This is a genomic window from Humidesulfovibrio sp. (assembly GCF_030689645.1).
Taxonomy (GTDB): Bacteria; Desulfobacterota; Desulfovibrionia; order Desulfovibrionales; family Desulfovibrionaceae; genus Humidesulfovibrio.
This window is the reverse complement of sequence record NZ_JAUYFU010000100.1, coordinates 1-90,339: the sequence shown is the minus strand read 5'-3', so window position 1 is coordinate 90,339 and position 90,339 is coordinate 1. Positions and strand designations below refer to the sequence as shown.

Genomic DNA, 90,339 nt, shown 5'->3' with positions numbered 1-90,339 from the left:
GCCTTGGCCTCAGCCATTTCCCCGGCGATCTTCATGGTGATTGAGGCGTGCAGCGCGGCTTCCAGCGGATTCTTGTTCACCGCGGCAAAAGCCGCGCACAGGGCCGTGGCCGTGCAGCCCAGGCCGGTTACGCGGGGCATGAGCGGACTGCCGCCCAAAACGCGCACCCTTGCCCCGCCCTCGGCGACGAGGTCCACCTCGCCGCTGACGACCACGGCGCAGGCATGCTTCATGGACAGGGTGCGGGCCGCCGTGCCCGCCGCGTCGCTCTTGGCGGTGGAATCCACTCCGCGCGCGGCGGAGTCGCTGTCGCCCGCCAGGGTCATGATCTCGGAGGCGTTGCCCCGAATGATGAAAGGCTGGTGCGAGCCCAAAAGCGCCAGGGGGGTGACGGTGCGCAGCATGCTTGCCCCTGCGCCCACGGGGTCGAGGACCACAGGCACGCGGGCCTCGTCCGCAGCCGCCCAGGCGGGCTCCATGGCCACCAGGTATTCCGGGGCCACGGTGCCGAGGTTGATGACCAGAGCGCCGGAGATGGCCACCAGCTCGGCCATTTCTTCCGCCGCATGGCTCATGATGGGCGAGGCGCCGATGGCCAGCAGTGCGTTGGCCGTGGTGTTGGTCACCACATAGTTGGTGATGGACAGCACCACGGGATTCTTGGCCCGGATGGCTTCGATATCGCGAAAAACCTTGTCGGCGTCGGTCATGGGGAGGGCTCCTTCAGCGGATTGTGCGGCGGCCAGCTCCACGGATCGCCCCCAGGGCGCCTGCGGAGTGGTCATCAGGAAAGAATCTCTGCTTGCAGGCCCGTTGTCAAGCCGGGAAGGCTTGAAATCAAGCGGACTCAAGCCTACACTCTCTCTGCAGCGCATATACTACAAGGAGACCCCCCATGCCCCAGTTCGCCGACCGCGTGGCCAAAGCCCAGCGATCCTTCATCCGCGAGATCCTCAAAGTCACTGCCGATCCCACAGTCATTTCCTTTGCCGGCGGCCTGCCCAACCCGGCTTCGTTCCCCGTGCCAGAGATCGCCGCCGCAGCCGCCAAGGTGCTGTACGAATCCGGCCCCAGCGCACTACAGTACTCCACCACCGAGGGCTACCTGCCCCTGCGCCAGTGGATCGCCAAGCGCTACCAGACCCGCATGGGCATGGACGTCGATCCGAGCGACATCCTCATCACCACCGGCTCCCAGCAGGCCCTCGACCTGGTGGCCAAGGTCGTGATCAACGCGGGCGATGTCGTCGTCATGGAAAAGCCCGGCTACCTGGGCGCGATCCAGGCCTTCACCCTCTTCCGTCCCAGCTGGCGCTCCGTGCCCCTGGAAAACGACGGCCCGGACCTGGACGCCCTTGAGAAGGCCGTGGCCGGAGCCAAGCTGTTCTACGCGGTCACGAGCTTCCAGAACCCCTCGGGCCTGTCCTACTCCGAGGAGAAGCGCGCCAAGGTCGCGGAGATCCTGTCCCGGCACAAAATATTCTTCCTTGAGGACGACCCGTACGGCGAGCTGCGCTTCAAGGGCCAGGCGCTCCCTCCGGTGTACAAGCAGCGCCCGGAGAACTCCATGCTTCTCGGCACCTTCTCCAAGGTCGCCGCGCCCGGCTTCCGCCTGGGCTGGATCGTGGCCAAGGGTGAGATCATGGAGCGGCTGATCATCGCCAAGCAGGCGGCCGACCTGCACACCGGCTCCCTGGACCAGATGATCGTGCACCAGTTCCTGGCCGACAACGACTTCGAGGCCCATGTGGAGCGCATCCGCGAGCTGTACGGCAACCAGTGCCGGACCATGCAGGCCTCCATCGCCAAGCACTTCCCCAAGAACGTCCACGTCACCGAGCCCGAGGGCGGCATGTTCCTCTGGGTCACCCTGCCCGAAAACGTTTCGGCCATGGATGTCCTGAAGCGCGCCGTGGAATGCAAGGTGGCCTTCGTGCCCGGCGCGGCCTTCTTTGTGGACGGCACGGGCGAGAACACCCTGCGCCTCAACTACTCCAACGCCGACGCCGCAACTATCGACGAGGGCATCAAGCGCCTGGCCGCGTGCCTGGGAACCTGCATGGCCGAGGCCAACGCGGGTGGACCCGGCGCAGCGGCCTGCAAGGGAGCATGACGCCTGGCTGGCTGATCCTGCTGGCGCGGCTGCGCCGCATGGCCCTGGCGGCAGTCTGGGCCTACAAGGCGCGCTCGCTCTTCGTGATTCTGGGCGTGGGCTTTGGCGTTGCCTCGCTCACGCTCATCGTCACCGCCGTGGACGGGGCCGAGCGCAAAGCCGTGGAGCTGGTGGAGTGGTTCGGGCCTGACGCGGCCCTGGTCTTTGGAGGCAACTTCAAAAAACAGGCCGTTGGCGCCCGCAACAACACCCTGACCCAGGACGACATCCGCACCATCAGCCAGTCCCTGCCTGGCGTGTCCATGGTGGTGCCCATGCGCGCCAAGCCGGAAGTGCCTATGCGCTACCAGGACAGGAACCTGCCCGGCAGCCTGGTCATCGGGGCCACGGAAAACTACGCCCAGGCCTGGAACTGGCCGTTGGTGGAAGGCCGCGACCTCTCCGAGGAAGATGTGCGCCTGGGCGCGCGCGTGGCCCTCATCGGCGACAAGCCCGCCCGCGAGCTCTTCGGAGAAGAATCCCCCGTGGGTCGCACCTTCCAGGTGGGCAAGTTCCAGGTGCAGGTCGTTGGGCGGCTCAAGTACCGCGGGGCCTCGGGCGGCGGCGGAGACGTGGACGACCGCATCATCATCCCCATCAGCACCCTCACCAGCCGCTTCAACCTGGACCGCAAATACTACCGGGCCATGCGCATCAAGTTCCTGGAACCGCAGCACATGAGCACCCATGTGGAGAACCTGCGCGCCTTCCTGCGCATGAGCCACAACCTCACGCCCACCCAGGACGACGACTTCTCCATCATCACCGCCGACGAGATCCTGAAATTCCTGTCCGCCTTCAAGGGCGGACTTGTGGCCTTTTTGGGCGTCACCGCAGCCGCGTCCATGTCCGTGGGCGGCTTCGTCCTCGCCAACCTCTTCTCCATCAGCGTCAGCGAGCGCAGCCGCGAGATCGGGCTGAAAAAGGCCCTGGGAGCCACGCAAAACGCCATCCTCACGCAATTCCTGCTGGAGGCCGCAGTGCTTACGGCCATCGGCGGGCTGGTGGGCCTCGGCCTCGGCCTGGGCCTCGGCCAGCTGCTCACTCGGCTGGGCATGCTGCAGATCCTTTTCTCCTGGAAGGTGTTTTTTCTGTCTCTCGGCAGCGCACTGTTGATTGGTCTCGTGTTCGGCATCAAGCCAGCACGTGCAGCGGCACAGCTCGATCCCATCGCCGCGTTGCGGGGGGATGCGTAGGGGGAGAGCAGAGACCGATTTTTCCAGGGGGGATGATCCCCCCTCCACTACCTTCCCAGTTTGGCGGCCAGCCAGGATGTCGGCGCCGGAGCGCCCACAGGCGAGGCTTCACGCGCATCCACGCCGCGAGCTTCACGCAGCTTGTCCGCATAGCCGGCCCAAAAGGACTGCGCCAGGGACGTTGACGCGGTGATGGGATAGGCCAGTGTTGCCGAAAGCCGTGCGGTAAGCACCTCGCACAGCAACGGGTCGTACAGGCGCGGGTCGTCGATGCGACGGATGTAAAGCACCTGCAAGGGGCCGGGCTCGTTACACAGAATGACCCCGGCCTGCACCTCCCAGGCTTCCAGATCCGTCCCGCCAACACTGACCGAAAGCACGCGCAGACAGTCCGCTGGCAGCGGGTACCCGGCCTGGTATTTCCAACCAGCAGACGCGGCGCTGGCGGCCAGTTCAGCCTGGGCGCTGGCGCAATTCCAGGGGTGCGCGCGCAGCACGGCGTCGCGCACGGCAGGCCAGCGCTGGTTGCACAACCGCGCGGCCTTGGTGTTGTCGGCGAGGGAGGCGATGGCCTCCTCGCCCAGATCCGTGAGGGCGTTGTTGCAGATCTCGATGACACTTGTGGCCATGCTGTTTTCCTTCTGTTGTTTTGAGTGGCTGAAGGAGGGAGAATCAAGGGGCGCCGCCCCTTGGACCCCGCCAGAGGGCATTCGCCCTCTGGACTCCCTTAGGTTTTGAGACTCATAGCCAGAGGCCGCTCCTTGCCTTTACTCCTTTCTCGCCAGCCGCAAGGCCTCGACAGTCTCCTTGGGCCGCAGGTATTCCGGCGGAAGTCCGAACAACGTGGCCGCATGGCGGGCCATGGCGTCAGGCTCGAAGTTGTCCAGGATGCGGAAGGGATCGCCCCCTGCAAGCAGTGGTTGCAGGTAGCGCACGGCCTGAGCCAGATTCTCCGCCTCGGCCTGGCGCTGCGCCTGAGCCACGGGCGTGGCGTAGTCCACACGCAACGAGCCTTGGGGCAGGGTCTTGGGCCAAGGCGGCAGTTCGCCTTCACGCAGCAAGATATTGAAGGCGCGCTCGATGAGCGGTGCCAGGAACTCAGTCTGCAAACGCCCCAGAACCGGACCCAGGATGCGCATCTTCTCGCCCTGGCGGATGAGGGCCTCGGTTGCGGTGCTGTTGACCGCCTCCGGGGCAAGCTGATCGGCCAGGAAGATGCGCCGGATGCTCTGCCTGCGGCGCTCGATCATAACCTCGATGGAGCCCAGGTCCACGCGCACTGGCAGAGCCTCGATGCGATCCTGGGAGCCCGCGCGGTAGTAGGACAGGCCGCCCGGGCCGGAGTGGATGGGGCCAAGGAACCCATCGTCCGGCACCATGAGCGGCGGATCGGACATCTTCTCAGCAGCCATGAGGGCCGTGCGGCTCATGGCATTCAACACGCGCACGTCTGAAAGCGCCGTCAGGGCCGGGCCGCGGCCATAGGCCTCGCCAGACACCTTGGCCCAGCGCGGGCACATGTAAGGCAGCTCGTGGTAGCCGGACTCCTCCAGCACCACGCCGCTGTCCTGCTCAATAAAGAAGCAGGCAAAGGGGAAGTGGATGCTGCCTGGGCTGCCAGGATCGCGATCCAAACGGGGGAACGCGGCATGCACAATATTCACCCGCGCTTCCGGGCTTTCAAGAGCAAGCTTTTGCACATCAAGCGAGCAGGCCCTGCCCCACTGCTGCAGGGCTTGGCGCGCAGTGAGCGAATACGTGCGGATTACTGTGTCCACCATGCCCCGCGCGTCCTCCGCCAGATGGACCTCTGAAAGTGGCCGCGCGCTGAAGCGGACAAGGGAATCCGGGTCCGGCTCCACATAGAGCACGGCTGTGCCGAAAAGGCAGAGGTCCAGATAGAGCTCGTGTACGCAAGCCTGAAAGCCCGTGGCCTCGGTGTTGAACAGGGCCAGCAGGCGCTCCCGGCAGTGTCCAAGAAAGGCGCGCACCTCATCGCTGTCCGGCGATCCTTTGTGCAGGCGCAGGTCGAACCAGGGCAAAGCCGGGTTCGTCAAAAGCCCGCCAAGGCCCGACGCCAAAAGCTCCAGGGAATGGGCAGGGGTCGAGTCGAATACGGCCTCGTCACCTGGCCGTGCACCCTGGGACAGCCCGTAAGCCTGCCCGCCCTTGCGCGGCATGATCTGCGCCGCGAGTTCGCGCCAGGCAGGGGTCCAGTGGTCGCGCGCTGCGCGCAGGGCGGCCAAACGGTCCAGCACGGCCTGCGCCTTCTGGCGGGAGTCATTGTCAGTGTCGAGACGTTTGCCGCCTTCCTGCGCCGACATGCACGCGTTGTGTTGGGCGCTCATTGTCCCAACCTCGCCTTGAGCTGGCTTTCGCCCACGGCTGGCGAACCCGCCGCACCACCCAGTGTCTCCGCGTGGCTCGTCTGGCTGGACATGCCGTGTTGCCCGCCCTGATTCGCTCGATTGGCGCGGTCTGCCTGCCGTGCCTTGGCCAGGAGCGCTGCTTCAGCCTTCTTGCGGTCCGCCTGCCGACGCGCCTCTGCCGCCTGCAATTCCGCTGCGGCTCCGGCGGTGTCCGCGCCAGCGTCCCTGGCGCGTTGTGATTCCGCGCCGCCAGCCAGGGAGCCAAGCACTGACCCGAAGATCATGTTGCCGATGATGGAGATGGGATTGAACCCGCCGCCTCCGCCCATGTATGCCTCCTTTGCTTGAGACCAGGCGGGTTGCCCGGTCCATTGCCGGAAGTATAGTCCGGCAATGCGGGGCTGGACTTTTTTGGCATATAATTGGCTGGGAAAAGGACAAGAATGGCGTCTTGACAGGATTTTCAGCAGCCGCAGAAAAGGAAAAAGGGCCGGTTGCAGCGGCCCTTTTTCGGGAGGAGGGGGAAGGAGTCCAGATGGTGCGTTCGCTGGCCCGGAAAAGGGGTGGGGATGGGGTGGGTGGGTTTGGTTGTTCGTCTCCCGAGCCCGCGTCGCGCAATCTGCATGTACATGAGCACGTGTCGTGCCAACAACTCATTGTTCAAGCACAACATGTGCTTACACCACAATGCCTGGCAAACACAGCCTAGTCTAAAGGCTCAGCATGTGCACCGCGGTGCACAGAAGTGCAACCAGTATGTGCAGGGGCTAGGATTCAGGCACCGCACTTTCGGCCACTACGGCATGCCCGGGGATCTTCTTGGCCTTGTAGCTGCTCGCGTCGGCCTGGCGCAGCAGCAATTCCGGATCCTGTGGAGCGTCCAGACTCAGGGTGGCAATGCCCACGCTCATGGTGATGCGGTGCGTTCCAGGCAAAGCGTCAAAGGTCTGGAACAGGCGCTGCGCCACTTCCCGGGCGGTGTCGAGACTGGCGCCAGGCAACACTGCGGCGAACTCATCGCCGCCCATGCGCACGGGCAGATCTTCTGCGCGCAAGGTTTTGCGCATGGCCTGGGCCACCAGCAGCAGCACGCGGTCGCCCTCCTCGTGCCCCAAGGTGTCGTTAACCGCCTTGAAGCCGTCCAGATCAAGGCACAAGAGGCTCAACGGAACACTGGAGCGGACAGCATGAGCCATTTCGCGGCGCAGGCCTTCAAACATGGCCCGCCGGTTGGGCAGGCCGGTGAGGGGGTCATTCAGGGCCAGCTCCGCCAACTGCGTGGTCCGGCGCGCCACCTCGGCCTCCAGGCTCTGAGCATACTGCTCCAATTCCTGTTTGCTGCGCTCCACCTCGCCCAGCAGTGAGTGGATGTAGGTGTCGAACACCAGCGACAGGTCAAAAAGTAAAAACCGCTCCAGACTGGCGCTCAGGTTTGAGCACAGCCCGCATTGGCCTTCCATGCGCGAACCGGTAAGACGGCTTCGCAGGATGTCCAAAAGGGTGCGCATGGAAGAGACGTAGAGCTTCGGCGGCACGCCGATGCGGTTGTGCACCATGCCCACACGCAGGCGCGAAAGCACGTAGATGTCGTCGTATATGCCGCTGAACAAGGTGCGCAGATAGCGCCCAAGGTGGTGCTTCAACCGGCCAAGGGACTCGGAATCGCCGATGAGGCGGTCGATCTCCGGCGTGGCCACCTGATTGGCGTAGAACTCCTCGACGATCTCCTGCTCCTGCTGGGCGATGGTTGGCCCGGCCTGCCGCATGAGGGCCTCTGTTTCGGGGGTGATGCCGAACAGCTCCTTGCGCCGGGCTATCTCCCGCGCGGTGATATGCAGCTGATCCCCAAGATTCTGAGCGGTATGCGTCATGACGGCTATCCTTTTGCGCCAAGGGGCTGGCCCAGGCCCAACATATCCTGCGGGGCAGCGGGTGGCTGGGGCGCGCTTTCGTCAACCAGCAAGGTCAGCTCCAATTCGTTGCGGATCGCGGCCAGAAACTGACGCACCTGTCCGCCAGCGCCGGGCGCGTATCGAAGGCAAAGCACCTCGCGCCCGTTGGCGTCGGCCCCAAGCGAGGTGAACATGGCCAGGCCCTCATGAGCCTCCAGAAGGAAACGGAAAAATGCCACGTGAGGGCGCGGCAGGCGCAGGTACAGCATTTCGGAACGCATGCATTCAATCCTTTTCAGATGGGGACTGGACTGGCCGGGCGAGCATCTCGCCGATCTCGCGCAGGATCTTTTCGCGGTGCAGGCGCACCTGCGCCGGAATGCGCATGATCATGTCCAATTGGCGGGTGTGGATGATGAGATAGCCGAGCACGCGCAGTCGGTCCATGAGCTCCGAGGTGGTGAGCCCCTCCACGCGGGCGATGAGAGCGTCTTCGTTGACGTCTATTCCGAAGCCGAACTCCTTGAGCAGGCCGGACACAAAGGCAATTCGCCGCGCGCGCCGGGTTCTCTCGGCCGCACCGCCGCGAAACTGGAAGCTGACGAAGTTCTCCCGCGCTCGCTCGCCCACCAGGGCCTCGATGGTCACGAAATGGTAGCCGAAGCGCGACGACAACGACACGTAAGCCTTGGAAAGAAGGATATGATTCTGCACACCGAAGTCGAAGCCCCCGGTGATGGAGATTTCCGGGTTGGTGGTAGACTCATACATGATGGACAAAAAGCCGCGCGCGTCGATGGGCGGCGGCCCAGCCCAGGGAAAGGCGCTGATGCCCTCCCATACGGCCAGAAACGGCGGAGAGTCGATGTTCTCCAGCCGTATGAACTTGCCTTCCGGCGCAGCGCTGAAGGCGTCCTCCAGGTTGATTATCCACCACTGCATGGCCGCGCCGCCAGCCCAAAGCTGCTTGGCCTGGCGCTCGGAAAAGTCCTGCTGGCTGCGGCCGAAGTCGAACATGGCGTCCACCCCGCGCTGATGGGCGAGGCGCGCCACGTCGCGCACGGTGCGGCAGTTGGCGGCGCGGAATCCGGGATCTTCCGGCGCTGGCAGAGTAAGGGGCGAAAGGAGCTCCAGCAGTTCGCAGAGCCGCGCGTGCACAGGCGAGCCTTCCATGTGTGATCGCCCGACCGGGGAAACCATGGCCTCGTCGCCCTGCTCCGCCTCGCTTTTCTGGCTTTGATCGTCCGAGGCTGGCTCAGGTCCGCAGCGCAACAGGCTGAAGGCTCCATCCGGTCCTTGCAGCCACTCGAACCGGGCGGGCGCGCCCAGGCCCTCCTGGAGTTTGCGGGCCAGTTCCGCCAGGCGCGCGGCGTCTTCCGGCTCCAGCCCGGCGGCCTGAGCCGAGGCGGCGGGGTTTGAGCTGTTGCAGGTGCCCCGAGTTGCGGACTCTGGCACCGCCAGCATGCCCACGCAGAGCGACACGTCGATGTCCGCGATGCCGCGTGAGAGTCTGCGGGCCATGGCCTGTGAAGAATACTTGCCGGCCACGGCGCGGCGATAGGCGTCAAGGGCGTCGCCGCAGGGCACGGAAAACTGCGCAGGATACGAGCCGGTGAAGCCCTGGCCCTCGCCCAGGCTCACAGGAAGCACACAGAGGTGCGTTTCCCCGCAGGCGCGCATGAGTCCGTCGCAGGCGCTGGTGATGGCCTGGGCCAGCTCATCCGGCAGGGGCGCGGCCAGAATGAGCGCCTGAATCTCGCGGCTCATGGCCTTCAGCGCTGCATCGTCAGCCCCATAGATGGCAGGGATGCGGTCGGCCAGAGCCTCGTCGTCGCCGGTTTGCGAGCCCGCGTCGTACAGGGTCTGAATGCGGCGGGCCATTTCCTCACGCAGGCCGGGCTGTGAGGCGAAGAGCTCATACGCGCAGGCCCCCACCACAAAACCCTGGGGCACGGGCAGGCCCAGGCGGTTCTTGATGTCGCCCAGCTCGGCCAGCCGAGCGCCCATGAGGTCGGCCTGGGCGGCGTCCAGGGTGCTGATGTCGGCCACGAGCACGCCGCAGACCGGCGCCTTGCGGCGGCCAAGCACCTCCTCCACGCGGGCGGAGAGGTCATGGAAACATGGTTTGAGATGCCCGGCGCTCGTGGGCGCAAGCGCCTCCAGGTGCTTGATCATGCGGAAGGCGTTGACGATGATGGCCGTCGATCCGGCACGCAGAAAGGTCATGCCGAAGACGCGCCCATCGGTGGTGGCGCGCTCCATGTCGGAGAGGGTGGACAGGAGACGCTTGCCGGCGGTCAGGAGCAGGCGGAAGTTGGTGTGGCGGCGGCGAAATTCCGCGCCGATCCGCTCCACCTCGCCGGTGTCGACCACGGGGCGCGGGCGGGCGCAGCCAAACAACGAACGAACAGCATCAAATATCCCGGCCACAGGCAGCCTCCCATACGTATCTCATAGCGGCGGCGGGCAGAAAAAGCAAACGCCCCCGGCGGAATGACCACCGGGGGCGCGCTACAGCGGATTCTTCGGAAGCCTAGGCTTCCTTCTTGATCTTAGGCTTGCTCATGCCCAGGCCGACGCCGCCGAACATGTCGAAGATGGCGTAGCCGTACCACATGGTGTAGATGACGTAGAACACCAGGAGGCCAACCAGAGCCAGCACGTTGTCCAGAACCTTCTCGCTCTTGATGCCGTAGAAGTTGTAGCCGGGCTCAAGTCCGCGCTTGTTCACCTGGCCCACAACCTTGGCTTCCTGAATGAGCTTCTGCTTCTGCAGTTCCTTGATGGAAGGATCAAGCACGCTCCACCAGGCCTTGACGATGGTCTTCTCGGCGTCCTTGTCGGTCGTGGCGTAACGGTCGAGCACGGCCTTGCCCCTGTCGTTGAACAGGTCGTCGGCGTCCGTCAGGGCTGCGGAAAGAATCTTGGACAAATCACCGGAGTAGGTGATGGCGTCATCCTTGAATTCAGCGGTGGCGCCAGCCTTGGTCAGGTTCTCCACGGCGCGGGCGGCCAGCTTAGGATCCTTCACCTTGGCGGTGATGGTGACAGTCTTGCCGTCAAGCTCCAGAACCTGCTTCTGCACGCCAGGAATGAAGTAGCTCGAACCCTTGGACAGGCGGTTGAACATGTTGTCCGCTGCATCCAGGCCGTTGCCATGGCCACCCCAGATGGGCAGGAAGAGCGAAACGAAGACGCACAGGAACGAGGCCATGAGCAGCAGGCCTTTCTTGAAGAGCGGCTTATTGGTGATAATCATCTTAGGCCTCCTGACGCAGCTTGCCGATGTTGCTGAAGAACTTGCTGAAGATCCAGAAGCCGAAGAAGGCGACAACAACCCAGAAGATGATGTTGCCGACAAACTCGATCTGATTGCACAAACCAAGGTCCAGCTTGATCATTTCGAGCTCGACCAGCTTCTTGGGCAGCACGGAAACACGGTTGATGAAGCCAGCGATAATGCTGATGGCGTAGAAGCCGCGGATGTGGATGCCCTTGACCACCTTGGTGGTGAGCGCGCCAACCTGAATGCCCAGGAGCGAGCCGATGAGCATGCCCATGGCCAGGGTGTAGAAAACGTAGCCGTAAATGGCGTACTGGCCCACGGCCGCAAAGCCCGCAGTGAAGATGATCTGAAGGATGTCGGTGCCGACGGTGGTCATGGAGGACACGCCGAAGATGTACACGAACATGGGGAAGGTGATGAAGCCGCCGCCCACGCCCATGATGGCCGCAAGGATGCCGACCACGACGCCGCCCGCGGCCACGATCCAGCCGGAGATCTTCTTGCCGCCGGGCACGAAGTCTTCGTCGAAGGTGATCATCGGGGCAAGCTTGATGTTCTGGATGGTGGCGGCCAGGCCGGTGGAGCCGGAAGAGCTGCTCTGGGCATCATGGCCGCTGCCGGTCTCGCCCCTTCTGCTGGCGGAAAGGAAGTCAAACAGGGCGTAGAAGCCCAGAAAACCCAGCAGCACCGCGTAAATGGAGCTGATGAACATTTCGGAAAGCAGCGGGTCGGTGTCGTACAGGGTCTTGTTGATCCAGCCGCCAATGATGGTGCCGCCGCCGGAACCAACCAGGAAGGCGATCGCCAGCTTGGTGGAGACGTTGCCAAGCTTCTTGTGCACAGCGGTGCCCATGATGGCCTTGGCGAAGATGTGGAAGAGGTCGGTGCCGACCGCCAGGATGCCCTTGACGCCAGCGGCCATAAGCGCCGGGGTGATGATGAAGCCGCCGCCCGCGCCGATGCAGCCGGTGATGAGGCCAGCCGCCAGGCCGACAAAAATGGAAACGACGAAGATGGTGTTGGTGTAGAAGGCCGGGGCGTACGCCGTTTTTCCGCCGATCATGTCCGCAGCAAAGGCGAAGTTGATGAGCAGAATGGGCAGGACCATGAGCCCCAGAATAAGGAGCTTCTTCCTGCTTTTGACGATGGACAAGGACATTTCCATGTCCCATTTAGCGTGCGCGATGCTCGCCTGCTTGAGAAATTCAAAGACGTCTCTACCGAAGCCCATCAATCTCCCCTCCGTGTAAAAGTGTTTACGTGTACCCGGATACCGGCCCGAAGCCCGGCTCCGGTTCGTGTCCTAATCCAACAAGGGCGGCCCTACGTGGGCTTGCCCCCCTTAAGCGCTTTGTGTTCGCAGGCGTCCTGGAGCTTGAACACCAGCTCCTCAATGTCCACCGGCTTCATCAAATAATCAAAGGCCCCAAGCTCCAGCCCCTTCATGGCCGTTTCCACGTGGGCATGACCGGAGAGCATGAGCACGGCCACGCCAGGGTGGCTTGCGGCGATATGCTTGAGCGCTTCGATGCCGTCCATGCCAGGCATCTTCACGTCCAGCACCACTGCGTCCACCTGAGCGTTCTGCTTCAGCCAGACCAAGGCCTCGGCCGCGCTGCCAGCGGTGGATGACTCGATGCCGCGACGGCCCAAGCGCTTGGCCAGGGTTTCGCGGAAGTCCTGCTCGTCGTCGACCAAAAGAACCTTCATTCATTCTCCTGTGCGCCCTGCGGGCCGTCCGGTTTCGCACCGGCTGTGCCGAGTTGCGCGGCCAGAGCGCCTATTGCGGCCTTGAGCGCGCCGACGTGAGGCTCTTTCTCCACAACCAGGGCACCCTCGAACCCCGGGTGGGATTCCTCGCCCTCAAACACATGGAGCACCACCAGCACCTGCCCCGCGCATTCCTTAAGCCTGAGAGCAACCTCTGCCAGCCTGGCTCCAGCCGCCTCGGGGTCCAGCACCAGCACCTGCGGTGGCTTCGGACTAACCAGAGCCTCCAACAACTGCCCCGGAGTGGCCAGAGCTCCCACCCAGTGCCCCAATCCGCTCAGCTCCCGACAGAGAAACTCGCGCACGTGCGGGTTTCTGTCAGTGATGGCGATATCGAGCCGGGCGGTCGCAGGCATGTGCACTCCTTGGATATCCCCTTAGGGCAATTCCCATGCCATCAAAGCCGCAAACGCAACCAATTAGGATATCGAGGATTTATGCTGCGCCAAAGATCCATGTCAGGCACTTTTACAGGGGCGCAGTGTCAGCTTTCTTTACAGTCCGTTAAGTACCCAAAGCAGATGCGGCTCGCACTTGACCTCGCGAGACGACCGGTCTAGTATTTCGCATGCGAGACGCTCACAAAAAAGAAGACACCCGCCAGCGGCTGATCGAAGCCGGAGCGACCATTTTGCACCGGCAAGGCTACAACGGCACCGGAATCCAGGAAGTCCTGGCTGCCTGCGGAGTGCCCAAAGGCTCTTTCTACCATTTCTTCAAAAGCAAAGAGGACTTTGTCCTGGCTGTGGTTGATCACTACGCCACCAGGATGGGCAAACGCGTGCTCGAGCTATTCTCCGACGTCACGCTCTCTCCCCTTGCGCGCTTGAGCCTGTTTTTCGACCAAATGATTGAGCGTGTGAACGATGTTGACAACCCCTTCAGCTCCTGCGGCTGCCCCATCGGCAATCTTGTGCAGGAGATGGCCCCGTTGAACGCGGCCTTCCGCCACCGCCTGGACGAGGTGCTGGACGGACTTGAACGTGCGATGGCCACTGTTTTGCGCCAGGCGCAGGCCGTGGGCGAAATCGGCCCTAGGCATGATGCCGACGAGCTGGCGCGGTTCATCGTCGCCAGTTGGCACGGAGCCATCTTGCGCATGAAGGCCGCAGGCGGGCCCGAGCCCCTGGTGCGCGCCCGTGCCTTCCTCCTGGGCATGCTGAATGCCTCAGCCACAGGCAGACACAAGACCTAGGGACGCGTGCCACGCGGCTTAACACAACGCCAGAGCTGATGAAGGGATCGCGAATTTCGCTTTGCCTTGCACAGAATAGACCGGTCTAGTATGCGCCCGACGCGCTTCGTCGGTGTCTCATTACCCCTGGAGACGTTCATGAGCGAACAGACCAACACCTCCCCATTCCGTCTGGCCACCCAGACCCCGAAGACAGCCACAGACATCGTGGCCGAGGTGTTCAAGCTCTTTCCCAAGCAAGTGGGAATCCCTGAACCCTTACTGCTCTTTTCGGCGAGCCCTGGGCTACTTGGAGCCCAGATGGGCCTGCTCGGGTATTATCGGTCGCACCCCGGCCTAAGCTTTGAACTGCTGGCAGCAATCCGCTACCTTGCTTCACGACACCTGGAGGCCCCTGCTTGTCTCGAATTCAACCACAAACTGCTTCTGATGGCCGGAATGACCAATTCGGAAATTCAGGCCTTGCCTGGCACAGGTGGCGCGTTCAGCGAGGCCGAGCGCGCTGTGCTCTACTACGCTGTGCGCGTGCTGGCCGAGCCAGAATCCATCACGGATGAGACGATCGAGGACCTGCGTGGCTTGGGGTGGACAGATTCCAATCTGCTCGACGCGGCCATGCAGGCTGTGCACATGCAGGTTCCCGCCGCGCTGCTCAAGGCGCTGAAGCGATAACTGCGGTTTGCACCGACAGGGCCGGGGAAGCGCAGCGCTCCCCGGCCCTTCATACGAGGCATCAGGGCCGTAATGGCTCATCGTTACGCAGACTCGCTGAGAGATGCTGGTTGCGCTGAATCTGCACCCAGCGCTTGAGATCCTCGGGCAGGGCCCGCCAAGATCCGGAACCGGCGCGCCGCCAGGCCGGCAGACCCAGTTCGCTCACCAGCCGCACGATCTGCTTGGGGTTTTCCCCCACGGCCTCGCAGATGGCCCGCGCACCCTTCACGCAGATGCCAGCATGCATGTCCATGTGTGCCTCCTGAATAGGTCGATAAATATTGAAGGAGTCAGCGCCGTATTTCAGCGCAATACTTCTTGCCCGTTGACAATCATAATATTGTCTCCGAGGAACCACGCATACGCCAACGCCATGACTATTTTGCCAACAACCAGACTTTTTCGGACGAACGCCACTTCAAGTCGGTCTGTATCGAACCACCCCCAGAAATACGGACAACTTGCCCGCGAACGGTGCGCCATCGCTTGGAGCAGTGGCGCAGCAAGCCTTGATGGGCAGCGAATTACTCGCGTCGGCCCACGGCAGCCACAGCCCGAAGATCCGTGCCGGCACGGGAGCCACAGCACTTCTCACCCTAGGCGCTGATGCCCTTTTGTGCGACAGCATTTTGTCAAAAGTATATTTCTTTGTCAATATATCATACGCAAATTTGTGTGGACTTGGACAAAATATATGCTACAAATATGCCATGTCGCCAACGTCGCGCCACCCCTCGGTGCGCATAATCCAGGGAGAGGACTATGGACTTCACCAGCAACCTGCGCGAAATGCTCTGGGCCAGGGTGGGAGAGAACAAGGACTTCGCCAACCGTAAACGCATGGCCGATGCCCTGGGCATAGACCCCTCGCAACTCAACCGTTTCATGGAGGGCGAGCGCGGCCTCTCCGTGGAGACCCTGGGCCGCGTTTTGGATGGGCTTGGAGCCCGGCTTGTGCTCCCTGGCGAGACCTCTCCCGAGGCTGCCCGCGAGGTTTGCTTCGTTTCGCCGCGCACCACCGGCGCAGCAAACGACGCCGTGCCGCCCACGGCTGAGGACTATTTCGCCGTCCCCCTGGCGGCAGAACCGGTGGCAGCCGGACCAGGCCGCATCCCCCAGGACGACATCAGAGGCTGGGTGCTGGTGTGGCGGCACCACGAGTCCGTGCGCTTCCGCTCGGACCTGGTGGCCGTGACCATCGGCAAGGGCGAGACGTCCATGACACCAACCCTGCACCCCGGTGACATAGTGCTGGTGGACCGGGCCGAGAAATCTCCCGACCCCGCAGGCAAAATCATGCTGGTGACCGAGCCTGACGGCGGCTGCGCAATAAAGCGCGTGAGCACAAGGGCCGTTGACGGAGACGTGGAGCTCGTCTTCTACTCCGACAACTCACGCGATTACCCTCCGCGAGTGTACCGGCTGAACCGCGACTACGGCGGAGAGCTTTACAACGCCATAGGCGGGCGCGTAGTCTGGGCCTGGAGCGACATGACGCGCAAGTGAGCACTTCGTAGCGGCACTCGAAAGTTCTGGATTTTCCTGATGCTTATCGCTACAACCTGCGAAGGACATCTATATCTGTTCGAGGTGTGGAATGAAGTGGTTTTCCCGCATATTCTCTGAATCAGCGGACACGGACAATACGTCCGGGGAGCTGAACGCCTTTCTGGGAACCGGAACAAAGTTCACAGGACACCTTTCATTTGAAGGTTCTGTGCGCATTGACGGGCACTTCCTGGGCACAATTTCCGCCACAGGCACCCTCATTCTCGGCCGCGAGGCCGTAGTGAAAGGCGAAGTTGAGGTGGCGAGCCTCAACGCCAACGGCACCCTCATCGGCACCGTCCGCGCCAGCCGCCACGCCCATCTGCACGAGCACGCCGTGTTTGACGGGCACCTCGCCACCCCGGCCCTTGGCATGGACCAGGGCGCGGTGCTGAACGGAACCATCGAAATGCCGAACACCCACCCGCGCCAGGATCTGCACGAGATCCAGGAGGTGGACATGCCCGTGCTGCCCACCAATGGCGGCCGCTGCGCCGTGAAGACCACGCCTGCCATCGGCGCCGAGGCTGTGCAGGACAACGACGAAGTGAACTAGCCGCCTCTGCCATGCGCAGCAAAAAGCCCCCTGCTCCTGACTGGAGTGGGGGCTTTTTGCGTTGATTTGGAGGGCTAGCTTTTGAGATCGGCCTCGGAGGTCGGCAGAGCGTCTGGCTTTGGCGCTCTTTGAGCGCCGGGCTCGGGGTTGACGATCTCCACCGGCTCGTCTGCTGGCTTGGGGCTTGGCTTGGGCGCATCCTGGGGCGTCGGCGCGGCATCGCCGCTGCGCCTGGACTTGAACTCAGCCACGGCCTTTTCTTTCTGCGCCACACGCTGGGTCCAATCGCGCACAAAAAGCGTGCCCTGATCGGCCTTTGACTTGATTTCGATGCGTTCGCGCTCGTTCTTCGCCCGGTCGGCCAGAAGGTCGTTCAACACCTTACGGTTGTCCTCGGCCTGGCCAAGATTGCTGGCCATAATGGCCTCCATCTTGGCGATGTCGAGGCGGATCTCGGCTGCGCGGGCCTGAGCTTTTGCCAGCTTGGTGTTCAGATTGGCCAAGTCGTCCTGCCGGTCCGCCAGCTCTTCTTTCAATTTCGCCAGCTCCGCATCTTGATTTGCGCAAGCCAGCTCAAACTCGGCCTTGTTGATGGCCGAGCGCTTATTTTGGGGCACCTGGGCCGCCAGCTCCGCATCAACAGGCGAACCGAAGAGACCTCCCAGACTTATGGCTTGCGCAGCGGCGGGTGCCAGCAGGCAGGCGCAGAGAGCCACTGAGACAAGTTTTTTGATCAAACGAATGCGCATTGGCTCCTCCTGATGTGGGGGGGGACTGAATGATTCCAGGCTAGCGGAAACCGCAAAGCAAGGCAACGGGTCATAAACCCAAGCAGCGGAACGGTCTGACGCAAATCAATGGGCAGCCGCAAGCAGGGCCTTGCGGAGTTCCTCGGCCCGGGCCGGGTCGCTCAATTTAAGCCCCTCGCCAGTGCGCACGTAGAACACGTCGTGAATGCGCCCGGCGCTGGTCGCTATGCGCGCAAGATGAATGCGCATGTCATAAGAGCAGATGGTGAGCGCCAGATCATGCAGCAATCCAAGACGATCCGGCGCGGCCACCTCGATAAGAGTGAAGAAGTCGCTCTGCTCGTTGTCGATGCGCACCTTGCAGCGGCTCTTTGGCGCGCGCGATTGCAATGCCAGGGGTGATGAGCGCTTCTGCTCCAGACGGTACTCCAGGGACAACTTGCCCGTAAGGGCATACCCCACTGCGCGCTTCACCCGGCCCCAGAGATCGTCCAGATACAGGCCCTCGGCGGGCTCCTGCACCACGAACACATCCACGGCCAGACAAGCGCCCGGACCAGCCGAACCAGGAGCCCAGGTGAGCACCTCTGCGGAAAGGATGTTCAAATCGTGCAGGGCCAGCACCCCCGCCATGACCGCGAAGAGCCCCGGCTGATCCAGGGCAGCGATGCTGACCTGAAAGGCCCTGCCCTTTACCCCCACGGCCTCGATCTCTGTGACGCCGACTCCGGCCTTGCCTGTCGGCTTGCGCACCAGATCTTCGTCCAGGCTCTTCTGAAAACGCTGGGCCAGACGCATGTGCCGCACCACTGTGGGCGCATCGAGCACCAGCAGGGCGCGGGCGGGCATTCGCTCCAGGCAGCGCTCCACAAAGGCCGGATCCAGCGACGGCTCCTGCCCGCGCGTCTGGGCAAAGGACTGCGCCGCCAGAGCTTGCGCATCCTCGCGCACCTTCCTGCTACGGTCCACGGCATGGGGCTCGGCCAGCGGCCCGTTTATGAGGATCTTCCGGGCCTTGCGCGTCAACTCCTCGAAGAGCGACGCCGTCCACGGGCTCCAGGCGCGCGGACCGGTGGACTGGCTGTCGGCCACAGCCAACAAGTGCAGCATGTCCAGCCGCTCAACGCTGCCGCAAATCTCAGCCACGCCGACGGCCACGGATTCGTCGGCCAGATCTCGGCGGGTGGCGATCTTGGGGATGAGCAGGTGCTGCTGGACCAAAAAAGCCACATCGGCCTGGGTGGGCAAATCCGCGCCCAGTCGGCGCAGCAGGCTGGTGGCCAGGCGCGCGCCGCTGCCGGAATGGTCGCGGTCGGGCTTGGCCAGGTCATGGCAGAACCCGGCCAGCAGCAGCCGGTCGAAATGGGGCAATTCCGCCGCCCGGTTTTGCAACTCCGGCGAAAGATCACCCGAGCCCTCCCCCGGGGACACCAGCCGCATGACGGCCAGGGCGCGCACGACCTCAAGGGTATGCTTGCCCACGGGGTGGATGTGAAAGTCGTCGAACTGCACCAGGTGCTCCACCGGGCCGAACTCCGGCACCAGGGCCGCCATGAGCCCCGTATCGAGCATGGATTGCAGGGCCGTGGCCACAGCGGGCGCCATGTCTGAGGGCTGCGCCTCCTGTTCCTCGCCCGGTGCAGGGGCGAGCGCGAAAAAACGTTTCAGGGCCTTGGCCAATCCGCCTGGCCCCGGCTTTCCTGGCGCAGCCTGGGGCGGACTGCTCTCCGTCGGCTGGCCCGAGGCCCGGAATATTTCGATGAGCGCAGGCAGGATGCCAGGGAGGCTGGCAAAGGCTTCCCGCCGTGAGGAATCGGCCAGAGCGGCGCGCGTAATTCGCAAGGCAGACCAGCTCAAGGGCCGGGCCAGCCGAGCAGCAGACACATAAAGCTCCAGCAGCAGCGCCGGGTTGCCCAGCGCGGCCCCAGGATCGCGCAAACCCATGCCTGTGGGGCTGCAAAAAATGTCCGGGGATGTGGAGACCGGTTGAGGACAGGCCCCGGCGCGCGGCGGGAAGGCTTCCATCCAGCAAGCCTGGCGCATGGACCGGATGCGCGTCATGGACTGGTGCAGCCGCGAGAGGAAGGCCTCCACCGCAAGGCCCGTAGCCAGGGCCGCCTGCCCAGGCGTCTGCACCTCTCCGGGCTGGGCCGGGTCTGCCCCGGTGAAACCGAGGGCACGGGCCACCTGGGGCTGGAGGTCAAAACTCAGGCGGTCAGTCTTGCGTTTGGCCGCCAGATGCAGAGCTGTGCGCGCCGCCAGCACAAAGGCATAGTCTTCATGCAGCAGGGCCAGATCGTCCGGGGTGAAGGGCGCGCCAGGTCCGTCCTTGAGCGAGGGCTCCACGCGCAGCAGCCAGTGGATCTGGTGCACGTCGCGCAGCCCGCCCAGGCCATTCTTGAGCTCCGGCTCCAGCAGACCGCTGGAGTCGCCGTACTCGGCGCGGCGGGCGGCGTTGTGCACCAGCACCCACTGGCCAAAGGTCCCGGCATATCCGGAAAGCACCCGGCGGGAAAACTCCGCGTCAAGCCGGGCCAACAGCTCCCGGCTTCCGTCGATCCTGCGCGTGTCCAGCAGAGAGGTAAGCACCTGGGTGTCTTCCTGTGCCAGGCGCAGGCAGTCGGCGCAGGCGCGCACCCCGTGCCCGAGATCAAGGCCCAAGTCCCACAGCGGGTGGAACAGCCCCCGCGAAAGTTCGTCGGCGTTTTTCGGAATGCTGGCGTCGTAGAGCACCAGCACGTCAACGTCCGAGGCAGGGCAAAGTTCGCTGCGGCCATAGCCTCCAACGGCAACCAGGGCGAAGGGCTCGAAGAACAGCTCCGGGGACTGGGCCCGCAACTCGTCGAGCCGTTCGCGGAAATAGGCGTCCATGAGGGCCGAACTGGCCGGAGGATACGCCCTGAGATCCCCCGCGCGGGCAGCCTCGGCCAAATCGAGACGGCCCTGCCGCAGCCTTTGGGCGGCTGGCGGCAGGGCCGGAGCGTTCAGTGTCGTGTCGTCCACGGGAAAGGACGCTGGCGCGTGCTAGACGGCTGCGTCGCCGGTTTCGCCGGTGCGGATGCGCACGACTTCCTCCACCGGGATGACGAAGATCTTGCCGTCTCCCACCTGCCCGGTGCGGGCGGCCTTGGTGGCGGCGGCGACCACATCGGCCACGCGGCTGTCCTCGACCACGACCTCGATCTTGACCTTGACCACGAAGTCCACCTGATACTCTGCGCCGCGATAAACTTCCTTGTGCCCGCCCTGACGGCCAAAGCCCTTCACTTCGCTTACGGTCATGCCCTTGATGCCGATCTCGGACAGGGCTGCCTTGATGTCATCCAGCTTGAAGGTGCGGGTGATTATTTCTACTTTTTTCATGACGCGTACTCCTTGGCAGGCGGGCTACGCCTGGTAGCCGGTCTCGTTGTGCTGGGACAGGTCCATTCCGCGGTCTTCTTCCTCCGCGCTGGCGCGCAGGCCAACTGTGGCGTCCACCAGTTTGAAGAGGATGAGGCTTGCGGTGAAACAGAAGGCCCAGGTGGCGGCCACGGATGCCAACTGTATCCAAAGCTGCGAAGGATTGCCATAGAAAAGCCCTGTGGCCTTGTTGATGCTGGCGAAAAGACCAGTGGCGATGGCACCCCAGGTGCCGCCCACGCCATGCACTCCAATCACGTCGAGGGAGTCGTCGTAGCCGAGCTTGCTCTTCAGGATCACGCCGAGGAAGCAAAACACGCCGCCGCCCAGGCCGATGAGGATGGCAGGCATGACGGTGACGAAACCCGCTGCCGGAGTAATTGCCACCAATCCGGCCACGGCGCCGGAGGCCGCGCCCAGTGTTGTCGCCTTGCCGGAGTGCAGCCTCTCCATCAGAATCCAGCCCAGAGCCCCGGCGGCTGCGGCCATGTGCGTGGTCACAAAAGCATTGACAGCAAAGCCGTCCGCCGCCAAGGCGGAGCCGGCGTTGAAACCGAACCAGCCGAACCAGAGGATGCCCGCGCCCAGCACGGTCATGGGCAGGTTGTGCGGCATGAAAGCCTGGCTGCCATAGCCCTTACGCTTTCCAAGAACCACCGTGGCGGCCAGGGCCGCAGCTGCGGAGCTCATGTGCACCACAGCTCCGCCCGCGAAGTCAAGCGCCCCCATCTCAGCCATCCAGCCCTTGCCCCATACCCAATGGGCCATGGGCGCATAGACCAGAAGAATCCAGAGAGCGGAGAACAGCAGGAACCCGCCGAAGCGCATGCGCTCCGCAAAGGCGCCGGAGATGAGCGCAGGCGTGATGACCGCGAACATGCACTGGAAGATCATGAACGCCATGTGAGGGATATTCTCAACTGGTCCGCCCGTGGCATCCAGGCCAACTCCGTTCAGGAACAGGAAGTCCAGCCCGCCGATGACACCGCCGATGTCCTTGCCAAAGGCCAGAGTATAGCCAGCCACAGCCCAAAGCACTGAGACCAGCCCCAGCAGGATGAAGCTCTGCATGATGGTCGCAAGCACGTTTTTGCTGCGCACCATGCCGCCGTAGAAGAGAGCCAGACCCGGTGTCATGAACATGACCAGGGCTGAGCAGATGAGGACGAATGCAGTATCTGCCGCGTTCATTGAGGGAACCTCCCGTGCGTTGTCATCATGTAATCACCCCGTCAGTGGCTTATCCACTTGCCTAGGGCAACGCCTTTACAATTTGCGTAAACGAGCCAAAACATCCAGAGCACAACCGCCAAACACGAAAACAACAACTTGCTGGAACTATAGTCACGCCACAATCGAAACCAAACAAGCAGCAAAAGGATTAAAACACATACTTGTAATTTTACTACACCTGCCACCCGACAGACCGGGATAAAGCAAGAGGCGGGCCAAGTTCACCACACAACCACAAGTGACTGATTTACAAGCATAATAAAAAAACACCGGCAAAGAAATTCGTTCCCCCGCGTGTCCGAACTGGTAAAACAAACTTCATGTGATACAAAAACGTCAATTGTGGCCAGCGCGACGCGGGCAACAAAAAACCGGGCCGAGAGATTCCCCCCGACCCGGCCATGCCGCCGACAACCAACTTAATTTAAAGACAATGTAGCCCGGTGACCTCAGCCGGGCAGAGCAGTCACAACAGCCACAGCTTTGAGCCCGCGCTTCTCACCTGTGAAGCCAAGCCCCTCTTCGGTGGTGGCCTTGACGTTTACTGCACTTGCCGGAAGTTCCAGCAACTGCGCGACCTGAGCGGTGATGCGCGCCATGTGGGGCGCGAGTTTCGGCGTCTGCGCCACCACGGTGAGGTCCGCATGCGCGGGCCGAAAGCCCGCTAACCGGACACGCCTCAGGGCCTCGGTCACAAAAATGGCACTCGGCATGTTTTCGAAGGCCGCATCCGTGTCCGGAAACAATTGGCCAATGTCTCCCGCGCAGGCGATGCCGAGCAACGCGTCCGTCAAAGCGTGCAGCAGCACGTCGCCATCGGAATGGGCCAAAACCTGGGGAGCCCCGGCAATGGACACGCCGCCCAGCATCATGGGCCGGGCCTTGGCCAACACTTTGGGGTCGCCCTCGCCCTGAGCCAGATAGCGGTGCACGTCATAGCCCCAACCGGTTCGAGGGGCTGCGATGGCATTGGGCCGCAACAACTCCAGGTCCGCCGGGTTGGTGATCTTCACGTTGCCCTCCTCGCCCTGCACCATGACAACCTTATGCCCGGCGCGCTCCATGAGTGCCGCGTCGTCCGTTGCCTCCCAGCCCTCGGCTTCGGCCCGCGCATGGGCAGCCAAAAGAGGCGCGAGACGGAAACCCTGAGGGGTCTGCACGGCGCGCAAGTCCGCTCGCATCGGCGTTTCTACAATTATGTCATCCCCGTCTACGCGTTTGATGGTGTCCGTCACCGCAAGGCCGGGAATAGCCGCCGGCTGCTGATCCGACAGAGCACCCAACACCCGGCGGGCCAAGGCGGCAGAGGCGAAGGGTCGCGCCGCATCGTGCACAAGCACGCTGCCCACCGGCTCCGGCAAGGCCGCGAGGCCCAGACGCACAGAGTCCTGTCGCCGCACCCCGCCCGTGCATGTGCGCCAGGGCAGCCCCAACGGGTCGCGATTATAGAGATCAGCCACAACCTGGGTCATGCGCTCCTGGTCCTCGGCTGGAAAAACGAAAATCAGGCCCTGCACCTGCTGGATGCGGGCAAAGGCGCAGGCGCTCCGCCAGAACAGCGGTGCGCCGTCAAGATCGAGGTACTGCTTGCGTTGCGGCCCGTATGATCCCGCCAGGGCCGGGGCCAGGCGCGTGCCGCTGCCTGCGGCGAGGATAATGGCCCAGGCGTGGTCGTTGTGCGGATGCGTTGCGCTCATGTCTGACGCAGCCCCTATATGGTTATGGTGCGGTGCGAGGGGATGATGAATCGAGGGGGCCAGCCCCCCCGGACTCCCCCGCAAGGGGGACGCGCCCCCTTGCCCCCTTTATCGGGCCGATGCGGGGCGGCGTTTTTGCGCCAGCCCGTAACGGGATCCAAGGGCGTATGCCCTTGGCGGTGGAGGGGTCTGGGGGGAGGCGGAGCCTGCCCCCCAGGTTCGTCTTCAAAGTGCCGGAGTCGGACTGTAAGCCGGGTTTTGTCACCGCCCGAGGGCGGGAGACCGTCATTCCTCTAGGATGGCCGTTACCGACCACCTCAAGCAACCTACCCGGAGGCAATAGCCGGGCCAGCCTGCCTCCCTATTTGGTCTTGCTCCAGACGGGGTATGCCTAGCCAGGCGCGTCGCCGCGCCTGCTGGTGGTCTCTTAAACCACCGTTTCACCCTTACCCGAAGACCCTAAGGCCTTCTGGCGGTCTGCTTTCTGTTGCGCTTTCCGGGGATCGCTCCCCCTGGGAGTTACCCAGCGTCCTGCCCATTGGAGCCCGGACTTTCCTCCCCGTTCCTTGCGGAACGCGGCGACGGTCCGTCCAACTCCGGCGTGATTCTCTGCTGCTAATCCAAAATGTGGGGCGAGTGCTCGACCCAGTAAACAATGCGCTGGCAATTGGGGCAGCCCAGGATCTGCTTGCCCTTCTGCAGCTCATTGAAGGCCTGGGGCGGGATCTTGATGTGGCAGCCGCCGCAGATGCCTTCGGAAACCGGCACGATGACCGGGTGCTCGATGCGCGAACGAATGAACTCGTAGCGGCCCAGAATCGGGGGCGGCACGACCTTGCCAGCCTTGGTGCGGCGCTTGATCAGAGCGTCCAGGCGGCCCTGGGCCTTGCCAATGCGCTCATCCAGGGTGGCCTTCTTGGCGTCGTAGCCTTCCATGAATCCCTCGATCTCGGTGACCACCTCGGCCATGGCGCTATCCTGACGCTCCAGCTCTTCCATCACCGCGATGCGCTCTTCTTCGCGCAAGCGGTTCAGCTTCTCCATGGAGTCCATCTCGCGCATCATGGCGTGATATTCCTTGGAATTGCCCACAGCCATGAGCTTGTTCTTGCTCTTCTTGATCTTGTGGCCGTCGTCCTCAATCTCGCCCTCGAGCCGTTTCTGCTGGCCCTTCAGGATGTCGAGACGCTCCTGCACCTGGGCCTGACGCTCGCGCAGCACGGCCACCTTGGCCTCAAGGCCGGTCAGCTCCAGAGGAGCCTCGCGGACCTCGCCCTCCAGGATCTTGATCTCGTCATCCACGGTCTGAAGGACCACCAACTGCTCGATCTGCTTCTGATACATCAGCACCTCGCTTTATGCGGCGCAGGCCTCTGCCCGCGCCGGAAACATATTGATTCGCCCCAAAGCCTCCGGGCCGCAGGCTTACGCCAGCACCCGAAAACTGAAGGGGCTTCTTCCCGCAAAAAAACGCACCTCGACCTCGCGGCCAAGGTCCGACTGCAACTCCGTGGCGAAGAGACGCATCATCTCTTCTTCTAGGATGAAATGCCCCACATCCAGCACCAGGCCAGGGGTTTCCATGGCTGCGTGGTGCTTCACGTCCCCGCAGATGAACACATCGGCCCCGGCGGCAAAGGCCGCGGGGATGAGGGACGCGCCAGAGCCGGTGGTGTAGGCCACGCGGCGGATGGTCTCCGGCTTGGGCCCGCATTCGGCCCAGGCAACGCCGGCCTTGCCGCCCGCAAAGGGCTTCTGCGCGCTGAACAACGCCCGCTCAAGCCTTTCGGCAAAGGCCTCAAAAGCCAGGGGCTCAGGCAGATCGCCCACCTGGCCAAAGCCGACGCTGACCACAGGGGTCTCCAGGCGGCGCACATAGTATTCAATGGGCTTGTTGGCGAAGATGCCTTTGAGCTCCTCAAAGACCTCGGGCCAAGCGTGTTCCTCGGCCACCACGCGGACCTCTCCGGCAGCGCTCTGCGAAAGGGCGTGCACGCCTGGGGCTTCCACCAGAGGCCGGGCCTCGCCTTCGGTGAAGCGCGACGGAGCCTGAAAGAACACCTCCCGCGCCGGGAAACTCTGACAGGGCTCAAGGCTTGCGCAGCCCTTGAGGCCAAGCTCGCGCCCCAGCCAGAAGGCCGGGCCGTCCGGGCGGCAGTCGAGGCTGGTGTGTGCGGCGTAGAGCCACGCCCCGGCGGAGACGAACAGGCGCAGAACATCAAGATACTGGCCGGAAGCGGTTGGCGCTTGAGGCTTGAAGTAAAGGGGATGGTGGGTGAGAACCAGGTCCGCACCCCAGCCGAGGCAGTCACCCATAAGCGCCGGGGAGGGATCCAGGGCCACAGCCAGCTTTTTGACCGCCTCCCGCGCTCCGCGGATCTGCACGCGCGAATTGTCCCAATCGGCGGCGTATGCCTCCGGGGCCAGTGCGCGGATGCGGGAAAGAGCCTTATCAGCGTTCATGTCACCCCCCCAAAACGCGTAGATGCTCCCGTAGGGTTTCCCCCTGGGAGCATCTGCGTTCGCCTGCACAAGTCCGGGCGGTAAGTTTGGCGGCCTTCGCTTCGGCGCGTCTGGTCAATGTACGTCCTTGGTGTCGGGCTTTGGGCCTGTTGTCATTGTCCAGCCGGATTGTTCTCTGGCTCGCGGCCAGTGTGTCTGGTGGGCCAACCAGGGCTCGAACCTGGGACCATCCGGTTATGAGCCGGGGGCTCTACCAACTGAGCTATTGGCCCGAATCCGTCCGAGCAGAATTGCATAGCCCTGTGGCTGCGCAATGTCAAGACAGGTTTTATAGCCTCCCCCCTGGCCCGTTGCCGGGGATGCGCGCCACAGACCTTTACGAGCCCTGGCGCGTCAATTTTTCGATGAGTCCCGTGGTAGAATAGCCGGGCAGAAGGGGCAGGCTCACAACCTGTCCGCCGTCCTGCTCCACCACCTCGCGCCCCACAATGCGCGCAACGTCCCAGTCGCCGCCCTTAACCAGCACCTGAGGCCGCACCGCCTGGATGAGCTCAAGGGGCGTGTCCTCCTCGAACAGCACGACAAAGTCCACGCTGGAAAGCCCGGCGAGCACGAAAGCGCGCTCGTCTTCGCTGTTCACCGGCCTGGGCGGCCCGGCAAGCTCACCCTTGATGCGCCGCACCGAGGCGTCGGAATTGAGGCCCAGGATGAGGCCGTCGCCCAGGGCGCGAGCGCGGGCCAGCAAGTCCACATGGCCGGGGTGCAGAATGTCATAACAGCCATTGGTGAACACGAGCCGGAAGCCGGGCGGAAACGCCGCCTTTTTGGCCAGAAACTCCGGCAGAGTCAGAACTTTCGGGTGGCCGAGACTGCTCATGCGCCTACGCCTTGGGTTGCAGGTGGTCCGTGTGGCCCATGATGGAAAGCTCCAGCCAGTCGAAACCGAAGTCGAGGCAGGCTTCCTCGTCGTGCAGCACGTCCTCGCGCCGGGCCTCGGTCATTTCCAGGCGGTCCATGAGGTGCGACCCCACCAGGAAGCGCTGGAAGTCATCCGGCTGATACAAGGCCAAGCCGCTCATGCCCGCCTGGCGGGCATCCATATGCCTGCCCGTTTCCTGCTCGAACTGCCTCAGATCGGCGGCCAGGGTCATGAAGCGGTCATTGGCCGCGTTGTAGGCGCCGAGCCCCTGGTCGGTCATCCAGGTGGCGGTGTTCCACTGGGACGCTTGCTCGAAGCCCTTGCAGTGCGCCTCGCGCAGGACAAACAGCTGCTCCAGCACGCCTTCCGGGCCGGGGCGCGTGGCGCGGCCCAGGGGATAGGTGCGGCAGGCCGAGGGTCGATTCTCATACACCGAGCAAGCGTTGTTGCGGGAAAAAGGGCAGCGTTTGTCCAATGTGTCCTGCATGTGCAGATGCAGCAGGGGCAGGCCCACGCCGGGAACGGCGGTCATGTCCGCGTATTCGTGCACAAAGTCCCGCGAGGTCTGGCCCGTGCTGCGGCGCAGGCGCAGGGCGTCGTAAGGGGTGAGCATGAGGTTGAGCGCGGAGCAGCAGGCCCCGAAACAGGGCACGCCGGAATGGCATGCGAACTGAAAACCCTGGCCCGGCGCCAATTCCTCGTGCTCGTCCAGAAATTGCTGGCTCTTGTCGTTGTCCGGCTGAGTCATGAAGGGTCTCCGGCCCGGTCCAGGAGCGCGAAAGCCCCGGCCACGGCCTCGCCAAGCCGCAGGGCCTGGGCTGCGATGAATCCCGCGATCTCTTCGCGAGTGTGCATTGTCTGCATTTTATAGCGGTTTCCAAAGGCGTTGGATGAAGCGTCCCCTTCCTGCGCGGCCAAGCCAGAACGCTTGCGGTGGCGCACGCGCAGATGCCCCTGGCACACGGCCACCCGGCCAGCGGCCAACATGCGCAGGTCGCGCTCAAAGTCGTCGTACTGCGAGGGGCCAAGGGCCAACGAGAACGGGCCGACGGCGTCGAATGCCGCGCGGCGGAACAGGTGGCAACAGCCCGTGACGGAGCCGCACGCGCCCACGAAATCAAACAGGCCCCAGTCCGGCCCTTGCAGGTGCGCGTCGGCCAGACGGAACGGATTGGGCGCGAGGCTCTGAAAATCGAGGTCCGGGCGGTCTTCCGGGGCATCCGGCGGAACAACAAGGTGCCCGGCCACATTCTGCAGCAGGTGCGGAGCCTGATGGTCCGCCACCCGGCAGCCCACCACGCCCGTGTCCGGGTGCGCCTCCAGGGCCGCGCCCAGGCGGTGCAGCCAGTCGGGCGGCAGATCCACGTCGTCGTCCAGGTACACCAGGATCTCCGCAGCCTTGGCTTCGGGCGTTGCGGCCAGCCAGTTGCGCGCCGCCGGAGCGCCGATGTTCACCGGCAGGTCCATGCGCAGCAGGCTCTCGCCCGCGCGTCCCTGCCAGGCGTCCAGCACCTGCGCGGTTTCGTCGCTGCTGCCGTTGTCCAGCACCATGACCCGCGCCCGGCCACCGCCCTTGGTGGACAGATCAGAGGCGAAGAGGCTTGCCAGGGTGGCGTCCAGATCCGCCGACTTGTTCCAGGAATAAAGCATGATGAGCGCCGGTCCAGGCGGGGGGGTGAGCCGGTGGCGCAAGCCGTTTTGGGCATCTGCCGCAACTTGGGCCAAACCAGCCTGCCAGGGCGCAGCCGCGAGGCAGTCACGCAAGAGCGGCAGGGCGGCGGTGTCTTCCCCCGCGCTCAAGAGGGCCAGCCCGGCGCGCGCGGCGGCAAAGGCCGGGCCGTAGACATCTTGCAGCAGGGGCAGTTCAATGGTGAGTTCATGAAGGCAGGCATTCAGGTCGCCCCTCAAAAATGCCGCCTGGGCCCGCAGCATGCGGGAGGCCGGGACAAAACCGGGAGTGCCCGAAAGCCCCTCCAAGGCCGTGGCCTCCAGGAATTCCGCAAGCTCGCCTGCGCCGCTGTAAAGTGCCAGGGCCAGGGCCTTTTCACGCCAGAACAGCCCTGCCGGGTCTTTCTGCACCTGCCCGGCCAGGAAGTCGGCCAGCTTCCGCGTGTCGCGCCGCTGGGCCAGTCGCTCGAAATATGCCAGCCCGCCCTCCTTGCCCTCTGGGGCGCGCCAGTGGGTGGCCACGGCTGAAAGGCTTGTCCGGGCCGCGTTGCACAGGGGCAGGTCCGCGGCGGACAGGATCTCTGCGGCCAGGGGACCGGAGAGGGGATTCTCGCCAAAGGCCCAGAGGAGGATGTCCGCAGCCAGAACTTGCAGCCGGGACTTTTCCGCCGGGTCATCCGCCGTGCGGGCCAGGCGCAAGCACTCCGCGCCCGCAAGCGCCAGGTGCCGCCAGCCCGTGGAGGCCAGGGCCAGGCGCTGGCGCAGGGACTCGGGCAGGGCGAGCCAGGCGTTGGCCAGCGAGGCGTTCAGGTCTGCTGGCATGGCGCGGCCTCATCCAACGGGTTCAACGGTTGAAGTGATTCCTCCAACGCCACCTGCCTGGCCAGGGCCTCGATGGGCAGGGGCTCAAACAAGGCCTCGCCGAAATAGGAGCGCAGAAGTGTCAGGGTCTTGGCCGCATTCCCCAGGTGCCGCGCCACCAGCCGCCGGTTGATGCGGCCCATGCGCAGGCGCAAGCAAGGATCACCGGCCAGCCGGGCCACTGCGTCGGCCAGGCCGGACACGTCCTCGGACGGGCGCAGAAAGCCGTTGACTCCGTCGTGCACCAGCTCCGGCATGCCGCCCACGCTGGTGCAGACCACGGGCAGGCAGCAGGCGAAGGCCTCCAGCAGCACGTTGGGCAGACTCTCCTGACGCGAGGGCAGCACCAGCACGTCGGCCTGCGTGAGCTCGCGCAGCACGGCGTCGTGGGCCAGATGGCCGAGGAGGTTCAGCCGGGTCTTGAGCTGCGGCGTCAGGAACTGTTCAAAGGAACGCATGTCGCGCACGCCTGCGGCCACGAACTCCAGGTCGCGCACGCCGCTTAAGGCCAGCTCCGCCGCCATGCGCAGAAACACGTCAAATCCCTTGGCCGGGCCTTCGTTGCCCACGTAGAGCACGCGGCAGCCGCGCTTTTTCTGGGGCAGGCGCTCCGGGGGCAGAGCCCCGTTCTCTGGCAAAAAAGAGTTGTAAACGAGGCGCAGACGGTTCTGCGGCACCTGATACTTGCGCAGCACCTCGGCGCAGACCAGGGAGTTCACGGTGACACCCTTGGCCGCGAGAGCATAAAGCGCGAAGATGGTGTTGGGCGGAAAGATGACGCCCCGGTTGATGAACAGGCTGAAGCGACCGCCCTTCAGCTTGGCGATGGCCGCACTCTTGTAGGCCCGGGCGTGGAAGGTGTGCACCACGTCGGCCTCCACCCGCTTGGCCAGCTCGGCGACGAAGGAGGCCGCGCGCACGTACTGGCGGAACCCGCCGAACTCCACCACCTCCACCGGATTCTCGCCCAGGGTGAGGGGAGCGAGGGCCGTGCGGATCTCCGAGCCGGGCGGAATCACTGCGGTGACGCGCAGGCCGCATTCACGCATGCCCAGGATGTTGTTCACCATCTGGCGGCTGCCGCCGGAGAGCTTGTCCGAGTCGGTCATATACAAAATGCTGGCGATTTCCGGCCGCTTGCGCAGGAACTTGAAGAAGAACCGGGCGCTCAAGCCGCCGGAGTACATGCGCAGGCGGCTTTGCACCCAGGCCCCGTCCTTGGTCTTGCCCACCCCGATGCGGTGGATGCGCATGGGATTCGTGCCCGAAACATTGGCGCTGCGCTCCAGGGTAAAGGCAGCCCGGAAGCCCACCTCCTGGGCGCAGGACTCGGAAAGCCCGTCGTACTGGCCCCAGGGCCAGCAGAAATACTGCTCGTCGCCGCAGCCGTTAATGCCCCGGATGCGGTCAAAACAACGCTTGAAGTCCGCCAAACAGTGAGCGCGGCGCTCTGCATCGGTGCGGCGGCGATAGTACACCCCGCCCCCGGCCTCGGCGCTGCCCGGCGTGGGCCAGTAGCCGTTGTACACATAGCCGCTGCCGACCTCGAAGAGCGGAAGAGCCGCAGCCTCCGGCCCGTGGCGCAGCTCTGCGGGATAAATGCCCGTGGCGCTCCAGTGGGCATGGGATGCGCCGAAATTTGCCGTCTTGATGAGGCTGCGGAAGGCTCCCTGGTGACGGGCGCTGTGGCCGTGGACCTCAAAGCCGAAGTCCTGAACCATGGCGCGCAGTTCGGCCTCGTTCATGAACTGGGAACGGTCGTCGGCATCGAGCACGCGGCGGAAGGACTCGGGCGCGGAGAGAAGCTCCGGGCCGCCCTGCTCCGGGGCCAGCTGTGGGCGCTTCGGGCCGTCTCCGATGAAGTCGGTGACGCAGAAAAACGCTGCGGTCATGCCGTACTTGGCCAACAGCGGAGCGGCGATCGTCCAGTTGCTCAGGTGGCAGTCGTCGAAGGTGAGCACGCAGGTCTTGGGTGGCAACGCGGCCACGCCCGAAAGCCCGGCGACCAGCTCACGGGCGGAAATGGTGCGAAAGCCCGCGCCCTGGATAGCCGCGAGGTGCTCCTCAAAACGCCGGGGCGAGTGGCCGTCGACGTCGCTGATATTGTGGTAGCAAAGGACCGGGATGCTTGTTGGCACGTGTTTCTCCTGCCCTAGCCTGCTACCAGATGCCGCGCCGACACGCAAACATGAGGCGTACGCCGTCCTTCGCCCTTCCTGGCTCCAAGCCCGCGCAGCCTTGCTCAGCAACGATTTCCGCCACGCAATCCCTCAAAATGCGTCTATTGATAATCTCTGCGGATGGGGCTACAAGTTCAACATATGTCAGAGCGGACGATATTATTCATCGCCGAGCCGCAATCCGTCAGCGGCATCTTCCCCGCCCTGCGTGAAGCCGGGGTGCAGGCTGGCGTGGCCGACGGCCTGAACTCCGCCATGACCTTCCTCAAGCGCTCGCAGCCTGCGCTGATTTTTTCCCGGCCCAGCATGCCCGGCTACGACGCCCTGGCCCTGCTGTCCCGCTTGGCTGAACTGGGCGAGACCGGCGACCCCAAGCCTCCGGTGATCATTTTCTCGCGCACGGGCAGCGCCGAGGAAGCCCAGAAATATCTCGAGCTCGGCGCACGCGACTACTGGCTGGAGCCCCTGGCCTGGGAGAAAATCCACCTGGTGCTGCCCCCAGCCGATGACACCCCCTGCTTCGACGACACGCCCCGGCCCGTCTCTCCGCGCCTGGCCTCCAATTCCGCCGGCTCCACCGGTTCCGCCGCCACCCGGCTGGCGTCCAACGCTTCGGGCCACGGCACGCGACTCATGTCCAACGCCGCCGCCAGCGCCGTGTCCAAGACCGCCAGCGCCCCGCAGGACCCGCCCGCCGGGCGCTTCCAGATCATTGGCCGCCACCCGGCGGTGCAGCGCGTGCTGGCCCTGGCCCGTCAGGTGGCCCGCAGCAAGGCCACAGTGCTCATCTCCGGCCCTTCCGGCACCGGCAAGGAGATGTTCGCCCGGTTCATCCACCACAATTCCGACCGCGCCCGCGAACCCTTTGTGGCCATCAACTGCGCCGCCCTGCCCGAACACCTGCTGGAATCCGAACTTTTCGGCCATGAAAAAGGCGCGTTCACCGGAGCCATCAACCGCAAGCTGGGCAAGTTCGAGCTGGCCCAGGGCGGCACCATCCTGCTCGATGAGATCACCGAAATGGACCTGGCCCTCCAGGCCAAGCTTCTGCGCGTGCTCCAGGAAGGCGAAATTGATCGCGTCGGCGGCGTGGAGACCATCTCCGTGGACGTGCGCGTGCTGGCCACCACCAACCGCGACATCGAGCAGACCGTGCGAGAGGGCAAGTTCCGCCAGGACCTTTTCTACCGCCTGAACGTCATTCCACTGCGCCTGCCCGCCCTTTCGGAACGCGGCGGCGACGTGCTCATCCTGGCAGAATATTTCGCCGCCAAATATGCCACGGCCTATGGCATGGGCCCGCAGGTCTTCGCCGATGAAGCGCGCTCTTGGCTGGCGTCCTACGACTGGCCCGGCAACGTGCGCGAGTTGCAGAACCTGATGGAACGCGCCGTGCTGCTGGCCCAGGGCAACCCCATCCAGCAGCGCCACTTCCTGCTCGATGGCGACACTTGGGGCATAGACCTGCCCGAGGGAGAAGCCCCGCTCACGACCTCCGACGCGCCGGCCTCCCCCCACTGCGCCCCGGCCAGCCCGGAAGCCCTGAGCCAGCCCGCTCCGCCAGCCACGCTGAAGGAAGCCGTGTCCGTCATGCCGCTGCACGAAATGGAGAAGCAACTCATCCTCAAAAGCCTGGACGAGACCAGCGGCAATCGCACCCTGGCCGCGCAGCTCCTCGGCATCTCGGTGCGCACCCTGCGCAACAAGCTGAACGAGTACCGCGAACAGGGGATGGAAGTTTAGGAATTTCTCTGGGGCGCCGCCCCAGACCCCGTTGGGGGGAATAATTCCCCCCAACCCCCTTGTGCCAGCGGCTCTTTCCGGGCGGAAGCCGTCCGGAAAGAGCCGCTGGGGCGCGTGGGGCTTGCGGATTCCGCCAAGCTGGACTATCCGCGCCGGGATCATAACGTGTCGCACCGTCCGCGGCGGTTGGCGGGCCGCCTTGCGCCGCCAACCGCCGCGTAATGGGATCCCAAAGGGCACATGCCCTTTGGCGGTGTCCAGGGGCAGAGCCCCTGGCCTTGCTCCCGCAACATACAATCGCACCGTTTGGAGTTTCAATGCGCCTGTACAACACCCTGGGCCGGACCAAGCAGGAATTCACACCGCAGCACGGCAACGCCGTATCCATGTATGTCTGCGGCATCACGGCCTATGACTACTGCCACATCGGCCACGCGCGCAGCGCGGTGGTTTTCGACGTGCTTGTGCGCTACCTGCGCTTCAAGGGCTATGACGTTACCTTCGTGCGCAACTTCACGGACGTGGACGACAAGATCATCAAACGCGCCAATGAAGTGGGCGTGCCATCCCAGGAGATCGCCGAAAAATTCATCGGCGAATTCTACGTGGACATGGACGCGCTCAGCGTTCTGCGCGCCGACGTGGAGCCCAAGTGCACAGAGCACATCGACGAGATGATCACCCTCACCCAGGGTCTCATCGAAAGCGGCCACGCCTACGCCACGCCAAGCGGCGACGTGTACTTCAAGGTGCGCAGCTTCCCAGACTACGGCAAGCTCTCTGGCCGCAACATTGAGGACCTGGTGAGCGGCGCGCGAGTTGATCCCGGCGAGGAAAAGCTGGATCCCCTCGACTTCGCCCTATGGAAGGCAGCCAAGCCCGGCGAGCCCTCCTGGGAAAGTCCGTGGGGCCTGGGCCGTCCGGGCTGGCACCTGGAATGCAGCGCCATGAGCGAGAAGTACATGCCCCTGCCGCTGGACATCCACGGCGGCGGCCAGGACTTGTCGTTCCCGCACCACGAAAATGAGATCGCCCAGAGCGAAGCGGCCACGGGCAAGGAATTCGCCAAGTTCTGGGTGCACAACGGCTTCGTGCAGATCAACTCCGAGAAGATGTCCAAGTCCCTCGGCAACTTCTTCACCATCCGCGACATTCTGGCCAAGTTCCTGCCCGAGACCCTGCGTTACTTCCTGCTGACCATGCACTATCGCAGCCCCCTGGACTTCTCCTTTGACAGCCTCGAAGAGGCCGAAAAGGGCGTGCGCCGCATCTACACGGCCCTGGCCCAGGTGGACGCCGCCCTGGCCGGGACCAAGTGGTCCAAGACGCCATTGCCCCAGGATATTCTGGACGAACAGGCCGGGTACGAGCAGGGCTTCGTGGACGCCTTTGAGGACGACCTGAATTCTGCCGCAGCCCTGGGACATTTGTTCGGCATGGTGCGCCTGGCCGGGCGTATTCTGGACGACAAAGGCTATCGCAAGGCCGAGGCCGGACGCGACCTCCTTGTGCGCATCCGCGCCGAGGTGGCCAAGTGGTCCACGGTGCTGGGCGTGTTCGGCCTGGAGCCGGAGACGTTTCTGGCCTCCCTCAAGACCTGCCGGGCCGGACGCGCAGGCATTGAACCCGCCAAGGTGGATGCGCTTTTGGCCGATCGCCTGGAAGCGCGCAAGAACAAAGACTTCGCCCGTTCCGACGCCATCCGCGACGAGCTGGCCGCCATGCAGGTTGAGGTCAAGGACACCCCGCAGGGCCAGGCCTGGGACGTGCTGTAAACAGCGCCCCCACAAAGGAACGACATGTCTTCCGCAGCACTCTTCGCCATCGCCGTGGCCCTGGCCATGGACGCCTTTGCCGTGGCCCTGGCAACGGGCATTTGCCTTCGCCAGGCGCGCGCGGCCCAAGTCTTCCGCATGGCTGCGGCCTTCGGGCTGTTCCAGGCGCTCATGCCCATCGCGGGCTGGCTGCTCGGGTTCTCGGTGCGCGAGCACATCGAAGCCTACGACCACTGGGCGGCCTTCGCCCTCTTGGCCCTGGTGGGCGGAAAGATGATCTGGGAGGGGCTGCGCGGCGCGGAGGACGACCCCAACTGCGCGCCCAAGGATCCTACCAGGGGCATGCAGCTGCTTGTTCTGGCCGTGGCCACCAGCATCGACGCCATGGCCGTTGGGCTGTCCTTCGCCATGCTGGGCGAAGCCATCTTGCTGCCCGCGCTGGTCATCGGCCTCGTTTGCTTCGCTCTCACGGCCCTGGGAGTCAAGATCGGCTGCATGGCCGGGCATGTTTCCGCCGTGAGCCGCTATGCGGAGCTGCTGGGCGGGGCCACGCTCATCGCCATCGGCCTCAAAATCCTTGCGGACCACCAAGTGCTGGCGCTCTAACTCCGCCCGTTTACGTCCCTCGGGGACAAGAAAGCGCCGGGTCCAAGCGCTTCTGCTCAAACCCGGCACTTTTCATTGCAAGAGGGGGCTGGGGGGAATCCCCCGGCAACACCCTCCGATCTTTTTTCTCCAGAGCCCCAACATACATCGTGGCGCTATATGTCCATGCGCTCCTGATCCCGCGCGCGGATCTCGGCGCGCTTGATCTTGCCGCTGATGGTCTTTGGCAGCTCGGCCACGTACTCGATTATGCGCGGGTACTTGTAGGGCGCGGTGACGCTCTTGACGTGGTTCTGGAGTTCTCTGGTCATCTCGTCGCCGGGGGTGAACCCGGGAGCCAGGACCACGGTGGCCTTGACCGCCATGCCGCGCACGGCATCGGGCACGCCGGTGACGGCGGCCTCGACAACGGCCTCGTGCGACACCAGGGCGCTCTCCACCTCAAAGGGCCCAATGCGGTAGCCCGAGCTTTTGATGAGGTCGTCGGTGCGGCCCAGGAACCAGAAGTAGCCGTCCTCGTCCACCCAGGCCTTGTCGCCCGTGTGGTAGAAGCCGCCGCGCACCACCTTGGCCGTGCGCTCCGGCTCGTCCAGGTAGCCGCAGAACAGGCCTGGCATGCCCTTTGTGGTGACGCCGTCCTTCAGCCGGATGCAGATTTCGCCTTCCTCACCCGGGGGGCAGGGCTGGTCTTCATCATTCAGCAACAGGATGTCCCAGCCGGGCATGGGCCTGCCGATGGACCCCGGCTTGGGCTTCATGAACGGCAGGGTGGCAACCTGCAAAGTGGTTTCCGTCTGGCCGTAGCCTTCCAGGATGGGCAGGCCCAGGATCTTGAGCCAGCCCTCGTACACGGAGTCGTTCAACAGCTCGCCTGCGGTTGTGCAGTGGCGAAGGCTGGAAAGGTCGTATTCCTTCAGGTCCACGCGTACCAGAAAACGGTACACGGTGGGCGGGGCGCAGAAGGTTGTGATCTTGTGCGCGGAGATGATGCGCAAGAGCTCGCGCGGCTCGAACTTGCCGCGGAAGTCCCACACGAAGACCACGGCCCCTGCCAGCCACTGGCCGTAGAACTTGCCCCACACGCTCTTGGCCCAGCCCGTGTCGGAGAGGGTCAGGTGCACATCTCCGGGCTCCAGGTCGTGCCAGTAAGCGCCGGTGGTGATGTGCCCCAGGGGATACGTGTTGGTGTGCAGCACCATCTTGGGCATGCCCGTGGTGCCGGAGGAGAAGAAGATGACCATGGGATCGTCGCCGCCCGGAGTCTGGGCCGTGCGGGGGAAGTCCGCAGCGCCGGAGGCCGCGAGGGTCTCATAATCCTGCCAACCCGACGGGGCTTTATCCAGACCGGTGCCGGAGGGAATGTCGATAAGCAGCGTCAGGCTGGGGCACCTGGGCCTGGCCGCCTCGACGCGCGCAGTGAGGGAGTCCTCGCAGATGACGCAGGAGACCTTGGCGAAATTCACCCGAAACTCGATGTCGTGCGGGGTCAAGAGCGAGGGCGAAGGGATGGGCAGCGCGCCGATGCGGCAAAGGGCCAGCATGGACACCCAGTACTCCATGCGGCGATAAAGAATAAGCATGACCCGGTCGCCCTTTTTCACTCCCTTGGCGGCAAGGGCGCTGGCGAGCTTCATGGACTCCTGCTGGAAGAAACCGAAGGAGTATTCCCGGCGAACTCCGGCATCATCCACGTGGATCATGGCCAGACGGTTTGGATCCTCAGCCGCGCGAGCGTCCAAAAAGTCATAGGCGAAGTTGTAATTCTCGGGCACGTCAAGTTTGTAGGCCGCCATGAAGTCGCGGTAGCGGCCGGGGCGCAATTTTTTCATTTCGGCAGCTCCCGCGTTAAAGGATCACGTCGAGGAACACGGCGTGCTTGTCGTCCAGGCCGCGCAGGGCGTGCGGGGTCTGGGAGTCGAAATACAGGCTGTCGCCGGGCTCAAGGGCAAGAACGTCTTCGCCCAGGCGCAGCTCCAGGCGGCCTTCGGTCACATGAATGAACTCCTGGCCGGAGTGGGACACGAGGTTCATCTCCTCCGGGCTCTTGGCCGGCACGGTGATGAGGAAGGGCTCCATCTTGCGGCCAGAGAAGCGGTAAGCCAGGGACTTGTAGTCGTAGTCCTTGCGGCGCTCCACCGAAAGGCCCTCGCCCCGGCGCACCAGTGAATAGCCGCGCAGATGCGGCTCCACGCCGCTGATGAGCACGGTGAGGTCCACGTGGCAGGCCTGGGCCACCTTCATAAGAAAGCCCACGGGAATCTCGCACTCGCCGGATTCGAACTCCGCGATCTGCGCCGTGCTGACGCCGGTCTTGGCGGCCAGATCCTCCAGGGTCATGTCCAGGGCGTCGCGAAGGCCGCGCAGGCGCGGGGCGATGTCCTTGTGTGCCTGTTCCATGTGCATGGCTTGAAGCTCCTTGTTACGACTTGGGGGTCTCTTGCATGGCCTCGGGGAACAGCTCGGCCGCCAGCTCACGCAGCTTGTACTTCTGGATCTTGCCGCTGGCGGTCATGGGGTAGGCCTCCACAAAGGCGATGTACTTCGGGATCTTGTAGCGCGCAATCTGGCCACGGCAATAGTCCTTCACGTCCTCGGGCTCCATGTGCGCATCGGGCTTGAGGATGACAAAAGCGCCCACTTCCTCGCCGAACTTGCGGCTGGGCACGCCCACCACCTGCACGTCGAGAATGCCGTCCATGCGGTACAGGAATTCCTCAAGCTCGCGCGGGTAGACGTTCTCGCCGCCGCGGATGATCATGTCCTTCAGGCGGCCTGTGACCGTGACGTAGCCCTCTTCGTCCATGACGCCGAGGTCGCCGGAATGCAGCCAGCCGTCCATGTCGATGGCCTTGGCCGTGGCTTCTGGGTTGTTGTAGTAGCCCTTCATCACGTTGTAGCCGCGGCAGCAGATCTCGCCAACCGTGTTCCGGGGCGACTCCTGCCCCGTTTCCGGGTCCTTGATGCAGACCTCGATCTCAGGCATTTCGCGGCCCACGGTCTCGGTCATCTGGCGCAAGGAATCGCCGATGCGCGTCTGGGTCATCACCGGGCTGCCTTCGGTCAAACCATAGCAGATGGTGATTTCGCGCATGTTCATCTCGTTCATGGCGCGCTTCATGAATTCGATGGGGCAGGGAGAGCCGGCCATGATGCCGGTTCGCAGGGAGCTGAAGTCAAAGCGCTTGAAAAGCTTGTGCTCCAGCATGGCTATAAACATTGTGGGCACGCCATAAATGGCCGTGCATTTCTCCTCCTCGACGCTAGTCATGGCCATGACCGGGTCGAAGTTCTCCAGAAGCACCATGGTGGTGGCGTGGTTGACGCAGGCCATGACACCCAGCACGCAGCCGAAGCAGTGGAACAGGGGCACCGCCAGGCACAGGCGGTCCTTTTCGGAGAAATGCTGGTTCTCGCCGATCCAGTAGCCGTTGTTGCCAATGTTGTAGTGGGTGAGCTGCACGCCCTTGGGGAAGCCCGTGGTGCCGCTGGTGTACTGCATGTTCACCACATCGTGCGCGGAAAGCCCCGCCTGGCGCGCCTCGTACTCTTCCTGGCTGACCATGACGCTCAAGGACTGCACTTCGGTCATGGAGTACATGCCGCGGTGCTTCTCAGCTCCCAGGAAGATGACGCGCTTCAGGTGCGGGAACTTCTCGCTCTTGAGGTGGCCGCGTTCCTGGGTCTTGAGCTCCGGCACCAGGTCGTAGATGGTGCCGACGTAGTCCGTGTCGCGGAAACCGTCGATGAGCACCAGGTTCTCGCAGTCGCTCTGCTTCAGCAGGTACTCGATCTCGGACCGGCGGTAGTGGGTGTTCACGGTCAAGAGCACGGCGCCGATCTTGGCCGTGGCGAACATGAGCACGACCCAATAAGGCACGTTGTTGGCCCAAATGCCGACCTTCTCGCCCTTTTTCACGCCCAGGGCCATGAGGCCGAGGGCCACCTCGTCCACCAGGTCGGAGAACTGTCGCCAGGTGAGGCGGAACTCGCGGTCAACGTAGACCACGGCGTCGCGGTTGGGCCACTTGGCCACGGTCTCGTCGAGGAGCTGCCCCAGTGTGGCTTCGCGGGTGGCTTGACTTCGCGGCATGAGTTACTCCGGGAAGTAGAGCACCGCGTAGATGCTGGCGGGCTCAGTGCCTGCGGCGGAAAGGTTGTGCGGCACAACTGAATTGTAATACATGCTGTCGCCGGGGCCCAGGATGCTGGTTTCGCGGCCATAGGTGAGCTGCACCTGGCCGGACACCACAACAATGAACTCCTCGCCCTCATGGAACGACAGCTTCTTGTCCGCCTCGGGCTCCGGGTTCATGACGATGAAGAAGGGCTCCATGTGGCGGTCGGTCTTGCCCTTGCCCAGGGAGTAGTAGTTATGCGTGGCGGGCTTGTCGCCGTCCTGGTGCATGCTGAACTCTTCCTTGCGCTCGTCCAGCCGCACGATAAGCGGGTCGCGGCTCACATGGTCGTCGAGGAAGGTGCCCAGGCGCACGCCCAGGGCGCGGGCGATCTTGAGCAGCGGCCCCAGGGACGGGTAAAGGTCCTTGGACTCCACCGCGGAGAGGAAAACCTCCTCCAACCCGGTTCGCCCGGCCAAATCCGCCAGGCTCAGGCCCTGCTTCTCACGAAACGCACGTATGCGCTCACCCACTTTCTTGTCCATGGTGCCCCCATCCCCTCGCGATCTTGCGTGTTCACATACGTGGGCCGTCAATCGGCCAGCCACCAGAGTGGCAGATACCGTACCCGATCCGCCCTCAATTGTCGACTGTTCACGCCCCTTTGCCAGCCTTGGAACGGGCGGTCCTTGCCAGGCGGCGGCGAAGCGTGTAGCTTAAAAATGGCCGCACACAAGGGCCGGAAACGACACTGAGCAAGGTGTACAGCCATGAGCGACCAGCAGAACCAGGAGCCGCACGCCGCAGTCTACCGCCCAGACGGAGGCAAGAAGGTGAAAGGGCTCTTTTCCACCCAGACGGTGGAGAAGGTCGGCACCGGAACAACCCAGCGCAAAACCATCAGCAAGATGTATTGGTTCTGCTCCCAGGAAGACGACGCCCACGTTTCCGTGCAAGCGCTGAACAAGAACATGATCCCGGCGGGCGGGGCCACAATGGTGCCTATTGAGGACTTCCTGGCGCGTTACAATCCCGAACCCGAAATGTACGTGAAGACCGTTTACCCCAAGATGCAGGAACTGGCCTCCACCGTCACCCGCGCCGAGGAAAGCCGCCAGCGAGGCGCCTTGTACAGCGCCCAGTTCGAGTACGAAAACGCCTTGGCTGTCGACGAGGAAAACGTGCGCGCCAACTTCGGCCTGGGCCTGACCTACGTTGAACGTGGCGAAACCGCCAAGGCCCAGGACATTCTGGGGCGCATAGTGGGGCTTGAGGCGGCCTTCGCACCGGAGCACAAGCACCTGTTCAACGAGTTCGGCATCAGCCTCCGCAAAAGCCGCATGGTGGACCAGTCCGTGGAGTACTACACCCGCGCGCTCTCCCTCACCAACACCGACGAAAACCTTCACTACAACGCGGCCCGCGCCTTCTTCGACAAAGGCGACATGGAGAAGTGCCGCGAACACCTCATGGAAGCCCAGCGCCTGAACCCGGACCACGAGGAAGTAAAGAAGTTCCTCGAGTTTCTGAACAAGCAATAGGGGGCGGACGCCATGTCCCCGGCCAGCAGCACCACACCGGCGCACCATCTGGCCCTTCGGGGTGTCGATTTTTCTTACGCCGACAGCAGCAGCCCCCCCTCCCCTTCCCGCCGCATCCTCCGCAGCGCTCACATGAGCGTGCCGCGCGGAGCCTTCGTCCTGCTCACCGGACCCTCCGGCGCAGGCAAGAGCACCCTGCTGCGTCTTTTTTGTCGGCTGGAAGAGCCCCAGGCCGGGCAGGTGCTGATCGACGGCCTTGGCGTGACCGCCCTGCCCCCCCAACTGCTGCGCCGCAGAGTGAGCTACCTGCAGCAGACGCCCGCCGTCATCCCCGGCAGCGTGCGCGAGAACCTGCTCCTGCCCTTTACCTTCAAGTCCGCCGGTGGCGATCCCCGGCCCGACGATGCGACCCTCTCGGCCATGCTGGACGCCCTGTCCGCTGGCGACATCCCGCTTTCGCAAGAAGCGTCCACACTCTCCGTGGGCCAGCGCCAGCGCCTGTGTCTGGCGCGCGCCCTGCTCACAAAGCCCCAGGCGCTGCTGCTGGACGAACCCGTGAGTGCGCTTGACGCGTGCAGCTCCCGGGCGGTGTTGAATGCGGCGGAGAGCTTTTGCCTGGACGCCGGCGGCACTGTGCTGCTCGTCAGCCACGCGGAGTTTGTGCCCCGGCGCGTTGCGCCGCAGCATTACCGCCTGGAAAACGGAAACCTCGCCGAGGTTCCATCATGACACCCGCCCCTGCGACCGGAGCGTGATGATGGACGGCGGCGTGCTCGACATCACCCCCTGGCGGCTTGCCCTGGCGCTGGTGTTCTCCCTGGTGGCCGGGGGCTGCTCTCTGGCGCTCAAGCTCGACCTTGGGCGCGACATCCTCATCGGCACCGTGCGATCCTTTGCCCAGCTATTCCTCATGGGCTGGGTGCTGGGCTTCGTCTTCGCGGCGGATTCGCCCTGGCTGGTCATCGGCCTTTTCTTCATCATGGCCGGAGCCGCAGCCCACACCGCCCGCGGGCGCGTGAAGGAAAAGGCCGTGGCCTTCGCCTGGCCCATGTACGGCAGCATGGCCGCCGTCTACCTTCTGGTGACCATGACCGTCACAGGGGCCATCGTGGCGGCAGACCCGTGGTGGAAGCCGCAATACTTCCTGCCCATCGGCGGCATGGTGCTGGGCAACTCCATGACCTCCGTGGCCGTGGCCCTGGACCGACTGTTTGCCGACCTGCGCGCGCGCGCGGCCCTGGTGGAAATGAAGCTGTGCCTTGGGGCCGACGTGAGCGAGGCCAGCGCCGACATCGTGCGCGACGCGGTGCGCGCAGGCATGATCCCGGCGGTGAACTCCATGATGGCCGTGGGGCTGGTGAGCATCCCCGGCATGATGACCGGCCAGATCCTGGGCGGGAGCGACCCGTCCCAGGCAATCCGCTACCAGATCGTGGTCATGCTGATGATAGTGGGCGCCACGGCCCTGGGCAGCACCATCCTGACTCTGATCATCCGCCGCCGCTGCTTCGGCCCAGGGCAAAGGCCGCTGCTGCGCTAGCCCCAGAGCTGATTCATAGCCGGGTTGTTTTTGTTTTCACGTTGCGCTCCTGCCGGACTGCGTATAGTATTTCTCCGACGTCATAGAATTCCACACTCATAGAGGAATCCATGAGCCTGGACCGCCACCACATGCTCTGCCTGCACACGGTCCTTGAGGGACTGCGCATGGGCCTGTGCGAGTTCTCCGGGCCTTCGCGCGCCGCGCTCATCTATGCCTGCAAGCCGGGTGCGCCCTTGCGCGTGGTGGACCCGCAAAATTTGCTGCGGGGGCATGAACCCCGCATCCGCGAATATTTCATTGACTCTTCCGAATGGCGGGAGGGCCTGCCCGCACCGGAGCACGTGGCCTTCTTCGACCAGTTCCATGCCCGCCGGCTGGGCCTTGCCGGGCTGGTGAGCCTGGGAGGGCGCGCCAACGGCGTGGCCTACCAGATGTGGTTCACGGAGCAGCACCCGGACCTGTGCTCCCCCGGCCCCACCCGGCGCTGGCTGGAGCTGGCCCTGCGGCAGTTCTCCATCAGCATCTGCAACCGCGACATCCTGGCCTTGGATGCGGCCTCCAACACCCTGCAAGCGATGGCCCCCCACGCCGTGCACGACTTCATCGTGGACGAGCGGGCGCGGGCCATCGGCCCGGACACGCGCCTGCGGGTGTTCAACATCCTCTCGTCCATCATTCAGATTTCCAAAACGCCGGAGGAAGGCGCATGGGCCCGGGGTCGGCTGGCCTTTGTGGAGCCCTCGCGCCTGTCGCGGCTGCACTACCTGGCCAAACTGCCCAAGGCCGAGCGTCCAAGGCTTGACCACAGCAAGCATGTGCGCAAGATGCTGCTTTCCGTCGAACGCACCCAGCGCCAGCTCGTGTCCGATGGCGATCACCTCATCGGCATGGCTCAGGGCGACCTGCCCGCTGGCAGCCTGTGCGCCCTGTTCAACGGACGCCACGGCATGCTCTCCCTCGACGGCAGCCCGGTGTGCAGTTTTTCCGACGGAGCCTTCCAATCGTCCAACCGCCGCCCCAACCTGGTCACCCTGGAGGAGGCCCTGCTGGAATGGCCCCTGGACGACACCCAGCGCAGCACGCTGTTCGCCACGGTTTCTCGGCTGGTCTCCATCGCCGGGGAGCAGAAGTACGGCTGCGCGCTGATCATCGACCCCTACACCCCGCTTTTGTCCCTCTCCGGCCACAGCCTGGAAACGCCCATGCCCCTGGCGGGCGATGAGCGTCTGGCCCTTGCAGCCGGGCTGGCCAAGGTGGACGGGGCCCTGCATCTTTCCGCCGCGCGCAACCAGTTGTGCGCCTTCGCCTGCCTCATGGACGGCCCGAGCTTCCCCGGCGAGGACCGGGCGCGCGGGGCGCGCTACAATTCGGCCCTGCGCTTCACCCACTCCCACCCGGAACTCATCGTGGTGGTGGTTTCAAGCGATCGCCCGGTGTCCGTGGTGCAGAAGGGCATGGACCTTTCCAAGCCGCCCACGTGGCCCCAGGTGCCGAGCATGCTGCGCCCCCCGCCCACCCTTGAGGAATGGCTGGAGTAAGCGCAACCAAGCCCTCCGCGCCTAACGCGCTCTGCCGTCTTGCCCCTTGACGAACCGGCCCGCCATGCTTTCTATTGAGGTGCGACGAAAACCGCCCAGAGGGAGCTGAATTCATGAGCACAATGTTCGGGGCACGCGTGCCCTTTTACAAGCTGCAAGGCTGCGGCAACGACTTCGTGGCCATTGACAACCGCGTGCTGCGCCTGCCCAAAGAACTCATGGCCGAGTGGGCCAGGCGCATTTGTCCGCGTGCCTTCGGCGTCGGCGCGGACGGCCTGTTCTTCCTGGAGCTGGCGGCGCCGGGCTCCGGGGCCGATGTGGCGTGGCACTTCTACAACGCCGACGGCTCACGCGCGGAGATGTGCGGCAACGCCAGCCGCTGCGCAGGCCGCCTCATTCACGCTCTCGGCATCGCCGGGGAGCGGCATGTGCTGCTCACCGACGCTGGCCCCGTTGCCATCGCCGTGGACCCCGAGGCCGGACTGGTCAAGGTGCAGCTTACTGCGGCCAAGCATCTCGCCCTCGACACCAAACTCAGCGTGCAGGGTCGCGAAACCGTAGTGCATTTCGTGAACACCGGGGTGCCGCACGCGGTGATTCTGGTGGAAAAGGCCGACGAGGTGGATGTCGCGGGCATCGGCCGTGCGGTGCGCTTCCACGAGCATTTTGCGCCCGCAGGGACCAACGTGAACTTCGTAGAGGTGGCGGACAAGTCCCGCACCCTCATGCGCACCTACGAGCGCGGCGTGGAGGCGGAAACCTACGCCTGCGGCACGGGCGCCTGCGCCGTGCATGTGGTTCTCCAGGCCCTGGGTCTGGCCGGGGACGAACTTGCCAACACCACCACCGGCGGCGAGGTGCTGACCACCAGCCTTGAAGGGGGCCGCGTATTCCTCAAGGGTGCTGCGGAACTCACCTTCACCGGCGAGATCAACGCCCCCGCCTTGGGCCTGCCCCTGCCATAGCGCAGCAAGCATCCAAGCATCCCCACGGCCCCGTCTGCGCCTTATTCTCCAGCGCGCGGCGGGGCTATTTGCTTCCGCAGAAGCGATCGTCGCAGGCTTTGCCCAGGGCGGCCTGGGTTTCCTCCAGCACGGCGTCCAGCCGCGCCACAGCCTGGGACAATTCGCCAAAGGGGTCTGATCCAAACCCGTCCGTCTTCGCCTGGCAGGCCGCGGCCAGCCCCTCCAAAACGCGTGCGGCCTGGCTGGCGGCAAAGGCTCCCACGCTGGCGCTGGTGCTCTTCAAAGAATGGGCGGCCAGGTGCAGGGCCGGAACATCGACCCGCGCCAAGGCCGCGGCCAGGGTCCGCCGCCTGTCCGGCAGATCGGCCAGATAGAGCCCCAGCACGTCTTTCAGCAGGGCCTCCTCCCCCCCCAGCATGTCCGACGCCAGATCCAGATCCACCAGCTTCTGGCCAGGCGCAGAAGACGCCAGCCGTTGGTCAGCGTGAGGCGGCAGCGGCAACCCACCCAGAGTGTCGGCAAGGGTCTTGAAGCTCACCGGCTTGGGCAGAAACCCGTCCATGCCTGCGGCCTCGCACTCCTTGCGGAAGCTGCTCAGGGCGTGGGCTGTCATGGCCAGCACGGTTACATTGCGATTGCGCTCGCCTGCCTGCCCCTGGCGCAGCAACCGCGTGGCGGTGAGCCCGTCCATGCCCGGCATCTCCACGTCCATGAGCACCAGGTCGAAGTCCTCCTGGGCCAGCAGATCCAATGCGGCGCGGCCGTTGCCAGCGTGACGCACAGTATGCCCAAGCCGCGCGAGAAAGCTCTGGGCGATGATGACATTGGCGGGGGTGTCCTCGGCCAGGAGGACGGTAAGATGTCGGGACAGCGTGTGCTCGTCGCCGGCATGCGCAGCGTCGAACTGCGTGGGCGCGGCTGGGGCAGTGGCGGACGGTGCGGTTTCGACCGGCTTGCCGGGCTTACGTTCAGGAGCTTGGCTGTCGGAACCTTCCGGCAGGCGGAAGGGCAGGCGAACAAAAAAGCTGCTGCCCTGGCCCGGCGCGCTGGCCAGCCAGATGACCCCGCCCATGCTTTGCGCCAACTGGCGGCAAATGGCCAACCCCAGCCCCGTGCCGCCGTAATGCCGCGAGGTGGAGCTGTCGGCCTGGGTGAAATTCTCGAACACATGGCCCTGGGCCTCCGGCGCGATGCCGATGCCCGTGTCACGCACGGAGAAGAGCAGTTGGACGCAGCTGTCCGGACCGGACTCCACTGTCTCCACGGCCACATCCACCCCGCCCGCGTGGGTGAACTTGAGCGCATTGGCCACCAGGTTGGACAATATCTGGCCCAGGCGCGTCGGGTCGCCCAGCAGATTCACGGGCACGCCCTCCCCGATTCGGACCTCCAGGCGCAGCCCCTTGGCCGCAGCCGCCAAGCTGGGGTGCTCCAACACGTCGCGCAGCACATCGGGCAGGCGGAAGGGAATCTGCTCCAGCGTCAGGCCCCCGGCCTCCACGCGGGAGAGGTCAAGCAAATCGTTCAGCAGGCTCAAGAGCACCCGGCCCGACTGCCCCAGGGACTCCAGACAATGCTTGCGCTCCTCCTCCGTGGCCGCCATGCCCGCCAATTCCGAAAATCCTAGAATGGCGTTCAGCGGAGTGCGGATTTCATGGCTCATGCGAGCCAGAAAGTCGCTTTTAGCGCGGCTGGCGTTCTCGGCGACCTCCTTGGCGGCCATCACTTCGCGCTCCAGGCGCACGCGCTCGGTGATGTCCGTGCCGATGACGCAGATCTTGTCCGGCGCGCCGGTGGCGTCCAGCAAGGGGAACGTGCTGGTAAGCAGGGTCACGCTGCGGCCATCGGCCAAGGGCAGGTCGGCCACCCTGGTCACCGGCTGACCGCTGTCCAAAATCCGTTGGTCGTCTTGCATAATCATTTCGGCCATGTCCGGCGGATAGACCTCTGACACCGCGCGCCCGACCACGTCTCGGGCCAGCAGCCCCAAATCTGAAATGCGGCGGCTTGCCACCAGGAACCGGCTTTCGCGGTCGCGGATGGCGATGTACAGGGGCGCGTTGTCCAACAGGCCCTGCAGGTGCCCGCTGGTGATGCGCAACTCCTCCTGGGCCTGCTTGATGGCCGTGATGTCCGTCGACGTCTCAAGCCGCGCCATGCGGCCATCCACCCAGCGCAGGGCCTGCACCCGCACCAGACTCCAGGATCCGTTGCCGGGGTCATGCAGCTCGCGGGTAAATACCCCTGCGGGCTCGCCACGCTCGTTCAAGAGCCCCTGTCGCGGGCACAACCCGCACCTGTCGCGCCCGCCGTGCATGGCTTCCCAGCAGGGGTGCCCGACCAGATCCATGCCGACGCGCGCGTGGGCCGCCCGGTTGGCGTACAGAATAACATCCGTCTCGGCGTCGGCCACAAAGAGCACGTCGGCCTGATTGTCCAGCACACGCAGAAAGCGCTCATTGGCCTGGGCCAACTCCAGTTGGGCGCGCTTGCGTTCCGTCACGTCCGTGGCGAAGCCCTGGAACCCGATAACTCTGCCCGCGTCGTCGCGCAGGGCCAGGGCCGAAAGGGCCGCCCAGAAGGTGGTCCCGTTGCGGCGGTAAGCCTCAAACTCCAGGTCGCGCACACGCCCGTCGCGCGCCATAACCGTGAGCGCCGCCTGACGAACAGCAGGATCGACGTAAACCTGCCGCCCGATGTCAGTTATCTCGGCCTGCAACTGCTCCAGGCTATCGTAGCCGAACATGCGCAGCATGGCCGGATTGGCCTCCAAAAATCGCCCGGCCACGGTGGACACGAAGAAGCCCTCCACCGAATTCTCCAGAATCAGCCGCACCTTCTGCTCGGCCTGGCGCATGGCCTGGGTGGAGGCCGCCAGCGAAGCGGCCATCCGGTCCACTCCATTGGCCAGCAATCCCAGTTCGCCCCCGGCCTGGCTGTTGATGCGATGGGATAAATCGCCCTCGCCGAGCCTGCGCGTGGCGTCGAGGATCTCTCGGGCAGGGGCAATGATGCTCTTGCGAGCAAGCCATGAGGCCCCCAGCAGGCTGATGACCGCCGCGAGGCTTAAGCCCGCGAAGCTGCGCCTGGCGTTATCCGTTGCGGGCTGGAGAGCCTCCGCCTCCGGTATGCCCACGCGCACGTAAAGTTCTCGGCCCGGCGTGCTTGTCAACTTGCTGTAGGAAAAAATGCGCCGAACTCCGTCCTGGCCCGTATGCTCCTGGACGCTCTCGCCCTGGGTCACGCGGATCATGCTGGCAGCAACATCGGCATTAGGAGCATACTTTGCGTCGTCTTTCAAAGAATGTGGGTAGCTGGCACGCACCGCCCCATTGCGGTCCAGAATCTCCGCCATTCCGCCAACCGGCAGGCCAATGCTGCCCGCAAGGCTCTCAAACCAGCCGTAGCCGAAGGTCAGATTCAACACACCGGACAGTCGGCCCTGGTCGTCCTGCACGGGGCAGCCAAGCACCACCACCGACAGGTTGGTCAGCTGGCCTATCACGTGTTCGCCCTGAGAGCACGACTGCGTGCCCACCACGTCGCGAAACCATGGCCGGTCAACCACATTGGCGATGGGGAGGTCGGGCCAGGATGTGGCGACCACGTCGCCCTTGATGTCGTAAAGAGTGCAGGCCGTGTAGCCGGGAGAATTGCGGATGACGTCACGCAGGACTGGTGCAAGGCCGGACTTGTCCTGGGCCTGCGCCTGCGGCAGATGGGAAAGACCCGCCAAAAGCTGTCTGGCGCCGGTGAAGGCCTCGCGGCCCTGGCCGGCCAGGATCTCCGCCATATGATGCACGTGCTGGGTGGCCTGCCAGCGCAGGTGCTCGCGCAGTTCGGCGTTCTGCACAACGGAAACGACCACCGCAGGCGCCAGAGCCAGCAAAATGACCAGAACCAGGCGAAAGGCAAGGTTTTGAGGTAGTTTAAGCTTCATGATCCCCCGAGACAGACAGCACAATGCAGCCCGCCGCCAAAGGCTACCAGCATCGCCCAGGAGGCACAATGGCCGCAGCATCGGATTTTTTCGCTCCGGGCCCTCGTTGTGCGCAGCCATGCCCACCTGCACGGCCTGGACCCGCGCGCTGGCGCGTGTTATCTTCCCTCCGCCCAAATCAAGTTGTTTCCTGCGAACCACGCACGCACAACCACGAACCAGGACGCCCATGAGCAACAACGCGGACAGCCAGCCACAGGGCCTGCCAGAGGCCGAGCACCACCGCTACGGACGCATCCTGTTGGCCGTGACCATTGCCGGGCTGCTGTTCCTAGCCGGACAAACCGCGCGCTGGTGGCAAGAGCACCGCCACGCCCAGCGCCTGCGGGAGGCTGTGCATCAGGTCTATCAGCGCGCCCTGGCGGCCGACCCAGGGCGCTCGCCATACGGGCGTCTGCAGTTCGAACTCGGCAAACTCAAGGCCCAGTCGGCCCAGCGCCTGGACATGGTGGAGCTGCTGGCCGCACTTTCCCGCCGCGCTCCCGCTGGCGTGCGCATCACCTCCATCACCATGGCCACTGCCAGCGGCATGGTTTCCGGCCTGGCCGCCACCCCCGAGGACTTGCGGCGCTATCAGGCCGCCCTGGCTGCAGAAGCCTATTTCACTCTTTCCGTTCGCAAGGTCGAAACCTATGCCAGCCCCCTGCGCTTCGAACTGGACGTGAAAGCGCGCGACCGCTCCGCGCCGCCCCGAGGAGACGACCAGTGAGCTGGCTCAACGGCCCCTGGCGCATTGTCGCCCGGCTGACGCACCTGACAGCTCCGGCTCAGCGCAGGCTGTGGCGCATGCTTATCCTGGCCTGGGCCACGCTGCTCCTGGGAGCCTGGGCCGCGCTTTCGGCCTTCACCCGGGTTGAGGAAAAAGCCGCCGAAGACGCCGGGCAGACGTATGTCAGCGTCGCGCCCCTGGCGGCGGAGGTAATGGACCTACGCCAGCGCCGAGGCCAGTTGGAGGCCCAACCGCCACTGCTGGCCGCAGAGCAGGTCGCCCGCAACTCGGGCATCGGGCCGGACAGATTGCGCATTCAGCTCACCGCCGGGGCCACCTCCGAGGCCGGCCAGACCCTTACCCTGCGCGCCCAGGCCCTCACCCTCCGGGAACTGGTGGGCGTGCTGCGCGACCTCAAGGTGGAGGCGGGCCTGACTACGCTCTCCGCCCACATGGCGCCCGCGCCGGGCAATGACAACCGCATGGACCTGGACCTGGTCCTTTCCCGATAGGGGCGCGCATGGAAACGCAAACAGACACCCGGACAAGCGCCCTGGCGAACGGGCGGAACGCCGCGCCAGGGGTTCAGCCCCCAGCCGCGCCGCTGCGGCTCGGCTTTGCGGGCATGGGCAGCGCAGGCGTATTCGCCCTGCTCGCAGGCCTTTTGGCGGGGATTGTGCTCTACCTGCCCTGGGACACGGTGTGGAACCACGCCCTCAAACGCATTGCAGCCAACAAGAGCCCGGTGCGCATCGTCTGGCAGAGTCTGGACCGGGCCACGCCGCTGGGCTTCCGCATCAACGGCCTTACAGTTGAGGCGCCTGGCTGGTCCGTATCGCCACGCGTGCAGTGGCTGGACGTGCGGCTGGGCGTAAGCCCGCTTTTGACCCTGCGCGCCGACACCGGAGGCCGCGTCCTGCGCCTGGTGTTTCTGGACACCGGAGACTTTGACGTTGAGGGCGCAGCCAACCTGGCCTGCCTGGGCCGCCGCGACATCCTGGGCAGCGTGGACCTTCGGGGCCAGGGCCGCTTCCTGCGGGGCAAGGACGAACTGGAAAAAGGTTTCATAGATCTTCGCGGCAAGGCCCTTCAATTGCCGGGCGGCCTGTGGCTGGGCGATGCGGCCCTGTCGCTCGAATATAAGGACAGCGCACTGCGCATCCGCAGTTTTTCCCTGCGCGAGCCAGTACAGGTGCGGGCAGAGGGCACCGCAGCGGTGCGTCCGGGCGCGCTTCTCTCCTCGCCCTACACCGTGGCTGGCGAAATTCTGCGTGGCCGCGACTCGCTGACCTTCACCTCCCAAGGCGTGCTGGGCGATTTCCTGGGCGATACGGCCCTGCCGGAGTGATTTGCCCTTCGGCGCGAAAACGGCTAGAGCCCTTCACTTGCCGGGGCGCGGCAGCGCGCGCCTCCGGGCCACCCCCCAACGGCGAGGCAGGCAGCAGGGCATGAAGCCATTTTTCTCCAGGTACACGGAACTCGGCGAGTTCCTGGATGACCGGCCGGACCTCCGGGCGGACTGGAAGCGCCTCGCCCTGCTGGCCGCCCTGGGCTACTGCCTCACCCTGGCCGTGCGCCTGCTGGAGGCCCCCAACTGGAGCGCTCCGGCGCTCATGGCCGGAGGCGAACGCATCCTCGCCACCCACGACTCCTATTGCTGGCTGGCTGGCGCCAAGGGCGTCAACGAATATGCCTCCTTCGGCATGGCCGGGTTGGCGCGCCTTTTGTCCGGCCTCACCGGCGCGCCCCTGTGGGCTGTGGCCTTCTGGGCTCCGCCCTTCCTGGGCAGCCTTACTGCCGTGGCCACCGCCCTTTGGGCCTGGCAGCTCGCCGGCCGCCGCGCAGCCATCTTGCCCGCGCTCATCGGCGGCCTCTCTCCCGCCTTCTACTACCGCTCGCGCCTGGGCTATTACGACTCCGACGTTTTCACCCTTCTCATGCCCCTGCTGCTGGGACTCTTTCTCGCCGCCATCATCGCGCCCTGCTGCACCCGCTCCTGGAGCATGAGCCAGGCAGAGCGCGAGGAGCTCGCCGAGCCAAGCGCCTGGCTACCCTGGCTGGCGCTTGGCTTCGGGCTCGTGGCGCGCATGGCCCACTTCGCCCACGACGACGTCCACCCTCTGGGCATCGGCCTGTACTGGCTGGCCTTGGGCCTGTCCTTGGTCACGGCCCTTCCCGGCAAACGCCCCCTGGCCCTGCGCCTGCTGGTGGTCTACGGCTTGGCCGCGTATGCCGGGCCGCGTCATTTCGGCATGGAGATATTCCAGCCGGGGTTAGGCGACATCGCGGGCGTCCTGGCAGCGTCAGGAGCCGCGTGGCTCTGCTGGAAGCGTCCGGCCCGCCTCGCGCACTGGCTCGACAAGCCCTGGCCTTGGCTGGCAATCCTCGCCGTCATGATCCTGGCCTGCGGCCTGCTGCTGCCCCTGGGCCCCTTCTGGGCAAAAGCCCTCAGCTATTTCAAGCCGATGACCGATGCCGGACTGTCCCACCTGCCCTCTGGCGAGTCAGCCCCAAGCTACCCCGGCATCACCCAGAGCATCCGCGAGGCCAAGAACGTGGCCGACTTCGGCCTGTTCTTCGCCGGGGTGTCGTTCTCGGTGCTGGGTGGAGCGGCCGGGCTGTTGGGCATAGCGGCGCTGCTGGCCCTGCGCCCGGCCTTTGTGCTGCTCTTGCCCATCACCGTGCTGGCCTTTGCCAGCCTGAAGCTGGGCGCACGCTTCGCCATGTTCGGGGGGCCGGTGTTCGCCCTGGGCCTGGGCATCGGCTTCTACTGGCTGTGCAAGGCCCTGGCGCACCGCTTCGGCCTGGGCCTGCGGTTCATGGCCTGGACGCAGGCAGCCGCAGGCGCGCTCATTCTGCTGTTGTTCTATGCGCCGCGCTCCGCCGAAACCCGTCCCTCGCCCGTCCTTGCGCCACCTCATGCCCTGGCGCTCATGGGCCTGCGGCAGAACGCACCTGAGGACGCCGAAATCTGGACCTGGTGGGACTTCGGCTACGCCACCCAGTACTACGCCGAACGCCGCACCCCCACAGACGGCGGCAGGCACGCCGGACGCGACATCTTCGCCACAGCCCTGGCGCTCTCCACGGATAGTTACCGCCAGGCCGCCCAAATCATTCGCCTCTCGGCCAGCCAAGGCATTGGGCAGGAAGGCGGCCCGGCCAAACGCTGGGACACCATGTCCGCCCTGGCCGTGCAGCAGGAATTGCAAGACTTGCGCGACCGCGACATGAACCTGCCCGACACAAGGCCGCAACTGCTCACAGTATGCTGGGAAAACGTGCCGCTGCTCCACTGGATCAGCTTCTACGGCTCCTGGGATGTCGTGACGGGCGCAGGCCGACATGCAGGGGTCATGCAGCTCGCCGAAGCCATGGACGTGGACAAACTGCGCGGAGAGCTCAGCGTCAAAAGCAAAAAGAAGCCCCTGCCCCTTGGCAGCGCGGAGGTGCTTGGGGCAAAGGGCCTGGAGCGCATTCAGATCAAAGAAAACCCGGGAGCCTCGCACCTCCTGATCAACGAAATTTCCAGGCAGGCCATGCTGCTCGACGACGTGGCCTACAACAGCATGGCCGTGCAGCTGCTCATCGGAGACCCGAACCGACCGGAGCAGTCGCGTTATTTCAAACTTCTGCACGAGGGCTTCCCCCTGGTGCGCATCTACGAAGTCCTGCCCGGGCCGGAGAATCCCGAGAAGCAGGCAAAGGCAGCAAAACCATGAGCATTCCCTTCATCGACCTCAAAACTCAGTATTCCCGCGTGGCCGGAAACGTTGAGCAAGGCCTGCGCGCCGTGCTCGAATCCGGCGCGTTCATCAACGGCCCGGACGTGGTCCGCCTGGAGAAGCGCCTGGCCGAGTATTGCGGCACGCGCTACGCCGTGGGCTGCGCCTCCGGCACGGACGCCCTGATGATGGCGCTGATGGCCCTTGGGGTGGGTCCGGGGGACGCGGTGTTCTGCCCGCCCTTCACCTTCATGGCCACCGCCGAAGTTGTGGCGCTCCTGGGCGCGACCCCGGTGTTCGTGGACATCGACTCCAAGACCTACAACATCGATCCGGCCCAGCTGGAAACGGCCATCCGCGCCGTTGAGGCCGACGATGCGAAACTGTATCCGCTGCCCAAGCACGCCGGCAAGCTTACGCCCAAGGCGGTCATCCCGGTGGATCTCTTCGGCCTCTTGGCCGATTATCCGGAACTCCTCAGCGTCGCCGCCAAGCACGGTCTGTACGTCATCGAGGACGCAGCCCAGGCCTTCGGCGCCACCATGGAGCTGGGCGGAACCACCCGCCGGGCGTGCTCCTTCGGCCAGATCGCCTGCACGTCCTTCTTCCCGGCCAAACCGCTGGGCTGCTACGGCGACGGCGGCATGTGCTTCACTGATGACGAGAAGCTTCTGGAGCTGCTGCAGTCCGTGCGCGTTCACGGCCAGGGGACTGACAAATATCAGAACGTGCGCTTGGGCATCACCGGCCGCCTGGACACCATGCAGGCCGCCATCCTGATGGCCAAGATGGACATCTTTGAAGACGAGGTGCTGCTGCGCCAGGGCGTGGCCGCGCGCTACGCTGAGCTCCTGGCCGCAATCCCCGGCCTGACCCTGCCCAGCGCGCCCGCGGGGCACCTCTCAGTGTACGCCCAGTACAGCATCCAGGCCGAGTCCACCGCGCACCGCACGCAGTTGCTGGAAAAGCTGGCCAAGGCCGGTGTGCCCACCAGCATCTACTACCCGGTGCCCCTGCACCTGCAGCCCGCCTATGCCAACCTGGCCTATGCCGTCGGCGCCATGCCCGTGAGCGAGGCCGTGGCCGGACGCATCTTCAGCATCCCCATGCACCCCTACCTCACCGCCGAGGTCCAGGCGGAAATCGCCAAGGGCCTGGCGGGGTAAGGCGGAAGCCATGCGGATCATCTGGCGCACGCTGCCCAGGCTGGCCCTCCCGGCCGCCATAGGCCTGGGGCTGGCCTACCTTGGCACGGGTTTTTTGCCCAGGCCAGAGGCCGCCCTGCGTCCGCCGGAGGAACTGCGCGCAATGGGCCAGGGCCTCGCCGAGGAATCGCCCGTGCGCGCCATCCTGGAGCGCAACGTGCTGCACCTGGAAAGCCCGGCCTTCAAGCCCCCAGACAGCCCTCTGGCCCCGCCCGCGGAGCCTGCGGCGGCGGCGGCAGCCCTGACCCGGCCTCTCCAGGCCGAAACGCAGCAGAACCAGACCGAGGCGGCTTTTGCCCCTCTGGAATTCGTGCTGCTGCCCAATGCAGGCAGAAACAAGAAGCCGTCCGTTCTTTCCGGCGGCCCCCATGTGCAGGGGCTGGTGGTTGCGCCGACAAACGGCACCGGCGCAGCAGGCGTCGAAGGCTTCCGCCTTGTGGGCGTTGTGGCCGGGGGAGCAAGGCCAACGGCCATGCTGCAGGTGGACGGCGCTGCGGTCACCCTGCGCCCGGGCGATCAGGCCAAGGGCTGGACACTGCAATCCGTCGAGGCCGAGCGCGTGACCCTGCGCAAGGGCCATGACCTGCGCGTGCTGCCCCTGGCCGGGACAAAGCAGTAACCCCAAGCCCTAAACATCGGACGCAGACGGACGATGAAGCCCTGTGCGGCAAGCCCCATGCGGAGCTCCGCCAGCGCCGTCAACACTTCAAGACCGCCAAGACTCAAGGAGCCGCCATGCCCCGCGTCAGCATCGTGATCCCCAACTTCAACCAGCACAAATACCTGCCCGCCTGCGTGGACCACTGCTGGTTCCAAACCCACGCTGACCTGGAGCTGATCATCGTGGACGGCGGCAGCAACGACGGCACCAAGGACTACCTGCGCCAGCTGCCCGAGGAGCTGAACCTGCGCGAGAGCAACCCCATTCTGCGCATGGACGAGGCCGGAAAGGTCATCCACAAGCATTGCCGCAGCTTCCGCGAGGACACCCACGCCACGCACCCGGAACGCACCCTTAAAATCATCGCCAGCGAGACCGACCTGGGCCGCACCGGCACCTATAATGCCGGGTTCTCCCTGGTGACGGGCGAGTACTGCACCTACATCGTGGGCGACGACCTGCCGCACCCGCACATGATCGAAGAGCTGGCCGCCACCCTGGACAAAACCGGCGCGGACCTGGCGTACTCGGACTTCAGCATCATCAGCGACGACGACCGCATCATGCGTCTGGTGCGCAAGCCGGACTACGACTTCAAGGCCTGCTTCGCCGACTGGTTCCACATCGGGGTTTCCACCCTGCACCGGGCCAGCTGGCTGAAGAAGACCGGCCTCATGGACGAGACGTACCAGTTCGCCAACGATTACGCGCACTATCTGCGCATGGCCATGCACGGCGCTCGCTTCGTGCATGTGCCGCGCGTGCTCTATTCCGTGCGTTTCCACGGGGCCATGACCCAGCACGACGAGTCGCAGCGGCTGGCGCTTCTGGCGCGGGAGTTCCTGGCCCAGGGCGGGGTCGAGGGCGGGGCGAAGCCGCTGATGTAGCAATTTCGCGGGCGCTTCGCAGGCCCCTCCGGTACCGGCAAAGGCCGGGGCAGGTTTCGAGCCTGCTCCGGCCTTTGCCGTTGTGTGGGGATGGTTGGCGCTAGCGCCGGAAACGGTTGCGCACGGCCAAGGCGAAAAGAGTGAATTGCACGGCAATAAGGAACTGCCAGAACCCGCGCCCCACCTTCAGCCAGCCCTCGCCGGGTATGTCCTTGGCAAAGGGGATGGTGGCCATGGTGGCGTTGGCGGCGCTAGCCAACGGAAGGACAGCATTCCAGTTCCAGCTTGGTGTCCAAGCGTTGGCGAAAAATGACAGCGCCACAAGGGCCAGCAGCCACACCCCGGCGCGAACGGCGCGTTCGCCGAAGCCGGAGGTGGCCCAGTAGATGCCTGTGAGTGTAAGCTTGGGCCAATGCGGGCGATGCCAGAGTAGCTTGAACCACGCCTTTGCGCGGTCGCGCCATTTGGCGTCACGGTCTTCGACGACTTCAATAAGCTTATTACTGCGGTCATTGTCGAATAGCTGCTTGAGCTCCATCAGCTTTTCGCGGAAGTGCCAACGGGAGACTTGAGGTTGGTCGTGCGATTCAGCAGCCTTTTGCTTCATGGCACGGTAGAGTTCTTCTAGCTGTAAATCACTTATCTTTTCATCTTGTTCATATCCAAAACGATCTGGCCATGGTTCACACTCGCAAAATGAGAAAGATTTCACTTCACTACTTGAGTAAATAACATTTGATAAATCTTTTGTCGTAAGCCTCTGCATTCTGATGATGTTGTCATCGGCTCTCGTCGCGTGAAAAAGTACGTTCCCTCCAAATACCGATTTGAAAAACCACACAGGGGCTTCGAATTCAGAAGCGATAAACATTGCGCCTGATTCAAAAGTTGTATCGGAAAAATGAGCTTTTCCATTGAACTTCACAGTATGAAAATCAGGTGCAGATATAAACCTTGCACCTGAAAAGTCTGCATTCTCTTGAAATGTTGAATTGCTTAAGAGCAATGAACGGATTGTCAGCCCACGAAAAAGCGCTTTCCCTGAAAAGACAGAGTGTTGTATGTTTAGTGGTTTAAGTTCATTTCCTGGAAAAGCTTTAGAAAAATCAATGTCGCCAGGGAAAATTATTCCAGGTAAAATGCATAATGGCTCTTGCCCACGTGCGTGGCACTCCTTGACTTTCGCGAAAAACCGTTGATTGAATTCAGCTACACTAACTGGATTTCCGTTCGCGTCGAGTTTTTTGTCTCGCGGCGCGTGAAATAGACAATAACGCTTTCCGTCGACAGAAAATTTGTGGATTGGTAGCGGTGGTGTCTCTCTCCACTCATGCTTAATGCATCCTTCGCACTTAACTAAAGCTTCCATACTCCCCTCCCTTCCCAACCTCACCGTATCCACTACCAAATATGCCCCGCCCAGCATAGGGCCAAAACCAGGGGCAGACCCGCCCCCTTCCAAACCGTGGATCTTTGGCGTAGAACCTTCTGCGTATGGTTCATCTCGATCACATTAATTGCATATTGGGCGGGGCGCATGCCCTGACAGACGTTTCGCTCCACGTGGAGCGCGGCGAGTTCGTGTTTTTGACCGGCCCTTCCGGCGCTGGCAAAACCACGCTTCTGCGCGTGCTCTACGGCGACCTCAAGCCCAAGAACGGCGCGGCCACCGTTGCCGGCGTGGACCTCATGCGCCTCAAGTCATCCGGCCTGCCCGCCCTGCGCCGCAAGGTGGCCGTCGTGTTCCAGGACTTCAAGGTCCTGCCCGAGCGCACGGTTTTCGAGAACATCTCCATCGCCCTTGAGGTGCGCGGCGTGCCCACAGCCAGCATCGACCGCCGCGTGCGCGCAGTCATCCGGGCCCTCGACCTGGAGGAACGCTCCTACGCGCCCTGCCGCGAGCTTTCCGGCGGCGAGCAGCAGCGCGTGGCCATTGCGCGCAGCATGGTGGTCAACCCGGAACTGATTTTGGCCGACGAGCCCACAGGCAACCTGGACTCCGACCTCTCGCGCCATCTCATCGAATTGTTCAAGCAATTCAACACCTACGGCACAACAGTCATCATGGCCACGCACAACCGCGACGTGCTTTCCTGGGCGCCAGAGGCCCGGCAGGTGCACATTGTGCGCGGGCAGGTGACCTTGCCCACGGCTGAGGTTTTGAGCGGCGCCGAAAGCGTGGCGGCGCGGAGGGGCGCATGAGCACCAGCAAACTGATGCTGCGCGGTGTGGCCGACATGGTCCGCCACCCCCTGCCGCAGCTTTTGACCCTGGTCACCGTGTGCATGGTGGCGCTTCTTGCGGGCACCGGCCTGCTGATTCTGCACAACGTGCAGGCCGAGGTGCTGAAAACCCAGGCCCAGGCGCGTTTCCAGGTCTACTGGAGCGCCAGCTCCAACATGACCGAGGTGGAAGGCCAGTGGGCCGACCTGAAGCGCGTGCCCGGCGTGGCGGAGGTCTCCACCTTCACCCCGCGCGCGGCCATGGCCGAGCTTATGCGCGGGCTTTCCGCCGCAACGCCCGCCCCGGTCGCCCCCCCAGCCGACAATGCCAGCATGGCCAACGCCACCGCCTCGAACCCCAATGATTTTTCCTGGCTGGAAGGCGAGAACATCCTGCCGCCCACGGCCCTGGTCAGCTTCGACATCCCCGCTGGCGAGGCCCCGGAGCCCTGGATGGGCCGCATGTACGCGCGCCTGCGCGGCCTGGCCGGGGTGGAGAAGGTTACCTACAACGCCACGCAGCTCAATCTCGCCACGGGCTGGATCGCGCTCATCCAGCACGCCGCTTGGCCTGCGCTTGGTTTCTTCGCCCTGGTGGTGGGCCTTGTGGTTGGCAACACGCTCAAGCTCATGATGCTGGCGCGCAAGGACGAGGTGGAGATCTTGTCCCTGGTGGGCGCACGGCCCTGGTTCATCCGCGCTCCGCTGTTCGCCAACGGCGTGGTGCAAGGCTTCGCAGGCGGCGTGCTCTCGCTCTTCTGCCTCAAGTTTCTGCAATCCTGGCTTAAAAGCGTCCTCGACGTTCCTCCGCTGTTCCTGAAGGTCCAGTTCCTCCCCGCGTGGCAATGCCTCGCCCTTGTGCTGGCCACCACCTGCGTGGCTGGTCTGGCCGCCTTCATCGCCGCCCGGAAGTAACCCCCCGAAAATTTTCGCCGACCAAAACAGGAGAGAGCCCATGCCCGCCAGCAAAAAAATGACCGCCCGCAGCTCCAAGATGACCGGCGGCCTGGAAAAGGCCCCCCACCGTTCGCTTCTGGCCGCACTCGGCCTGACCCGCGAGGAGATGCGCCGCCCGCTCATCGGCATCGCCAACTCGGCCAACGAGATCATCCCCGGCCATATCCACCTGGACAAGATCGTGCAGGCGGTGAAGGACGGCGTGCGCATGGCTGGCGGCACCCCCATGGAGTTCCCCACCATCGGCGTCTGCGACGGGCTGGCCATGAACCACGAGGGCATGCATTTCTCCCTGCCCAGCCGCGAGCTCATCGCCGACTCCATCGAGATCATGGCCTCGGGCCACCCCTTCGACGCCCTGGTGCTGGTGCCCAACTGCGACAAGGTGGTGCCCGGCATGCTCATGGCCGCGCTTCGGCTCAACATCCCCACCATCGTCATTTCCGGCGGGCCGATGATGGCCGGAGAGCTGCGCGGCAAGCGGGTCGACCTCATCAACGTGTTCGAGGCCGTGGGCAAGGTGAAGCTGGGCAAGATGGAGCAGTCCGAACTGGACGAGCTTGAGGAATGCGCCTGCCCGGGCTGCGGCTCGTGCGCGGGCATGTTCACCGCCAACTCCATGAACTGCCTGTCCGAGACCATCGGCATGGCCCTGCCCGGCAACGGCACCATCCCGGCGGTCATGGCCGCTCGCATCCGCCTGGCCAAGCAGGCCGGCATGCAGATCATGGAGCTTTTGAAGCGCGGCATCCGCCCGCGAGACATCGTGACGGAGAAGAGCGTGAAGAACGCCGTGCGCCTGGACATGGCCCTGGGCTGCTCCACCAATACAGTGCTGCACCTGCCCGCAATCTTCCGCGAGGCCGGGCTCGACCTCACTCTGGCCATCTTCGACGAGGTGAGCCGCAGCACCCCGAATCTTTGCCGCCTTTCCCCTGCCGGACCGGACTACATCCAGGACCTGCATGCGGCGGGCGGCATTCCCGGCGTCATGGCCGAACTGAACAAGGCCGGGCTCATCGAGACCGGAGCCCTCACCTGCACGGGCAAAACCGTGGGCGAGAATCTGGCCGACCTCAAGGCCGGCGTGCGCGACCACGAGGTGGTGCGACCCATCGACGCGCCCTTTTCCAAAGAAGGCGGCATCGCCGTGCTGTACGGCAACCTGGCGCCCATGGGCGCAGTTGTGAAGCAGAGCGCCGTCGTGCCCGAGATGATGCGCCGCAAGGCCAAGGCCCGGCCCTACGACTCCGAGGAGGAGGCCGTGGCGGCCATCCTGGCCGGAGACATCAAGCCCGGCGACGCGGTGGTCATCCGCTACGAAGGCCCCAAGGGCGGCCCCGGCATGCGCGAAATGCTCACCCCCACCAGCACCATCATGGGCATGGGCCTCGGCGAGTCCGTAGCCCTCATCACTGATGGCCGCTTCTCCGGCGGCTCGCGCGGGGCGGCCATCGGCCACGTCTCGCCCGAGGCGGCCAGCGGCGGGCTCATCGGCCTGGTGCAGGACGGCGACATCATCGAGATCGACATCCCGGACCGCAAGCTGAACCTGCTGGTGGACGAGGCCGAGCTGGCCGACCGCAAGGCCAAGCACCGGCCCAAGCGCAAAACCATCAAGTCGCCCTTCCTGAAGCGCTATGTGAAGCATGTGACCAGCGCGGCCCAGGGCGCCGTGCTGGAGTAACGGCACAAGCCCGCGCACACCCGCCAGAAATTAAACGGCCCGCCCTCCCGACACAGGAAGGCGGGCCGTTTGTACATGGCGCAGCATAGATTTCAGGCGCAAGAATACCGCGCCCGGACGGGCGCAGGAAGATAGTCGGCTCTATGGGTAGAGGAGAGTTGGGCGCGGACGCCTGAAATCAGCGCCGGGGCTAAGCCCGAACTGGGGGGATGCAGACGGCTCTAGCTGCGGGGCGTGAAAACGTACTTCCCGACCTGGCCGGGGAACACGTGGTCATGCTCAACCTCGTTGAATGCGATATCATCAGGAACGCCACCGGGCCATGCCGGGCAGTCACCTTGCGCGTCAAAATGCCTGCATTCGTTGCACTTCGGAAGGACAAGCTCTTTTAGGGCCTCTTCAGGAGTGATTATTTCCATCACTTTTCCCTCAACGAAATATGGAGTGTCTCACCGTCTCGCCTCGATGACTGCACTATATACCGGGAGCGCCTGTCAAACAAGACCTCCCGCTCAGTATTCGACTTCGGCGTCGTGGCGCTGGCTGAATAATCACTGAGGTATCTCCCGCGTTTCGACTCGATGCTGTAGAGCACGCGAGGTCCATCACCCGCGTAGTGCCGTGCGACTTCACGGCTTGTTGACGTTGAAGTGAATGCAGGGAATCCTTCAGTTCGAGAATTGTTGAGTCTCTCCGCTATGTCGCTCACCTCGGCCTCGCTCTTCAGCCCCACCCCGCGGTACACGGTGCCCTGGTAGGCAGGCAGCTTCTTCAGCGCTGCGGAAAGGTCGGAGACCAGCACGCGTTGCTCTGCGGTCAGGCCGTCCTTGTTGCGCAGCCCACGGTTGAGGTCGCGGAAGGCATCGCCCGTATAAGCGGAGAGCGCGGCCTTGCTTTTCCAGGCCCGCCCGTCTACGAAAATGCCAGTGGAGGCACCTATGCGATTCACAGGCATCAATCACCTGGCCCTGGCCACAGGCGACATGGACGCCACCATCCGCTACTGGCGCGATCTGCTGGGCCTGCGCCTGGTGGCGGGCCTGGGCCACCCAGGCTACAGGCACTATTTTTTCGAGCTCACCGAGCGCGACATGATCGCCTTTTTCGAGTGGCCGGGCGTGCAGCCAGGCCCGGACAAGGACCACGGCGCGCCCGTGCGCGGCCCCTTCACCTTTGACCACATATCCCTTGGCATTGAGGACGAGGACGAGCTGTGGGAGCTGCGCGACCGCCTGGACGCGGCGGGGTTCTGGGTCTCGGAGATTGTGGACCATGGGTTCATCCGCTCTCTCTATTCCTTTGATCCAAACAACATCGCCGTGGAATTCAGCGTGCCCGTTTCCGGGGTGGATCTGCGAACAAATCCTGTGATGGCCGACACCGAGCCCACGGCCTGCGCAAGCCAAGGCGCCGCCCCAGTGCCAGGCGTGTGGCCCGCGCCCAAGCGCATCACGTCCGTATCCGAGCGCCGCGCCTACCCTGGCGAGGGCCTGCGCCTGTTGGGCAAGGAACCGGAGGAAGGCGACGACGGCCCCAGGCATGTGTAACGCCGAAGGCACGCTGCTCCTGCCTTTCCCGCCCGGCTGCCGCGTCACGCGGCTGGTGCGCCGTGAAAAACGCTTCACAGCAGTGACTGTTGATCCGAACAGCGGCCACGAGGTGCGCGCCCACACCAACAACACCGGCTCCATGCTGGGCCTGCTGCGGCCCGGCGCGCTGGCGCTGCTCTCTCCCGCCGCCAATCCGGACAGGGCGCTCAAGTGGACCCTGGAGGCCTTGGCGCTCCCCGGCGGTCACAGGGGACTGAATCCGGCCTGGGTGGGCGTAAATACCCTGACGCCAAACCGCCTGCTGGCTGCGGCATGGCGGGCTGGTCTTCTGCCGGAGGCTAGCCCCTATGCCTGCATGACGCCAGAAGCCAAAACCGGCGACAGCCGCCTGGATGCCCGCTTTGACTCTGACGGTCTGCCCCCGCTGTTCGTCGAGTGCAAGAATGTGACGCTGGTGGAGGACGGCCAGGCCCAGTTTCCAGACGCAGCCAGCGAGCGCGGGCGCAAGCACCTGCTTGAGTTGACGCGCCTTGCAGGCGAGGGTTGCCGTGCAGCACTTTTTTTCCTGGTGCAGCGGCCAGATGGCGACTGTTTCGCCCCGGCTGAGGCCATCGATCCGGATTATGCCGCAGGCCTTGCCACAGCCCTGCGCGCCGGAGTAGAGGCTTGGGCCTGGCGGGCGCATATTTCTGAAGCAGGCGTCGGCCTTGCGGGGCGTCTGGGCCTCGCCCCGTCCTGGGCCGCCCTTGCAACAATACGAGCCCCTGAACCATGCTGCACCTGATCCTCGGCGCCGTTATCATCAGCTTCTCGCCCGTGTTCGTGAAGCTGGCCGCACCTTACGGCGTGGGCGGCGACGCCGCCGCCTTTCACCGCGTGCTCATCGGCGGCATCGGCCTGTTCCTGGCAACACTCGTCAGCCGCGAGCCGCGCTCGCGCATCTCGGCCATGCCGCGTGCTGGCTGGTGGTGGTCGCTGGTGTGCGCGGCATTCTTTGCCGCAGACCTGGTGTCCTGGCACCTTTCCATCCTGTACATCGGCCCTGGCCTGGCCACGCTTTTCGGCAACTTCCAGGTGTTCATCCTGGCCCTTTGGGGCATCCTGTTCCTGAAGGAGAAGCCGGGCCTGCGCTTCTTCCTCGGGTTAGGGCTGGCAATGGCCGGGCTCCTGGCCATCGTGGCGCCAGCCTGGGCCATCGCCGGGCACGATTATCAGGTGGGCGTCATCTTCGGCCTCATGACCGGCCTGTTCTACGCCGGATTCATCCTGGCTTTGGGGCGCAGCATGGCTGTTTGCGGAGAGGGATCGCAGTTGGCCGTGATGACGGTGAACTCGCTGATGACCGTCGCCCTGCTGCTCCCTGTGCTGCTCGTGCGCGGCGAAAGCCCGGCCCTTGGCCTGGGCATGCCGCTGCTGCTCATGGCGGGCTATGGCATCACCTCCCAACTCATTGGCTGGACCCTCATCAGCCGAGGCCTGCGCGAAACGCGCATGTCCCTGGCCGGGCTCATCCTGCTGCTCCAGCCCGTGCTGGCCTACGTTTGGGATTTGACGCTCTTCGCCCGGCCCGCTGGCGCAGCCGAACTCATCGGCGTGGCAGCCACCCTGGCGGGCATCGCCCTTGGCGTGCGGCGAAAGTAAGCGATCGTCCAGGGGTGCTGCCCCCGTACCCCCGCCAGAGTGCATGCGCCCCCAGACCCCCCAGCCGCCGGTGGCTCTATTCCCTCTTCCTACCCAGCGCCCAAAAGCCGCCGCAGGCCAGGGCCTCGCTCAGCCGGGGGCATTCGCAACAGCGCGCGCAAAAGATCCTGGGCAAAGGCGCACAGGGTCTCTGGCGCGATGCTCCTGGCCTGTTCGGGTTCGGCCAGAGCCTCGAAGAGCGCGCCCACTTGTTTCGAATTCCCATAGGCCTGCTGGAACTCCGGCAAGTTCTCGATGAACATGTCGGCCAGGGCGGCGTCAGCCTTGGACGGGAGGGGCGCGGAGCGCGGACGGATGACGCTTGAGGCCAAGGTCAGAGCCAGGGCCGACTCCAGATCCCTTCGCACGCTGCCTTCCAGGCGCGCCAGGGCGTCCTGGGTCAGAGCCGCGTTCGCAGCCGAGGCAGGATGCAGCAGGCCCAGGCAGAGCAGCGAATCTCTGTCCTGCAAGGCTTTGAGAGCATTCAGAAGAGCCTGAGCCAGACGTGCAGCAGCCTCGTCCGAGGCGTTGGGCAAACGGCTGAAACTGGCGGCAAGGGCCTCACGCAGGGCATCGGCGCGCAGGCTTTGCTCCACGGCCAGAACTTCCCCGTCCGTGGCGGCGGCCAGGGCCAGAGCCAGGCGGGCATGCAGCGCCCCGGCGCGTTCGGGCTCAGCCTGCTGCAAGGCGCGCAGCAAGCCATCGGTGCGAAAGACATCGTCGGCGCGGGCAGTGGCTGCCGCAAGCCGGGACTTTGCCAGCATCTCGGCCACAGGCCCGTGGGCCAGATACCCGCCCGCTGCGCCCACGGCCAGAAAAACCGCCACGGCAAGCAGCGCACGACGTCCACGCACAAAGCGCGAACGCCCCCACCAAGCCGCGCCAAGCCCGGCCAGGGCAGCCAGCGCAAGAAGCGCGGCCCAGAGCAGGTACGTCATGCTCACATCTGCCTCCGAAAGCCCGTTCTGCACCATTTTACCACAGGAGGGAAGCGGCTGGGGTCCCACCGCGCAGGCGCCAGCTCCATCCATGTCGCCAAGTGCGCAAATATTTCACACGAAAAAGGTTCTGCGCTGGCAATGTTTTTTATATCCACTTTTAATATAGGCAGTTGAGCCATGGCACGGCCCTTGCTTTAATTGATTCAAACGCGTTGACGCGGGTAGATGAAATGCTCTGAGTGCGCACAAATGGTACACTTTGGCCAAAAGCGCATGCCCATCGGACCAAGGGCGGTTGCCCCATAACTCCAGATGGCGTAAGGGCAACCCCGCATCGGACAAGCGCAGCTTGAGGCGGCCCAGTGCCGCTGTTTTTATGGAAGGGATTCTGGGATGTTCAGGGCCGCGCACGCGGCAGACATTGTAAACGATCACACGCCTGGAGTGGGCGGCACTATGCGCAAGAACGCACTTATCGTGCTCATCGTCATGGCGGTCAACTTTGGCCTGTGGGCTTGGTTCAACCGCCCGGCTGAACCGCAGCTCGACTTTACCGGCCAGATCAAGGCCGTTTCCTTCAGCCCATACCGGGCCAATCAGGATCCGCTGGTCAACAAGTTCCCCACCGCCGCGCAGATTGAAGAAGACGTCGTCTTCCTCAAGGGCAAGGTGGGCGCCATCCGCACCTACTCGTCCATGGAAGGCATGGAGGCCATCCCCGCCTTCGCCGACAAGCACGGGATCCCCGTCATCGCCGGCGCGTGGCTCGACAAGCGCCTCAAGCGCAATGAGACGGAAATGGCCGGCCTCATCAAGAACCTGCACGAGCACAAGAACATCACAAGCGCCATCGTGGGCAACGAGGCCATACTGCGCGGCGATTTCAAACCCGCCCAGCTGTCCGAATACATCAAGCGCGTGAAAGAGGCCGCCCCGCACGTCCAGGTGAGCACCGCCGAGCCCTGGCACGTGTGGATCAACAATCCTGAACTGGCCGACAACGTAGACTTCATCGCCATCCACATTCTGCCTTACTGGGAGCGTGTGCCGGAAGAGAAGGCCATTGAGTGGAGCATGCAACGCTACCATCAGGTGGTGAAGCGCTTCCCGGGCAAGCACGTGCTGGTGGCCGAAATCGGCTGGCCCAGCAACGGCGAACGCTGGGGCAAGGCCAAGGCCAGCATCGCCAACGAAGCCAAGTTCCTGCGCCAGTTCATGAATCTGGCGGCGCAGCAGAACATCGACTACTGCATCATGGAAGCCTTTGACCAGCCCTGGAAGCGCCCCCTGGAAGGCGTCGTGGGCGCGCACTGGGGCATCTGGACCGTTGACCGCGAGAACAAGATCCCGCTGGTTGGCACCATCCTTGAGGACAGCCTGTGGCCCGTGCAGTATGGCGTGTCCCTGCTCTGCCTCATCCCCATGCTGTACTTCCTGTACCGCCGCAAGGACCAGCCCTTCCAGGGCAAGCTGTTCTTCTGCCTGCTTTTGCAGACCGTCACCAGCTCCCTCGTGTGGATAGCCTTTACGCCCATCACCATCGAATTCCTGCCCGCAGAAACCGCGGCCTGGGCTTTCCTCTTGCCCATGCAGATCGGCCTGCTCGCCGTGGTGCTCATCAACGGCTTTGAAATGAGCGAAATGCTCTGGCCCGAAGGTTTGAAGCGCCGCTTCTACCCCCTGCGCCATGATGCGGACGAGGGTCTGCAGAAGGTGTCCATCCACCTGGCCTGCTGCAAAGAGCCGCCCGCCATGGTCATCGCCACCCTGAATTCCCTGGCTGCGCTGGACTACCCTGACTATGAAGTCATCGTGGTTGACAACAACACCCACGACCCTGCCCTGTGGCAGCCCCTTGAGGAACACTGCGCCAAGCTGGGCGAGCGCTTCCGCTTCTTCCACCTGGAGGAATGGCCAGGCTACAAGGCTGGCGCCCTGAACTTCGCTCTCCAGAATACCTCGGCAGACTCGCGCATCATCGCCGTGGTGGATTCCGACTACCAGGTGCGCGCCAGTTGGCTGCGCTCCCTCACCCCGTACTTCGACAAGCCGGACGTGGCCATCGTGCAGTCGCCGCAGGACCACCGCGAGTGGGAAGGCGACCCGTACAAAACCGTGTGCGCCTGGGAATACGACGGCTTCTTCCGCATCGGCATGGTGCACAGAAACGAGCGCAACGCCATCATCCAGCACGGCACCATGACCATGATCCGCAAGGCGGTCATGGAAGAGGTTGGCGGCTGGGGCGAATGGTGCATCTGCGAAGACGCGGAACTGGGCCTGCGCGTGTTCGAGCGCGGCTACCAGGCCGTATACGTGCCCGAGAGCTTCGGGCAGGGCCTGACCCCGGACAGCTACGCGGGCTTCAAGGGCCAGCGCTTCCGCTGGGCCTACGGCGCTGTGCAGATCCTGAAGCGCCACTGGCGCATGCTGCTGCCCTGGAACAAGACCAGCAGCCTGGACAACGGCCAGAAGTACCACTTCATCGCTGGCTGGCTGCCTTGGTTCGCAGACGCCACCCAGATCGCCGTGCTCATCGTCAGCCTGTTCTGGTCCCTTGGCATGCTGGCCCTGCCGCGCTACTTCGGCACGCCTTTGAGCATCTTCCTGCTGCCGCCCCTGGGAGCGTTCCTGTTCAAGCTGTTCCACTTCATGTGGCTGTACAAGACCCGCGTCCGCTGCGGCCTGTGGGAGCGCATCGGCGCGGCCATTGCGGGCCTGGCGCTGACGCACACCATTGCCAAGGCCATCTTCCAGGGCCTGACCACCAAGAACAAGCCCTTCCTGCGCACGCCCAAGTGCGAGGAGCGCTGCGCAGTGGTGCGCGGCCTCATGATGGCCCGCGAGGAGCTCTTCGTGCTGTGCACCCTCTGGGTGGCCGCTGCCGGCGTCATCGCCCGGTATGGCACGGAGAACCCGGACATCGTCACCTGGGCGCTGATCCTCCTGGTGCAGTCCACGCCGTACCTGGCCGCTCTGTGCCTCTCGCTCCTGTCGGTGATGCCGAACCTCGTGCCCGGCGTGAGCCGCCGCACGGCCTGCCAGAACACCTGTCAGATCGCCGCAGCTCCCGTCGGCCTGGGCGCGACCATGAGCGTCGCCTCTGTGCCGCTTAAGGCTGAGCGCAAGGATAAGGTCTAGCCTCTCCCCCTTCAGTTATACAACAAGCGGCCCGGTTCCCCTCGCAGGGAGCCGGGCCGCTTTCTTTTGGCCGCAGGCTATTTGCCGGAACCAGAGCCCAGGCCCGAATCCTTGAGAACTCGCTGCAACACTTCGGTGCCGAGCTCAATGGCGGTTCCCACGGCGCTATCCTTATCGCTTATGTCCGGCTGGTCGGGCGTGCGCAAACGCACGGTGACGATGTCCGGCGACAGGGCTTTACCGCCGCCGCTGTTCTGCACTGGCCGCACCTGGATATCCTTCTGGCGGTATCCGTCCTTGACGATGGTCAGCAGGTGACTCTTGTCATTCAGCATCTCCACGCTGCATGGGGTGGCCTCGCAGACCTTGTTCCCATCCAGGTAGACCACGGCCCCGCTGGGATCGGTGCTCACAGGAACTTTCTGGGCAACCGCACAGCCTGAAAGGGCGGCAACGAGGTTAAGACTGAGCAAAATACGTGTGGTGCGGGACATGGATTCTCCTCCGGCGGATGATTATAAGGCTTATTCTAGCCAAAAGAGCCGGGACAGACAATCAGCCTCAACGCCCGCCTGCGTTGAACATGAAGTACCCTGTAAGCGACGAAGACTCCCACGGCACCTGCTTTTCCCCCGTCTCCCGCAGCACGCCTACGCGCACCCGCTTGAACAGTTCTTCGACGCTGATGCCCGGGGTGCGCAAATTCTTGAGCAGCTCCCCGGTGTAGATACCGTTCTTGCCTGTACCGTCTGCTGCAATGGAGTCTGGGGCCGTTGCGTACGCCACCAGCGACCCCTTGGGCGCGTCCATCTTGGCCAGGCCCTCGGTGGTGGACCGGAAGCTACGCGCATAGGGGTTGTTGCGGCAAGCGTCGAGGATGACTATGTTCAAGCCGTTTCCAGCGTTCTCCATGCGGCCCAGCACCAACCCGGCGTCCATGCAGCGGTACTTCACGTCCTGCTCCACAGTCAGGCGCGCGTCCACTGGCACCAAATAGTTGCGCCCTGCAACTTGCAGCCCGTGCCCAGCAAAAAAGAACAGACCAGCGCCGCCGTTCCTGAGCCGCTTCCAGAGTTCATCCACAGCGTCCTCCATCTGCCGCAGAGTGGCGTTTTCACGCACGATGACCTCGAAGCCCAGACTGCGTAGAACGCTTGCCATGTCGCGGGCGTCGTTCACCGGGTTGCGCAGGGGCGCGCTAGGATACGCCCCGTTTCCGATGACCAGTGCGGTGCGCCTGCCAAAGGGTTGGGCCATTGGCTGAGCCTGTGGCGGCGGTTGGGACACGACCTGCGGCAACGGTGCAGGCTCGGGCGGCGCTGGTTCAGGCGCTGCCTGCTCCACGAACACAGGAGGCGGCGCGGGGGCCGGGATTGGCACAGCCGTCGCAGAGGGCAGGGCCGCACTGGCCTTCTTCTTGGCTTGAATTGGAGCAGGCGGCACAGACGGCCCCGGAGGCGCAGGCGACTGGGCCAGGGCCCCACCTCCTACCAGCGAGATGTTCACATCGACATACCCATTGTTGTCCCAAAAATGCCCTGGGGTGTCGTTGATGATGAAGTACAGCAGTCCGTCGTCTGCGGCGGTGAAGCGCAGGCTTTTGCCCACCCCGAAGGCCGTGCCGTTCTCCCCGATCTTGGCGATGAGCGCAGCGTGGCTCCATCCCTTGAGATAGGCGTTGCCCCAGTCGATGCAGAGCGGACCGTACATGTTCAGCCCATCAGCGTCGGTCCATGGGCAGGTGCCCCACACATTCCAACGCCCGGCTGCCGTGATGGAATATGCCCCCCCCTTGCGCACCAGCACCCCGGAATTACGCCACTCATCAGCCTTGGCCAATACGCGCGTGCCCGCAACCTGCCCCCGCATCTCGCCCTGGGTAAGGTCAACAGCCATGGTGGGCTGGTCTGTGTACTTGGCGCCAGCGCAGGCGCAGAGAACCAGAGCAAGCAAGAACAGCATTGCAAGACGCGACAGGAGGTGGCCGCCCAGCTCGAAACGAAACGCATTGAGTCGAAACACAGGTGAATGGCGCATGCAAGGCCTCCTCGATTCCGGCGGGGGCACCAGGAACACCTTATCAGCAAATAGCAGAAGCGCCGCTGAAATCAAGCGTGGTTGTAATTCAAGCCAAGCGCCTCTCGCACGCTCCCGATGCCAGCCGCTTCCACAAACCGCGCCGTGCGCTGGTGCTTGCGCGCCCCTGCGCCATAATGCTCCAGCAACCGCCGCACCAGATCCAACGCCGCATCCGCGTGCAGCCCGGAGGCCAGTTCATCCCCTGCGCGTGGTTTGGCCCCGGCGTTGCCGCCAAAAATCACGGTCCAGCCGTCCTTGCGCCCCACCAGGCCGACGTCGCGCACGTAGGACTCTGCGCAACACCGGGGACAGCCGGAAACGCCCACCCGCACCTTGGCGGGCAGCGTCAGGCCCAAGGCCGCCAGACCGACCAGCAGCGCCTCCACCCGCAGACCCATGGCGATGGTATCCTGCGTGCCGTTTTTGCAGCCAACACTGCCTGGGCATGCCTGCACGAAGCCCCCACCGTGGGATGCCTCCGGCTCTACACCGAGGCCCGCCGCCCCAAGGTCGGACAGCAGGTCCGGCAGATCCTCGCCTCTCACGCCCATGAGCGCAATGCGCTGCCCGGTGGTGAGCTTGGCGAATGGAATGGCATATCGGCGCAGTGCCTGCGCCAAGGCCTCCAACTGGCTGGCCGTGACCACGCCAGAGGGCAGATGAGGCACCACGCGACAGGTCTCGACCAGAGGGCAGACGTCTTCTGCCGGAGCGCTGACCGGATTATTGGTTGCGATGGGACGCATGCAGAACTCCCAGGCTGAGGTTGCGGAGGAACGTGCCCAACAGTGCCACGAACTTCGACGGCGCTCCTTGACTTGCGTCAGGCGCGCCAGGCCATCTTCGCCACACGACCACGGAACAAAAACAGGGCCAACGGAGACGATCCGCAGGCCCTGCAGGGACTTCTTTGCAAACGCGGCGCTACTTCTTGGGAAACTCGAACACCATGGTATCGGCCTTTCGCTCTATGCGCAGGGCCAGCAGTCGGCGACTCTTGCCGTTTTCGTCGCGCAAGATGGCGTAGATGGCCATGCGCTCGCGGCCATCCCGCTCAGCTTCGATGTCCCTGGCGCCCGCCGTGGGCTGGAAAAGCAGAGCATAACCCGCATCGCTCACGGTGCCGCCGGTGAAGGCCTTGCCCTTGGAAAACACGTCCACGCGGTAGATAGCGCCCTTGGGACAGGGAATTTCCTGCCGATAGCCAGGGAACAAGCCCCAACGCGGCGGCGGGTCCGTCTCCCAGGTCACGTCCACGCGATCCAAGCCAGGATCGGCACAGCCAGCCAACAGCAGGCCCAACAGCAGGCCCATCGAACACAAACAATACCGCAAACCCATGGGGGGGAACCTCCGCCGTTATGGTGAAAGGGTGCCTACCCCATGCTTAGCAGCCATCATGCCAGAGGAAGAAATGACCGCTATTGGAGCACCTGGGCCGCGAACAAGGCGATGGCGGCGCTCAAGCGCTCGGATTGATCGAACATGATGAAATGCCCGGTATTGTCCCATTCCTCGTACGCCATCCCCGGAAATACCGTGGAGAGATAGCCTCGCACGTCCCGCCCCTCGGACGGCCCTGCCGCGTACACGGCTCGCACAGGCACAGTGGCCGTGGCGCTGCTCCAGCCTCCCGGCTCCATGAAATGCAACATGGAGCTTTTCGCCACATGGATGGGGGCGCCCTGCATGGCGCTGAGGATCTTCTCCCGCGCCTGGATCGAAGTAGACGGGGTGAGCATGGGGCCAACGAAGCCCGCCACGAAATGCCGCCAGCCCTTCGGGGTGCCTGTCTCCGGCTTGGCAAGCATCTCACGGAAAACCTGCACCTGGGCCTCGTCCTTGGGCAGATTCACGTACGCGCCATCAACAATGAACAGCCCCGCCACGCGGTCAGGATGGGTGTCGATATATCGCTTGGCCACGCTCAACCCCATGCTGTGCGCCACAAGCACCGCCCGCTGAACGCCCGCAGCATCAAGGACCGCAGCGAGGCTCTTGGCCAGCAGATCCTGGGTGTACTCGACCCCGGGCGCATCACTTTTGCCAAAACCCAGAAGATCCAGCGCCAGAACCCGGCGCTCCTGGCTCAGGGCGGCTGTCTGGGCCTGCCAAAAGGTCAGGTCGCACCCCCAGCCGTGGATGAACACCACAGCTTCTGGACCGCTGCCTTGATTGACGTAATGCACCCGCGCAGTGTCGGACTTGGCATAGAGTTCCTGGGGCGCGGCCTGAGCGGCCCCGGCCAGCAGGGCCAAAAGAGCGCATTGGCAGGCAAGGCAACGGAAAATGGTCGAGGCGACTCGGCGCATGAGTACTCCATCGCGTTGGGGTGAGAGATTGAGGCAATAACGTGGCACAATGAGCCGCAAGCATAGGCAGACCATGGCGGCCATGCAAGCGAAAACCCTGCTGTTTCAAACACCCCGCGCCTTGACACGCACGCGCCAGAGGTGCAAACCCCGCCCATGCGCTCCCCCAAGCCTTCCCTCGCCCTGGCCCTGTGCATCGGCCTCGCCGCCGCCGTACTGCTGGCCCTCGCCTTGCCGGCAAAGGCGGCCGCAACCGCCGGACCAACGGGCCAGGACCGCCCCGAAACCGCCTCCACCCTCATCCTCATCGAGGAGAACGACTTCTTCGGCGGCACGGACGAACATTACACAAACGGCATCAAGTTATCCTGGGTGTCGGGGGATCTTAAAAAATACGCGCAGGACGAGCGTCTGCCAGACTTCGTGCTGCCATATCTGGCCGCCCTGCCTTTTGTTAACGACCCGGACCAGCAGTACAACGTGGCCCTCTCCGCCGGGCAAAACATGTACACCCCCCGCAACACCTCGACCACAGAGTACCAGCCCGAGGATCGCCCCTACGCAGGCTGGAGCTACGCCTCACTGGCCCTGCACGGCAAGACGAGCCGGCAGCTGGACACCTTCGAGACGACTCTTGGAATAGTGGGGCCGTCTGCCCGGGCGGGCGAGACGCAGAACAACTACCACACCCTCATGGGCTTCAAGCGCGCGCGCGGCTGGGAAAACCAGATCCACGACGAGCCAGGGCTCATGCTCTCCTGGCAGCGCACGCTGCGCACGGCCCGCGTCGACCTGGGCCACGATGTGGCTTGGGATCTTCTGCCGCGCTTCGGAGCCACGGTGGGCAACGTGCTCACCCAGGCAAGCGCGGGGTTTGAGACCCGGCTCGGCCTGAACCTGCCCTGGGACTTCGGCACGTCGCTCATCAGCCCCGGCGGTGGGGTCAGCGCCCCCGCGGACACCGATGACCCGCGCCTGCGCAAGGACTCCGGCTTCGGGCTGCACCTTTTCGCCGGTGCGGAAGGCCGCGCCGTGGCCCGCAACATCTTTCTGGACGGCAATACCTGGCAGCACAGCCCAAGCGTGACCAAGAAACACTTCGTGGCCGACCTCTCAGCAGGCGTCGGGCTGGTCATGGGCGCAACAAAACTGACCTATACCCATGTATACAGGACAGAGGAATATGACGGGCAAAAGAGCCCGCAAATGTTCGGTTCCGTCAGCCTTTCAGTGACGTTCTAGGCAGGCGGGCGCGCCTTTAAGGCTGGGGGGTCTCGCCTGCGGCCGGGGCCACGGCGCCCTCAACCGGAGCTTCGTCCGTATCGCTCACGCCGCGCTGAGCGTTGTCCTGCTTGCGGCGAAGCTTCTCTTCCTTCTTCTTCTTCTTCGCCAATTCCTTGGCGCGCTTTTCGTACTGATAATTCGGCTTTGCCACGGGCCTTCCTTTGCTTAAGAGGTGAATCGCAACCAGCGTCTTGGCTTTGAGTCCTACCCTTTCCCATTGCCTCTGGCAACGACTTTAAGTCCAAAGGGCTATTCCAGCGTCTGTTCACCCCCCCAGACCCTGTCAACGGGGTAAAAACGCCCTTTCCCCATCCATTCTTGGGGGCATTTCATCCTCCCTGTCATACCTGTGCTATACTGCCCGCAATAGAAAACGGGCTCTGGAGAATCCCCGGAGCCCTTCTAAAACTATCAGTAAACCTCAACATTGCGCTTCCGGTAGGAAGCATCAGCCAATGGTCCGCTGGGAGACTAGAACTACTCGGCCTTCTTCTCGGCGGCGGCTTCCTTCTTGGCGGCCTTCTTGGGGGCCTTCTTGGCAGCCTTCTTCTCCTTCTTGGCGGGGGCGGCGGATTCGGCGGCGGGCTTCTCAACCGGGGCGGCAGCGTCAGCGGCGAAAGACATGCCAGAGAACGCGAGGACCAGGGACATGGCGATGAGGGCTTTCTTCATAACGAGAACTCCTTGAGGTGCAGAAAATTGCGGGTTTGCGGGATGGCCGTTCCTTCCCACACCCTAGCTTTTACCACTGCGTAGCAAGACTGCAAGAAAAACATGTCCTGCTAAACCAGTTTATTATGACCACAAATCGGGACAATTACCCAAACGCATCAGCTAGATAGAGACACACTTGCACCGGAGGACAGCATGAACAAGAAAATGGCCTTCCAATTCGCTCAAGCTTACTCAACCAAAAGGTCCGCCGCCGCCACCTTCAATGCCCCAGATTTGCCGAAAAAATGCCCAAGAATGAAGCGTCTTGCAGCGGGCTCTTCGGCAGCGAAACGCCCCGCCGCCAAGGAGGCGGAAGAGGGCGCCATTAAGCGCGCCGTGGCCGCGTTGGAAACAGAAGCAGTGCGGCGGGCCTTGTCTGGGGTGTCCGTGCCCGTGTTCCACCAGGGGCGCGAGTGCGGCAGCACGGTGAAGCACTCTGACCAACTGCTCATGTTCCTGCTCAAAACCCTCAACCCCGACCGTTACGGCGGGGGCAAAGAAACGGCGCAACCCCAGAACAGGATCTTCGCCCTGGACATTGAGCTGCCCGGACAGAACGAGGACGTTGCAGGTGAGAAGCCTGAAGCACCAGATGAGGATGAGGGGCATCTGGAGAAAGAGGGTGGCTGCGCTCTCTGGGAATAGTCCGCACCAAGGGCCGGGCGGCGCAGAGGAAGGGCCAGAGATGATGGAGCGGCCCTGTGCGTGCATCTTGCCCTGCGGGGTGCTAAAATAGCCAGGGCCGGGGTCAAGCGTGAAGCTCAACCCCGGCCCTGGCGATACTCTCCGGCGCACAAGGGAGTTGACGCCCCCTTGGCCGCGAAGCGTGTTCCCTCGCTAATACAACGCCAGCAACGCCTCAATTTTCACTTTGGCCTGCTGCTGCGTCGCCTGCGCCGCTGCAACGGACAATCGGTCGGCAATGGAAAGATCCCGGTCCTGCGCCACCTGGGCGGCAGTGGAGAGCAGCTCGGCGCGCGCCTTCAGGTTAAGCTCGCGCTTGGCCAGGGTGATGAGCTTCTGCTGAATGTACGCACGCGCCTTATTGTGGGCAGGTGCGGAAGCCGGGTGGCTTTCGGCAAGGCGCTTCTCCGGTGTTGGGTGCGCTGTTTTGGTGAGAACAACAGGCGTTCTGGGCAAATGCTGAGTCTCGTCGGCCAAGGTGAGCCCACGCGGAGCGATGACGTCGCTGGGCTCCAAAAGATAGAGCCGGTTGGTCTCAGTGCGACCGGTGGCGTATTCGTTGCGGATGGCCAGGAGCGACAGGACGCGCGCGCCAGTGACCGACTCCACGTACTGGATGAGGTCCAGGGCTTCGGCGTGGGTGCCTACAACGCCCATGAGGCAGACCTCCCCTTCCACGGCCTGCACCTCAACTCCGTTGTTCTTATGCAGCAGATGGCGCGAAAGGGCCATGCGGGCCCGGTTCTCAAGGCTGTCATCGGAAACGGCGACCGGAGTGAGTTCTGGATCGCGCAAGCGCAGGTGACCTTTGACGGCCCCGGCTCCCTGCACTTGCTGCATGGCGCGGATGATCCCGTCACGCCCGGCCAGGGAGCTGACGGTGCCAACCACAAAGATGTCGCCGTTCAGGGCCAGCACCTGCACATCGCCAGAGTCCTTGGCGGTGATCAGCGCGCTTTTCGCCTTCAAGGTCAACATGTTGTCGCGAACAATGGTATTCATATCGCGCTCGTCGCTGGCGAGATAGGCGGTATTGTACGCGCCCTTGACGCCGCTCATGGCCAGGGAGGCGTTCTGCGGCATGGCCAGAGAGGCCGTGGTGGTTACGGCGAAGGGCAGCATGGCGCACCCTCCGGCGCAGAACAGCCAAAGCCCCAGCGCGGCCAGGATGGCCGGGCGCAGGAGCCGTGCGGTGGTGGTCGGGGTGTGGGTACGTATTGCCATGCCGTCGTATTTGCAAGATCAAGGCCAAGCCCTCTCCTTTATAGGGAGAGAGGCCCCAGCGGATCGCAGGATTTGGGTCAGGGGTTCTGTGCAAGCGGGAGCGTCATAGGCCTGACGCCCCCGCGTCTGATCTCGTTACAGCACCTTTGTCAGGGTCAGGCCCAGGCCGGACTTCTCCAGCGCTTCGCGACCGCCGGCGATAACCACCGGCCCGCTCTTCATCACCGCCGCAACCGCCTCGCCAAAGGCCACAAAGTCCTTGCGGCTTGTGGAAAGCACGGCCTCGCGCGAGGCCTGACGATACTCATCGTCCTCGCCTGTCAACTCGCGCGCCAGGGCGGTAAAACCCTTGGCGTCAGGCAGCATGTAGTGGTCCATGTCGCCAATGCTGCCGATGATGCTCTTCTCCAACTCCGAAGAGTCTAGAGAAAGTCCGGAGAGGTATGGACCAACACCGGCATAGGCGTCAAGCGTTCGGCTCACATTGGGGTCGCGATAGGATGCGAAACTGAGGTTGCCGGAAAGCCTGCTGTAGGCGCAGGAGGCTCCGTAAGCCCCGCCCTGCACGCGCACTCGATCCCACAGGTAGCCTGCGCGCAGGAACTTGGCCACCACGGACCCGGCGGCCCCCGGCTCCTGGCCCAGGGCGCGGGCATTGCCGCCGGCAGCCACGTAGTTCACCTGAGCGGGCAGACACAGCCCCTCGCGCTCCGGCAGCACGGGAATGGCGCGCAAAGCCGGGGCCAGGCTCAAGTCGGGCAGGCTGGAGGCCAGGGCGCCGATGCCCGGCAAAACCGAGCCGATGGTCTTGCCGTCAGTGGTCAGGTTCACCAGGAGCCCCCGGCGGGAAAGCAGCAGGGACAGCAACTGGTGCAGGTCACGGGACACGGAGTCTGGCGCGGTCTCCATACGCCCGGCAAGCTCGCGGATGGAGGTCAGGCCGGACAGCCCGCTCATGGCCTCGCTCATGGCCTGGGCCACGCCGGTGCGAGCCTTGAGGCGCGTCACGGCCAGGGTGTGGCCCGAGGGGATAAGCCGCTGCTCGCGCCGCGCCTTGGACTCCATGACTATCTTGCCCAGGCGCTCGGAATCGCTGAAGTCGGCCTCCAGCAGCACCTCGCCCATAAGGCCAAGCAGCGAGGGCAGGTTCTCTGCCGTGGCCTTGCCCCGCAGGAACAGGCGCTGACACGCAGCTTCCGGGCCCTGCCCGCGAAGGGAGGACACGAAGGTCTGGGCCCACAGTCCGCCCGTGGTCATGGCGATGGCCCGGGAGAGGTCCACGAAGCTGGTGCGCTTGGTGCCCATTTCCAAAAGCGCCCGGCCCAGGATGGGCACGAGGGGCACAAGGGAATCGGGCACGGCGGAGAGGTCAAAGGACAGGTCCAGGTACACCACGCCGCTGGTGGGCAGGTCGTGCACATAGGCGGCCGCCCCCACGCCGGGCAGCTCCACGCGTTCATGGGGTATTTTAGCGTTTTCGCGCGGCAAGTCGGCTAAGGTCAGGCGCGGAATCTTGGCCAGATCCTCCAGGGAGTCCGGAGCCTCCTGCAAGGCGCGCAGTTCGTGCGTCTCCTGGCTCAGGCGCTCCAGTTCAGAGGCCGAAAGCCCAGCCTTCACCGCGGCCAGACGGTCGACTTCCGCAGCCTCGCGCTTGGCGCCCAGGCTGGGGTCGGGCTTCAGTATCACTAAGGCACGGTGGGGATTTTCCAGGAAGTGCGCCTGAATAAGATTCTCAAAGACCTTTTCGCCAGCGGCGAGCCGGGCCTTGAGCCGGGCCAGCGGCCCCTCGAAGGGCAGAAGCGCCAGGGGGTCGCCCTCGTACAGCCAGGTGGACAGGGCCTCGAAAAAGAGCACCAGGCCGCGCGGATAGCTGCCTGTGTTGTTCTCGCGCAGGTCAAACTCCACGCTGTTCAGGCCCGCGCGGATGTCGTCCGGGTGCAGGCCATTGGCTCCAGACGGCTGGGCCAACTGGCGCAGGGTGTCCAGAATCAGCGCCTCGACCTTGTCGGCCACAGCCTCCGCGTCGGCACCCTCACCGACGACGAGCCCCTTGAGTCCTACGGAAAAGGCCATCTGGCGCAGGTCGGTCTCCAGGCCCCCGCCGGTCAAGTCCTCGCCCAGGCCGGAGTCCACCAGGGCCTTGCGCAGGGGCGACGACGGCAGACCTATGAGCACGTGCTCCAGCACCTCAAGGGCCAGGCCCAGGTCCGGGCTCTGCGCTTCGGGCAGGCCAAAATTCACGGTGCACATGGCCCGCGCCGCGCCTATCTCCGCACTGGGGCCTTCGCCGTCCTCATCCTCGTCCGCCTCATCCAGCGCGGCGTCGGCAGCATAGAAGTGCACGGAACGCCGAGGCGCTGCAAAGGCAGGCTGCAAGGCTACTTCCGAAGCCGGTTCGCCCGGAGCCGGAGCGTCAAACTGGGAGAAATACTCGTCCAGCATGGCCAGGCGTTTTTCCGGGTCATCGTCGCCGGAGAAGAAAGCATAAGCGTTGGACGGATGGTACAGGCGCTTATGGAAATCCATGAACTGCGGGAACGTCAGGTCCGGGATGCGCTCCGGGTCGCCGCCGGAGTCCAGCCCGTAGCAGGTGTCCGGGAAAAGCGCGCGCTGGGAGTATTCGGCCAGCAGGCTGTCGGGCGAGGAATACGCGCCTTTCATCTCATTAAATACCACGCCCTTGAAGGCCAGCGGGTCCGCCGGATTCTCCACGTCGTAGTGCCAGCCCTCCTGCTTCAGCGTGTTCTCCGTGAGGCGGGGAAAAAACACGGCGTCCAGGTAGACATCAACAAGGTTGTAGAAGTCCTGCAGATTGGCGCTGGCCACGGGGTAGCAAGTCTTGTCAGGGAAGGTGAGGGCGTTCAAGAAGGTGTTCAGCGATCCCTTGATGAGCTCCACGAAGGGCTCCTTCACCGGATACTTGCGCGACCCGCAGAGCACGCTGTGCTCCAGGATGTGCGGAAGGCCGGTGGAATCGGCCGGGGGGGTGCGGAAGGCTACGCCAAAGACTTTGTTCTCGTCCGGGCTGATGAGCGAAAGCAGGCGGCCACCGGTTTTCTGGTGGCGGTAAATGCGCGCCGTAGCTGCGAGTTCGGAAATCTCCTGTTCGCGCTCGAGCAGAAAGCCGTGGGTGAGCTGAGTCATGTGGCCTCTTTGTTTTGTTGTGTCTGTCTGGCGCGTGATATTCGCCACGTTCGTGGGCGTATAGATATAGCACGAAGCGCCGCGTGGGAAGGGGGCGAACCTTGACTCCCTGAGGATGAAATCCTATTGTGCCTTAGAACCGGAAGAGTCGCGCCCGCACGCCGGGCGTCCTGGCACCTTCACCGAAAACAATGGAGAGACGCTCATGGAATGCTGCGATCACGAGCACGAGCAGGAAGAATACGATTACATGGAGTGCGCCAAGGTCGGCCAGAAGATCCGCAACTTCACCCTGGAAGCCTACGATCCCACTGAATGCGGTTTCACCGTGGTTGATTCCGAAAAGATCCAGAAGAAAAAGAAGTGGCTGGTGCTGGTCTTCTACCCGGCGGACTTCACCTTCGTGTGCCCCACGGAGCTGGCCGACCTGGCCTCCCAGCACGCCAAGCTCAAGAAGCTCGGCGCCGAGGTGGTCAGCGTCTCCACCGACACCAAGTTCGCCCACCTGGCCTGGCAGACCAGCGAGCGCCTGCTCAAGGACGTGAAGTTCCTCATGGCCGCCGACCCCAACGGAGGCGTGTCGCGCCTCTTCGACGTCTGGGACGCGGAGTCCGGCCTGGCCCTGCGCGGCACCTTCATCATCAACCCCCAGGGCGTGCTGGTGTCCAGCGAGGTGAACTTCTACAACGTGGGCCGCAACGCCGACGAACTGGTGCGCAAGATGGAGGCCAACGTCCATCTTATCAAGAACCCCAACGAGGCCTGCCCGGCCAAGTGGACCCCCGGGGCCAAAACCCTGACGCCATCCGAGAAGATGGTGGGCAAGGTCTACGAGGCCCTGAACGCCGAATAGCCCGTAACGCTCGAAGAAGACAGCCCCTGGATCCCACCCGAGGTCCGGGGGCTCCCCCTCCCCCCCTCGGGACCCGCAGGCAGGCCGCGCATGGACTGGGACGCTACGCGCTACGATCAGTGGTTCTCCTCGCCCGAGGGACGCTTCGCCCTTGGGGCCGAACGGCGACTGCTCGACCGCGTGGTGGCCGAATGGCCGCGCAGAAACCAGCGCGTGCTCGAAATCGGCTGCGGCACCGGCCTGCTCCAGCAAATACTGTTCGACGACGGCTTCTCGGTGGCCGGACTGGACAAGTCCCCGGAAATGATCGCCGCCGCCCGTCGCCGCCTGGGACCTTCTGCCGAACTCTATATCGGCGACGGCTCGGCCCTGCCCTTTGCGGACAACGAATACGACTTCTGCGTGCTTTGGACCGTGCTGGAGTTCTGCCAGGACCCCGGCCAGGTGCTGGCCGAGGCGGCGCGCGTGGCCGCCAAGGGCCTGGTCATCGGCTTTTTGAACCGCCATTCGGCCTACTGGCTGGCGCGAGGCTGTCCCTGGCCCTGGAACCGGGGCCACGCACTGACGCAGGCGCGGTGGTTCACCTGGCCGGAAATGCGCGCCCTGGCCCTTGTCCACACGGGCAAGACGCCAGCGCGCACGCGCTCCGCGCTGCCCGGCCCGCCCTGCACCTGGAACAGCACGCAGCCCTGGAAGGCCCTGAACAACCTGGTGTTGCCGCCGATGTTCGGGGCCATCTGCGCCATGCGCGTTGACCTGGTGGACTACCAGCCCCTCACGCCCATCTACTCTTGGACCACGGAGCCGGGCATAGGCTAGATGAAAACAGGGCAACCCCCCGCAAAAGTTAACCCAAACCCTTGACAGAATCGCCCCGTCCAGGCGAATATAGTGCAGCCTTACACACAGCACACTCGTCCATCGCCCTCAAGGAGGCCAACATGTTCAAGGACAGCGCCCACAGCGAAGAAATGGCCCAGGAACTGCGCGAGGTCATCAACCACGCCCAGAAGCTCATCGAGGCCACTGCCGGCGAAATCGACGACCGCACACGCGCGGCCCGCGTGGTGCTGGAAGAGCGCCTAGCCGTCGCCAAGGTCAAGTGCGGCGAGCTGGAAGGCCACCTCAAGAACCGCATGCAGGACGCAGATAAGATCATCCGGGACAAGCCCTACTACGCCATCGGCGGCTCCTTCGTCATCGGGCTCATGCTCGGCTGGCTCATGGGCCGGAAGTAGCCGTGAAGCTCCCGCTTCTGGAAGACCTGGACCTCGGCGGCACCTCCGGGCGCATCGCCGAGGCCCTGGCGCAGACCCTCAAGGACCGCATTGAGTTGCTGGGGCTTGAGCTGCGCGAAGACAAAATCCGCTTGGTGCAGGTGCTCATCCTGGCATGTTGCGGTGTTGTCTTCGGCCTTCTGGGGCTGATCCTTGGCATTCTTGCCCTTTTGGCCATATTGCCCATCGAATGGCGCGCAGCAGGGATGGGCGTGCTGGCCGGCGCCTGCATTGTTGCTGCCGTGTGGGCGTTTGCGGGGCTCAAGCACCGCTTGGCCGGGCGCAAGAACATGTTCGCCCAGACGCTGGCGGAGCTGGAGAAGGACAAGCAATGTTTCTAGACGCCGAACTCAACGACGTAGCCCAGACCAAAGCCAGACTGGCTGTTCAGGCGGACTTGCGCCGCCAGGTCATACAGCTGGAGGTGCTGGCCCTGCGCTCGCGCGTGCGCCGGTCGTTCTCCGGCCTCAGCCTGGGCATCGGGCTGGCGGGTAAGGTGCTCGACTTCTTAAGCGCCCGGCGCAATCGCTAGCAGTAGCGAACCACGCCGCAGCCGCAGGGGGCACGCCCTTGACCCCCCGCTTGTGATGTTTTATGTCCCCTATGTCTTTAGCAGGCGGCCTGCGGGAAGTCCCCGCAGGCTTCTTGTTCTATTGCTCAGACCCAAGCGCGGCACACCTGACCGCGAGATGCAGAGAGGCAGCAACCATGTCGAGTCTCCCCATTTCTCAGGAAGGCTACAAGCTCATGAAGAAGGAGCTTGAAAGCCTGAAGAAGCAGCGCCCCGAGGTTTCCGAGGCCATTCGTTTGGCACGCGAAGAGGGCGACCTGCGCGAAAACGGCGGCTACCACGCAGCCAGAGAGCGCCAAGGCATGATGGAGGCGCGCATCAACTTCATCGAGTCGCGCATGGCGAAATACAACGTCATTGACATGAAGGCCCTTGGCGGCGACAAAATCAGCTTTGGAGCCACCGTAGAGCTTCAAGACGTGGACACGGGAGAACAGAAGCGATACACGCTCCTCGGTCCGGACGAAACCGGTTTCTGCAAAGGCAGCGTCTCCATACTCTCCCCCGTGGGGCAAGCGCTCTTGGGCAAGCACCAAGGCGACGAAGTCGTCATCATCGTGCCCCGCGGACGTGTTGAGTATGAAGTTCTCAACATCGAATTCAATGGCCCGGCCATCAGCGTGGCAGACTAGTCCGCCGAGGGCTGGCGGCAGGAGCGCCCAGCATGAATAACGTGAGCAAGATCGTTCCCTTTGAAGAGCTGGCAAAAATCGCCGCCGCAGCCAAGGGCAAACAACGGATCGTACTGGCCCACGGCTGCTTCGACCTGCTGCACATAGGGCACATCCGCTATCTGCGGCAGGCGCGGGCCATGGGCGACCTGCTCATCGTCACCATCTCCCCGGACCGCTATGTGGACAAGGGGCCGCACCGCCCGGCCTTCAACGAGAGCTTGCGCGCCGAGGCCATCGCCAGCCTGGACTGCGTGGACCACGTGGCCGTGAACCTCTGGCCCACCGCAGTGGAGACTCTGCGCGCCATCCGGCCCGATGTTTACTGCAAGGGCTCGGACTTCAAGGACGCAAAAAGCGACGCCACGGGCAAACTTCAGGCCGAGGAAGAAGTCGCCGGAGAGGTGGGGGCCGAGATGGCCTTCTCCAAGGATATAGTATTCAGCTCCTCCAACCTCATCAACCGCTTCCTGTCCACCTTCCCGGAAGAAGTGCAGCAGTATCTCAACGTGTTCCGCATGCGCTACAGCGAGTCCGACCTTGTCAAGGTGCTGGACGACATGCAGAACCTGAAGGTTCTGGTGCTGGGCGACACGATTCTGGACGACTACCGTTACGGCACGGTCATCGGCTCCTCCAGCAAGGAGCCCATGCTGGCCCTGAAACACGACTCCAGCGACCTGTTCGCCGGAGGCGTGCTGGCCGTGGCCAACCACCTCTCGTCCTACGTGGCCGAGGTGCGCCTGTTCACGGTCTTCGGCGAGCAGGGCGATCGCGAGCAATTCATCCGCGAAAGCCTGGCGCCACAGGTACGGCCGCATCTGACCCTGCACAAGGGCGCACCCACCATCGAAAAGCGCCGCTACATCGAGAGCTACACTCTCAACAAACTTCTTGAGATCTACCACATGGACGATTCCGGCCTGCCGCCGGAGACCGACGCCGCATTCGTGTCCGCCGTCGCTGCGGAAATCGCGAACTACGACCTCGTCATCACGGCAGACTTCGGCCATGGGACCATTTCACACAACATGCGCAGAATGCTGGAACAAAAGGCCCGTTTCCTGGCAGTGAACACCCAGGCCAACGCAGGCAACCGCGGCTTCCACACCATCGGCCGCTACGAACGCGCGGACTATGTAAGCCTGGCCGAACCAGAAATGCGCCTGGAGGACCGCGACCTCACCGGGCCGCTGGTGCCTATCATGCAAAAGGCCGCCAAACGCCTGGGAACCCGCGCGCTTGCCGTCACACGCGGCAAGAAGGGCTGCACCATCCTCACCTCAGAGGGGCTGGTCGAAATCCCCGCCTTCGCCCACAAGGTGGTGGACCGCATCGGCTCCGGCGACGCCTTCTTCGCCATCAGCTCCCTGGCTGCGGCCCTCGGCGTGCAAAGCGAGGTCATCGCCCTTCTTGGCAACGTAGTGGGCGGCCTGGCCGTAGGGGTCATCGGCAACAAGAAGGCCATTGACCGCATAAGCACCCAGAAATATCTGACCTCGCTCTTGAAGTAGGCCCGCATGCCTACGCGCCACCGCCTGTTCGACGTAAGCCGCCTGCGGCTTTTACCGCTGGCGGAACGCACCCACGACCTCGACTTCGCCCTAACGACCTGCCCGGCCAAAACCACGCCCGCGCCAACGCCCTCCGTCCGGCCAGCCCTGGCCGCCGTGGCCCAACGCCTCGCGGCCGCGAAGCGCTCCGGCGCGGCCCGCGTGCTCATGATGGGCGCACACGTGCTGCGCAGCGGCATGCAGCCCTACCTCAAGGACATGCTCGCCAAGGGCTTCATCAGCCACATCGCGGTGAACGGGGCCTGCCTGATCCACGACTTCGAACTGGCGCTCATAGGGGCCACCACCGAAAGCGTGGCCCGGTACATCAAGGACGGCCAATTCGGCCTGTGGACGGAAACTGGGCGCATCAACAACATCGTGGCGCGCGGCAACGCCGAGGGCCTGGGCCTGGGCGAAAGCCTGGGCCGAGAAATCGCCGCCGGATCGTATCCGCACAAGGCCCTGTCCCTGGTGGCTGCGGCTTATGAGCTCGACGTGCCAGTGACGGCGCACATCTCCATCGGCCAGGACATCATCCACCAGCACCCGAACTTTGACGGTGCGGCCTTCGGCGCTGCCAGCCACCGTGATTTCCTCATCTATGCCGCCGGTCTTGAGCGCCTTGAGGGCGGGGTGGTGATGAACTTCGGCAGTGCGGTCATGGCCCCGGAGGTGTACCTGAAGGCCCTGGCCATGGTGCGCAACGTGGCCGCACAGGAGGGACGACAGATCCGGCAATTCACGTCTTTGGTATGCGACCTGCATGACCTGCCGGAAGACCTGCGCGCGGAACCGCCAAAAGGCAGCGCGGCCTATTATTTCCGCCCCTGGAAAACCATGCTTGTTCGCACAGTGGCCGACGGGGGCGAAAGCTTCTACTGCCGTGCGCGGCACAACGAGAGCGTGCCTGAACTCTGGACCGCGCTTCAGGGGCTCTAGAAGGGGACTAGCCGGAAGTGGCTGCTGCCGGGGCTCCACATGCGCAAGCCAATTGGCGAGCCCCACACGCACAAGGCCACATGCGTCCGCAACAATCTACGACAATGTCGGCAATACCGCGAACCTGGCCGGAGACGTTCCGGCCTCAAACACAAGACAGGACTGACACCATGAGCGACATCAAGACCGTTTTCGTCACCGGAGGCGCAGGCTATGTAGGCGCCCTGCTCGTTCCCAAGCTCCTGAACGCGGGCTACAACGTCAAGGTGCTTGACCTCTATCTTTACGGCGACGACGTTATCCTTGGAGGCAAGGGCCACCCGGGCCTCACAGAGATCAAGGGCGATCTGCGCGATGTGAGCCTGCTGGAGAAGCACCTCCCCGGCTGCGATGCGGTCATCCACCTGGCCTGCATCAGCAATGATCCAAGCTACGAGCTGGACCCCAACCTGGGCCGCTCCATCAACTACGACGCCTTCCTGCCCCTGGTGGACATCTCCAAGAAAAACGGCGCGAAGCGCTTCCTCTACGCCTCAAGCTCCAGCGTCTACGGTCTGAAGGACGATGCGGAAGTCACCGAGGATCTGCCCCTTGAGCCGCTGACCGACTACTCCAAGTTCAAGGCCATGTGCGAGGAATACCTGAACGCTGCGGCCACCGACGACTTCATCGTCACCACCATCCGCCCCAGCACCGTGTGCGGCTACTCTCCGCGCATGCGCCTGGACCTCACCGTGAACATCCTGACCAACCACGCCATCAACAAGGGCCAGATCACGGTGTTCGGCGGCGAGCAGAAGCGCCCCAACCTGCACATTGAAGACATGTGCGAGGTGTACCTGTTCATGCTGAAGCAGGACCCCAAGAAGATCCAGAAGAAGATCTACAACGTGGGCTACGAGAACTACAAGGTGAAGGAGATCGCGCAGATGGTGAGCGAGACTCTGGGCGGCGGCATTCCCATCACCACCACCCCCACCAACGACAACCGCTCCTACCACGTGTCCAGCCGCAAGATTAAAGACGAGCTGGGCTTCGAGCCCAAGCACACCATCCAGGAAGCCATTCTGGATCTGAAGAAGGCCTTCGAGGCGGGCAAGCTGCCCAACAGCTTTGACGACATCAGCTACTACAACGTGAAGCTCATGCAGGCCGTAAAGCTGAAATAGCAAAGGATCCCGCGAAGCAATGCGCCGCGCCCACAGCCTTCCGTCCAGGCCTGTCATCGGGCTCGACCTCGACAACACCCTCGTCGGCTACGACGAGCTTCTGTGCGACCTGGCGGTGTCGGAGGGGTATATCGCCCCTCCGGCGCCGCAACAGGCTCTGCGCCTTGGCAAGCGCGCCCTGCGCGACGCCCTGCGCGCCAAGGGCGACCACGGCGAAGAGCAGTGGCGCAAGCTGCAGGCCCTGGTCTACGGCACGCACATGCCGCGCGCCCGGCTCATGGACGGGGTGTCCGGGTTCCTGGCCGCCTGCGCCCGCCTGCGCAGCGCCGGGGCCGACCTGCAGCTCTACATCGTGAGCCACAAGACCCGCGTGGCCAACAACTACTCCGATGGCGCGGACTTCCACCTCGCCGCCATGGATTTTCTGCGCGCCAAGGGGTTCTTTGAACCGGGCACAGGACTCACCCCGGACCGCGTTTTCTTCGAGCCCACACGCGAGGCCAAGGTGGCGCGCATCGCCGCCCTGGGCTGCACGCACTTCGTGGACGACCTGGAAGAGACCTTTGCCGAGCCCGCCTTCCCTGAAGGCGTCACGCGCCTGCTGTATGACCCGGCGGGCGACGCTGCGCCCCAGCCCGGCGTAACGCGGGTGCGCACCTGGGCAGATATTTCCACCCTTCTCCTGGCCGGGCTTGAGCCCGCTGCGCCAGCCCAGGGGACCCAAGGCCCGGACTTCGCCGCCCTGACCGGCGAGGCAGTGGCCTCCTGCCAGCGCATTTACGGAGGCCGCAACTCCCGCGTGTACCGGGTGGAGACCACCAGCGGCCGTGTGCTGGCTGGCAAGCACTACCACCTGCACCAGGACGACCAGCGTGACCGCCTGGGCGCGGAATGGCGCGCACTTTCGCTTCTGGCCGCCGATGCGCGCCTGGCGCCCCTCGTAGCCCTGCCCGTGGCCAAAAACCCGGCCCAAGGTCTGGCGCTGTATACTTTTCTCTCCGGCGCACAGGCCTCCGCCACCACGGCCACGGAAGCGGACATGGACGCCTGCCTGGAGTTCCTGGACGCCCTGCGCAGCCTTGCCAGCTTTTTGACGCCCGATGTAGCGGCGCAGATTCCGCCCGCCTCAGAAGCATGCTTCTCCCTGGACGCACTTGCGACCAACCTGCGAGGACGCCTCGACGCGCTCCTGGCCGTGCCCCGGCACGCCTGCCTGGGTGCGGAGCTGTCCAGCTTCCTGTCCGCAGAGCTGGCACCATTCCTGGAGACCAGCCTCGCGAAAGCCGCAGCGCTGCTGGGCGATCCGCAGCGCGAGCTGCCCCAAAACCAACGGACCCTCTCGCCCTCTGACTTCGGCCTGCACAACGCCTTGCGTGCGAACGCGGGCCTAAACTTCGTGGACTTCGAGTACTTCGGGTGGGACGACCCGGCCAAGACCCTGTGCGACTTCGTGCTCCACCCGGCCATGGGCCTGCCCGGCCCCCTGCGCCAGCGTTTCGCTTCCGGGTTCCTGGCCCGCTTCGCCGCATCCGACCCCGGCTTGCAGAGGCGCGTTGCCGCAGTGTACCCACTTTACGGAATCAAGTGGTGCCTCATACTTCTGAATGAATTCTTGCGCGGAGCCGATGCCCGGCGGCGCTTCGCGGCGGATGCCGCCTGCGCCGACGAAGCCTTCGAGCGCCGCGCCGCCCAGCTGGCCAAAGCCCGCACCATGCTCCAGCAAACGAGGACGACCCATGCAGCAGACAGTTTGTGTTGAGACCCAGCCCGGCGGCAAAACACCGCTGGACGAACGGGGCAAAAAGCTCCGCCAAGACGTGGTTGATATTTTCGAGCACTCCCGGCGCGGGCACGTGGGCTCCACCTTCTCCCTGCTCGAAATCGTGCGCGTGCTCTACGACGACGTGCTGCGCATCGACCCGAAAAACCCCACGGACCCCAAGCGCGACCGCTTCATCCTGAGCAAAGGGCACGGCTGCCTGGCGCTCTATGTGGTGCTGGCGGACAAGGGCTTCTTCCCGGCGGACGAGCTGTGCCGGTTCTGCGCCTACGACGGCATGCTGGGCGGCCACCCTGAGGCCGGCAAAGTGCCCGGCGTCGAAGCCAGCACCGGCGCCCTGGGGCACGGGCTGTCCATCGGCGTGGGCATGGCCGTTTCCGCCCGCATGGACAGGCGCGACAGCCGCGTGTTCGTGGCCATGGGCGACGGCGAGATCAACGAGGGCAGCGTTTGGGAAGCGGCTCTTTCCGCGGGCAACCGCAGCCTCGACAACCTGATCGCCATTGTGGACTACAACAAGCAGCAATCATACGACACGACCTTTTCCGTGCAGAACCTGGAGCCCCTGGCCGACAAATGGCGGGCCTTCGGGTTCGCCGTGCGCGAGGTGGACGGCCATGACCTGTGCGCCCTGCGTGAGGTGTTCCAGACCGCGCCCCTGGAGCCCGGAAAGCCAACCTGCGTCATCTGCCACACGGTGAAGGGCAAGGGCTACGTCCCGTCTGAGAACAATCTGGCCTGGCACCACAAGAGCAAGTTCACGGACGAGGACATGGCAGGCCTGCGCGCGGCCTTCGCACCTTCCGGCAGTGCAAAGGCGGGTGCGTAGATGCGCGGCAGATGTCTGGACATGGTCCACAAGCTGGCCAAGGCTGACGAGCGCATCGTGTTCCTGGGCTCTGACCTGGGCTTCGGTACGCTGAAGAAGTTCCGCGAGGAACTGCCCGAACGCTTCATCATGGAAGGCATCAACGAGGCCCATGCCATCGGCATGGCTGCGGGGCTGGCCTTTGACGGACGCATCGTCTACGTCAACACCAT

General features: G+C 64.2%; 81 protein-coding genes, 1 tRNA gene, 1 other RNA gene and 1 pseudogene. 42 read left to right on the top strand and 42 right to left on the bottom strand.

Going from position 1 to position 90,339, the window contains the following annotated elements; translation table 11 throughout:
• Positions 1-785 (bottom strand): hydroxyethylthiazole kinase (gene thiM, locus Q8O35_RS13710; protein WP_305574284.1); only part of this gene is annotated, 785 nt, incomplete at its 3' end.
• A gap of 110 nt (positions 786-895) precedes the next feature.
• Here thiM and Q8O35_RS13705 point away from each other — a divergent pair.
• Positions 896-2,113 carry a PLP-dependent aminotransferase family protein gene (locus Q8O35_RS13705; RefSeq protein ID WP_305574281.1) on the top strand — a complete coding sequence of 406 codons (1,218 nt, stop codon included), beginning with the start codon at positions 896-898 and terminating at the stop codon, positions 2,111-2,113.
• Positions 2,110-3,348, top strand: coding sequence for an ABC transporter permease (locus Q8O35_RS13700; RefSeq protein ID WP_305574279.1), 1,239 nt, complete (start codon positions 2,110-2,112; stop codon positions 3,346-3,348). Before Q8O35_RS13705 ends, Q8O35_RS13700 begins: the two co-directional genes overlap by 4 nt.
• 47 nt (positions 3,349-3,395) lie before the next feature.
• On the opposite strand, the gene Q8O35_RS13695 is transcribed toward Q8O35_RS13700, so the two are convergent.
• From Q8O35_RS13695 to Q8O35_RS13650, 10 genes are all read right to left on the bottom strand, one after another.
• Positions 3,396-3,977, bottom strand: a complete 582-nt coding sequence (locus Q8O35_RS13695; RefSeq protein WP_305574277.1) for a hypothetical protein — start codon at positions 3,975-3,977, stop codon at positions 3,396-3,398.
• 138 nt (positions 3,978-4,115) lie between these two features.
• Positions 4,116-5,696: a portal protein gene (locus tag Q8O35_RS13690; RefSeq protein ID WP_305574275.1), complete on the bottom strand. Its 1,581-nt coding sequence runs from the start codon at positions 5,694-5,696 to the stop codon at positions 4,116-4,118.
• Positions 5,693-6,046, bottom strand: a complete 354-nt coding sequence (locus tag Q8O35_RS13685) for a hypothetical protein (protein ID WP_305574273.1) — start codon at positions 6,044-6,046, stop codon at positions 5,693-5,695. Before Q8O35_RS13685 ends, Q8O35_RS13690 begins: the two co-directional genes overlap by 4 nt.
• A 438-nt stretch (positions 6,047-6,484) precedes the next feature.
• Positions 6,485-7,588: a GGDEF domain-containing protein gene (locus Q8O35_RS13680; RefSeq protein WP_305574271.1), complete on the bottom strand. Its 1,104-nt coding sequence runs from the start codon at positions 7,586-7,588 to the stop codon at positions 6,485-6,487.
• A gap of 5 nt (positions 7,589-7,593) precedes the next feature.
• Positions 7,594-7,890, bottom strand: a complete 297-nt coding sequence (locus tag Q8O35_RS13675; protein WP_305574269.1) for a DUF4911 domain-containing protein — start codon at positions 7,888-7,890, stop codon at positions 7,594-7,596.
• Between the two features lie 4 nt (positions 7,891-7,894).
• Entirely contained in the window at positions 7,895-10,039 is a 2,145-nt protein-coding gene (locus tag Q8O35_RS13670; protein ID WP_305574267.1) for a PEP/pyruvate-binding domain-containing protein, read from the bottom strand.
• A gap of 103 nt (positions 10,040-10,142) precedes the next feature.
• Entirely contained in the window at positions 10,143-10,868 is a 726-nt protein-coding gene (locus Q8O35_RS13665) for a hypothetical protein (RefSeq protein WP_305574265.1), read from the bottom strand.
• 1 nt (position 10,869) lies between these two features.
• On the bottom strand, positions 10,870-12,126 hold the full coding sequence (locus tag Q8O35_RS13660; RefSeq protein ID WP_305574263.1) for a sulfite exporter TauE/SafE family protein: 1,257 nt from the start codon (positions 12,124-12,126) through the stop codon (positions 10,870-10,872).
• A gap of 92 nt (positions 12,127-12,218) precedes the next feature.
• Positions 12,219-12,605: a response regulator gene (locus Q8O35_RS13655; protein ID WP_305574261.1), complete on the bottom strand. Its 387-nt coding sequence runs from the start codon at positions 12,603-12,605 to the stop codon at positions 12,219-12,221.
• Positions 12,602-13,021, bottom strand: coding sequence for a hypothetical protein (locus Q8O35_RS13650; protein WP_305574259.1), 420 nt, complete (start codon positions 13,019-13,021; stop codon positions 12,602-12,604). The genes Q8O35_RS13655 and Q8O35_RS13650 overlap by 4 nt, the downstream gene beginning before the upstream one ends.
• Before the next feature lie 212 nt (positions 13,022-13,233).
• On the opposite strand from Q8O35_RS13650, the gene Q8O35_RS13645 reads away from it, so the two are divergent.
• The gene (locus tag Q8O35_RS13645; protein WP_305574257.1) at positions 13,234-13,860 is read left to right on the top strand and encodes a TetR/AcrR family transcriptional regulator; all 627 of its coding nucleotides are present in this window, start codon (positions 13,234-13,236) and stop codon (positions 13,858-13,860) included.
• Between the two features lie 138 nt (positions 13,861-13,998).
• Positions 13,999-14,532 carry a carboxymuconolactone decarboxylase family protein gene (locus tag Q8O35_RS13640; protein WP_305574255.1) on the top strand — a complete coding sequence of 178 codons (534 nt, stop codon included), beginning with the start codon at positions 13,999-14,001 and terminating at the stop codon, positions 14,530-14,532.
• A 61-nt stretch (positions 14,533-14,593) separates the two neighbouring features.
• Here the strand turns inward: Q8O35_RS13640 and Q8O35_RS13635 are convergent, their stop codons facing one another.
• Positions 14,594-14,827, bottom strand: a complete 234-nt coding sequence (locus Q8O35_RS13635) for a DNA-binding protein (RefSeq protein WP_305574253.1) — start codon at positions 14,825-14,827, stop codon at positions 14,594-14,596.
• 509 nt (positions 14,828-15,336) lie between these two features.
• On the opposite strand from Q8O35_RS13635, the gene Q8O35_RS13630 reads away from it, so the two are divergent.
• Both Q8O35_RS13630 and Q8O35_RS13625 read left to right on the top strand, forming a co-directional pair.
• Positions 15,337-16,080 (top strand): S24 family peptidase, encoded by a 744-nt coding sequence (locus tag Q8O35_RS13630; RefSeq protein WP_305574251.1) that lies wholly within the window; start codon positions 15,337-15,339, stop codon positions 16,078-16,080.
• Positions 16,081-16,171: 91 nt separating this feature from the next.
• Positions 16,172-16,678 carry a polymer-forming cytoskeletal protein gene (locus Q8O35_RS13625; protein WP_305574249.1) on the top strand — a complete coding sequence of 169 codons (507 nt, stop codon included), beginning with the start codon at positions 16,172-16,174 and terminating at the stop codon, positions 16,676-16,678.
• Positions 16,679-16,752: 74 nt separating this feature from the next.
• Here Q8O35_RS13625 and Q8O35_RS13620 read toward each other — a convergent pair whose 3' ends face one another.
• From Q8O35_RS13620 to Q8O35_RS13560, 13 genes are all read right to left on the bottom strand, one after another.
• Complete coding sequence (locus tag Q8O35_RS13620; protein ID WP_305574247.1) at positions 16,753-17,427, bottom strand: hypothetical protein; 675 nt, start codon at positions 17,425-17,427, stop codon at positions 16,753-16,755.
• 105 nt (positions 17,428-17,532) lie between these two features.
• Positions 17,533-20,430: a [protein-PII] uridylyltransferase gene (locus Q8O35_RS13615; protein ID WP_305574245.1), complete on the bottom strand. Its 2,898-nt coding sequence runs from the start codon at positions 20,428-20,430 to the stop codon at positions 17,533-17,535.
• A gap of 21 nt (positions 20,431-20,451) precedes the next feature.
• Positions 20,452-20,790 carry a P-II family nitrogen regulator gene (locus Q8O35_RS13610; protein ID WP_305574243.1) on the bottom strand — a complete coding sequence of 113 codons (339 nt, stop codon included), beginning with the start codon at positions 20,788-20,790 and terminating at the stop codon, positions 20,452-20,454.
• Between the two features lie 24 nt (positions 20,791-20,814).
• Positions 20,815-22,020 carry an ammonium transporter gene (locus tag Q8O35_RS13605; protein ID WP_305574241.1) on the bottom strand — a complete coding sequence of 402 codons (1,206 nt, stop codon included), beginning with the start codon at positions 22,018-22,020 and terminating at the stop codon, positions 20,815-20,817.
• 491 nt (positions 22,021-22,511) lie between these two features.
• Positions 22,512-23,759 carry a 2-C-methyl-D-erythritol 4-phosphate cytidylyltransferase gene (ispD, locus tag Q8O35_RS13600; protein ID WP_305574239.1) on the bottom strand — a complete coding sequence of 416 codons (1,248 nt, stop codon included), beginning with the start codon at positions 23,757-23,759 and terminating at the stop codon, positions 22,512-22,514.
• Positions 23,760-23,990: 231 nt separating this feature from the next.
• Positions 23,991-24,357: RNase P RNA component class A (rnpB, locus tag Q8O35_RS13595), an RNA gene on the bottom strand.
• Positions 24,358-24,374: 17 nt separating this feature from the next.
• On the bottom strand, positions 24,375-25,103 hold the full coding sequence (locus tag Q8O35_RS13590; RefSeq protein WP_305574237.1) for a zinc ribbon domain-containing protein: 729 nt from the start codon (positions 25,101-25,103) through the stop codon (positions 24,375-24,377).
• Positions 25,104-25,184: 81 nt separating this feature from the next.
• Positions 25,185-26,222: a Nif3-like dinuclear metal center hexameric protein gene (locus Q8O35_RS13585; protein ID WP_305574235.1), complete on the bottom strand. Its 1,038-nt coding sequence runs from the start codon at positions 26,220-26,222 to the stop codon at positions 25,185-25,187.
• A gap of 196 nt (positions 26,223-26,418) precedes the next feature.
• A tRNA-Ile gene (locus Q8O35_RS13580) sits at positions 26,419-26,494 on the bottom strand.
• A gap of 104 nt (positions 26,495-26,598) precedes the next feature.
• Positions 26,599-27,099: a D-glycero-beta-D-manno-heptose 1-phosphate adenylyltransferase gene (rfaE2, locus tag Q8O35_RS13575; protein ID WP_305574233.1), complete on the bottom strand. Its 501-nt coding sequence runs from the start codon at positions 27,097-27,099 to the stop codon at positions 26,599-26,601.
• Positions 27,100-27,103: 4 nt separating this feature from the next.
• The gene (locus Q8O35_RS13570) at positions 27,104-27,889 is read right to left on the bottom strand and encodes a YkgJ family cysteine cluster protein (protein ID WP_305574231.1); all 786 of its coding nucleotides are present in this window, start codon (positions 27,887-27,889) and stop codon (positions 27,104-27,106) included.
• A complete protein-coding gene (locus Q8O35_RS13565; protein ID WP_305574229.1) occupies positions 27,886-29,631 on the bottom strand; it encodes a glycosyltransferase in 1,746 nt (581 codons plus the stop codon). The genes Q8O35_RS13570 and Q8O35_RS13565 overlap by 4 nt, the downstream gene beginning before the upstream one ends.
• A complete protein-coding gene (locus Q8O35_RS13560) occupies positions 29,616-31,808 on the bottom strand; it encodes a glycosyltransferase (protein ID WP_305574227.1) in 2,193 nt (730 codons plus the stop codon). The genes Q8O35_RS13565 and Q8O35_RS13560 overlap by 16 nt, the downstream gene beginning before the upstream one ends.
• Positions 31,809-31,991: 183 nt before the next feature.
• Between Q8O35_RS13560 and Q8O35_RS13555 the strand changes: the two genes are divergently transcribed.
• The 3 genes from Q8O35_RS13555 (at position 31,992) to Q8O35_RS13545 (ending at position 35,974) form a co-directional block, all read left to right on the top strand.
• Positions 31,992-33,593 (top strand): sigma-54 dependent transcriptional regulator, encoded by a 1,602-nt coding sequence (locus Q8O35_RS13555; protein ID WP_305574225.1) that lies wholly within the window; start codon positions 31,992-31,994, stop codon positions 33,591-33,593.
• Between the two features lie 317 nt (positions 33,594-33,910).
• Positions 33,911-35,368: a cysteine--tRNA ligase gene (cysS, locus tag Q8O35_RS13550; protein WP_305574223.1), complete on the top strand. Its 1,458-nt coding sequence runs from the start codon at positions 33,911-33,913 to the stop codon at positions 35,366-35,368.
• Positions 35,369-35,392: 24 nt separating this feature from the next.
• Positions 35,393-35,974 carry a manganese efflux pump MntP family protein gene (locus tag Q8O35_RS13545; RefSeq protein ID WP_305574221.1) on the top strand — a complete coding sequence of 194 codons (582 nt, stop codon included), beginning with the start codon at positions 35,393-35,395 and terminating at the stop codon, positions 35,972-35,974.
• A 155-nt stretch (positions 35,975-36,129) separates the two neighbouring features.
• Here Q8O35_RS13545 and Q8O35_RS13540 read toward each other — a convergent pair whose 3' ends face one another.
• The 4 genes from Q8O35_RS13540 to Q8O35_RS13525 are packed head-to-tail and all read right to left on the bottom strand — an operon-like array spanning position 36,130 to position 40,634.
• Positions 36,130-37,803 carry an AMP-binding protein gene (locus Q8O35_RS13540; protein ID WP_305574219.1) on the bottom strand — a complete coding sequence of 558 codons (1,674 nt, stop codon included), beginning with the start codon at positions 37,801-37,803 and terminating at the stop codon, positions 36,130-36,132.
• Between the two features lie 16 nt (positions 37,804-37,819).
• Positions 37,820-38,377 (bottom strand): helix-turn-helix domain-containing protein, encoded by a 558-nt coding sequence (locus Q8O35_RS13535; RefSeq protein ID WP_305574217.1) that lies wholly within the window; start codon positions 38,375-38,377, stop codon positions 37,820-37,822.
• A 16-nt stretch (positions 38,378-38,393) separates the two neighbouring features.
• Positions 38,394-40,064 (bottom strand): AMP-binding protein, encoded by a 1,671-nt coding sequence (locus Q8O35_RS13530; RefSeq protein WP_305574215.1) that lies wholly within the window; start codon positions 40,062-40,064, stop codon positions 38,394-38,396.
• 3 nt (positions 40,065-40,067) lie between these two features.
• Positions 40,068-40,634 carry a helix-turn-helix domain-containing protein gene (locus tag Q8O35_RS13525; RefSeq protein WP_305574213.1) on the bottom strand — a complete coding sequence of 189 codons (567 nt, stop codon included), beginning with the start codon at positions 40,632-40,634 and terminating at the stop codon, positions 40,068-40,070.
• A 225-nt stretch (positions 40,635-40,859) separates the two neighbouring features.
• On the opposite strand from Q8O35_RS13525, the gene Q8O35_RS13520 reads away from it, so the two are divergent.
• The 5 genes from Q8O35_RS13520 (at position 40,860) to dapF (ending at position 45,676) form a co-directional block, all read left to right on the top strand.
• Positions 40,860-41,630: a lipopolysaccharide assembly protein LapB gene (locus Q8O35_RS13520; protein ID WP_305574211.1), complete on the top strand. Its 771-nt coding sequence runs from the start codon at positions 40,860-40,862 to the stop codon at positions 41,628-41,630.
• 132 nt (positions 41,631-41,762) lie between these two features.
• Positions 41,763-42,359 carry an ABC transporter ATP-binding protein gene (locus Q8O35_RS13515; protein WP_305574209.1) on the top strand — a complete coding sequence of 199 codons (597 nt, stop codon included), beginning with the start codon at positions 41,763-41,765 and terminating at the stop codon, positions 42,357-42,359.
• A 28-nt stretch (positions 42,360-42,387) separates the two neighbouring features.
• Positions 42,388-43,170, top strand: coding sequence for an iron export ABC transporter permease subunit FetB (gene fetB / locus Q8O35_RS13510; RefSeq protein ID WP_305574288.1), 783 nt, complete (start codon positions 42,388-42,390; stop codon positions 43,168-43,170).
• A 110-nt stretch (positions 43,171-43,280) separates the two neighbouring features.
• Positions 43,281-44,711 carry a DNA integrity scanning protein DisA nucleotide-binding domain protein gene (locus Q8O35_RS13505; RefSeq protein ID WP_305574207.1) on the top strand — a complete coding sequence of 477 codons (1,431 nt, stop codon included), beginning with the start codon at positions 43,281-43,283 and terminating at the stop codon, positions 44,709-44,711.
• A gap of 113 nt (positions 44,712-44,824) precedes the next feature.
• Complete coding sequence (gene dapF / locus Q8O35_RS13500; RefSeq protein WP_305574205.1) at positions 44,825-45,676, top strand: diaminopimelate epimerase; 852 nt, start codon at positions 44,825-44,827, stop codon at positions 45,674-45,676.
• A gap of 64 nt (positions 45,677-45,740) precedes the next feature.
• Here dapF and Q8O35_RS13495 read toward each other — a convergent pair whose 3' ends face one another.
• Positions 45,741-49,616, bottom strand: coding sequence for a PAS domain S-box protein (locus tag Q8O35_RS13495; protein ID WP_305574203.1), 3,876 nt, complete (start codon positions 49,614-49,616; stop codon positions 45,741-45,743).
• A gap of 229 nt (positions 49,617-49,845) precedes the next feature.
• Here Q8O35_RS13495 and Q8O35_RS13490 point away from each other — a divergent pair, with 229 nt between their 5' ends.
• The 7 genes from Q8O35_RS13490 (at position 49,846) to Q8O35_RS13460 (ending at position 56,863) form a co-directional block, all read left to right on the top strand.
• A complete protein-coding gene (locus tag Q8O35_RS13490; protein ID WP_305574201.1) occupies positions 49,846-50,385 on the top strand; it encodes a PilN domain-containing protein in 540 nt (179 codons plus the stop codon).
• Positions 50,382-50,897 carry a hypothetical protein gene (locus tag Q8O35_RS13485; protein ID WP_305574199.1) on the top strand — a complete coding sequence of 172 codons (516 nt, stop codon included), beginning with the start codon at positions 50,382-50,384 and terminating at the stop codon, positions 50,895-50,897. The genes Q8O35_RS13490 and Q8O35_RS13485 overlap by 4 nt, the downstream gene beginning before the upstream one ends.
• A gap of 8 nt (positions 50,898-50,905) precedes the next feature.
• Complete coding sequence (locus Q8O35_RS13480; protein WP_305574197.1) at positions 50,906-51,733, top strand: hypothetical protein; 828 nt, start codon at positions 50,906-50,908, stop codon at positions 51,731-51,733.
• Positions 51,734-51,833: 100 nt separating this feature from the next.
• Positions 51,834-54,107 (top strand): STT3 domain-containing protein, encoded by a 2,274-nt coding sequence (locus Q8O35_RS13475; RefSeq protein ID WP_305574195.1) that lies wholly within the window; start codon positions 51,834-51,836, stop codon positions 54,105-54,107.
• Positions 54,104-55,276, top strand: coding sequence for a DegT/DnrJ/EryC1/StrS aminotransferase family protein (locus Q8O35_RS13470; RefSeq protein ID WP_305574193.1), 1,173 nt, complete (start codon positions 54,104-54,106; stop codon positions 55,274-55,276). The genes Q8O35_RS13475 and Q8O35_RS13470 overlap by 4 nt, the downstream gene beginning before the upstream one ends.
• A 10-nt stretch (positions 55,277-55,286) precedes the next feature.
• Positions 55,287-55,934 (top strand): hypothetical protein, encoded by a 648-nt coding sequence (locus Q8O35_RS13465; protein ID WP_305574191.1) that lies wholly within the window; start codon positions 55,287-55,289, stop codon positions 55,932-55,934.
• 116 nt (positions 55,935-56,050) lie between these two features.
• The gene (locus Q8O35_RS13460) at positions 56,051-56,863 is read left to right on the top strand and encodes a glycosyltransferase (protein ID WP_305574189.1); all 813 of its coding nucleotides are present in this window, start codon (positions 56,051-56,053) and stop codon (positions 56,861-56,863) included.
• Between the two features lie 100 nt (positions 56,864-56,963).
• Here the strand turns inward: Q8O35_RS13460 and Q8O35_RS13455 are convergent, their stop codons facing one another.
• Complete coding sequence (locus Q8O35_RS13455) at positions 56,964-58,232, bottom strand: pentapeptide repeat-containing protein (protein WP_305574187.1); 1,269 nt, start codon at positions 58,230-58,232, stop codon at positions 56,964-56,966.
• A gap of 125 nt (positions 58,233-58,357) precedes the next feature.
• On the opposite strand from Q8O35_RS13455, the gene ftsE reads away from it, so the two are divergent.
• From ftsE to ilvD, 3 genes are read left to right on the top strand one after another with little or no spacing between them, the layout of a single operon-like run.
• Entirely contained in the window at positions 58,358-59,065 is a 708-nt protein-coding gene (gene ftsE / locus Q8O35_RS13450) for a cell division ATP-binding protein FtsE (protein WP_305574185.1), read from the top strand.
• Positions 59,062-60,000, top strand: a complete 939-nt coding sequence (locus Q8O35_RS13445; RefSeq protein WP_305574183.1) for an ABC transporter permease — start codon at positions 59,062-59,064, stop codon at positions 59,998-60,000. The genes ftsE and Q8O35_RS13445 overlap by 4 nt, the downstream gene beginning before the upstream one ends.
• A 58-nt stretch (positions 60,001-60,058) precedes the next feature.
• Positions 60,059-61,729 carry a dihydroxy-acid dehydratase gene (ilvD, locus tag Q8O35_RS13440; RefSeq protein ID WP_305574286.1) on the top strand — a complete coding sequence of 557 codons (1,671 nt, stop codon included), beginning with the start codon at positions 60,059-60,061 and terminating at the stop codon, positions 61,727-61,729.
• Between the two features lie 418 nt (positions 61,730-62,147).
• Here ilvD and Q8O35_RS13435 read toward each other — a convergent pair whose 3' ends face one another.
• Complete coding sequence (locus Q8O35_RS13435) at positions 62,148-62,678, bottom strand: ADP-ribosyltransferase (protein ID WP_305574181.1); 531 nt, start codon at positions 62,676-62,678, stop codon at positions 62,148-62,150.
• Here Q8O35_RS13435 and Q8O35_RS13430 point away from each other — a divergent pair.
• The 3 genes from Q8O35_RS13430 to Q8O35_RS13420 are packed head-to-tail and all read left to right on the top strand — an operon-like array spanning position 62,668 to position 64,920.
• Entirely contained in the window at positions 62,668-63,276 is a 609-nt protein-coding gene (locus tag Q8O35_RS13430) for a VOC family protein (RefSeq protein ID WP_305574178.1), read from the top strand. The two genes, Q8O35_RS13435 and Q8O35_RS13430, sit on opposite strands and share 11 nt — an antisense overlap.
• Entirely contained in the window at positions 63,269-64,063 is a 795-nt protein-coding gene (sfsA, locus tag Q8O35_RS13425) for a DNA/RNA nuclease SfsA (RefSeq protein WP_305574176.1), read from the top strand. The genes Q8O35_RS13430 and sfsA overlap by 8 nt, the downstream gene beginning before the upstream one ends.
• On the top strand, positions 64,051-64,920 hold the full coding sequence (locus Q8O35_RS13420; protein WP_305574174.1) for a DMT family transporter: 870 nt from the start codon (positions 64,051-64,053) through the stop codon (positions 64,918-64,920). Before sfsA ends, Q8O35_RS13420 begins: the two co-directional genes overlap by 13 nt.
• An 89-nt stretch (positions 64,921-65,009) precedes the next feature.
• On the opposite strand, the gene Q8O35_RS13415 is transcribed toward Q8O35_RS13420, so the two are convergent.
• Entirely contained in the window at positions 65,010-65,903 is an 894-nt protein-coding gene (locus tag Q8O35_RS13415) for a hypothetical protein (protein ID WP_305574172.1), read from the bottom strand.
• Between the two features lie 453 nt (positions 65,904-66,356).
• Between Q8O35_RS13415 and Q8O35_RS13410 the strand changes: the two genes are divergently transcribed.
• A complete protein-coding gene (locus Q8O35_RS13410; RefSeq protein ID WP_305574170.1) occupies positions 66,357-69,041 on the top strand; it encodes a glycosyltransferase in 2,685 nt (894 codons plus the stop codon).
• A 77-nt stretch (positions 69,042-69,118) separates the two neighbouring features.
• On the opposite strand, the gene Q8O35_RS13405 is transcribed toward Q8O35_RS13410, so the two are convergent.
• From Q8O35_RS13405 to Q8O35_RS13385, 5 genes are all read right to left on the bottom strand, one after another.
• A complete protein-coding gene (locus Q8O35_RS13405; protein ID WP_305574168.1) occupies positions 69,119-69,535 on the bottom strand; it encodes a PEGA domain-containing protein in 417 nt (138 codons plus the stop codon).
• Positions 69,536-69,602: 67 nt separating this feature from the next.
• Positions 69,603-71,078: a LecA/PA-IL family lectin gene (locus Q8O35_RS13400; RefSeq protein ID WP_305574166.1), complete on the bottom strand. Its 1,476-nt coding sequence runs from the start codon at positions 71,076-71,078 to the stop codon at positions 69,603-69,605.
• Positions 71,079-71,149: 71 nt separating this feature from the next.
• Positions 71,150-71,866, bottom strand: a complete 717-nt coding sequence (locus Q8O35_RS13395; protein WP_305574164.1) for an NAD(P)/FAD-dependent oxidoreductase — start codon at positions 71,864-71,866, stop codon at positions 71,150-71,152.
• A 178-nt stretch (positions 71,867-72,044) separates the two neighbouring features.
• Positions 72,045-72,434: a hypothetical protein gene (locus Q8O35_RS13390; RefSeq protein WP_305574162.1), complete on the bottom strand. Its 390-nt coding sequence runs from the start codon at positions 72,432-72,434 to the stop codon at positions 72,045-72,047.
• A gap of 107 nt (positions 72,435-72,541) precedes the next feature.
• Positions 72,542-73,432: an alpha/beta fold hydrolase gene (locus Q8O35_RS13385; RefSeq protein ID WP_305574160.1), complete on the bottom strand. Its 891-nt coding sequence runs from the start codon at positions 73,430-73,432 to the stop codon at positions 72,542-72,544.
• A gap of 156 nt (positions 73,433-73,588) precedes the next feature.
• On the opposite strand from Q8O35_RS13385, the gene Q8O35_RS13380 reads away from it, so the two are divergent.
• On the top strand, positions 73,589-74,674 hold the full coding sequence (locus Q8O35_RS13380) for a lipid A deacylase LpxR family protein (protein ID WP_305574158.1): 1,086 nt from the start codon (positions 73,589-73,591) through the stop codon (positions 74,672-74,674).
• Positions 74,675-74,690: 16 nt separating this feature from the next.
• Here Q8O35_RS13380 and Q8O35_RS13375 read toward each other — a convergent pair whose 3' ends face one another.
• Entirely contained in the window at positions 74,691-74,867 is a 177-nt protein-coding gene (locus Q8O35_RS13375) for a hypothetical protein (protein ID WP_305574156.1), read from the bottom strand.
• A 326-nt stretch (positions 74,868-75,193) separates the two neighbouring features.
• Positions 75,194-75,388 (bottom strand): hypothetical protein, encoded by a 195-nt coding sequence (locus tag Q8O35_RS13370; protein WP_305574154.1) that lies wholly within the window; start codon positions 75,386-75,388, stop codon positions 75,194-75,196.
• Positions 75,389-75,685: 297 nt separating this feature from the next.
• Here Q8O35_RS13370 and Q8O35_RS13365 point away from each other — a divergent pair, with 297 nt between their 5' ends.
• The gene (locus Q8O35_RS13365; protein WP_305574152.1) at positions 75,686-76,075 is read left to right on the top strand and encodes a hypothetical protein; all 390 of its coding nucleotides are present in this window, start codon (positions 75,686-75,688) and stop codon (positions 76,073-76,075) included.
• A gap of 192 nt (positions 76,076-76,267) precedes the next feature.
• Here the strand turns inward: Q8O35_RS13365 and Q8O35_RS13360 are convergent, their stop codons facing one another.
• A complete protein-coding gene (locus tag Q8O35_RS13360; RefSeq protein ID WP_305574150.1) occupies positions 76,268-77,338 on the bottom strand; it encodes a BON domain-containing protein in 1,071 nt (356 codons plus the stop codon).
• A gap of 135 nt (positions 77,339-77,473) precedes the next feature.
• Positions 77,474-80,482 (bottom strand): insulinase family protein, encoded by a 3,009-nt coding sequence (locus Q8O35_RS13355; RefSeq protein WP_305574147.1) that lies wholly within the window; start codon positions 80,480-80,482, stop codon positions 77,474-77,476.
• A gap of 205 nt (positions 80,483-80,687) precedes the next feature.
• Between Q8O35_RS13355 and Q8O35_RS13350 the strand changes: the two genes are divergently transcribed.
• The 12 genes and pseudogenes from Q8O35_RS13350 to Q8O35_RS13295 form a co-directional block, all read left to right on the top strand.
• Positions 80,688-81,335 (top strand): peroxiredoxin, encoded by a 648-nt coding sequence (locus Q8O35_RS13350; RefSeq protein ID WP_305574145.1) that lies wholly within the window; start codon positions 80,688-80,690, stop codon positions 81,333-81,335.
• A gap of 90 nt (positions 81,336-81,425) precedes the next feature.
• On the top strand, positions 81,426-82,154 hold the full coding sequence (locus tag Q8O35_RS13345) for a class I SAM-dependent methyltransferase (protein WP_305574143.1): 729 nt from the start codon (positions 81,426-81,428) through the stop codon (positions 82,152-82,154).
• A 122-nt stretch (positions 82,155-82,276) separates the two neighbouring features.
• Positions 82,277-82,573: a YqjD family protein gene (locus Q8O35_RS13340; RefSeq protein ID WP_305574141.1), complete on the top strand. Its 297-nt coding sequence runs from the start codon at positions 82,277-82,279 to the stop codon at positions 82,571-82,573.
• Positions 82,574-82,575: 2 nt separating this feature from the next.
• Positions 82,576-82,953 carry a phage holin family protein gene (locus Q8O35_RS13335; RefSeq protein ID WP_305574139.1) on the top strand — a complete coding sequence of 126 codons (378 nt, stop codon included), beginning with the start codon at positions 82,576-82,578 and terminating at the stop codon, positions 82,951-82,953.
• Entirely contained in the window at positions 82,944-83,144 is a 201-nt protein-coding gene (locus Q8O35_RS13330) for a hypothetical protein (RefSeq protein ID WP_305574137.1), read from the top strand. Before Q8O35_RS13335 ends, Q8O35_RS13330 begins: the two co-directional genes overlap by 10 nt.
• A 176-nt stretch (positions 83,145-83,320) precedes the next feature.
• Positions 83,321-83,815 carry a transcription elongation factor GreA gene (greA, locus tag Q8O35_RS13325; RefSeq protein ID WP_305574134.1) on the top strand — a complete coding sequence of 165 codons (495 nt, stop codon included), beginning with the start codon at positions 83,321-83,323 and terminating at the stop codon, positions 83,813-83,815.
• A gap of 32 nt (positions 83,816-83,847) precedes the next feature.
• The gene (locus Q8O35_RS13320) at positions 83,848-85,368 is read left to right on the top strand and encodes a PfkB family carbohydrate kinase (RefSeq protein WP_305574132.1); all 1,521 of its coding nucleotides are present in this window, start codon (positions 83,848-83,850) and stop codon (positions 85,366-85,368) included.
• A gap of 6 nt (positions 85,369-85,374) precedes the next feature.
• A complete protein-coding gene (locus Q8O35_RS13315; protein ID WP_305574130.1) occupies positions 85,375-86,349 on the top strand; it encodes a hypothetical protein in 975 nt (324 codons plus the stop codon).
• A gap of 170 nt (positions 86,350-86,519) precedes the next feature.
• On the top strand, positions 86,520-87,518 hold the full coding sequence (locus Q8O35_RS13310) for an NAD(P)-dependent oxidoreductase (RefSeq protein WP_305574128.1): 999 nt from the start codon (positions 86,520-86,522) through the stop codon (positions 87,516-87,518).
• A 19-nt stretch (positions 87,519-87,537) separates the two neighbouring features.
• A complete protein-coding gene (locus Q8O35_RS13305; protein ID WP_305574126.1) occupies positions 87,538-89,277 on the top strand; it encodes a hypothetical protein in 1,740 nt (579 codons plus the stop codon).
• Positions 89,255-90,127, top strand: a complete 873-nt coding sequence (locus Q8O35_RS13300) for a transketolase (RefSeq protein ID WP_305574124.1) — start codon at positions 89,255-89,257, stop codon at positions 90,125-90,127. The genes Q8O35_RS13305 and Q8O35_RS13300 overlap by 23 nt, the downstream gene beginning before the upstream one ends.
• Positions 90,128-90,339 (top strand): annotated as a pseudogene (locus Q8O35_RS13295) (transketolase); the annotation flags it as partial.

What these genes read in the sequence shown, in the direction of transcription:
- Q8O35_RS13705 (WP_305574281.1), top strand. Translation starts at nt 896, where the DNA reads ATGCCCCAGTTCGCCGACCGCGTGGCCAAAGCCCAGCGATCCTTCATC.
- Q8O35_RS13700 (WP_305574279.1), top strand. Translation starts at nt 2,110, where the DNA reads ATGACGCCTGGCTGGCTGATCCTGCTGGCGCGGCTGCGCCGCATGGCC.
- Q8O35_RS13695 (WP_305574277.1), bottom strand. Translation starts at nt 3,977, where the DNA reads ATGGCCACAAGTGTCATCGAGATCTGCAACAACGCCCTCACGGATCTG.
- Q8O35_RS13690 (WP_305574275.1), bottom strand. Translation starts at nt 5,696, where the DNA reads ATGAGCGCCCAACACAACGCGTGCATGTCGGCGCAGGAAGGCGGCAAA.
- Q8O35_RS13685 (WP_305574273.1), bottom strand. Translation starts at nt 6,046, where the DNA reads ATGGGCGGAGGCGGCGGGTTCAATCCCATCTCCATCATCGGCAACATG.
- Q8O35_RS13680 (WP_305574271.1), bottom strand. Translation starts at nt 7,588, where the DNA reads ATGACGCATACCGCTCAGAATCTTGGGGATCAGCTGCATATCACCGCG.
- Q8O35_RS13675 (WP_305574269.1), bottom strand. Translation starts at nt 7,890, where the DNA reads ATGCGTTCCGAAATGCTGTACCTGCGCCTGCCGCGCCCTCACGTGGCA.
- Q8O35_RS13665 (WP_305574265.1), bottom strand. Translation starts at nt 10,868, where the DNA reads ATGATTATCACCAATAAGCCGCTCTTCAAGAAAGGCCTGCTGCTCATG.
- Q8O35_RS13660 (WP_305574263.1), bottom strand. Translation starts at nt 12,126, where the DNA reads ATGGGCTTCGGTAGAGACGTCTTTGAATTTCTCAAGCAGGCGAGCATC.
- Q8O35_RS13655 (WP_305574261.1), bottom strand. Translation starts at nt 12,605, where the DNA reads ATGAAGGTTCTTTTGGTCGACGACGAGCAGGACTTCCGCGAAACCCTG.
- Q8O35_RS13650 (WP_305574259.1), bottom strand. Translation starts at nt 13,021, where the DNA reads ATGCCTGCGACCGCCCGGCTCGATATCGCCATCACTGACAGAAACCCG.
- Q8O35_RS13645 (WP_305574257.1), top strand. Translation starts at nt 13,234, where the DNA reads ATGCGAGACGCTCACAAAAAAGAAGACACCCGCCAGCGGCTGATCGAA.
- Q8O35_RS13640 (WP_305574255.1), top strand. Translation starts at nt 13,999, where the DNA reads ATGAGCGAACAGACCAACACCTCCCCATTCCGTCTGGCCACCCAGACC.
- Q8O35_RS13635 (WP_305574253.1), bottom strand. Translation starts at nt 14,827, where the DNA reads ATGGACATGCATGCTGGCATCTGCGTGAAGGGTGCGCGGGCCATCTGC.
- Q8O35_RS13630 (WP_305574251.1), top strand. Translation starts at nt 15,337, where the DNA reads ATGGACTTCACCAGCAACCTGCGCGAAATGCTCTGGGCCAGGGTGGGA.
- Q8O35_RS13625 (WP_305574249.1), top strand. Translation starts at nt 16,172, where the DNA reads ATGAAGTGGTTTTCCCGCATATTCTCTGAATCAGCGGACACGGACAAT.
- Q8O35_RS13620 (WP_305574247.1), bottom strand. Translation starts at nt 17,427, where the DNA reads ATGCGCATTCGTTTGATCAAAAAACTTGTCTCAGTGGCTCTCTGCGCC.
- Q8O35_RS13610 (WP_305574243.1), bottom strand. Translation starts at nt 20,790, where the DNA reads ATGAAAAAAGTAGAAATAATCACCCGCACCTTCAAGCTGGATGACATC.
- Q8O35_RS13605 (WP_305574241.1), bottom strand. Translation starts at nt 22,020, where the DNA reads ATGAACGCGGCAGATACTGCATTCGTCCTCATCTGCTCAGCCCTGGTC.
- ispD (WP_305574239.1), bottom strand. Translation starts at nt 23,759, where the DNA reads ATGAGCGCAACGCATCCGCACAACGACCACGCCTGGGCCATTATCCTC.
- Q8O35_RS13590 (WP_305574237.1), bottom strand. Translation starts at nt 25,103, where the DNA reads ATGTATCAGAAGCAGATCGAGCAGTTGGTGGTCCTTCAGACCGTGGAT.
- Q8O35_RS13585 (WP_305574235.1), bottom strand. Translation starts at nt 26,222, where the DNA reads ATGAACGCTGATAAGGCTCTTTCCCGCATCCGCGCACTGGCCCCGGAG.
- rfaE2 (WP_305574233.1), bottom strand. Translation starts at nt 27,099, where the DNA reads ATGAGCAGTCTCGGCCACCCGAAAGTTCTGACTCTGCCGGAGTTTCTG.
- Q8O35_RS13570 (WP_305574231.1), bottom strand. Translation starts at nt 27,889, where the DNA reads ATGACTCAGCCGGACAACGACAAGAGCCAGCAATTTCTGGACGAGCAC.
- Q8O35_RS13565 (WP_305574229.1), bottom strand. Translation starts at nt 29,631, where the DNA reads ATGCCAGCAGACCTGAACGCCTCGCTGGCCAACGCCTGGCTCGCCCTG.
- Q8O35_RS13555 (WP_305574225.1), top strand. Translation starts at nt 31,992, where the DNA reads ATGTCAGAGCGGACGATATTATTCATCGCCGAGCCGCAATCCGTCAGC.
- cysS (WP_305574223.1), top strand. Translation starts at nt 33,911, where the DNA reads ATGCGCCTGTACAACACCCTGGGCCGGACCAAGCAGGAATTCACACCG.
- Q8O35_RS13545 (WP_305574221.1), top strand. Translation starts at nt 35,393, where the DNA reads ATGTCTTCCGCAGCACTCTTCGCCATCGCCGTGGCCCTGGCCATGGAC.
- Q8O35_RS13540 (WP_305574219.1), bottom strand. Translation starts at nt 37,803, where the DNA reads ATGAAAAAATTGCGCCCCGGCCGCTACCGCGACTTCATGGCGGCCTAC.
- Q8O35_RS13535 (WP_305574217.1), bottom strand. Translation starts at nt 38,377, where the DNA reads ATGCACATGGAACAGGCACACAAGGACATCGCCCCGCGCCTGCGCGGC.
- Q8O35_RS13530 (WP_305574215.1), bottom strand. Translation starts at nt 40,064, where the DNA reads ATGCCGCGAAGTCAAGCCACCCGCGAAGCCACACTGGGGCAGCTCCTC.
- Q8O35_RS13525 (WP_305574213.1), bottom strand. Translation starts at nt 40,634, where the DNA reads ATGGACAAGAAAGTGGGTGAGCGCATACGTGCGTTTCGTGAGAAGCAG.
- Q8O35_RS13520 (WP_305574211.1), top strand. Translation starts at nt 40,860, where the DNA reads ATGAGCGACCAGCAGAACCAGGAGCCGCACGCCGCAGTCTACCGCCCA.
- Q8O35_RS13515 (WP_305574209.1), top strand. Translation starts at nt 41,763, where the DNA reads ATGAGCGTGCCGCGCGGAGCCTTCGTCCTGCTCACCGGACCCTCCGGC.
- fetB (WP_305574288.1), top strand. Translation starts at nt 42,388, where the DNA reads ATGGACGGCGGCGTGCTCGACATCACCCCCTGGCGGCTTGCCCTGGCG.
- Q8O35_RS13505 (WP_305574207.1), top strand. Translation starts at nt 43,281, where the DNA reads ATGAGCCTGGACCGCCACCACATGCTCTGCCTGCACACGGTCCTTGAG.
- dapF (WP_305574205.1), top strand. Translation starts at nt 44,825, where the DNA reads ATGAGCACAATGTTCGGGGCACGCGTGCCCTTTTACAAGCTGCAAGGC.
- Q8O35_RS13495 (WP_305574203.1), bottom strand. Translation starts at nt 49,616, where the DNA reads ATGAAGCTTAAACTACCTCAAAACCTTGCCTTTCGCCTGGTTCTGGTC.
- Q8O35_RS13490 (WP_305574201.1), top strand. Translation starts at nt 49,846, where the DNA reads ATGAGCAACAACGCGGACAGCCAGCCACAGGGCCTGCCAGAGGCCGAG.
- Q8O35_RS13480 (WP_305574197.1), top strand. Translation starts at nt 50,906, where the DNA reads ATGGAAACGCAAACAGACACCCGGACAAGCGCCCTGGCGAACGGGCGG.
- Q8O35_RS13475 (WP_305574195.1), top strand. Translation starts at nt 51,834, where the DNA reads ATGAAGCCATTTTTCTCCAGGTACACGGAACTCGGCGAGTTCCTGGAT.
- Q8O35_RS13470 (WP_305574193.1), top strand. Translation starts at nt 54,104, where the DNA reads ATGAGCATTCCCTTCATCGACCTCAAAACTCAGTATTCCCGCGTGGCC.
- Q8O35_RS13465 (WP_305574191.1), top strand. Translation starts at nt 55,287, where the DNA reads ATGCGGATCATCTGGCGCACGCTGCCCAGGCTGGCCCTCCCGGCCGCC.
- Q8O35_RS13460 (WP_305574189.1), top strand. Translation starts at nt 56,051, where the DNA reads ATGCCCCGCGTCAGCATCGTGATCCCCAACTTCAACCAGCACAAATAC.
- Q8O35_RS13455 (WP_305574187.1), bottom strand. Translation starts at nt 58,232, where the DNA reads ATGGAAGCTTTAGTTAAGTGCGAAGGATGCATTAAGCATGAGTGGAGA.
- ftsE (WP_305574185.1), top strand. Translation starts at nt 58,358, where the DNA reads ATGGTTCATCTCGATCACATTAATTGCATATTGGGCGGGGCGCATGCC.
- Q8O35_RS13445 (WP_305574183.1), top strand. Translation starts at nt 59,062, where the DNA reads ATGAGCACCAGCAAACTGATGCTGCGCGGTGTGGCCGACATGGTCCGC.
- ilvD (WP_305574286.1), top strand. Translation starts at nt 60,059, where the DNA reads ATGACCGCCCGCAGCTCCAAGATGACCGGCGGCCTGGAAAAGGCCCCC.
- Q8O35_RS13430 (WP_305574178.1), top strand. Translation starts at nt 62,668, where the DNA reads ATGCGATTCACAGGCATCAATCACCTGGCCCTGGCCACAGGCGACATG.
- sfsA (WP_305574176.1), top strand. Translation starts at nt 63,269, where the DNA reads ATGTGTAACGCCGAAGGCACGCTGCTCCTGCCTTTCCCGCCCGGCTGC.
- Q8O35_RS13420 (WP_305574174.1), top strand. Translation starts at nt 64,051, where the DNA reads ATGCTGCACCTGATCCTCGGCGCCGTTATCATCAGCTTCTCGCCCGTG.
- Q8O35_RS13410 (WP_305574170.1), top strand. Translation starts at nt 66,357, where the DNA reads ATGCGCAAGAACGCACTTATCGTGCTCATCGTCATGGCGGTCAACTTT.
- Q8O35_RS13405 (WP_305574168.1), bottom strand. Translation starts at nt 69,535, where the DNA reads ATGTCCCGCACCACACGTATTTTGCTCAGTCTTAACCTCGTTGCCGCC.
- Q8O35_RS13400 (WP_305574166.1), bottom strand. Translation starts at nt 71,078, where the DNA reads ATGCGCCATTCACCTGTGTTTCGACTCAATGCGTTTCGTTTCGAGCTG.
- Q8O35_RS13395 (WP_305574164.1), bottom strand. Translation starts at nt 71,866, where the DNA reads ATGCGTCCCATCGCAACCAATAATCCGGTCAGCGCTCCGGCAGAAGAC.
- Q8O35_RS13390 (WP_305574162.1), bottom strand. Translation starts at nt 72,434, where the DNA reads ATGGGCCTGCTGTTGGGCCTGCTGTTGGCTGGCTGTGCCGATCCTGGC.
- Q8O35_RS13385 (WP_305574160.1), bottom strand. Translation starts at nt 73,432, where the DNA reads ATGCGCCGAGTCGCCTCGACCATTTTCCGTTGCCTTGCCTGCCAATGC.
- Q8O35_RS13380 (WP_305574158.1), top strand. Translation starts at nt 73,589, where the DNA reads ATGCGCTCCCCCAAGCCTTCCCTCGCCCTGGCCCTGTGCATCGGCCTC.
- Q8O35_RS13370 (WP_305574154.1), bottom strand. Translation starts at nt 75,388, where the DNA reads ATGAAGAAAGCCCTCATCGCCATGTCCCTGGTCCTCGCGTTCTCTGGC.
- Q8O35_RS13365 (WP_305574152.1), top strand. Translation starts at nt 75,686, where the DNA reads ATGAAGCGTCTTGCAGCGGGCTCTTCGGCAGCGAAACGCCCCGCCGCC.
- Q8O35_RS13360 (WP_305574150.1), bottom strand. Translation starts at nt 77,338, where the DNA reads ATGGCAATACGTACCCACACCCCGACCACCACCGCACGGCTCCTGCGC.
- Q8O35_RS13355 (WP_305574147.1), bottom strand. Translation starts at nt 80,482, where the DNA reads ATGACTCAGCTCACCCACGGCTTTCTGCTCGAGCGCGAACAGGAGATT.
- Q8O35_RS13350 (WP_305574145.1), top strand. Translation starts at nt 80,688, where the DNA reads ATGGAATGCTGCGATCACGAGCACGAGCAGGAAGAATACGATTACATG.
- Q8O35_RS13345 (WP_305574143.1), top strand. Translation starts at nt 81,426, where the DNA reads ATGGACTGGGACGCTACGCGCTACGATCAGTGGTTCTCCTCGCCCGAG.
- Q8O35_RS13340 (WP_305574141.1), top strand. Translation starts at nt 82,277, where the DNA reads ATGTTCAAGGACAGCGCCCACAGCGAAGAAATGGCCCAGGAACTGCGC.
- Q8O35_RS13330 (WP_305574137.1), top strand. Translation starts at nt 82,944, where the DNA reads ATGTTTCTAGACGCCGAACTCAACGACGTAGCCCAGACCAAAGCCAGA.
- greA (WP_305574134.1), top strand. Translation starts at nt 83,321, where the DNA reads ATGTCGAGTCTCCCCATTTCTCAGGAAGGCTACAAGCTCATGAAGAAG.
- Q8O35_RS13320 (WP_305574132.1), top strand. Translation starts at nt 83,848, where the DNA reads ATGAATAACGTGAGCAAGATCGTTCCCTTTGAAGAGCTGGCAAAAATC.
- Q8O35_RS13315 (WP_305574130.1), top strand. Translation starts at nt 85,375, where the DNA reads ATGCCTACGCGCCACCGCCTGTTCGACGTAAGCCGCCTGCGGCTTTTA.
- Q8O35_RS13310 (WP_305574128.1), top strand. Translation starts at nt 86,520, where the DNA reads ATGAGCGACATCAAGACCGTTTTCGTCACCGGAGGCGCAGGCTATGTA.
- Q8O35_RS13305 (WP_305574126.1), top strand. Translation starts at nt 87,538, where the DNA reads ATGCGCCGCGCCCACAGCCTTCCGTCCAGGCCTGTCATCGGGCTCGAC.
- Q8O35_RS13300 (WP_305574124.1), top strand. Translation starts at nt 89,255, where the DNA reads ATGCAGCAGACAGTTTGTGTTGAGACCCAGCCCGGCGGCAAAACACCG.